The sequence below is a fragment of the Streptomyces sp. NPDC091377 genome (assembly GCF_044757045.1).
Taxonomy (GTDB): Bacteria; Actinomycetota; Actinomycetes; order Streptomycetales; family Streptomycetaceae; genus Streptomyces.
This window is the reverse complement of record NZ_JBIVUE010000009.1, coordinates 173,015-288,357: the sequence shown is the minus strand read 5'-3', so window position 1 is coordinate 288,357 and position 115,343 is coordinate 173,015. Positions and strand designations below refer to the sequence as shown.

Genomic DNA, 115,343 nt, shown 5'->3' with positions numbered 1-115,343 from the left:
GGGCCGCGCAGACCGAGGGTGTAGGAGACCCGGTTGGCGAGCAGGCCGCGGTTGAGGCCGGTGAGGGTGTGACGGGTGAGGGGGGCGGCGTCCGGACGGTGGCGCAAGGTGGCGTAGTCGTACGCCATCGCGCCGACGTACACACCGACGGAGGTGTCCGCGAGGGCGGCGGGGACGATCCCGGCCTCCTCCAGGGTCTCCCAGGCGAGTTCGAGGACCAGCCGCTGCTGGGGGTCCATCTCGGCGGCCTCGCGCGGCGAGACACGGAAGAAGTCGGCGTCGAAGTGGTCGACGCCGGTGAGGAATCCGCCGGGCAGCCCGAGGCCGGGCGCCGGATCGGCACCTTCTCGGGTCGGATCGACGCTCTTCCGCGCCGTCGGATCGACGCCCTTTCGCGTCGGGACGGCACCCTCGCGCCGGTCCGGAGCCCTGCGCTCCTCGGGCACCGGCCCGACCGCATCGGTGCCGCTGCGCAGCAGCTCCCAGAATGCGTCCGGGTCGGCCGCGCCGGGCAGTCGGCACGCCATTCCGATCACAGCGACGGGAGTGGTCATTCTGCTCGCCGACCCCTTTCCAGGAATCCGTTGCGGGAAGGTTTATCGGGATGATTCATCCCCTTGAGGAAAGCGCGAGTGCCGTGATCCCCTTCGCTTCGGTGATGCTCGACATCGCCCCCCAAGTCTCGCCGCGCGAAATCGACGGGGCCCACCCCTACCCTCCCCCTAGAACCCCGGTGTCCGGGGTCCACCTGCGCGGATCCACACCTCAAGGAAGCTTTCCAGCCCACGGAAAGCCTTTTCCCGGCCCCCACCCCTAGCTCCCCGCGTTTAGGGGTTCCGTATTCAAAATGAGCGACTCTAGCGTCAGTGGCAAACAGTCCCCGGCCGTCCTGCGGTGCCGGGCACCGCCATGCATGGAGGAACAGGTCACTCATGGATTCACTGACGGAAGCGGTTCTTCGGGGAGCCCCCGCCGACGAACTCGAAAAAGCCCCGGTTCCGGAGGACTTCGTCGCCGCCCATATCCGGCAGGACGACGCCGGCCTCTTCGACGGCGCGGCCGATCCCGACGTACGGCGTTCGCTGCGGGTGGGCCGGGTGCCGATGCCCGTGCTCGCGCCGGACGAGGTGCTGGTGGCGGTGATGGCCAGCTCCATCAACTACAACACCGTCTGGTCGGCGACCTTCAGGCCCGTGTCGACGTTCGGGGCGCTCAAGCGCTTCGCGCGCGGCGGTGGCTATCCCGCCCGGCACGATCAGCCGTACCAGGTGGTGGGCTCCGACGCGGCCGGGGTGATCGTACGGGTCGGGGCCGGCGTACGGCGCTGGAAGGTGGGCGACCATGTGGCCGTCAACGCGGCCGTGGTGGACGACCAGGACCCGGTGACCCACCACGACGGGATGCTGGGCGCCGATCAGAAGGCATGGGGGTACGAGACCAACTTCGGCGGCCTGGCCCACTACACCGTCGTCCGGGCCAGCCAACTGCTGCGCAAGCCGGCCCATCTCACCTGGGAGGAGGCGGCGTGCGTACCGCTGTGCGGCGGGACCGCGTACCGGATGCTGGTCAGCGACCGCGGCGCCCGGATCAAGCAGGGTGACATCGTGCTGATCTGGGGCGCGACCGGCGGACTCGGCGCGTTCGCCGTCCAGTTGGTGAAGAACGGCGGGGGCATCCCGGTCGGGGTGGTCAACTCCGAGGAGAAGGCGAAGCTGCTCACCCGGCTCGGCTGCGATGTGGTGATCAACCGCACCGAGATCGGGATCGGCGGGCAGGTGTCGCCCGGCGCGGACACCGTGGAGCTGGCCAAGCGGCTGGGCCGGGCCGTCCGGGCGGAGCTGGGCGAGGACCCGCACGTCGTGTTCGACCATGTGGGCCGGGCCACCTTCGGGATCTCGGTGATCGTGGCCCGCCGCGGCGGCACCGTCGTCACCTGCGGATCGAGCACCGGCTACGAGCACTCCTTCGACAACCGCTACTTCTGGATGAACCTCAAGCGGATCGTGGGCAGTCACGGCATGAACCTCCACGAGGCCGCCGAGATGATGCGCCTGCTCGAACTGGGCGCGGTCGCCCCCGTGCTGTCGGAGGTGTACCCGCTCGCCGAGGTGGGCGAGGCGGCCCGGCTGGTCCAGCGGAACCGGCACACCGGCAAGGTCGGCGTCCTCGCCCTGGCCCCCACCCCCGGCCTGGGCGTGACGAACCCGCGGGCCCGGGCCGCACTCGGCGAGGAATGGCTCAACCCCCTGCGCACAGCCCCGTCACCCTCGGCCCCGTCACCCTCAACCCTGTCACCCCACGCGCCCTCGGCGTCGGCGCCCGCCGACGGGCGGCCGATCACCGTGGGCTGAGCGACCACGCCCCCGCCTTCGGCACCGGCCTGCCCCCTCCCGGGCCCCCGGCTCCCCGGCTCCCCGGGCCCCCGGCCCCCGACTCCCGGCCTCCGGCCCCCCGCACCCCAGGACAGTGACAGCACAGTGAGAAGAAGAGGATCCGCCACTCATGACCGCCCCCGCCCTCACGGCCACGGCGCTGCCCACTCTCCCCGAGGTGCTGCGGCTGCGCGCCCGCACCCGGCCCGACGACATCGCCTACGTCTTCCTGCGCAACGGTGAGACCCCCGACCGGTCCCTGACCTACCGACAACTCGACGAGAGCGCGCGGGCCCGGGCCGCCGCACTGGACGCGGCCGGGCTGCGCGGCGGCGCCGCCGTCCTGCTGCATCCGTCCGGCCCCGACTTCGTCGCCGCGCTCCTCGGCTGCATGTACGCGGGCGTCGCGGGCGCCCCCGTACAGGTGCCGACCCGGCTGCGGGGCCTGACCCGGCTGCGCCGGATCGCCGACGACGCCGGGACGGCTACCGTGCTCACCACGTCGGCCGTCAAACGCGACCTGGAGGAGCGCTTCGGCGACTCCGCGCAACTCGCCGGGCTCACCCTCGTGCCGACCGACACCCCGCTCGCCGCCCCGCCCGAGGAATGGAGCGCCCCGACGCTCTCCCCGGACGACCTCGCCCTGCTCCAGTACACCTCCGGCTCCACCGGCGACCCCAAGGGCGTGCGCGTCACCCACGCCAACTTCCGTGCCAACGTGGCGGAGACCGACCTGCTCTGGCCGTGCCGCCCGGACAGCGCCGTCGTCAACTGGCTGCCCCTCTTCCACGACATGGGCATGCTGTTCGGGGTGGTGCTGCCGCTCTGGGCGGGGATACCGGCGTACCTGATGAGCCCGGAGGCGTTCATCCGGCGGCCGGGCCGCTGGCTGGAGGCGCTCTCACGCTTCCGCGGCAGCCACACCGCCGCGCCGAGCTTCGCCTACGAGCTGTGCGTCCAGGACGCGGCGGACCACGGGGTGCCGGACGGGCTCGACCTGTCCGCCCTGCGGGTGGCGGCGAACGGGGCCGAGCCGGTGCGCTGGAGCGCCGTCCGCGCCTTCACCCGCACCTTCGCCCCCGCCGGGTTCCGCTCCCGCGCCATGTGCCCCGGATACGGACTCGCGGAGAACACCCTGAAGGTCACCGGCAGCCGCGAGGACCAGGACCCCACCCTCCTCGTACTGGACGCCGAGGCCCTCCGCGCAGGCCGCGCCGAACGACCGCGCACCGGCACCGACACCGGCACCGGCACCGGCACCGACACCGGCACGGGCATCGGCACCGGCACGGGCATCGGCATCGGCACCGGCATCGGCATCGGCATCGGCATCGGTACGGACGCGGCCCTCTCCCGTGCCCCGGGCGCCGACCCGCGGCCCGACCCCGGCGTGGTGCACGCCGTCGGCTGCGGTACGACGGTCGGGGCCACGTCGGTCCGGATCAGCGACCCGGACACCGGCACCGGACTGCCGGACGGCACCGTCGGCGAGATCTGGGTCAACGGCCCCTGCGTCGCCGACGGTTACCACGGCCGGCCCGAGGACACCCTGCGCACCTTCCTGGCCCGCCCCGGCGACGAGGCGGCCCCGGACACCTGGCTGCGCACCGGCGATCTGGGCTTCCTGCACGACGGCGAACTGTTCGTCACCGGACGGCTCAAGGACCTGGTCATCCACAAGGGGCGCAACTTCTACCCGCAGGACATCGAGGCGTCGGCCGAACGGGCGGATCCGGCACTGCGACCCAACTGCGCGGCGGCGTTCTCCGTGGACGACGGCACGGCCGAACTGCTGGTGCTGGTGGTCGAGGCGGACGGGCGGGCGCTGCGCGACGGGGGCCCGGAGGGCCTGCGCGAGCGGATCCGGACGGCGGTACGGGACGGCCAGCGGCTGGAGGCCGAGGAGATCGTGCTGGTACGACGGGGCGCGCTGCCCAAGACCTCCAGCGGCAAGGTGCAGCGGCGGGAGACCCGGCGGCGCTATCTGGACGGCGAGTTCGAGGCGACACCGACCCACGCACCGCCCACCCCGGCCGTGCCGCGCGTGGCGGAGGTGACCCGGTGACGGGCGGCCGGGAGGGGACGGACCGTCCGGCCCACCTCCTGAACGCCGCCCCGGCCCGCCCCGGTTCCCGGATCCTCGGCGTGGGCGCCTACCGCCCCGCCCGCCTCGTGCCCAACAGCGAGGTGGCCGACGCGATCCGGTCCAGCGACGACTGGATCCGCCGCAGGTCCGGTATCGCCACCCGGCGCCACGCCGCCCCCGACGAGACGGTGGTGGAGATGGCCGCGGCGGCCTCGCTGAAGGCACTCGCCCAGGCGGGCGTGGCCCCCGAGACCGTGGACGCCGTGCTGCTGGCCTCGATGTCCCACCTGGAACAGTCACCCCCGGCCGCGCCCCGGGTCGCCCACCGCGTCGGCGCCCTGGCGGCGGGCGCCGTCGACATCGGGGCGGCCTGCGCCGGCTTCGTGCACGCGCTGGCCACGGCGGACTCCCTGATCCGGTCGGGCAACGCCGGGCATGTGCTGGTCGTCGGCGCCGAACGCATGACGGACATCGTGGATCCCACGGACCGCGGCACGGCGTTCCTGTTCGGCGACGGGGCCGGCGCGGTCGTGGTCGGCCCGGCCGACGCACCCGGCATCGGACCGGTCGTCTGGGGCGCCGAGGGCGACCGCCACACCGCGATCGCCCACTGCGCACCCTGGCCCGGCCAGGCCACCCCCGGCCCCGCCCGCACGGTGCCGACCCTGCGCATGGACGGCCCGGCCGTCTTCCGCTGGGCGGTGGCCACGGTGCCGGGAGCGGCGCGGGCCGCGCTCGCCGCCGCCGGGGTGACCGCGCACGACCTGGCCGCCTTCGTCCCGCACCAGGCCAACCTGCGGATCATCGACGCGTCGGCGTCGGCGCTCGGCCTGCCCGACCATGTCGCCGTCGCCCGTGACGTGGTCCACACGGCGAACACCTCCGCGGCGTCTGTCCCGCTCGCCATGGAGGAACTCCTCGCCCGGGGCGCGGTGCCGAGCCGCGGCCTGGCCCTGCTGGTCGGCTTCGGTGCCGGACTGTCCTACGCCGCGCAGGTGGTGGTGCTGCCGTGAGGGCCGACCCGACGGGCGGTACGGCGGGCCGCGGCGGCTCAGCCGAGCCAGGCACCGGTGACCGCCTGTACGGCGGAGCCGTCGAGGTCGGCCAGTTTGATCGCGGCGAGATCGCGGGCCGCGGCGGAGGTCTGCACCCGGAACGGGGGCCGCTCGGCGTCGAGCACCTCCACCACCGTCGCCGCCGCCTCGTCCGCGCTCTGGGCCTGCGCGAAGAGCTGCGCGGTGGCACCCAGGTAGGACGTGAAGGCCGCCTCGTAGGGCCCCGCCCGCTCGACCAGACCGGGCACGGACGGCTCCAGACGGGTGACGAACTCGCTGGCCACCGGCCCCGGTTCGACCACGCTCACGCTCACGCCGGTGCGCGCGGCGACCGGCGCGAGCGACTCCAGGAACCCTTCGAGGGCGAACTTGGCCGCGCAGTACGCCTCGTTGAACGGCTGCCCGATCAGCCCGCCCAGGCTGGACACCGCGATCAGCCGCCCCCCGGCCGCCCGCAGATGGGGCAGCGCCACCCGGGTCAGCTCCACCGCGCCGAAGAAGTTCGTCTCCAGTACGGCCCGGAAGGCGTCCACACCTATCTGCTCGACGGTCCCGAGCTGTCCCACACCCGCGTTGCTGACGACCGCGTCCAGCCGGCCGTACCGCCCGATCACCTCGGCCACGGCGGCGGCGACGGACTCCGGCTCGGTCACGTCCAGCCGCACGATCCGCAGCCGGTCGCCCACCCCGGCGCCGTCGGCGGCGGCGCGCAGGGCGTCGGCGCGGTCCGGGTCGCGGAGGGTGGCGACGACCCGGCGACCGGAGACGGCGGCCCGGACCGCGGTGGCCAGGCCGATACCGGAGGAGGAGCCGGTGACAAGGACGGTACGGGGATCGGTCATGGGGTCCTCTTCCATGGGGCGGGGCGCGTTGACGGCACGGTGTCATCGCGTCCCGGGTGCGCCAACCCCTATGTTTCGGGACCCCTTCCCTACCTTTCCGCCTGTTCACGCCCACCGCTTGACACGGCGGCGCCGACCGGAGCGAGGCTGGGAGAACCAACGGTTGACCAAGCAGGAACAAGGAGTGTCAAGTGATCGTGATTACTTATCAGTCGGTGCTAGCTTGCGGCCATGAGACCGGTCTTTGACATCATCGCCCTGCGCAGCCTCGTGGCCGTCGCTGACGAGGGCGGATTCCGCCGGGCGGCCGAGTCCCTGACCCTGAGCCAGTCCGCGGTGAGCCAGCATGTGCGGCGGCTGGAGCGGACATTGGGCCGTCCCGTGGTGGAACGGACCGGTCGTACCACCCGGTTCACCGCGGCCGGGCACCTCCTGCTCGACGAGGCGCGCTGGATCCTGGACGTGCACGACGAGGCGGCCCGCCGACTCCTCGGCGCGGAGCCCACGACCGTGGTGATCGGGTCGGCGGAGCACGCGGCGGACCGGATCCTGCCCAGCATCGCCGCGGCGGTCCAGCGGTCGTTACCGAGTTGCCAGGTACGGTTCCGCGTCGACCGCTCGGCCCGGTTGGTCGAGGCCGTCGACCGCAGATCGGTGGATGTGGCGGTCTACGTCACCGAGGCGGTCGCGACGACGGGCACCCCGGTCGGCGGGCTGCCCCTGAAGTGGTACGCGGCGCCCGGCTGGACGCCCCCGCCCGCCCCGGCCCGGCTGCCCGTGGCGGCGATCGAGGAACCCTGCGCGGTACGCCGCCAGGCGCTGGACGTACTGTCGGCCCATGCCATCCCGGCGTCGGTGATCTGCGACGCCGGCTATCTGACCGGCGTGCTGGAGGCCACCCGCGCCGGTCTCGGTGTCTCCCTCCTCGCGGCCACCGCCCGCGGCTACGACGGCCTGGTCGAGTACCCCGCTCTCCCGCGCTCCCCGGCGATCCGGATGAGCGCCCACGCCCGCCCCGGTGCCGCCCCCGCCATGGTCGCGCATGTCATCGAGACGGTCCGCACCCTCCTCGGCGGCCTTGACACCCCGCCGCCCCCCACGCCCCGGGCCCAGGTCGTCGCCTGCACCGACCTCGGCACGGACGACCTCACCGACGCCCAGTGGAAGTCGGTCGAGCCGCTGCTCCCCGTCGGCGAGCGCGGCCCCTATCCCGACGGGCTGCGTGCCCAGTTCGACGGAGTGCTGTGGCGCTTTCGCACCGACAGCCCGTGGCGCACCATCCCCGCCCGGTACGGAGCCTGGCAGACCGTGCACCACCGCTTCCGGCAATGGGCGCGCACCGGCACGTTCGGCAGACTCCTGGAGATCCCGCTGCCCGGCTCCCAGGACGCCCACGCCCCCTGGACGGAGGCCCTGCGCAAGGCCGCCGAGGAGGAGCACCGGCTCCGCGGGACCCGCACGGGATCGCCGTCGCCCCACTGAGATCACCACTACGCTGGGTCCCCGCAGATCCGGCGTGGCATGGTTCGGGAGGCACCCCCCTTGAATGGCGTGGACGGCGTGGAGAGCGTGAACGGCGTGAACGGACCGGCGGACATCCCGGAATCACCCCAGGGGCACCAAAGGCGCCAAGAACCCCAGGAACACCAAGAACCCCAGGACTACTACGACCTCGGCACCCACACCCGCCCCGTCACCACCGCCTCCGCCGAGGCCCAGCGCTGGTTCGACCGCGGGCTGGTGTGGACGTACGGCTTCCACCACGAGGAAGCGGTCCGGTGCTTCGAGAAGGCGGCCGACGCCGACCCCGACTGCGCCATGGCCCACTGGGGCATCGCCTACGCGCTCGGCCCCAACTACAACAAGCCGTGGGACGCATTCGACGAGCAGGACCTCACCCGTACCGTCGAGCGCACCCACGCGGCCGTCGAACGCGCCCACGAGAAGGCGGCCGGAGCGACCCCGGTCGAGCGGGCGCTGATCGAGGCACTGCGCGCCCGCTACCCCCGGTCCGGCCCCGACGAGGACCTCTCGGTCTGGAACACCGCCTACGCGGACGGGATGCGCGCCGCCTACGCACTCGCCCCCGACGACCTCGACCTGGCCACGCTCCACGCCGACGCGCTGATGAGCCTGACCCCCTGGCAGCTGTGGGACCTGCGCACCGGCGAGCCCGCCGCGGGCGCCCGTACGACCGAGGCGAAGGCCGTGCTCGACCGGGCCCTCGCCACCCCCGCCGGGCGGGACCACCCGGGGGTGCTGCACCTCTACATCCATCTGATGGAGATGTCACCGGAACCCGAGTCCGCGCTGGCCGTCGCCGACCGGCTGCGCGGGCTGGTCCCCGACGCGGGGCACCTGGCCCACATGCCCTCCCACCTGGAGGTGCTGTGCGGCGACTACCGGCGGGTCGTGTCCGACAACAGCGTCGCGATCGCCGTGGACCGCAAGACCCTCGACCGGTCCGGGCCGATGAACTTCTACACCCTGTACCGCTGCCACAACCTCCACTTCAAGATCTACGGCGCGATGTTCCTCGGCAGCTCCGAGATCGCCCTGGACACGGCCGCCGAACTGGAGGCGGCCGTCCCGGAGGACCTGCTGCGGGTGGAGAGCCCGCCCATGGCCGACTGGCTGGAGGGGTTCCTGGCCATGCGGGTCCATGTGCTGATCCGCTTCGGCCGCTGGTCCGACATCCTGGAACTGTCGTTCCCCACCGACCAGGACCTCTACAGCACCACGACCGCGATGCTCCACTACGCCCGCGGCGTCGCCCTCTCCGCCACCGGCCGGATCGCCGAGGCCGAGGCGGAGCGCGAGCGGTTCCGCGCGGCCGTCGGACGGGTCCAGGAGACCCGCACGCTGTTCAACAACAGCTGTGTCGCCGTCCTCGCCATCGCCTCCGCCATGCTGGACGGTGAACTGGAGTACCGCAAAGGCGACTTCGACGCCGCGTTCGCCGCCCTGGAACGGTCGATCGAACTGGACGACACCCTGGAGTACGACGAGCCCTGGGGCTGGATGCAGCCCACCCGGCACGCGTACGGCGCCCTCCTCCTGGAGCAGGGCCGGGTCGCCGAGGCCGAGGCCGTCTACCGCGCCGACCTGGGCCTGGACGACACCCTGCCGCGCGCCCGCCAGCACCCCGGCAACGTCTGGGCCCTGCACGGCTTCCACGAATGCCTGGTCCGGCTGGGGCGTACGGCGCAGGCGCGGATCGTCGCCCAGCAGCTGAAGGTCGCCGTCGCGCTGGCGGACGTACCGGTGGAGTCGTCCTGCTTCTGCCGGCTGGAGACCGGGATCAAGAGCCACTGCTGCTGAGCGGACACCCCGCTCACCCCGGCGCGCCCACCGCCCTGGCCGCCGTCCCCCACGCCCCGCTCACGGCCCGGTGCGCCACCAGGGTCGCCCGCCCGGGGTCGGACGGCAGCCGTACCGGGGCACCCACGTGGACATGGAAGTGCGGGCGGCGCAGCGGGGCACTGACCGCCCCCGCGAGCTGCTTCGCCGTCGAACCGGAGGAGATCCGCCGGGCGCCCGCGTGACCGACCGGGACCACCAGCGCCCCGGAGCGGGCGGCCAGCCGGGCGAGTCCGGTGCGGAACGGCACCGGAGGGCCCGGCGCCGGGTCCGTGCGGTCCGGGAGCCCGCCCTCGCCGTAGATCAGCACATGCCGGCCGCTCGCCAGCGCCTCGGCGGCGAGATCCAGCGCCCGCGCGGCCCGCGCCGTGCGGCGGTGCACGGGGATGTGCCCCTCACGGGTCAGCGCCCGCCCCAGCACCGGTACCCGCCACAGTCCCGCCGTCGCCATCACGACAGGCTCCACGCCCAGCCGCCGCAGGGCCGCAAGCACCACCACCGGGTCCGCCATGGAGTCGTGGTTGGCCGCGAACACCGACCCGGCGGGCAGGGCCGTCACCGCCTCGCGGGTCACGGACAGCCGTCCGAGGACGGGGGCCAGGACAGCGGCGGCACGGCTCAGCACAGCGGACTCCTCGATCGCTCACGGACGTGCCGCCAGTGTCGGACGGCCCGGCCCCGGTGCCCTGAGCGCGGATACTCAGGACACCGGGGCCGCCGTACTCACCTCGGGCCGGTCAGCGGCTGCGTACCAGCAGATACAGGAAGTACGGCGTGCCGATGACGGCCGTCATCAGGCCCGCCCCAAGCTGGGCCGGGGCGATGACCGTACGGCCGAGCAGATCGGCGGCGCAGACCAGCAGGGCACCCAGCAGCACCGCCACCGGGACGACCCGGGTGTGCTGCCGGCCCACCAGGGCGCGGGCCGCGTGCGGGGCGACCAGACCGACGAAGCCGATCGTGCCGGCCGCCGCCACCGCCGTCGCGCTGAGCAGCACACTCAGCGCCAGCAGCCCGAGCCGGCCGCGCGACAGGTTCATCCCGAGCAGCCGGGGCGTGTCCTCGTCCAGGGACACGAGGTCCAGTTCCCGGCGCCGCACCACCGCGACCACCAGACCGACCAGCAGCACCCCGGCGATCGGCAGCACATCGGTCAGCGAGCGGCCGTACGTCGAACCCGACAGCCAGGTCAGCGCCTTCGCGGCGTTGAACGGGTCCGTCAGCACGATGACCAGGCTGATCAGGGCCGTCGTACCGGCCGACAGACCGATACCGACGAGGACCAGCCGGTTCTGCTGGAACCCGTCGCGCGCCGCGAGCCCGAAGACGACCACCGCGGCGAGGGCGGAGCCCGTGAAGGCCGCGCCCGCGATGCTCCACGAACCGGCCAGCGGAACGGTCGTCACCAGGACCACCGCGCCGAGCGCGGCACCGCCGGAGACCCCGAGGACACTGGGCTCGGCCAGCGGATTGCGGGTGACGGCCTGCACCAGCGTGCCCGACAGCGCGAGCGCCGCGCCCGCGAACAGGGCCGCCAGCACCCGGGGGACCCGGGTGTCCAGGACGAAGGACACGGTCTGACCCGCCCGGCCCTGCGCCCAGTTGACGACATCGCCGAGCAGCAGCTTGCTGTCCCCGAGCAGCACGGCGGTGACCGCCATGCCGATCAGCGCGACGGCGAGGACCGCCGTCACCACGAGGAAGGCCGTACGGCTGCGGATGCGCAGCCGGTCCTGGGCCGCGGCGCCGGAGGTGTCCCGCACCCGGGCCGCCAGCACGACCAGGAACAGGGCGCCGATGATGCTGGTGACGACACCGGTGGGCACGGACACCGCGGTGTCGCCCGACAGGAAGGCCCGCAGCAGCACATCGGAGCCCAGCACCAGGGCCGCGCCGACCAGGCCCGCGACGGGTACGCCCACCCGGGTGCGGAGCAGCCCCCGCGACCAGCGCGCGAGCCCGCGTACCAGGGCCGGGGCGCACAGGCCGACGAAGCCGATCGGCCCGGCGAGGGTGACCGCTGCGGTGGCGAGGAGCACCCCGAGCACGACCACGGTGATCCGGGTGGCGCGCACCGGGACGCCGAGCCCGCGGGCCGCGTCGTCGCCGAGCGCCAGCGCGTCCACTCGCCGGCCCGCCAGCAGCAGCCCGGCCAGCGCGACGAGGACGAGCGGCCCCATCTGGAGCACACCGTCGTAGCCGTTCTGCGCGATGCTGCCCTGGTTCCACTGGTAGAGGCCCTCGGTCTCCTGCGGGAACAGCAGCAGGAAGCCCTCGGTGATCGCGGTCAGTCCGAGCGCGAGCGCGGTGCCGGCCAGCACCAGCCGTACGGTTCCGGCGCCGAGCCCGGACAGGCCGAGCACGACGCCCGCCGCCGCGAGGCCGCCGAGGAAGGCGACGCCCGAGGACGCCAGCAGGGGCAGCGACACCCCGGTGACGGTGAACAGGGCCAGGGCGAAGTAGGCGCCCGCGTTGACCGCGAGCGTGTCGGGCGCGGCGAGCACATTGCGGCTGACGGCCTGGAGGGCGGCGCCCGCCATGCCGAGCGCGACACCGACGAGGAGGCCGGCGGTCATCCGCGGCAGCCGGGACTCGATGACCACGGACGCGTCGCCGGGGTCGGCCCGCCCGGTGAGCGCCTTGACCACCTCGGAGGCGCCGACCGCGGCCGTGCCCTGGGTGATGTCGACGACCGCCAGGACGGCGACCAGCAGGACGAGCCCGACCGTCACCGCGGCCGTGCCGGTCCGGGACACCAGGGTCGCCGGACCGGCGGCGGGGGTGGTGGCGGTGACCGCCATCGCGCTACTTCGACAGCGCGTCGACGACGGCGTCCACATACGCCGACATCGACGCCTGGCCGCCGAACATCCAGATGCCGTCGGGCAGCCGGTGCGCGGCACCGGACTTCACGAACGGCAGCGACTTCCACACCGCGTTGTCCTTCAGCTCATGGGCGAACGGGTCGCTGGCCGCGTCGTCCTTGTTGCCGATGTAGGCGAACTGGGCGTCCTTGCTCAGCTTGGTCAGGCCCTCCACGTCCGTGGAGGCGAGCCCGTAGTCCTTGTCGCCCTCGGCGGTCCAGGCGTTCTTCAGCCCGAGCCGCTCGTTGACCGTGCCGATCAGGGAGGTGCCGGTGTAGGGGCGCAGCGACACCTGGTTGGAGGTGACGTAGCCGTCGGCGAAGGCGATCTCGGTGCCGTCGAGCCCGGCGTCGGCGAGGGCCTTCCTGCCCTCCGCCAGCTTCGCGTCGAAGTCCTTCTTGACCTGCTCGGCCTGGTCGGTGGTGCCGGTGGCCTCGGCGATCAGGTCGAGGTTCTCGGTCATCTGGCCGATCTGGTCGGCCGAGTCGGCGGAGCGCACCTGGAGCACGGGGGCGACATCACGGAGCTGCTTGACCGCGGCGGCCGGCAGGTCCGTGGTGGTCACGATCACATCGGGCTTGAGCGAGGCGATGGTGTCCATGCTGGGCTCACCGCGCGTACCGATCTCCTTGGCACCGGTGAGAGGCGCCGACTGGTTCCAGATGCCGTAGCCCTTGACGTCGGAGACACCCACCGGCTGCACCCCCAGGGTGACGAGGTGCTCGACCACGTTCCACTCGGTGCCGACGACCCTCTTGGCGGGGCCGTCGAGCTTCACCTCCTTCCCGGAGGCGTCGGTGAGGGTGAGGGCGGCGGAGGACTTCTTGGCGCCGTCGGCGGCGGGCTCGGTGGTGCCGCAGGCGGTCAGGGCCAGTGCGCCGGTGGCGACGGCGCAGGCCGCGAGGAGGGTGTGGCGTCTCATGGGGTGGTGCTGAGCCTTTCGCTTCGGGTGTGGTGACGGCCGAGGGCGCGGGTGCGCAGCCGGCCGGTGAGGGGGTCGGTGTCGACCTCGATGCGGATGCCGTAGACCTCGCTCAGCCGCTCGGGGGTGAGGACGTCCTCGGGCAGTCCGTCGGCGACGATCCGACCGGCGGCGAGCAGCACGATGCGGTCGGCCACGGCCGCCGCCTGGTCGAGGTCGTGGAGGACGACACCGACCGCGATCCCGTGGTCGTCGGCCAGCTCGCGCATCAGGTCGAGCAGTTCGACCTGGTACCGCAGATCGAGATAGGTGGTGGGCTCGTCCAGGAGCAGTACCCCGGTCTCCTGGGCGAGACAGCCGGCCAGCCAGACCCGCTGGAGCTGGCCGCCGGAGAGATGCTCGGCACCGCGCTCGGCGAGTTCGGCGACCCCGGTCAGGGCGAGAGCCCGGTCCACGGCGGCCCGGCCACCGGGATCCGTTCCGCCCCACCGGCCCCGGTAGGGGTAGCGGCCGAACTCGACGACATCGCGCACGGTCAGTCCGCTGGGCGTGGGCCGCCCCTGGGTGAGCAGGGCGACATGGCGGGAGAAGGCACGGGGCGACAGCGCCAGCCCGTCGATCTCCCCGTCGATGACGACACCGGCGCGGCGGGCCCGCTGGAGCCGCGCGACCGTGCGCAACAGGGTCGACTTGCCGCTGCCGTTGGGGCCCACCAGGGCGGTCACCCGGCCGGGCCGCAGCGTGATCGCCGCGTCGTGCACGACATCGACACCGTCGTACGCCACCGTCACCGCGGTGGCCGACAGCTCATGGCCGCGCAGGCTCGGCCGCTCTTCACCAGTACTCACGGACTGAAGGTTAGCCTAGCCTAAGCTGCGGTCCCAGCCCTGGGGGAAGGCTGTGACCAGGGACTCTGTCCACGGGGCGGGCACACTCATCGCTCCCGAGTCCAACTGGTGTGCGATATCCGGGAGTTGGACGCCCGCGGAAGAGCCGGCCCCGAAGGGCGTGCTGCCGGTGATCTCGCGGTGATCTTCCGGTGATCTTCGTGCGATGACTGGATTCGGTGACGCGGGGATCCATAGGATGTACAGCCAGTAAGGTCACAGCGAGGCCAGGTGACTGGCGTGGCGCGGAGCTGGGGGATCGATGAGCACGGGTAAGAAACTGTCCACGGAGATCGACGCCAACGTTCCCACGGCCGCCCGTATGTACGACTACTACATCGGCGGGAAGGACAACTACGCCGCCGACCGCGCGGCCTGCGAGGAGCTGGACAAGGTCGTCCCCAGCACCCGCCGCCTCGCGGTCAACAACCGCCGCTTCCTCCAGCGGGTGGTGAAGACCCTCGCCGAGGAGTTCGAGGTCCGGCAGTTCCTGGACCACGGCTCAGGTCTGCCCACCCAGAACAACGTCCACCAGGTCGCCCAGCGCTTCGACCCCACCTCCCGTGTGGTGTACGTCGACAACGACCCGATGGTGCTGGTGCACGGCCGCGCGCTGCTGGAGCAGGACGAGCGCACCGCGGTCATCCACGCCGACATGCGCAGCACCGACGAGATATTCGGGCACGCCGACACCACCCGGCTCATCGACTTCTCGGAGCCGGTGGCCGTCCTGTTCAACTCGGTCTTCCACTGCATACCCGACGACGCGAACGACGGACCGGCGGCCGTGGTCGAGCGGGTCAAGCAGCGACTCGCCCCCGGCAGCTTCCTGGTGATGTGCCAGCTGGTCAGCGAGGACGCCGAGGTCCGTGCCTTCGTCACCGACTTCATGAACCAGGCGACCCAGGGGCACTGGGGCCGGGTGCGGGAGCCGAAGGACGTCGCCGCGCTGTTCGACGGGCTGGAGATCATCCCGCCGGGCCTGGTGGAGGTCTCCACCTGGCGGCCGGACTCCGAGGTGGCGCCGCGCCAGCTCACCCACGAGTGGATCGAGTTCGGCGGCCTCGGCCGGCTGTCCTGACGATCGAACACCGAGGCCGCCCCGTCTGTCTCCGGCGGGGCGGCCTCGTCGTGGGCGGTCAGGGGCGCGGATGACGGCTTCCCGTGGTCATGGCCCCGGGTAGCGCTGCTCCATCGTCGTGCGCAGCAGGTCCAGTGACGCGCGCGGGGTGAGCGCGTCGTCGGCCAGCCGGTCCAGGGTGAGCCGGTACTCCTCCGTCTCGTCCCGGTCCTCCAGGAAGTTCGCGCTCTTGATGTGCTCCAGATAGACGATGTCCGGCAGATCGAGTCCGCCGAAGCGCAGATAGGTGATCGGGATGACCGGCGCCGAGGCGTTGGTGACGTCCAGCGGAACCACCTGGACGGTGATGTGCGGACGCTGGGCCATGGTGATCAGATGGTCGAGCTGCTCGCGCATCACCGTGCGGTCGCCCAGGACCCGTAGCAGCACCGACTCGTCCAGCACCGCCCACAGCCGGGGCGGGTCGGCCCGCTCCAGCAACTGGGCTCTCCGGGTGCGCAGTTCGATCCGGCGCCGCACCTCGGTCTCCGGCGCCACCGGCAGTCCGCGGCGCACGACCGCCTCGGTGTAGCCCGGGGTCTGGAGCAGTCCGGGCACATACTGGATCTCGAAGGTGCGGATCGCGGCGGCGGCCTCCTGGAGCCCCACCAGCCGGTCGAACCATTCGGGCATCAGCCGCTTGTCGTAGCGCTGCCACCAGCCGGGCTGACCAGCCCGCCGCAGCAGTTCGAGCAGGACCGAGGTCTCGTACTCCTCCACCTCGTAGTGCTTGAGGAGGGCGTGGACATCGGCCTCGGCGGGCGGCTTGCGGCCCTTGCCCGCCTCGATCCTGGACAACTTCGCCGGGCTGAAGCCCAGCGCTCGCGCGGCCTGGTCCTGGGTGAGGCCGAAGTCCTCGCGCAGACCGGCGAGTTGAACCCCGACCAGCATCTTCAGCAGGGTCGGCGCGGGCTCCGCCCGGTCCAGATACGGTTGGAGGCGGGACACGCGCTGAGCATCGGCGGACATCCTGACTCCCGGAAGACAGCAGAAGGGACATCGACACTATCGCACCTCATGGGGCGCGCGCCGCCATGTTCGGCCAGATTCAGCTGAGTTGGCGACGTCGGCCCGCCCCGGCACGGCGAGACGGGCCGACGGCTGTTTCAGGCCAGATGATCGAACTCCCCGTCCTTCGCGCCGGCGAGGAACGCGGCCATCTCGGCCGGTGTGTAGACGAGCGCGGGCCCGTCCGGGAACCGTGAGTTGCGCATCGCCACCCCTCCGTCGGCGGTGGGGGCGACCTCGACGCAGTTGCCCTCGGCGTTGCTGTGGCGGCTCTTGATCCAGTGAACGTCCAGGGAGCTGGCCCGGACTCCGTTCTGCGGTGACGGCACGGCGATCTCCTTGCGTGTTCAAGTTCGGCGTCGTACCCGAAAATTATTGCGCAATTTCGCGTGCAATTGCACGCTTGGGCTGACAGTGTGGATAATAGCTGCGGCGTCAACCCCCGGGAAGACGCCGGATCATGACAGTGCATCAGTGCATCAGTGCATCAGTGCATCAGGGAGAAGCCGAGCCGTCCGCCAGGTCCGGGACGTACCGCCTCGGACAGGTCGGGCGAGGCACCTCCCCTTTCCCGCGACTCTCCACCGACCCACTCGACTCCATCGACTCGACCGCTGCGGAAGGGCCCCACGCCATGCGCACCGCTTCGACACCCCAGCCGAACACCGAGCGCGCAGAGCACGAACCGCTGACCGCGGGAGCGAACCGCCCCGACCCGCTCAGCTCGATGGGCGAGGTGCCCTGGGGCACGATCAAGGACTCCACCGGCAGCGCCGCCGGTGTCCCGACCCTGCTCACCAGGGTCGCCTGGGGCAACCCGGACACCGCCGGCGCCGCCCTCGACGAACTGCGTGACCGGGTCTGCCAGTACGGCTTCGTGGTCCACCAGGCGACCGCCGTGGTGGTCCCGTACCTGTGGGAGCTGGCCCAGCTGCCGCATGTGACCTGCCGGCCGCAGATCATCCGGCTGCTCGCCGCCGTCGCCGCCGCCCGGCAGTGGGAGACCACGGCGGCGGCCTACCCGAAGCTCCTCAACCACCGCGAGAACCATGTGGCCTGGGAGCGTTCCGCCCGCCAGGCGGTCCGCGCCCGGCGCGGCGCTGTCCGCGCCCTGCTGGGCGAGCGGGACCCCGAGATCACCCGCGCGGCGGTCGAACTCGCCCGCGCGCTGGGGGAGTAGGGCCCGGGGTCAGAGCCGCTTCGCGTCGCCCACCGCTTCCGCGAGGCGTTCGAGGACCGGCGCGAAACCGGCGTGGCTGAACCGCTCCTCCATCGACCAGGTGGTGAGCTGACCGGCCTTCACGGCGGGCAGTTCGCGCCAGGTCGCCTTCTCCTCCAGCTGCTTCAGCGACAGGGACGTGGAGCGATGGTCGACCATGACCAGATCGGCGTGGTACTTGTTCGCGTTCTCCCAGCTGAGGAACTCCCAGAAACCCCACTCGTCGCTCTTCTTGCCCTCGACGAACTCGACGCCGAGATCCTTGAAGAACGTGAGGTCGCTGTAGGAGTCGGGGACGGCGACATAGAAGTTCTCGGTGTCGCCCGTCACCGCCATCACCTTCAGCCCGCCGTTGTCCCGCGCCGCGGCGCGTACGGTCTCGGCCGCCTTCTCGAAACGGGCCTCGGCGTCGGTGACCTTCTTCGCGCTCAGGTCAGCGCCCAGCGACTCGGCCAGCGCGGCGGTGCGGCGCAGCGGCTCCAGCAGCGAGGTGCGGGCGATGTCGATGCCGACCGTGGGGGCGAGGGCCTCGATCTTCTCGCTGCTCTCGGCCGGGACGTACCAGAGGTCCGGCGCCGGGAACATATTGCTGACCAGCAGGTCGGGCCGTAGGGCCGCGTACTTCTCCAGGTTGAACTGGCCCCACGCCGTGCCCAGGCTGGTCAGCTCGCCGACGTCCAGATCGCCCGCCTGCGGGTTGGGCCTGCCGTCGATCGGGGCGCTCGGGCCGAACACCCCGGTGCACTCCACGCCGTAGTCGTACAGGGCGGCGGCCGTGCTGACGTAGGCCACGATCCGCTGCGGGCGGTCGTCCGCGCGCACGGTGCGGCCCCGGTCGTCCTTGAAGGACCAGGCCCCGCCGCCCTCCTCCGACGAGGAGCCGGCCCCGTCCTTCGTCCCGCCGTCGCCGCACGCCGCGAGCAGCGGGGCCAGCGCGAGCGCGCCGCCGGCCGCGAGGAGCCTGCGGCGGGACGGGCCCTCGACGGCCGTGAGGGAGGGGCGCGGCAGTGGCATGGCGGGGCTCTTTCAGGTGCGGGTGGGGCGCGGACGGTGGGGAACCGGCCATCTCTGACCCCATGGGGAGGTAAGGCTAACCTAAGTTCCATGGGGTCCTCGGGTCAACCGGACGGCGGACCCCGGGGTCCTCGGGGACGCGGCGACCGGCCGCCCGCCGGGCTCAGCGCACGCGCAGGGCGTCGGCCAGCGCCACCGCCTCGGGGGCGAGCCCGCGCTCCCCGTCGGAGATGTCCCACAGGGCGTTCTGGAGCAGCCGTCCCAGCGTCCAGCCCGTCGCCCGCTGCCGCTCCAGGCCCAGTGTCTCCGTGAGCAGATCGAAGCGGCGGCGCACGATCCGCCGGGTGTCGTGCGCGACCACGTCGTCCCAGCGGCTGTCCAGGGCGGGCCAGAGGTCGAACCCCGGGTCGCCCGCGAGCGGTTCGGGGTCGATGGCGAGCCACGGTTCGCGATCGGCGGCGAGGACGTTCTCGTAGTGCAGGTCCCAGTGCAGGAGCCGGTCACCGGGCTCGTCGACCAGTTCGGCCACGGCCGCCGCCCAGTCGGCCAGCCGGCGGCGGTCGGCGGGGTCGGTCAGCTCCCGCAGCGCGTCGGGGACCCGGTCCAGCATCTCCCGGGCGATCGTGCCGAGGTCGCGCAGCCCGGCGGGCGCGGGCCGGGAGACCAGCCGGGCCTGCACCTCGGCGAGGATCCGCACGGCCGTGTCGTCGTCCTCCACGGTCGCGAGGGTACGGCCGTCGTGGAGCCGCTCCAGGAGCATGGTGTCGGTCTCCGGGTCGTGATCGAGCAGCCGGACCGCCCCCGCGCCGTCCCAGGCGCGCAGCCCGACGAGCGCGGCCGTCACCTCCTCCCGGGGCAGTTGGAGCTTGAGCATCGCGCCCGTGCCGTCGGCCCGCAGCACGGGCAGCACGAGGGACGCCTCACCCGCCCCCGGCTCCCCGTCCCGCCGTAGCTCCCAGCGGTCCAGCGACCGGGCGACCAGCTCCGGGAGCCCGGCGATCCAGGCCGTGCCCGGCTCCCCGAAGGCTCTGGCGTACGACCGTGCCAGCGAGGCGGGGACATCGAGCGGCTGTGCGTGATCCATACGGCGGTGTTCCTCATACGTCGCGGGAGCTGTCGGTCGAACGCCATGTGAGCACGAGTGATCGCCGATGTCACCCGGGTTTCGCCCCGCCCCGCCCCGGCACGGTCCCGCCCCGGCACGGTCCCCGCCCCGTCGGTTGCGCTCCGGGCGCGGGGCGCGCGCGACCTGTGACCGCCGTCCCTATGACTTCAGATACCTGAGGACCGCCAGGATCCGCCGGCTGTAGCCGGTGGTGCGGGACAGCTCCAGCTTGTCGAAGATCGCGTTGAGGTACTTCTCCACCGAGCTGAGCGAGAGGTGCAGCTTCTGCGCGATCGCCGTGTTGGTGTGGCCCTGCGCCAGGGTTTCCAGCACGCTGCGCTCGCGGGGTGTGAGACGGGTCAGCGGATCGGTGTGCGTCGTGCGGACGACCAGTTGCCGCACCACCTCGGGGTCGATGGCGGCGCCGCCCGCCTGGACCCGTTCCAGCGCGTCCAGGAACTCCTCCACCTGGGCGACCCGGTCCTTGAGGAGGTACCCCACCCGTTCCGCGCCGGCGGCCAGCAGTTGCACCGCGTAGGTGCGCTCGATGTGCTGGGACAGCACCAGCACGCCGACCTCCGGCCACCGCTCGCGGATCTCCAGCGCCGCGCGCAGCCCTTCGTCGGTGTGGGTGGGAGGCATCCGGATGTCGAGGACGACGACGTCGGGCCGCCGCGAGGCCATCTCCTCCAGCAGGGGACCGGCGTCGCCGAACGCGCCCAGGACCTCGTGCCCCTCCTCCAGGAGGAGCCGGACCAGCCCTTCGCGCAGCAGAGTCGAGTCCTCGGCGATCATCAGGCGCACGGCAGCTCCGCGGTGATGGTGGTGGGTCCCCCGTCGGGGCTGTCGACGCGCAGGACGCCGTCGAGCGCGGCCGTCCTGCTGCGCAGTCCGCTCAGTCCGCCGCCCGCGGGGTTCGCGCCGCCCCTGCCGTTGTCCCGGACCCGCACGGTGAGCACGGTGCCGCGCAGCGCCACCCGTACGGAGACCGCCGTGGCGCGGGAGTGCTTGGCCGCGTTGGTCACGGACTCCGACACCACGAAGTACGCCGCGGTCTCCACCGGTTGCGGGAGCGGCCCACCCACGTCGAACTCCGTGCGGACGGGGATGCCGCACCGTTCGGACACCCCGCCCAGCGCTTCCTTCAGGCCCAGACTGTCCAGCGCCGAGGGATAGACGCGCCAGGTCACCTCCCGCAGTTCCGCGAGGAGGTCCCGGGCCTCCTCGTGCGCCTGGCGCAGCAGGGCGTCCCCCTGACCGGGGCCGCGTCCCCTGCGGGCCCGGCCGAGCAGCATGCCCAACGCCACCAGCCGCTGCTGGATTCCGTCGTGGAGGTCCCGCTCGATGCGCCGGCGTTCGGCGTCCACGGCCTGCACGACCGCCGCCCGGCTGGTGGCCAGTTCGTGGATCCGCCGCTGGAGAAGTTCCCGTTCGGAGGGGCCGAAGCAGGCGCGGGCGATGCGCGCGTCCAGGGCGGCCAGCGAGTGGAGCCCCTGGAGGTCGAGGAAGAGCAGTACACCGCCGAGGAGGATCTGGGTGAGCAGCTCGTCCCAGCGCATGCTGCCCTCGGCCAGTCTCCGCACGACCAGTGCCGCCAGGACGATCCCGGCCCCCAGGAACGCGAGCACGACGGCGCAGAGCAGTCCGCTGTAGCTGCGGACGGCCAGATAGCGAAGGATCTTCCGGTCGGACGCCTGGTAGCGCTCGGGGAAGCGGTCGCCGAAGAAGACGGCCCGGCGCATCCCCTCCAGGGTCGCCAGCCGGCGGGCTCCGGTCATGACGATGCCGAGGGCACCGGCCCGGGTGAGCGGCCACAGCAGGAAGGGGCCGAGGGCGATGCCGGCCACGAGGAAGTAGAGGAGTTCGAGCAGGGCCGTGACGCAGCCGAGGAACGTCCCGGCACTCCGACGCGGCCAGGGGGCCGACGGGACCGCGGCGGCATCGGCTCCGCCGGAGTCGCCCCGACCCGGCGGGCCCGGCAGGTGACGGGCGTCGATACCTGCGGAGTCCCCCTGCACGAGGGCCGATGGTAGTGGGGCCGCACAGCCGGAGCAAGATCGTTGAGGCGGGGGGCGGGACGGGTCGGCGTGGTGGCCGTGGGTCATGAGGCGCGGCGGTGCTGGGCCCGCTCGCGGCCCTTCAGCCGTAGCACGACGTAGGCCGCGACGGCGACGACCACCAGGACCAGTACCGCCTTGGAGACAATCCCGACGTACCCTTCCACGACCTCCCAGCGGTCGCCCAGCCAGTAACCGGCCATCACCAGGACCGCGTTCCAGATCAGACTGCCGAGCGTGGTCAGCAGGACGAACAGGGGCAGGGGCATCCGCTCCACCCCGGCGGGGACGGAGATGAGGCTGCGGAAGATCGGCACCATGCGGCCGAGGAAGACCGCCTTGGTGCCGTGCTGCGCGAACCACCGCTCCGTGCGCTCCAGGTCGGACGCCTTCACCAGCGGCAGCCTCGCCCAGATGGCGTGCATGCGCGCACGGCCGAAGAGCAGGCCGAGCCAGTAGAGGACCACGGCTCCCACGACCGAGCCGAGCGTCGTCCAGAACAGGGCCGAGGCCAGGGTGAGCGCGCCCTGCGCGGCGGCGAACCCGGTCAGCGGCAGGATCACCTCGCTCGGCAGCGGCGGGAAGAGGTTCTCCAGCGCGATGGCCAGGCCGGCCCCGGGACCGCCCAGGGTGTCGACGAGATCCGCGGCCCAGCCCGCGATGCCGTCGGCGGGTTCCTGCGGCAGGGCCAAGGACGTGAGGTGCATCTGAAGCTCCCGGTCGGCGGTACGGCCGGGGCAGGCGCCCCGGCTGCCCTCCACGCTAGGAATCGCAGCTCACCGCCGGTACGCGGATTGCCGTCGGGTCGGGTGGTGTACTCCGCACCTCTCACCCTGCGGGAAACCGCACCCCTCACCCTGCGGGAAACCGCACCCCCGCGGACCGGGCGCGGCGCGCGGGAGCGCCGGTGCGGCCGGGGCGTCCCGAAGGGCGGTCGGCGGACCGTAGCTCCACCAGGAACGCCTCCGCCCCGGCCACCCGTACCCGCTGCACATGGGTGGGTGTCAGCCCCAGCCCCACCCCTGCGGCCAGCTCCCCGGGCCCGGGCAGCAGGAGTACGGCGGTCCCGTCGGGGGCGAGGACCCGGCGCAGCTCCCGCCACCAGCGGTCCGGCGCGGCGGCGAGCGCGCCCCCGGCCCGGACCTGGCCGCCCCACGGCGGATTGCACAGCACCCGGTCCACACTCGCGTCCGGCAGCGGCACCCGGCCCGCGTCACCCCGCTCCACCTCCACCGGCAGGCCCCGGGTGTTGGCGCGGGCCGCCCGCACGGCGTCCCCGGACAGGTCGAGGCCGAGGAAGCGGGCGTCCGGCCGGATCAGCGCGCCCTCCGCGAGGAGTGTCCCGGCACCGCAGCACGGGTCGAGGACGACGGCGCCGGGCCGTAGCTCCGCCCGTGCGGCCATCGCCGCCGCCACCGGCGGATGCAGGGTGCCCGGCACGGTCCGCCCCTTGTACGCGCGGCGGTGCAGGGGCCGTTCGTGGGCGCGGGGCATGAGGGTGGCGTCGGTGCCGTCCAGGGTCAGCCGCCAGCTCCAGTGACCGGGCGGGGCCGGCTCGCCCGAGCGCCGGGAGTGGTAGGGCACACCGAGCCGCCGGGCCAGCGCCCCGCCGACCGTGTCCTCGGCGTCGTAGCGGTTGAAGGCGCGGCGGCCGAGGAACGACGCCGACACGTCGACGCCGGTGAGGTCCGCGGACGGGGCCGCCCGGCGGCGCAGCCGCAGCAGGGTGTCCGGGTCCGCCCGGGTGACGAGGTCGGTGAGGGCGCCGAGGGCCTCCCGCGCGGGGCCGATGTCGGGGCGGCGGGCCGCGAGCAGGAAGACGTCGTCGGCCGTGCGCAGGAACGGCATGGAGCCGGAGGTGACGAAGTGGATCTCGCGATGGCCGAGGCCGGTGACGGCGGCGGAGTCCGGGGCCGCGGGGTCCTGGGTGCTCAGGGCGAGGATCTCGGCGGCGACCGCGGACTCCAGTCCGCGGACACAGCGCGCCACGAGGGGCGTGTGCATGATGAAGGGTTCTCTTCCACGTCAGCGCCCGGGGCAGCACCTCGCTGCCCCGCGTCGTCGGCGACGGGGGCTCCTCGCTTCGCCGACGGGGGCTAGTGGAGGGGGAAGAAGAACGTCATGCGGGGGAGTGTAGGCGGGACGCGGGGCGGGCGCCGGTCGATTTCCGTGGGGTCCTGTGCGGACCGCCGGGCCCGCCCGCCGCATCCCGTCCGTCAGGCGAGTCCCTCGAAGTACGCCTGCTGCGCGGGGTGGTAGTCGGCGAAGTCGGGCAGCGGGGCGCCCGTGCGGGAGGCGGTGAGCAGGTCCAGGTAGTACTCCCAGCCGGGGCCCGTGGAGCCGAGCAGGTCGGTGGAGGTGAGGTGGTGGATCAGTTGAAGCTCGGTGACGCCGTCCGTCTCGGTCAGCCGCAGTTCCATCGGCCAGTCGCCCGCCTCGTCCTTCGCGGTGACGGCGAGCCGGTGCGGGGGTTCGCAGGCGTCGATGGTGAGCGGCGACCAGTTTGTCGACTCCTCGAACGACATCCGTACCTCGACGGTCCGGCCGGGCCCCGGCTCGCCCCGCCACGGCCCGAACCAGCGGGCGGTGCGCTCGGACTCGGTGACGCTCGCCCACACGTCCTCGACGGGGGCGCGGTAGGTGCGGGTGAGGATCAGATCGTGTCCGGCCGGGGTGGGCACCAGCCGTCCGGTGGGCTCGGGTGTGGTCATGCCGTGTCCTTCCTCTGGTGGGGCGCGGCGCCGGTCGTCCCGGGGGTGCCGGCGGCCGGGGAGTCCCGGCGTTCCCTGCGGGTGCGGTGGACCTCGGTGTCGAGCGCGTCCAGCCGCTGGAGCCAGTCGGCCCCGCCGCCCTCGAACCGGGCCAGCCAGGCCGCGAGCGCGACCAGGCCGGCGGCGACGAGGGAGTAGCGGCGGTGGCGGCCGAGCCGCTCGTCGCGGACCAGGCCGCTCTCGCGCAGCACCCGCAGATGCCGGCTGACCGCCGGGCGCGTGATGGTGAACCGCTCGGCGATCTCGCCCGCGGTGAGTGGGGCGTGACGGAGCATCACCAGGATCTCCCGGCGTACCGGGTCGGCGATGGCCTCGGCCACGTCGGACAGGTCGTCCATGGCAGAAGCGTAACCCATGGGTTACGCATGAGAGGGGCCGGTGAGGAGAACGGTGATCCATCTGTGATCCGGCGGCCGGGGTGAAGGGCTAGCCGACGGGTGCAGATGTAGTTAGCCTTACCTAAGTCCTGAGTTGATCCGGTCCGGGGGGATGCGTGAGAAGAGCGGACCCACGGGGCCGAAAGTTGCTGCGGCGCGCGGTCGCGGACCAGCGGCGCGATGTCGCCCTCGGCGCCCTGCTGGGCATGGGCCACCAGACCGGCGAGGCCCTCGTGCCCGTCATCATCGGCCTCGCCATCGAACGCGGGGTGGTGGACGGCGACGTACCCGGACTGCTGCTCTGGCTCGGCGTCCTGGCCCTCGTCTACGTCGGCCTCTCCTACAGCTTCCGGTTCAGCGCCCGCGCCGGGGAACGCGCCTCCGTGACCGCCGCCCACCGGCTGCGCACCGAGTTGATCGGCCGGGTCCTCGCCCCCGAGGGCGGCGCGGACGAGGGCAGGCTCCCCGGCGAACTCGCCACCACCGCCACCGAGGACGCCCGCCGCGTCGGGGCCGTCACCATGGCCCTGATCGTCGCCGTCGCCGCGACCGCCGGACTGGCCGTCGCCGCCGTCGCCCTGCTCCGGGTCTCCCTGACACTCGGTCTGCTCGTCCTGCTCGGCACCCCCCTGCTGCTCTGGCTCGGCCATCTGCTCAGCGCCCCCCTGGAGCGCCGCAGCGGAACCGAACAGGAGCGCGCCGCCCGCGCCTCCGGCGTCGCCGCCGACCTGGTCGCCGGGCTCCGCGTCCTCAAGGGGATCGGCGCCGAACCGGCCGCCGTCGCCCGCTACCGCCGGGTCAGCGGCGACTCCCTGGCCGCCACCCTGCGCGCCGCCCGCGCCGAGGCATGGCAGCACGGCGTCGTCACCCTCCTCACCGGCGCCTTCATCGCCCTCGTCGCACTGGTCGGCGGACGGCTCGCCGCCAGCGGCGACATCGGCCTCGGTGAACTCGTCGCCTCGGTCGCCCTCGCCCTGTTCCTCATCGGCCCGCTGTCCGTGTTCGCCTGGGTCAACGCCGAACTCGCCCAGGGCCGCGCCTCCGCCGCGCGGATCGCCGAGGTACTGGACGCGCGGGGGGCCGTGACGGACCCGCCCGCACCCCGCCCCGAGCCCGCGCGGGACGCCACCCCCGGCGGGCTGCGCCTGCGCGCCCTGTCCTACGGCGGTCTGCGCGCCGTCGACCTCGACATCCCGCCGGGTGAACTCCTCGGCGTCGTCGCCACCGACCCCGCCGACGCCACCGCCCTCCTGCGCTGTCTGGCCCGCGGCGCCGACCCCGACGCCGGCTCGGTGGAACTGGACGGCACGGACCTGACCGCCCTCACCCTCGCGGACGTACGCGCCGCGATCCTGGTCGCCGAGCACGACGCCGACCTGTTCGAGGGCACCGTGCTGGAGAACGTCACCGCCGCCGTACCCGACCCCCGCGCACCGGACACCGAACGGGCCATGGCCGCCTCCGGCACCGACGAGGTGGCCCGCGCGCTCCCCGAGGGCGTCCACACCCGGGTCACCGCCAGGGGCCGCTCCCTGTCCGGCGGCCAGCGGCAGCGGGTGGCACTGGCCCGCGCGCTCGCCGCGGCCCCGCCCGTCCTCGTCGTCCACGAACCCGCGACCGCCGTGGACGCCGTCACCGAGGCGCGGATCGCCGACGGGATCCGCGAGGTCCGCCGGGGCCGCACCACCCTCCTGGTGACCGGCAGCCCCGCCCTGCTCGCCGTGACCGACCAGGTGGTGCTGCTCGAAGCGGGCACCGTCACCGCACAGGGCACCCACGAAGCACTGGTCCGCGACTGCGGCGCCTACCGGACGGCGGTACTGACATGACCGGAACGCCCGGGACCCGCACGCCCTCCCAGGCCGAGCCGCCCGGCTCCGCCGATCTGCTGCCGGTGGCCACGGGCGCCCGCACCCGCGCCGCCGTCGCCGAACTCCTGCGGCCCCAGCGGGGACGGGCGGTGGCGGCGTTCACCGTCATGGTCGGTGCCACCGCCGTCGGACTGCTCGTACAGCCGCTGCTCGGGCGGATCGTGGACCTGGCCGCCGACCGCGGGTCCGCCGACGCCGTCACCACCACGGCCGCCCTCCTGGTGGCCGTGGCCCTCGCCCAGGGCCTCAGCACCGGATACGGCCTCTCACTGCTGTCCCGGCTGGGCGAGACCACCCTCGCCCGGCTGCGCGAGCGGTTCGTGGAACGCGCCCTCGGCCTGCCCCTGGAACGGGTCGAGAAAGCGGGCGCCGGCGATCTCACCGCCCGTGTCACCGCCGACGTCTCCCTCATCGCCGAAGCCGTCCGCAACGCACTGCCCGAACTGGCCCGCTCGATGCTCACCATCGTGCTCACCCTCGGCGCGATGGCCGTGCTCGACTGGCGGTTCCTGCTCGCCGCGCTGCTCGCGCTACCGGTCCAGGCCGCCACCGCCCGCTGGTACGTCGGACGGGCCGTCCCCCTCTACGCCGCCCAGCGCGTCGCCGCCGGAGCACAGCAGCAGCAACTCCTCGACACCGTCGCCGCAAGCTCCACCGTGCGCGCCTTCCGGCTGGAGGGCGAGCACACCGAGCGGGTCGCCGAACGCTCCCGGTCGGTGGTGGACCTGACCATGCGCGGAGTCCGCCTCGTCCTCGGCTTCTACAGCAGACTGCACATCGCCGAGTACATCGGCCTCGCCGCGGTCCTGGTCACCGGCTACTGGCTGGTCCGGCAGGACGCGGCCTCCCTCGGCACGGCCACCGCCGCCGCCCTGTACTTCCACAGCCTGTTCGGCCCGGTCAACGCCGCCCTCGCGCTCCTGGACGACGCCCAGTCCGCGCACGCCGGACTCGCCCGGCTCGTCGGCGTCACCGATCTGCCGTCCACCGCGGACACCGACCCCGACGCCACCGCCGTACGGCCCGGCCCCCTCGACGTCACCGTCCGCGCCCTCACCCACGCCTACCGGCCCGGCCATCCCGTCCTGCACGACATCGACCTGACGATCCGGCACGGGGAGCGGGTCGCCCTGGTCGGCGCGAGCGGCGCCGGCAAGACCACACTCGCCCGCCTCGTCGCCGGCATCCAGCCGCCCACCACCGGCACCGTCCTGGTCGGCGGCGTCCCCCCGACCGCACTCGGGACCTCCCGCACCGTCGCCCTGATCACCCAGGAGACCCATGTCTTCTCCGGCCCCCTGGCCGACGATCTGCGGCTGGCCAGACCCGACGCCACCGACACCGAACTGCGCGCCGCCCTCGACCGCGTCGACGCCCTCGCCTGGGCCGAGGCCCTCCCGGACGGGCTCGCCACGGTCGTCGGCGAGGGCGGTCACACCCTCAGCGGCGCCCAGACCCAGGCCCTCGCGCTCGCCCGGCTCCTCCTCGCCGACCCGCCCCTGGTGATCCTGGACGAGGCCACCGCCGAGGCGGGCAGCGCCGGGGCCCGCGCCCTGGAGAAGGCGGTCGCCCGCGCCGTCGACGGCCGCACCGCGCTGATCGTCGCGCACCGCCTCAGCCAGGCCGCCGCCGCGGACCGGATCGTCGTCATGGACGGCGGCCGGATCGTCGAGACCGGCACCCACGACCGGCTGCGCGCCTCCGGCGGACGCTACGCCGCCCTCTGGAACGCCTGGTCGGACACCCGCACCTGACCCGCGCCGCCCCCCACACCCGTCTGCTCCACCGGAACCCGAAACCGAAGGACCACCGATGCTCCGCTCCCGCAGAGCCGCCCGGCTCGCCACCGCGCTCGCCTCCACCGCCCTGCTCGTCACCACGGCCACGGCCTGCGGCGGGGACGACGCCTCAGGCTCCGACTCCGAGGGAGCGGGCGCGCAGGAGAACTCCTCCGGCGCCTTCCCGGTCACCGTCGCCCACAAGTACGGCAGCACCACCGTCATGTCCGAGCCGAAGCGGATCGTCACCGTCGGCCTCACCGACCAGGACTCCGTCCTCGCCCTCGGCAAGGTCCCGGTCGGCACCACCGAATGGCTCGGCGGCTACGACGGCGCTGTCGGCCCCTGGGCCGCGGACAAGGTCGGCTCCGCCGACACCCCCACCGTCCTCAAGGACACCGGCACCGGCCCCCAGGTCGAGAAGATCGCCGCCCTCAAGCCCGATCTGATCCTCGCGGTCTACGGCGGACTCACCAAGGAGCAGTACGAGTCCCTGTCCAAGTTCGCGCCCGTCGTCGCCCAGCCGAAGAAGTACAACGACTACGGCGTCCCGTGGCAGGAGCAGACCGAGATCATCGGCAAGGCGGTCGGCGCCCCCGACGACGCCGCCGAGGTCGTGCGGTCCACCGAGGACGCCATCAAGAAGGCGGCCGAGGAGAACCCCGGCTTCAAGGGCGCCTCCGCGGTGATGGCCACTCCCTACGAGGGCATGTTCGTCTTCGGCAGCCAGGACCCGCGCTCGCATCTGCTGGGCGACCTCGGCTTCACCCTGCCCAAGGATCTCGACCAGCTGATCGGCGACCAGTTCGGCGCCAACATCAGCAAGGAGCGCACCGATCTGCTCGACCAGGACGCCGTCGTCTGGCAGGTCACCGATGTCGCCAAGGACCCCGGCACCCTCCACAAGGACGCCTCCTACAAGGACCTGAACGTGGTCAAGGAGGGCCGCGAGGTCTTCGTGGACGAGAGCAGCGACTACGGCAACGCCCTGTCCATGGGCACCGTGCTGAGCCTGCCGTACGTCCTGGAGCGGCTGGTGCCGCAGCTCGCGGCGGCCGTCGACGGCAAGACCGACACCGAGGTGCAGCAGCCCGCCTCCTGACCCCGACCCCGAGGGGCCGGCCGCTGTCCGCGACCGGCCTCTCGGCCGTACTCGGGCCGTGGGAGGACGGGCTCATCCGTCCATGGCCTCCGCGAGGCTGCGCGGACGCATGTCGGTCCAGTGGCTCTCGACGTACTCCACGCAGGACTGCCGCGGCCCCGGCCCGTGGACGCTCCGCCAGCCCGCCGGGACCGCCACGAAGTCCGGCCACAGGCTGTGCTGGTTCTCGTCGTTGACCAGCACCAGATACGTGCCCTCGGGGTCCTCGAACGGATTGCTCATACGATCCCTCTCCTCGTCGGAAACCTCAGAAACTCGGTGCGCCCGGCCGCCCTTGTGGCCGCCATGGCTCACATGGCTCACGTGGGCCGCATGGGCCACATGGGTCCCACGGCCCTCATGACCCGGCCCGTCCGGCCCGGGCGACCAGCCCCTCCAGCGCCCGGAACCAGGTCTCGGCCAGATCGCGCACCGCCGCCCCGGACAGCAGTCCTTCCGCGTACGACCAGTGCGCGGCCAGCACCGGCCCGGCCGCCCGGTCCTCGGTCACCACGTTGATCTCCAGCGCGTGACCCAGCCGCATCGAGGGCTCCGGCCCGATGTCCGCCGCCTCCTCCTCCGGCGCGTACGACCAGTCCGTCTCCTCCGGGAGCCCGAACCGGCCCAGGTAGTTGAACTCGATCCGGGCCGGCTCACGCCCCGCCAGCACCTCGCGCGTGCCCGCGCCGAGATACCGCAGCAGCCCGTACCCGACCCCGTTCCCGGGCAGCGCCGACCGCCCGTCCCGCACCCGGCGCACGGCCTCCTCGGCCGCCGGGCCGCCCGCGAAGGCGTCCGCCGGATCGACCGGACCCGGATCGAGGCGGACCGGGTACACGCTGGTGAACCAGCCGACCGTACGGGAGAGATCGACACCGTCCCCGCCCAGCTCCTCCTCCCGGCCGTGCCCTTCCAGGTCGACCAGCACCGACGTCCCGGAGCCGCCGCGGCGGCGCCGCCAGTCGGCGACCGCCAGCCCGAGGGCCGCCAGCAGCACATCGTTCACCTCGGCGCCGAAGGCCGCGGGCACGGAGGACAGCAGCGGACCCGTGTGCTCGGGCGGCAGCCGCAGGGCGACCTCCCGGACCGTGGCGGCGGTGTCACGCGCCGGGTCCGGCGCCCGCAGCAGCGGGAACGCCTCGCCGTCCGACATCGCCGTCCACACCGGCAACTCCGCCTCCCGCGCCGGATCCCGGGCCAGCTCGGTCAGCAGCCGCGACCAGCGGGCGAACGACGTCTCCACGGGCGCGAGCCGGGCCGGCCGCCCGGCGGACACCTCCCGCCAGGCCGCCGCCAGGTCCGGCAGCAGCACCCGCCACGACACCCCGTCCACCACCAGGTGGTGCGCCATCAGCAGCAGCCGCCCGGGGGCGTCCCCGGCGTCGAACCACACCGCCCTGACCATCACCCCGGCGTCCGGGTCCAGGAGCGCCCGCGCCGCGTGCGCGTGGTGCCGTACGGCCGCGCCCAGCTCCTCGGGGCCGAGCCCGGCGACCGCCACCCGCTCGATCCAGGACGCGGCGTCGACCGCCCCGGCCGCGGGCACCTGGAGCGACCAGTCCTCCGTGGCCTCGCGCGAGGGCCGCACCAGCGTGGCCCGCAGCAGATCGTGCCGGTCCGCGAGCGCCTGGAGCACGGCGGTCAGCGCGGGCAGGTCCAGCGCGGCCGGGGTACGGACCAGCGTCGACTGGTGGTACGAGGCGAACGGGCCGCCCAGCTCCCGCAGCCAGTGCATCACCGGGGTCAGCGGGACCGTGCCCGTGCCGTCGTCCACCGGGCGGGCCGCGGCGCCCCCGGCCGGCTCGGCGGCCGAGGCCAGCGCCGCCACCGTACGGTGCCGGAACACCAGCCGGGGCGTGATCCGCAGCCCGGCCGCCCGGGCCCGCCCCACGAGCTGCATGGCCACGATGCTGTCGCCGCCGAGGGCGAAGAAGTCGTCGTCCACGCCGATCCGTTCCAGCCCCAGCACCTCGGCGAAGACCGCGCACAGCGCCTCCTCGGCGGGTGTCGCGGGCGGGCGCCCGGAGGACAGGGCCGAGAAGTCCGGCGCGGGCAACGCGGCCCGGTCCAGCTTGCCGTTGGCCAGCTCAGGGAACCGGTCGAGGGCCACGACCGCCGCCGGGACCATGTGGTCCGGCAGCCGCCCGCCGACATGGGCGCGCAGCCCCGCCGGGTCCGGCACGGCGCCGGGCGCGGGGACGACGTAGGCCACGAGCCGCGCCCGGGTCCCGTCCCGGTCCACCGTCACCAGCGCCTGGGCGACCGACGGATGGCCGCTCAGCGCGGCCTCGATCTCGGCGGGCTCGATCCGGAAACCGCGGATCTTCACCTGGTCGTCGGCCCGGCCCAGGTAGTCGAGGCGTCCGTCGGCGCTCCAGCGGGCCAGGTCGCCGGTGCGGTAGAGACGGGAGCCCGGCGGGCCGAACGGATCGGCCACGAACCGCTCGGCGGTCTGCCCGGGGGCGCCCAGATAGCCGCGGGCGAGTCCGCCGCCCGCCAGATACAGCTCACCGGTGACCCCGGACGGCACCGGTTGCAGCAGCCCGTCCAGCACATACGCCCGGGTCCCGGCCACCGGCCGCCCCACCAGCGGCCGTTCGCTGTCCGAGACCCGCGCCACCAGGGCGTCCACCGTGGACTCGGTCGGCCCGTACAGATTGAACGCCGCCGTCCCGCGCAGCGCCCCGAGCCGCCGCCACAGGGCGATCGGCACCGCCTCGCCGCCGACCCCGACCACCGTCAGCGGGCAGTCGTCGCCGTCCAGCAGCCCTGCGTCCGCCATCTGCGCGAAGAACGACGGGGTGACCTCCAGGAAGTCGAACCGGTGCCGCCGCACCGCCGCCGCCGTCAGCTCCGGATCGCGCCGCACCTCCTCGGACACGATGTGCACACAGTGCCCGTCCAGGAGCCACAGCTGAGGCTGCCAGGACGCGTCGAAGAAGAACGACCAGGCGTGCCCGGCCCGCAGATGCCGCCGCCCGGCCGCCGCGACCGCCGGGGCGTACAGGGTCTCGCGGTGACTGTGGAAGAGGTGACCGAGCGTCTCATGGGTGATGACCACCCCCTTGGGGCGGCCGGTGGAGCCGGAGGTGTAGATGACATACGCCGGATGGCGCGGGCTGAGCGGGGCCGACCGGTCCGCGTCCGTCAGCGCCGAGGCGTCCCGCGCGGCGACCTCCGCCGCCGTGGCCGGATCGTCCAGCACCAGCGGGCGCACGTCCGGCGGCAGTACGGCGGTCAGCTCCCGGGCCGTCAGGGTCAGCACCGGCCGGGCGTCGGCCAGTACCTCCGCCGTCCGTCCGGTGGGCGCGTCCGGGTCGAGCGGCAGATAGGCGGCCCCCGCCTTGTGCACCGCGAGCACGGCCACCAGGAAGCGCGCGGTGCGCGGCAGGGCCAGCGCCACGAACCGCTCCGGTCCCGCGCCGCGCTCCACCAGCACCCGGGCCAGCCGGTTGGCCTCCGCCTCCAGTTCGGCGAAGCTCAGTTCCACCCCCTGCGACGCGACGGCCGGGAGCGCGGGGTGGAGCCGTACCCGCTCCTCGAACAGCGCGGGCACGGTCGTCGGCGCGGCCAGCGGCGGCCGGCTGTGCAGGCCGGCGACCAGTTCCCGCCGCTCGTCGGGGGCGAGCAGGTCGATCCGGCCGAGCGTGCGGTCCGGGTCGGCGGTCACCGCCCGCAGGATCCGCCGCAGCCGGTCCGCGAAGGAGCGGGCCGTGGCGGGGTCGAACAGGTCGGCGCTGTACTCCAGCACCCCGTCGATGCCGTCCCCGTCGGCGCGGGTCACGAAGTCGAAGGACAGGTCGAACTTGGCGGTGGAGGCGTCGACCTCGGCCCGGACGGACTCCACCCCGGGCAGTGGATCGCTCGCGCCGCCGTCGGCCGCGAGATGGACCACCATCACCTGGAACAGCGGATGCCGGGCCAGCGAGCGCACCGGGTTGAGCACCTCCACCAGCCGCTCGAACGGCACGTCCTGGTGGTCGAAGGCCGCCAGGTCCGTCTCCCGGACCCGGGCGAGCAGCTCCCGGAAGGTCGGATCGCCGGAGGTGTCGGTGCGCAGCACCAGCGTGTTCAGGAAGAACCCGACCAGGTCGTCCAGGCCGGTGTCCGTACGGCCGGAGATCGGGCTGCCGATCGGCAGGTCGCACCCGGCGCCCAGCCGGGTCAGCAGGGCCGCCACCGCGCTCTGGAGCACCATGAAGACCGTGACGCGGTTCTCGCGCGCCAACCGCTCCACCCGGGCGGCCAGTTCGGCGTCCAGCGACAGATCGGCCGCGCCGCCGCGATAGGTCGCCTCCAGCGGACGCGGCCGGTCCACCGGCAGGCTCAGTTCCTCGGGCAGCCCGGCCAGGGCCTGCCGCCAGTGGGTGAGCTGCCGGGCCGCGAGGCTCTCCGGGTCCGCTTCGTCACCGAGCACCGCACGCTGCCAGAGCGTGTAGTCGGCGTACTGCACCGGCAGCGGCTCCCACCCGGGCGCCCGCCCCGCCGCACGGGCCGCGTACGCCACCGCGAGATCCCGCTGGAGCGGCTCCTGCGACCACTCGTCCCCGGCGATGTGATGCAGCAGAAGCAGCAGCGTGCACCGCTCCTCGCCGGTACGGAACACCTGGACGCGCAGCGGGGCTTCCCGGTCCAGCGCGAACCCGTACGCCGCCGCCTCCGCGAGCCGCTCCGCCAGCGCGTCCTCGTCCACCTCCGTCACCTCGAACGGCACCACGGCCGAGTCCAGCACCCGCTGATACGCGGTCCCGCCCTCGTCCGGGAACACCGTCCGAAGCGTCTCGTGCCGCGCCACCACATCCTGGACGGCGGCCCGCAGCGCCCCGACATCCAGCGCGCCCGTCAGCCGCCAGACCGAGGGGATGTTGTACGTCGGACTCGGCCCCTCCACCTGGTACAGCACCCACAGCCTGCGCTGGGCAAAGGACAGCGGCAGCCGCTCGGGGCGGTCCCGGACCGTCAGCGGCGGACGGGTCCCCGCCCCGCCGTCGCCGAGGCGCTCCACCAGCCGGCCCACGGTCGGCGCGTCGAACACCGTCCGCAGGGACAGTTCGGTGCCGAACGCCTCCCGCACCCCCGCCACCAGCCGTACGGCCAGCAGCGAATGGCCGCCCAGCGCGAAGAAGTCGTCGTCCGCGCCGACCCCTTCGACGCCCAGGACCTCCTCGAACAGGGCGCGCAGGACACCCTCGCGCGCCGAGCGCGGCCCGGCCGCCGCCGAACCGGTGAACGCGGGCGCGGGCAGCGCGCGGCGGTCCAGCTTGCCGTTGGGGGTCAGCGGCAGCGCGTCCAGGACGACGACGGCCGCCGGGACCATGTGCTCGGGCAGCGCGGCGAGAGCATGGCGGCGCAGCGCCACCGGGTCCACGGCCCGCCCCGCTGCCGGGACGGCATAGCCGACCAGCCGCCCCTCGCGCGCGACGACCACACAGGCACCGACGGTGTCGTGCCGGCCGAGCACGGCCGCGATCTCGCCGGGCTCGATCCGCACCCCCCGGAGCTTGACCTGGTCGTCGGTGCGGCCGAGGAAGTCGAGGGTGCCGTCCGCCGTCCAGCGGGCCAGGTCGCCCGTGCGGTACAGCCGGCTGCCGGGCGGACCGTACGGGTCGGCGACGAACCGCTCGGCGGTCAGCCCCGGCCGGCCGAGATAGCCCCGCGCGAGCTGGACCCCCGCCAGATACAGCTCTCCGGCCACCCCCGGCGGCACCGGCCGCAGCGCGGCGTCCAGCACCAGCACCCGGGTGTTCCACACCGGACGGCCGATCACCACCCGCCCGGCGCCCGGCGGCACCTCGACGGCCGTGACGTCCACGGACGCCTCCGTCGGCCCGTACAGATTGTGCAGCGCGCACGACAGCACCGCGTGGAACCGCCGGGCCACCGGCACCGGCAGCGCCTCCCCGCTGCACATCACCTGCCGCAGCGCCGCGCATCCGGCGGCCGACGGCTCCTCCAGGAACGCCTGGAGCATCGACGGCACGAAGTGCGCGGTCGTGACCCCCTGGTCCCGGATCAGCGCCGCCAGGTAGGCCGGGTCACGGTGCCCGTCCGGCCGTGCCACCACCAGCGCAGCCCCGGTGATCAGCGGCCAGAAGAACTCCCACACCGACACGTCGAACCCGGCCGGGGTCTTCTGGAGCACCCGGTCGTCCGCCGTCAGCCGGTAGGCGTCCTGCATCCACAGCAGCCGGTTGGCGATGCCCGCGTGCGGCACGGCCACACCCTTGGGACGGCCCGTGGAACCCGAGGTGTACAGGACGTACGCGGTCGTCCGGGGGTCGTACGCCGCGGGCGGTTCGCCCTCCGGACCCTCCGGCAGCGCGTCGGCGATCACCAGCACCGGGGCGGCGTCCTCGACCATCAGCGCCCGCCGCTCGGCGGGCTGGTCGGGGTCGAGCGGCAGATAGGCGCCGCCCGCGCGGTGCACGGCCAGCAGCGCGACGACCAGCTCCACCGAGCGCGGCAGCGCCACCGCCACCGTCCGCTCGGCCCGCACCCCCAGCCCGGCCAGCACCCGCGCCGTCCGCTCCACCCGCGCGTCCAGCTCGGCGTACGTGAGCCGTTCGTCCTCGAAGACCAGGGCGGTCGCGTCGGGGGTGCGGGCGGCCTGCGCGGCGAACAACTCGGGCAGGGTCACGGCCGGGACGTCGTGCCCGGTGTCGTTCCAGCCGGTCAGCACCGCCGCCCGCTCGTCCGCGGCCAGCACGTCCAGCTCCCGCACCGGACGGTCCGGATCGGCCGCCACCTGGTCCAGCAGCCGGGCCAGCCGCCCGGCCAGGTGCGTGGCGGTCGACTCGTCGTAGAGGTCGGCCGCGTACTCCAGGAGCAGCCCGAGCCGGCCCCGGCCCACCTCGTCCACGAAGGTGAAGTGCAGGTCGAACTTGGCCGCCCCGGTGTCCATCTCCCACCACTCGGTCGGCAGCCCCAGCACCCGCGGATCGCCGTCGGGCCGCCAGTGGTAGCCGAGCATGACCTGGAAGAGCGGGTTGCGGCCCGCCGCACGCGGCGGGTTCACCGCCTCCACCACCCGGTCGAACGGCAGGTCCTGCCGCCCGAACGCCTCCAGCGCCGTCTCCCGCACCCGGCCCAGCAGCCCCCGGAAGGTCGGCGCCCCCGACAGATCGGTGCGCAGGACCAGCGTGTTGACGAAGAAGCCGACCAGATCGTCCAGGGCCGCGTCCGTGCGGCCCGCGATGGGGGAGCCCAGCGGGATGTCGTCCCCCGCGCCCAGCCGGTGCAGCAGCGCCGCCGTCGCCGCCTGGAACAGCATGAACATGCTGGTGCCGGTCGCCGAGGACAGCGCCCGCAACGCCGCCACGGTGTCCGCGTCCAGATCGAGGCGGACCGTGCCGCCGCGCCCGGTCGGCTCCTGCGGCCGGGGCCGGTCGGCGGGCAGCGTCAGTTCCTCCGGCAGCCCCCGCAGGGCCTCGGTCCAGCCCGCGAGCTGCTCCGCGCCGGTCCGCTCCAGCAGGGTCTCCTGCCAGAGGGTGTAGTCGGCGTACTGCACCGGCAACGGCTCCCAGCCGGGCGCCCGGCCCGCGCACCGGGCCGTGTACGCCGTGCCCAGGTCGGTCAGGAACGGCCGGTCCGACCACTCGTCGGTGGCGATGTGATGCAGCACCAGCGCCACCACCCGGTCCTCCGGGCCGATCCGCAGCACCTCCGCCCGCAGCGGGATCTCGGCCGCCAGGTCGAACGGGCGGCGCTGGATCTCCTCGATCCGCGCGGCCAGCTCCTGCGGCGCGCAGTCCCCGACCGTGAACGCCGGGGCGACCTCACCCGGCGCCGCGATCCACTGGTACGGCTCGCCGTCCGCCTCCAGGAAACGGGTCCGCAGCACCTCGTGCCGGTCCGTCACATCGCCGAGGGCCGCCCGCAGCGCGTCCAGGTCGAGGTGCCCGCGCAACCGGACGACCAGCGGGAAGTTGTAGGCCACGCCGCCGCTGATCCGCTCCACCAGCCACAGCCGCCGCTGGGCCGCCGACAGCGGGATCCGGGCCGGCCGCCCGGCCACCGGCGCCAGCACCGGACGCGGCGAAGGACCGGAATCCGCGCGCGACGCCAGCGCCTCGGGCGTCGGCGCCTCGAACAGGTCCCGGATCGCCAGCTCCGCCCCCAGCTCGGTGCGCGCCCGGCTGATCAGCCGGGTCGCCAGCAGTGAATGCCCGCCCAGCTCGAAGAAGTTGTCCTCCGCGCCCGTGCGCGGCAACCCCAGCACCTCGGCGAAGAGCCGGCACAGCACCTCCTCCACCGGGGTGCGCGGACCGCGCCCGCTCGACAGCGCCACCGCCGGCTCGGCGTCCGGCAGCGCCCGCGCGTCCAGTTTGCCGTTGTCGTTCATCGGCAGCCCGGGCAGCACCACGAACGCCGCCGGGACCATGTAACCGGGCAGCCGCCGCCCCAGGTCGTCGCGCAGCCGCCGCACCAGCGCGTGGTGCCCGCGCGTGGCGGTCGGGGTGTTGGCGTACGGGGCGCCGCCCCGCTCCGCGCGCGGACGGTACAGGCCCGAGGTGCGGCCCGGCCGGTCCGCCGGCACGAACACCGCGTCGTAGGCGCCCGGCTCCTCGGACCAGGTGGTCAGCACCCGGTAGCCGTGCGCCGCCCCCAGCCGCCGTACCTCCTCCGGCTCCACGCCCGGCTCCGGCGGCGGGCCCGCCTCCAGCGCGCGCAGCGCCGCCAGATCGGCCTCCGTACGAGGGTCCGGGATCCGCCGCACCCGCAGCGGGCCGCCGCCGTCCAGACGGGCGGCGAGTCCGTCGCCCCAGGGCAGTTCGGGGGCGTCGTCCAGCGGCACGCCGTCCCGGTCGTCGGCGTACAGGACGACGTCGTAGCGGTAGCGCGTCAGCTCGTTGTGATGCCGCCCCGCCTTGGTGCGCAGCTCCACGCCCACGCCGAGCGTGCTGAACCAGTCCGGGTCGACCAGGAGTTCCTTCTCCAGGGCCAGACCGCGCTCCACGGCCCGGCGCAGCGCCTCCGGACCCATGTCCTCGGCCGCGCGGGCGCGTTGGACGCCGGTCTGGAAGAGGCGGGCCTGGCGCAGGTCGCGCACATCGCCGAGGAAGAGCGCCCCGCCGGGCGCGAGCAGCCCCAGGGCGCCGCGGATCACCGTGTGGAGATGGTCCAGGCTCGGGAAGTACTGGACGACCGAGTTGATGACGACGGTGTCGAAGAAGCCGGTCGGGAGCCCCTCGGTCACCTCGGCGGGCCGGCAGCGCAGTTCGACCTTGCCCGCCAGGTCGGGGTCCGCCTGGATCTCCTGGCCGAGCTTGCGGATCACGGGGGCCGCGAAGTCCGTCGCCCAGTACACCTCGGCGTCCGGCGCGAGCCGGGACAGCAGCAGGCCCGAGCCGACTCCGATCTCCAGGACGCGCCGGGGGCGCAGTTCACGGATCCGTTCGACGGTGGCCTCGCGCCACTCGCGCATGTGCTCCAGCGGGATGGGCGTGCCGTCGTAGGAGCTGTCCCAGCCCGCGAAGTCCTCCGTGAACAGGGCCGTGCCGATCTCCGTGTACTCGGCGGAGTAGATCTCCCGCCACTCGCCGATCTGCTCGCGCTCCGCCTCCCGCTCGGCCTCGGCGTCCCGCTCGGCCGGCACGACATAGCCGACGAGCCGCCGGGTGCCGGGCGCGCCGGTGTCGTCCCGGGCGAGGACGGCGGCCTGGGACACCTCCGGATGCTGGGCGAGCACGCTCTCGATCTCACCCAGCTCCACCCGGTGGCCCCGGATCTTGACCTGGTCGTCGGTACGGCCGAGGAAGTCCAGATTGCCGTCCGGGCGGCGGCGCACCAGGTCCCCGGTGCGGTACATGCGCTCACCCGGCAGACCGAACGGGTCGGCCACGAACCGCTCACCCGTCAGCGCGGGCCGCTCCAGATAGCCCCGGGCCAGACCGACGCCCGCGATGTACAGCTCACCCGCCACCCCGTCCGGCACCGGCCGCAGCCAGGTGTCCAGGATCCGGGCACGGGTGGCCCGGATCGGCCGGCCGACGGTCGGTGTGGCACTGTCGTCGGTGCCGCCGCCCAGCGTGTTGATGGTGTACTCGGTCGGGCCGTACAGGTTGTAGCCGTACGTCCCCTCCGTGTCCCGCAGGGTGTTCCACACACTCTCGGTGACCGCCTCGCCGCCCAGCAGCACCAGCGGCGGCCGATGCCCCTCCAACAGACCCTCCTCGATGAGGAGATGGGCGTAGGTCGGGGTCACGTTCACCACGTCGACCCCGTGCTCCTCGCAGTACGCCACCAGCGCGGTCGCGTCCCGCCGCAACTCCTCGTCGCAGATGTGCACCTCATGGCCCTCGACCAGCCAGAGCAGCTCCTCCCACGACATGTCGAACGCGAACGACACGGTGTGCGCGATCCGCAGCCGTCGCCCGCCCGCCGCCGCGATCGCCGGGGCGAAGATCTCCTTCTGATGGTTGAGCTGCATGTTCGTCAGCCCCACATAGGGCGTGACCACCCCCTTGGGACGGCCCGTCGACCCGGACGTGTAGATGACGTACGCCGGGTGGTCCAGGCTGAACGACACCTCCACCGCGTCCGCCGCCAGCCCCGCCAGCTCCGCCTCCACCGCCGGGTCGTCCAGCAGCACCCTCGGTGTGTCCCCGGTCAGCGTCGCGGACACCGGGCCCGTGGACAGCAGGAGCAGCGGCCGGGCGTCCGCCAGGGTCGCCGACAGCCGCCCCGCCGGATGGTCCAGCTCCAGCGGCAGATACGCGGCCCCGGTGCGCAGCACCGCGAACAGCGCCACCACCATGTCGATCGAGCGCGGCAGCCCCAGCGCCACCACCCGCTCGGGCCCCGCGCCCCGCGCGATCAGCAGCCGGGCCATCCGGTTGCAGCGCGCGTCGAGTTCGGCGTACGTCACCGTCCGCGCCCCGAAGACGAGCGCGGTCGCGTCGGGCGTCCGGGCCGCCTGCGCCGCCAGCAGGTCGGCCACCGTCTCCGGGGGCACCGGCTGCCGCTGCCCGGCGTCCTCCCGGGCCAGCGCCGCGGCCTCGGCGGGCAGCAGCGCGTCCAGCGAGCCCACGGCCGCCGACGGATCGGCGACCATCCGGCCCACCAGCAGCACGAACCGGTCCAACAGGCGCTGCGCGTACGGCCCTTCCAGCAGATCGGGCCGGTAGGCGAGGGTGACCCGGACCCGCTCGCCGGGCGTCACCACCAGGTTGGCCGGGTAGTGCGTGGCGTCCACATTGGCCACGGCTCTCGCCCCGTGCCGCGCCCGCAGTCCGGCGAGGCGCTCGTCGGTGTCGGCGTTGCGCAGCACGAACAGCGTGTCGAACAGCCGCCGGTGCCCGGTCTCCGCCTGGAGCACCCCGAGCCCCAGATACTCGTACGGCATCACCGCCAGCCGCTCGCCCTGGATCCGGCGCAGCAGCGCGAGCACCGGCTCACGCGGGTCGAACGCGATCCGCGCGGGCACCGTGTTCAGGAACATGCCGATGACGTCCTCGACGTCCGGGACCTCGCTGGGCCGTCCGGCGACCGTCGTGCCGAACGCGATGTCCGTGCGGCCGGTCGCCCCGGCCAGCACCAAACCCCAGGCCGCGTTGAGCACGGTGTTGGGCGTCAGCCCGTGCCGCCGGGCGGTCTCCCGCAGCCGCGCGGCGGTCCCGTCGTCCAGGACCGCGTCCAGGTGCCGCGGGATCACCGGTTCGAGGCCCCGGTCGGACACCGCGGGCGCCAGCAGCGTCGGCTCCTCGAACCCGGCGAGCGCCGCCCGCCACGCGCCGGTCGCCGCACCGTCGTCCTGGCGTTCCAGCCAGCTCAAGTAGGACCGGTAGGAGCCGGGCCGGGCCAGTCCCGCCGGGTCGCCGCCGCTCTCGTACAGCGCGAACAACTCGTCGAGGAAGAGCCAGGCCGACCAGCCGTCCCACAGGATCAGATGCCGGCCGATCACCAGCCGGTCCCCGCGCCCGGCCCCCAGCCGCACCAGCAGCATCCGGAACAGCAGCGGACGGGAGAGGTCGAAGCGGCGGGAGCGCTCCTCGTCCATCAGCTCCCGCAGCCGCAGGTCCTGGGCGTCCGGCGCGAGCCGCGACAGATCCACCTCGGTCAGCGGGATCCCGGACCCGCCCACGATGAACTGCACCGGCTGGCGCAGCCCGTCACTGGTGAACCCGGCGCGCAGGCTCGGATGCCGGTCCAGGAGGGCACGGGCCGCCGCCCGCAGCCGCCCGGTGTCGACGGGCTCGGCGAAGTCGAACGACTCGTGGACGGTGTAGACGTCGAGGCCGCTGTCGTCGTACGTGGAGTGGAAGAACAGCCCTTCCTGGAGCGGGGCGAGCGGCCACACGTCCTCGATCCGGCCCGGCGCCAGCCGCTCGACGCGTTCCCGTTCCTCGTCGGTGAGGGTGAATTCGGTGGCGGGGACGGTAGGGGCGGCCGACGCGGGGGTGACGGTCGCGGCGGTGGCGGCGAGCGCGGCGGGGGTGCGGTGCTCGAAGACATCGCGCGGATCGATCGCGAGACCCGCCCGCCGGACCCGGCTCGACACGGCGATCGAGCTGATGCTGTCCCCGCCGAGCAGGAAGAAGTCGTCGTCGGCGCCGACGTCGGGGACCCCCAGCACAGCGGTGAACACATCGGCGAGCAGCCGTTCGCGCGGGGTGCGCGGGGCCCGCCCGGTGGTACGGACGGCTTGCGGCGCGGGCAGCGCGGCCCGGTCGAGCTTGCCGCTGGGGGTGAGCGGCAGGGCGTCCAGCACCACCCAGGCGCCCGGCACCATCGGCGCGGGCAGCCGGTCGGCGAGCGCGTCGCGCACCTCGGCCGGTGCGACGGGCGCCGCCGGCACGAGATACGCCACCAGCGTGTCGTCCCGTACCGTGACCGCCGCCTGCGCCACCTGCGGCAGAGCGGTCAGCGCGGCCTCGATCTCACCGGGCTCGATCCGGTTGCCGCGCAGCTTGACCTGCCGGTCGGTGCGGCCGAGGTACTCGACCACCCCGTCGGCGCGGCGCCGCACCAGGTCCCCCGTGCGGTACATCCGGGTGCCGGGCGGTCCGTACGGGTCGGCCGGGAACCGCTCGGCCGTCAGCGCCGGCCGCGCGTGATAGCCACGGGCCAACTGGACACCGGTCAGATACAACTCGCCCGGCACCCCGTCCGGCACCGCCCGCAGACATCCGTCCAGCACCCGCAGCCCGGTGTTCCACACCGGCCGGCCGATCGGCACGGTGGTGCCCTCGTCCTCGCGGTACGGGTGGAAGGTGACATCCACGGCCGCCTCGGTCGGGCCGTACAGATTGTGCAGCGGGACCCCGGTCAGCTCGTGCCAGCGGCGCGCGGCGGCCGTCGGCAGTGCCTCGCCGCTGCTGAACACCTGCCGCAGCGACGCCGTCCAGGCCGGATCCGCCGTCACCTCGTCCGACCGGAGGAACGCCTCCAGCATCGACGGCACGAAGTGCAGCGCGGTGATCCGGCGGTCCCGGACCAGTCCGGCGAGATACGCCGGGTCCCGGTGCCCGTCCGGGCGCGCGAGGACCACGGCGGCGCCCTCCAGCAGCGGCCAGAAGAACTCCCACACCGACACGTCGAAACTGGACGGCGTCTTCTGGAGCACCCGGTCGTCCGGGCCCAGCCCGTACGCGCCCTGCATCCACGCGAGCCGGTTCACGACGGCGCGATGGGTGACGACCACACCCTTGGGACGGCCGGTGGAGCCGGAGGTGTAGATGAGGTAGGCGGGATCGTCGGGGTGCGCGGACCCGGCGACCGCCGGCCCCGGCTGCTCCTCGTCCGCGTCGAGGAGCAGCACCTCCGTCCCCGGGGTCTTCGGCAGCCGTCCCGCGCTCGCGCCGAGGGCGACGACGATCCGCGCACCCGAGTCGGCGAGCATGTGGGCCACCCGGTCCGCCGGATAGTCCGGGTCCACCGGCAGATAGGCCGCGCCCGCCTTGAGCACCCCGAGCAGCGCGACCATCAGCTCCGCCGACCGCGGCACGGCGACGGCGACGACGTCACCGGGCCCGGCGCCCCGGGCGGTGAGCCGGGCGGCCAGCCCCGAGGCCCGCGCGTCGAGTGCGGCGTAGGTGAGCCGGTCGTCCCCGAAGACCACCGCTTCGGCGTCCGGGGTCCTGGCGACCTGCGCGGTGAACGCCCGGGCCAGGGTGGTCACCGGCACCGGCCGCTCCTCACCGGCCGGATGGGCGCCGAGCGCCTCGTCCGGCGAGAGGAGTTCGACGGAGGCCGCGACCTGGGACGGGTCGGCGGCGACGGCCGACAGGATCCGGACCAGCCGCTCGCCCAGCGTGCGCACGAAGGCGCCGTCGAGCCGGTCCGTGTGGTGCTTGAGCCGCAGATCGAGGGTCCGCCCGGGCTTGACCACCAGGGCGAGCGGATAGTGCACGGTGTCGTGGAAGGCGTCCCCGGTGATGCGCACCCGGCCCGTGGCGTCCCCGAGGCCGGTCGCGGCGGGGTAGTTCTCGAACACCACCAGCGTGTCGAAGAGTTCGCCCTGCCCCGCGTGGCCCGCGAGCCGCTGGATCTCCGCGAGCCCGAGATGCTGGTGGTCCAGCAGCCGGGCCTGTTCCTCCTGGAGCCGGGTGAGCAGCTCCGCGAGGCGCGCCCCCGGCGTCCAGCGGAACCGGGTCGGCACGGTGTTGATGAACAGGCCCACCATGCCGGCGATGCCGTCCACCTCGCTGTCCCGGCCGGAGACGGTCGTGCCGAACACCACGTCCTCGCCGCCGGTGAGCCGGCCGAGCAGCAGCCCCCAGGCCGCCTGGACGACCGTGCCCAGCGTGACTCCGTGCTCCCGGGCCCGCTCACCGAGCCGTGCGGTGATCTCCTCGGGCAGCTCCACCCTGACGTGCGCCGGCCGTACGACGGTGTCCTCGGCCGGTGCCCCGACCAGCCGGGTCGGTGCGTCGAGCCCGGCGAGCGCGGCCCGCCACCGCGCCCGCGCGGCCTCCCGGTCCTGTGCGGCGAGGCGGCGCAGGAAGTCGCGGTAGGGCGTGACGGCGGGAAGCGGGGGTGCGTCGGTGCCGTAGCAGGCCAGCAGCTCGCGGTGCAGCACCGGCAGCGACCAGCCGTCCGCGACGATGTGATGGAACGTCAGCACCAGTCGGCTGCGCCGCTCGTCCAGCCGGATCAGGGCGCAGCGGATCAACGGGGGCGCGCCCAGGTCGAAGCCCGCCGCCCGCTCCTCGGCCGCGATCTCCTCGCCGAGCGACTCCCGTACGGCGCTCTCCCGCGCGGTGAGGTCGACCTCGCGCCAGGGCAGCTCGACGGAGCGCGCGACGATCTGGACCGGGGTGCCGTCCGGACGGCCGCGGAAGGCGGCCCGCAGGGGCGCGTGCCGGTCCAGGAGGTGCTGGGCGGCCCGGCGCAGGGCGGGGCCGTCGACCGGACCCGTGAGGTCCAGCACCTGCTGCACGGTGTACGCGTCCGCCGACGTCAGCGCGTGGAAGTAGAAGCCCTGCTGGAGCGGGGAGAGCGGAAGCACCTCCTCGACGGGGAGGGGACGGGCGCCCTGGATCTCGGCCAGTTCGGCGGCGTCGAGCGTCACGAGGGGCTCCGGCTCACCGAGGTCCCCCTCCGCGGCCCGGTCCACGGCCGCGCGGGCCAGGGCCTCGACCGTCCGGTGCCGGAACACGTCCCGGGCGGTCAGCCGCAGTCCCGACTCCCGGGCCCGGATGAGGAGCTGGATGGCGCTGATGCTGTCGCCGCCCAGGGCGAGGAAGTCGTCCTCGGCGGTCACCGACGTCAGGCCGAGCACCTCGGCGTACAGCCCGCACAGCAGCCGCTCGCGGGCGGTGCGCGGCGGGCGGCCGCAGCTGAGCGCCGCGTAGTCGGGGACGGACAGCGCCCGCGCGTCGATCTTTCCGCTCGGGGTGACGGGCAGCGCGTGCAGCGGCACGAACGCCGACGGGACCATGTGGTCGGGCAGCCGCTCGGCGGCGTGCGCGCGCAGCGTCCGCATCAGCGCCGCCACGTCACGGAAGGGCGCCGGACGGTTGGCGTGCGGGAAGCCGCCGGAGGGGCGGTAGGCGCCGGTGACCGGGCCGTCCAGGGCGAGCACGGCGTCGAAGGCGCCGTCGTCGGCGCCGCCGGTCCAGGTCAGGGCGGTGGCGTAGCCGTACTCCCCGGCGAGGGCGGCGACCTCTTCCGGGTCGGCGCCGGGCGCCGCCTGATGGCCGCTGCCCTCCAGCCGCCACAGGTCGGCGAGGTCGTCGGTGAGGCGGGCGTTGGGGACCCCGGTGACCCGTACGCGCGGCGGCCGGGAGGCGAGGAGGTCGGCGAGGCCGGGGAGGCCGCCGAGCGACGACCAGGGGGTCTCCCGCCCGTCCGGGAGGGCGGTGGGCGGGGCCGGACTCAGCACGACGTCGTACCGGTACCGGCTCAGTTCGTTGTGCCGAAGCGCCCGCTTGAGCCGGACGTCCGCCGTGAAACCGTCCAGGCCGCCGAAGAAGTCGGGGTCCAGGAGCAGCTCGCCCTCCCAGCGCACCGAGCGCTCCACGGCCGCGCGCAGCGCGTTCTTGTCGTCGCTCCCGCCCGCCCGCCGGGTCTCTACGGCGGCCCGCAGAGTCCGCAGCAGCCGGAGATTGCGCAGGTCGCCGAGGAAGATCCGGCCACCGGGGGCGAGCAGCCGGGCCGCGTCGCCGATCACCCGGCGCAGATAGTCGGCGCTCGGGAAGTACTGGGCGACCGAGTTGACGACGATCGTGTCGAAGAACCCGACCGGCAGTCCGTCCCTCACATGCGCGGGCTGGGCGCGCAGTTCGACCCTGCCGGTGAGCCGGGGGTCGGCGGCGACCTGGGCGCGCAGCGCGGCGACCGCCCGTGTCGAGAGGTCGGTGCCCCAGTACGACTCGCAGTCCGGGGCGACGCGGGACAGGATCAGTCCGCTGCCGACCCCGATCTCCAGCACCCGGCGGGCCGGACCGGCCTCCCGGACCCGCTCCACGGTGGCCGCCCGCCACTCACGCATCTCCTCGACGGGGATCGGCGTACCGTCGTACATGCTGTTCCAGCCCGCGAAGTTCTCCCGGAAGCTCTCGGTCCCGGCCGCGCTGTAGAGCAGTTCGTGGAGTTCCCGCCACTCCTCGACCTGGGTCTCCGCGTCGGGCGCGCCGGGGGTGTCGAGGGCGGGGACGACGTAGGCGGCGAGGCGGCGGTCGCCGGGGCGGTCCTCGCGGGCGACGACGGTGACCTGGTCGACGGCGGGGTGCCCGCGCAGCACCGACTCGATCTCGCCGGGTTCGATCCGGAAGCCCCTGATCTTGATCTGCGCGTCCGCCCGGCCGAGGAACTCCAGGCGTCCGTCGGCGCGTCGGCGCACCAGGTCGCCGGTGCGGTAGAGGCGTTCCCCGGGGGCGCCGAACGGGTCGGCCACGAACCGCTCGGCGGTCAGGTCGGGGCGTCCGAGGTAGCCGCGCGCGAGTCCGGCCCCGCCCAGATACAGCTCTCCCGTGACCCCGGCGGGCACCGGCCGCAGATGGGCGTCGAGGACGTACGCCCGGGTGCCCGGGTCGGCCACCCCGATCGGCACGATCGCACCGGCCGGGGTGTCCGGGTCGCACCGGCCGAGGGTGGAGTTGGTGGTCGCCTCGGTGGGGCCGTACGCGTTGAACATCATCCGTCCGCGCGCGTACCGGCCCACCAGTTCGGGCGAGACCCGTTCGGTGCCGGCGAGCAGGGTGGCGGTGGGCGGCAGCCGCACGTCCTCCGGCAGCGCGGCGAGCAGCGCGGGCGGCAGGATCATGAAGGTGATGCCGTGCGCGTGGGCGTAGTCGGCGAGCGGGGCCGCCGGTACGCGCAGTTCGGCCGGGACGACGACCAGCCGGCCGCCGGAGAGCAGACCGAGGCACAGATCCCAGAACGCCACGTCGAAACCGGGCGAGGCGAACTGGAGCACCCGGCTGTGCGGCCCGATCCCGAACCGCTCGCTCTGGGTCGCCAGCAGCTTGGCCACCCCGCTGTGCGCCAGGACGACGCCCTTGGGGCGGCCCGTGGAGCCGGAGGTGTAGATGACGTAGGCGGCGTGCAGGACGGTGAGGGGGCCGCCCCGGTCGGTGTCGGTGGGGTCGTGCGCCGGGCGGGTGGCCAACTCGGCCGAGGCGGCGGGGGAGTCCAGCTCCAGCACCGCCATGCCGTCCTCGCCGGGCAGGTCCCGTGCCGTCTGCGCGGTGGTGACCATGCACACCGGGCGGGCGTCCCCGAGCATGTACGCGATCCGGTCCGCCGGATAGTCGTGGTCGATCGGGAGGTAGGCCGCGCCCGACTTGAGGACGGCGACCTCGGCGACGATCAGGTCGGTGGAGCGGGGCAGCGCGAGCGCGACGATCCGCTCCGGACCCGCCCCGCGCGCGAGCAGGGCGTGCGCGAGCCGGTTGGCGCGCTCGTCCAGCTCGGCGTAGGTCAGCCGCTCGTCGGCGAGGACGAGGGCGACGGCGTCCGGACGGGTGCGGACCTGCTCGGCGAAGAAGGCGGGCCAGGTCTTCGCCGGGACGGTGTGCGCGGTGTCGTTCCAGCCGTGGACGACCTGGTGGTACTCGTCGTCGGGCATCAGCGGCAGCCGGGCCACCGGGGTGTCGGGGCGGGCGACGGCCTCGGTGAGCAGGGTGCGGTAGTGGGCGAGGATCCGGTCCGCGGTGGCGGCGTCGAACAGGGCCGGGGCGTAGGTGAGCCGGGCGGTTCCGGCGTCCACGTCGAGCCGCAGGTCGAGCGCGCCGGCCGGGTCGGGCGCGGGCCGGTCCGCGGTGGCGAGGGCCGTGTTGCAGAAGAGGGCGCCGCCACGGGTGGGGGCCGGCCGCAGCTCCTCGGTCAGCAGCTCCAGGGGGACCCGGTGGGTCCGGGCGTCCTCCCACACCGTGTGCGCCCGCAGGGTCAGTTCCCGGAAGGTCGGCTCGTGGTCGACCGAGACCCGCAGGGGGAGTCCGTCATGGCCGACGGTGAGATCCGTGGCCCCGCTGTAGCGGTGCAGCAGGGCGAGGAAGGCCGCGAGGAGCTGGGAGTCGGGGGCGTCGGGGAGGCCGGCGAGGGTGCGGGTCTCCCGGTCCGGGGCGGCCTCCGGTGGATGGGGCCGGTCGGTCGGGAGTGAGAGCTCCAGTGGGAGCGGGATGAGCGTCCGCCGCCAGTAGGACAGAACTTCCTCGGAACCGCACACGTTCGCGTGCCTCCCCAGCAGGTCGTTCCCGGCCCTGGGCCGGGGGTCGGCGACATACTAAGGTAAGGGTTACCTAAATCCCAGGGTGCCTCGGGGAACGCCTGGGGTGGGGGTGCGGAACGGGGGTGCGCGGTCCGGTGTTCTCGTCCGCTGCTTTCCCCCCTACAGTTAAGGTAAGCCTCATCAAAGGAAGTTCCACGTGGGGACCTCGACGGTCCGGGCGGCGAAAGGCCCCCGCGCAGTACTTTTGATCACCGGCTCGGGCATGGCACTGGCCGTGCTGTGCGCGCTGTCCATGGTGTTCGGCGCGCTGAGCGTGCCGCTCGACCAGGTCTGGCACACCCTCCTGGGCGACCCGCCCAGCGCCCGGGTGGACGCCGCGATCTGGAACGTGCGGATGCCGCGCACCCTCCTCGGCCTCGCGACCGGCGCCGCACTCGGTCTGTCGGGCGCGCTCATGCAGGCCCTGACCCGCAACCCGCTCGCCGACCCCGGCATCCTCGGGGTCAGCGCGGGCGCCGCGTTCGCCGTCGTGCTCTCCGTCGGCGTCATCGGCATCAGCTCCGTGTACGGGTACATCTGGTTCGCGTTCGCCGGGGCGCTGGCCGCGAGCGTGCTCGTCTATCTCCTCGGCGGGCTCGGCCGCTCCGGCACCACCCCGGTCAAACTGGCCCTCGCGGGCGTCGCGATGACCTCCCTGCTCTTCTCCCTCACCAGCGCCATCGCGCTCACCGACCCCGACGCGCTCAACCGCTACCGCTTCTGGTCGGCCGGCTCGCTGGCCAACCAGAGCGACGAAGTCCTGGTACGGGTCCTGCCGTTCCTGTGCGTGGGCGCGCTGTTCGCCCTCGCCTGCGCGCCCGCCCTCAACAGCCTCGCCCTCGGCGACGACGTGGCGAAGTCCCTCGGGCTCCGGATCGGACTCATCCGCGTCCAGGGCGTGATCGCCGTGACCCTGCTCACCGGGGGAGCGGTCGCCGTGATCGGGCCGGTCGTCTTCGTCGGCCTGGTGGTGCCGCACATCGCGCGCGTGCTCGCCCAGTACGCCGGGATCGGACCCGACCAGCGCTGGCTGCTGCCGCTGTCGGCGGTCCTCGCCCCCTGTCTGCTGCTGGCCGCCGACATCGTCGGCCGGATGCTGGCCCGCCCCGTCGAGATCCAAGCCGGGATCCTCGTGGCCTTCATCGGGGGCCCGTTCTTCATCGCGATGGTGCGGCGGCGGAGGTTGGCGGAACTGTGAGGCGACCCAGACACCGGCCGGGACCGGACCGGGCGACCGGCGACACACGAACACGAAGGGAGCGGTGAGGGCATGAAGACCGATCTCGCGCCCGTCCCCGACCACGAGGAGCCCCTACGGCGGGCGCGACCCCGCCGGTCCGTCGCCCGGATCACCTTCCGGCTCCCCGTGCCCCCGGTCTCCGGCGTACTGCGTCCCCGGCTGCTCGGGGTGGCCCTGGCGCTGTCGGGCCTCACCTTCCTGGCGTTCTGCGTGGTGGTCTCCGTGGGGGACATCGCGCTGCCCCTGAGCGAGGTGGTACGGGCGCTGTTCGGCGGCGGCGACCCCGGCACCGAACTGATCGTCCACGAACTGCGGCTGCCGCGCGCCATGGCCGGACTCCTCGTCGGGATCGCCTTCGGTGTCTCCGGCGCCCTGTTGCAGACCATGACGCTCAACCCGCTCGCCAGCCCGGACATGATGGGCATCACCCAGGGCGCCGGGGCCGCCGTGGTCGCCGGCATCGTCCTCGGCTGGGACGGCGGACTCGGCACCCAGACCCTCGGCCTGCTCGGCGCGCTCGGCGCCGCGGCGGTGGTCTACGTCCTCGCGTGGAAACGCGGCACCACCGGCTACCGCATCGTGCTCGTCGGCGTCGGCGTCGCCTGGATCTGCACCAGTTGCACGGACTATCTGATGGCCCGGGGCCAGCGCTTCCAGGCGCAGTCCGCGCTCGGCTGGCTCGTCGGCAACCTCAACGGCCGCACCTGGGACCAGATCACCCCGCTCGCCTACGCCACGGCCGTGCTCCTTCCGGCGGCCGTGCTGCTCGGCCGGCAGATGCGCACCCTGCAACTCGGCGACGACGTGGCCCTCGGCCTCGGCACCCGCGTGCAGATCGTACGGGTCTCCGTGCTGCTGATCTCCGTGGGCCTGGTGGCCTTCGGCACCGCCACCGCCGGGCCGATCGCGTTCGTCGCGCTCGCCGCCCCGCAGGTCGCCCAACGGCTGGCCGGCACCGCCGTGCCCCCGCCGATCGCCGCCGGTCTGACCGGCGCGCTGATGGTCCTGGTGTCCGACCTCATCGCGCGCAAACTCGTCCCGGACACGGAACTGCCGGTCGGGGTCGTCTCGGGCGTGCTCGGCGCCCCCGTTCTGCTGTGGCTGCTCGTCCGCGCCAACCGCGCGGGTTCAGGAGGCTGAAGACGTGTCATCGACGTACCGGGACTCGGCCGAGGGGCCGGATCTGCGCAAAAAGGCGGACAGGGCGCACGGGGTGGACAGCGCGCACGGGGCGGACGGGGCGGACGGGGCGCACGGGGTGGACAGCGCGCACGGGCTCGACCTGGGCAAGGGCCCCGCCGACGCCCCCGAACTGCGGGCCGAGGCGCTGCGGCTCGCCTACGACGACCGGGTCGTCGTGGACGGGCTCGATCTGGCGATCCCGGCGGGCCGGGTCACCGCCATCGTCGGCGCCAACGCCTGCGGCAAATCGACCCTGTTGCGCGCGCTGGCCCGGCTGCTGACCCCCCAGGCCGGGGCCGTGTACCTGGACGGGCTGTCGGTGCGCTCGATCCCCACCCGCACCCTCGCGCAGCGGCTCGGCATCCTGCCGCAGACGCCGGTGGCGCCGGAGGGGCTGACCGTGATCGACCTGGTGGGGCGCGGCCGTTCCCCGCACCAGACCTGGTGGCGGCAGTGGTCGGCGGCCGACGAGGAGGCCGTGCACGGGGCGCTGCGGGCCACCGGGCTGACCGACCTCGCGCACCGGCCCGTGGACGAACTCTCCGGCGGCCAGCGGCAACGCGCCTGGATCGCCATGGCGGTGGCCCAGGGCACCCCCGTGATGCTGCTGGACGAGCCGACGACGTATCTCGACCTCGCCCACCAGATCGACGTCCTCGACCTGATCACCGATCTGAACCGGCACCAGGGCCGCACGGTCGTCATGGTGCTCCACGACCTCAACCAGGCCAGCCGGTACGCCGATCACATCGTGGCGCTCAAGCAGGGCCGCGTCGCGGGCGAGGGCACCCCCGGCGAGGTCGTCACCGAGGCCATGGTGGAGGACGTGTTCGGGCTGCGCTGCGTGGTCGGCGAGGACCCGGTGAGCCGTACACCGATGGTGATCCCGATGGGCCGTCACCACGAGGCATTGCTAGGTAAGCCTAACCTTATCTAGCATGGGCCTGTTTGGGAGCCTGGCCCTCATGCCGAGGGCCTCGGCGACCCCCTATACGGGAGGCGATGACGCTGTGGCGGTGCTGCGGAGTGGTCCGGATTCCATCTACGACGTCCTGGGTATCGGCTTCGGCCCATCGAACCTCGCCCTCGCGATAGCACTCCAGGAAGGGGGCCAGGGCCCCGGCGCCGACCCCCTGCGCGTCGGATTCCTGGAGAAGCAGCCCACGTTCGGCTGGCACCGGGGCATGCTGATCGACGACGCCACCATGCAGGTCTCCTTCCTGAAGGACCTGGTCACCATGCGCAACCCGACCAGCGACTTCAGCTTCCTGTGCTATCTGCGCGACCGCGGCCGACTGGTCGACTTCCTCAACCTCAAGACCCTCTTCCCGCTGCGCATCGAGTTCCACGACTACTTCGAGTGGGCCGCCGCACGCGTCGCCGACCTCGTGGAGTACTCCGCCGAGGTGGTCTCCGTACGGCCCGTCACGGAGGAGGGCGAGGTCCGCTGGTTCGACGTCACCAGCCGTGACCCGCGCGACCCCGAACGCCACACCGTCCGCCGGGCGCGCGGCATCTGCGTCGCCACCGGCCTCGAACCCCACCTCCCGCCCGGCGCGGCCCTCTCCCCCCGCGTCTGGCACAACAGCGAGTTGCTGCCGCGCGTCGACGCGGCCCTGCGCTCCGGCACCCCCGTACGCCGCGCCATCGTCCTCGGCGCCGGGCAGAGCGCGGCCGAGGCTGTCGACTATCTGCACCGCAGCTTCCCGGACGCCGAGATCTGCTCCGTCTTCGCCAAGTACGGCTACACCCCCGCCGACGACAGCCCGTTCGCCAACCGGATCTTCGACCCCGAGGCCGTCGACGTCTTCTACGGCGCCCCGCGCGAGGTGAAGCAGTCCCTGCACGACTACCACCGGAGCACCAACTACTCCGTGGTGGACATGGAGTTGATCGAGGCGATGTCCCGCACCATGTACCAGGAGCAGGTCCAGGGGCGCCGCCGGCTGCGGATGATGAACATCTCCCGGCTGCGCGAGGTGACCGCCGGGCCGGACGACGTCGAGGTCACCGTGGAGTATCTGCCCACCGGACAGCGCGAGGTGCTCGCCGCCGACCTCCTCGTCTACGCCACCGGCTACCAGCCGCAGGGCATCGCCGACAGTCTCGGCGAGATCGGCAAGCTCTGCCTGCGCGACGACGAGGACGCCCTGAAGGTCGGCCGCGACCACCGGGTGGAGACCCTGCCCAACGTCGCCGCCGACATCTACCTCCAGGGCGGTACCGAACACACCCACGGCCTCACCTCCACCCTGCTGTCCACCACCGCCGTCCGCGCGGGCGAGATCCGTGACTCCCTCCTCGCCCGGGCCCGGCAGGGCGACGGGCACAGAACGGGGCGGCTCGCCGCGGTACCCACGGAGGGCGCTCGGTAGGATCATCCCCTCAGGAGGACGGCCCACCGGGCCCGGCGAGGAGAGGATCGGCCCGTGCGTGCCGAGCAGTGGAGTGCGGTGGTCACCCACCACGGGGAGGGACCCGGCTGGGACCCGCACGCGCGGCGGCTCAGGATCGTCGACCAACTCGCCGGGGACCTGGTGACCCTCGCCCCCGACGGGACGGTCGAGGAACGCCGGCACCTCGGTGCGGTGCTCGCCGCCTGGCGGCCCCGCCGCGCGGGCGGGCTCGTGCTGGCGGTGGAGCGCGGCTTCGCGCTCCTCGGCACCGACGGCACCCTCACCACCGGGCCCGAGCAGTGGACCGACCCCACGATCCGCATGAACGACGGCGCCTGCGACCCCTCGGGCGCCTTCTACTGCGGGAGCATGGCCTACGACGCCCGGCCCGGCGCCGCCCGCGTCCACCGGCTCGCTCCCGACGGCACCACCTCCGTCGCCCACACCGGGGTGACCGTCTCCAACGGCCTGGTCTGGGCGGCCGACGGCACCTTCGCCTACTACACGGACACCGCCACCGGCACCGTCTCCCGGGTCACCGCGGACCCGGAGAGCGGCCGGTTCACCGACGTGGCGCCCTGGGTGAGCGTCGACCCGGCGACGGGCGCCCCCGACGGCATCGCCCTGGATGCCGAAGGGGGCGTGTGGGTCGCGCTCTGGGGCGGCTCGGCGGTGCACCGCTACACACCCGACGGGACCTTGGACGCCGTCGTCGCGGTGGGCGCCCGCCAGGTCTCCGCCTGCGCCTTCGGCGGCGACGACGGCGGCACCCTCTACCTCACCACCTCGCGCCAGCACCTCACCGCCGACGAGGACCCGGCGGCGGGCGCGGTGTTCGCCGTCCGACCGGGCGTCACCGGCCATCCCCTGTCGGCCTACGCGGGCTGAACCCGCGTCAGGCGTCCACCAGCCGGTTCCGGTGCCGCCCCAGCCCGTCGATCTCCAGCTCCATCACATCGCCCGCCCGCAGATACGGGAACCGGCCCGACAGCGCCACACCCTGCGGAGTGCCGGTGTTCACCAGGTCCCCGGGGTCCAGCGCCAGATGCCGGGAGAGATGGCGCACGATCTCGGCCACCGAGAAGATCATGTCCGCGCTGGTGGAGTCCTGGCGGGGCTCCCCGTTGACCCAGGACCGCAGCCGCAGCCCCTGCGGATCTCCCGCCTCGTCCGCCGTGACCAGCCAGGGTCCCAGCGGATTGAACGTCGGGGCGCTCTTGCCCTTGGACCACTGCCCGCCCGCCGCGCCGAGCTGCACCGCCCGCTCCGAGACGTCATTGCTGAGCACATAACCGGCGACGTACGACAACGGGTCGTCGTCCGGGGTCAGCAGATGGGCCCGCCGGCCGATCACCACCCCCAGCTCCACCTCCCAGTCCGTGCGCTCCGCGCCCGGGGGGATCACCACCTCGTCCTCCGGCCCGGCCAGCGCGTTCGGGCCCTTGTAGAACAGGATCGGCTCCGACGGCGGCTCGGCGCCCGACTCCGCCGCGTGCGCCGCGTAGTTCTGGCCGATGCACAGCACCGCCCCGGGGCGGGCGATCGGCGGGGCGACCCGCAGACCGGCCACCTCCACCGGCGGCAGGGCGCCGGCCGTGTGCGCCGCCGCGACCCGGGCGACCCCGTCCCCGGCGAAGAACTCCGGGGTCAGGTCGTCGGCCACGCCGGAGAGGTCGTAGTGCCGTCCGTCCGCGCCGTACAGGACGGGCCGCTCGCTGCCGGGAGCGCCGACACGCATCAGTCGCATGGATGTTCCGTTCGTTCCAGAGGGTGTGCGGGGGCGGGTCACTCGACCCGGGCCAGGGCCTCGCGGCCCACGGCGTGCAGCAGCGGGAGCCCGCCGAGGAAACGCTCCACCTCGGCGACCGTGCTGTCACCGAGCGCGTACCGGCCCTGCACCGTGGCCGCCGCCTGGTGCGGGGTCAGCAGCACATTGGGCAGGGCCCGCAAGGGGTGGTCGGTCGGCAGCGGTTCACTGTCGTAGACGTCGAGCGCCGCGTCGAGCCGACCGGAGCGCACCTCGGCGAGCAGCGCCGACTCGTCCACCAGCCAGGAGCGGGCCGTGTTGACCAGGCCCGCGCCGTCGGGCATCAGCGCCAGCTCCCGGGCGCCGAGCAGATGCCGGGTCTCGGGCAGTGCGGGGGCGTGCACCGCGACGATCCGGCTGCCGCGCAGCACCTCGTCCAGCGGGGCCACGCCCACCCCGAGCCGCTCGGCCTCCGGCGCGGTGAGGAACGGGTCGTACACCGACACCCGGGCACCCAGGGCCCGTACGAGCGTCAGATACGCCCGGCCGGTCCGGGACGCGCCGACGACCCCGACCGGGCAGCCGCGGATCTCATGACGCGGCGGCGCGGCACTCGCCGTCGCCCAGTCGGCGCCGGAGCGCAGGGCGTGGTCGAAGCGGTGCACCCGGTGCAGCAGGCTCAGGGTGAAGGTGAGGGCCACCTCGGCGACGGGCGCCGCCATCGCCGCCCCCGCCTGGGTGACCCGGACGCGGCGGTCGTAGACCTCGGGCGTGACGTACGGGCTGACCGCGCCGCCGGTGTGGGCGACCAGACCGAGGTCCGGGGCCGCCGCCAGCAGCCCGGCGTCCAGCCGGGGCGCGCCCCACGCGGTGACCAGGACCCGGGCCGTGTCCCCCGGGCCGCTCAACGCGGCGGCCACGGCCTCCCGGTCGTCGTGCGCGTCGACCACGGTGAGCGGGGCGAGCGCGGCCAGCCGGTTCCAGGCGGCCCGGGTGAAGAACACCGCCCGCAGCCGTTCGGGGACGGCGACCACGACCCGGCCCGGCGCCGGACACCGCCCGGGGCGGTCAGCGGAGCCAGTCATCGAGGTGCTCCCGGACGAAGTCGTCGTCGGTGAGCCAGGGGTAGGCCGCCGCGACCCGCGCGATCTCCTCGGCCTGGCCGGGGGAGAGCCGCTCGTCGGCGTCGAGGCACCAGGTGCCCGCGAGCAGCCCCTGGGCGCGCAGCACCTCGTGGACGCCCGGGATGCAGCCGCGGAAGCCGTACCGCACGTCGAACACGGCCGCGTTGGCCTCGCTGAGCTGCGGAGCGCGCCGCAGCAGATCGACGGTGAGGGCGTGGTCGCCGGCCCGCGCGGCCCGTATCTCCTCCCACAGCCGGACCGCGGCGTGGGTCCACACCGCCCACTGGCCGAGCAGTCCGCCGGCGAACCAGCGCTGCCCGCGCGCGGTGCGGTAGGGGGTGAGCAGGTCCTGGATGATGGCGTCGTCGTTGCCGGTGTAGAGCGCGACCTCGTCGGCCCGGTCCGAGGCGGCGACGGCCGCGATCACCTCGGCGGTCCGATAGCGGTCGAAGGGGGCCGTCTTGACGGCGACGACGGACGGGATGTCGGCGAGCGCCCGCCAGTAGGCGGGGGACAGATGCCGTCCGCCGACCGCGTCCTGGAGGTAGAAACCGATCACCGGCAGCACCTCGCCCACCGCGCGGGTGCGGTCCAGGAGCCCGGCCTCGTCGGCGCCGGGCACGGCGGGGCTCAGCAGCACGGCGTCATAGCCGAGGGAGGCGGCCAGTTCGGCCTCGGCGACGGCCTGGTTGGTGTAGCCGCAGGCACCGGCGACCTTGACGACCGGCGGGGCGCCCGCCGGCCGGTCGGCGTCGTGCTCGCGGACGATGTCGGCGGCCGACTCCAGCACCGGGCGCAGCAGTCCGACGGAGGGCTCCCGGATCTCGAACTGGGTGGTGTGCACGCCGACCGCGACACCTCCCGCGCCCGAGGCGAGGTAGTAGCGGGTCAGGGCGCGCTGGCGGCGTTCGTCGAGGCGGCGGTCGGCGTCCAGGGCGAGCGGATGGGCGGGGACGACCGCGCCCGCGGCCAGCACGTCGAGGGCGCTGCGGGCGCCGGACGCGGCCGGGGCGGCGGCGGGGGTCGGGGTGGGCACGATGGGTCAGAACCTTCCGTCGCGGACCTGGAACTTGGTGGGCTTGCCGGACAGCGGGTGGCCGCGCCGGATCCACTCGGCCTGCCAGGACACCAGGGTCCGCAGCGGCACGTCGGGATACCCGAACAGGGCGTGGCACAGCGAGGCGTCGGACAGCAGCGCGGTGCCGGACTCCGCGCCGACCGTCTCGGCCGGGGTGTCGAACGCGTCGGCGAAGAGCTGGGTGAGCCGGCGCACGGACGCGGTCTCGGGACCGGTGAGGTTGAGGACGAAGGGCTCGGGGGCGGTCGCGTGGCGCAGCGCGCGCAGGGCCACCTCGTTGGCGTACCCCTGCCACACGGCGTTGAGGTGACCGGTCGTCACATCGACCGGGTGGCCGCTGTGCACGGCGGACGCGATGTCGGCGAGGACGCCGTAGCGCAGGTCGACGGCGTAGTTGAGGCGGATCACCGCGAGCCGCAGCCCGTGTGCGGCGCTGTGGTGGCCGAAGACGCGCTCCCGGCCGAGGCACGACATGGCGTACTCACCGACCGGCCCGACCGGGTCCCCCTCGGCGCTGCCCGCCGAGGCGGTCGTCACCAGCGGGTAGACGTTGCCGGTGGAGAAGGCGGAGACGCGGGCGCCGCGGTAGCGGCGCGCGACCCGGTCCGGCAGGGCGGAGTTGACCGCCCAGGCGTGGGCCGGATCGCCCGCGGAACCGAACTTGGCGCCCACCATGAAGACCACGTTGCCCGCGTCCGGCAGCGCGGCCGGATCGCCGTCGAGCAGGTCGAACGGGACGGGCGTCACCCCGTCGGCGGCCAGCCGGTCGGCGGCGGCCCGGTCCGTCCACCGCGAGACGGCGTGCACGGCGAGGTCGGCACGGCCGGCGGCGTCCAGCGCGCGCCGGGCCAGCCGGGCGAGGCTCGGGCCCATCTTGCCGCCCGCGCCGAGGATCACCAGATCCCCGTCGAGGTCGGCGAGATCGGCGACGAGCCCCGGGGACGGGGTGGCGAGCAGCGCTTCGAGGGCGTCCTCGCCATCGGGGAACGCGGGCGAGGCCGGGAGGTGCCGGTCCGGCGGGGCCGGCGGGGTCGGCGGGTGGGGGTGTGCGACGGACATGGAAGTCATCCCTTGACTGCGGAGCCGGTGATGCCCTCGGTGAAGTACCGCTGGCCGACGAGATAGGCGCTGAAGATCGGTACGAACGCGATGACGGAACCGGCGAGGACCTGGTTGAGCGGTACCTGCTGCTGCTGGAGCGAGGCGATACCGACGGTGAGGGTGCGCATCTCCGTGCTCTGGCCGATGACCAGGGGCCACAGGAAGTCGTTCCAGTGCCACAGGAAGACGAAGGTGCCCAGGGTGGCGAGGATCGGTTTGAGCAGCGGCAGCACGATCCGGGCGAAGATCTGGAGTTCGTTGCAGCCGTCCAGCCGCGCGGCCTCGAACAGTTCGTCGGGCAGCCCCATGATGAACTGCCGCATCAGGAACACGGCCTGCGCGTTGGCGAGCGTCGGGACGATCAGCCCCCAGTAGCTGTCCACCCCGCCGAGCTTCGCGATGAGGATGAAGGTCGGGATCATCGTGACGTGGTACGGCACCATCACCATCGACAGGAACGACCAGAACATGGCCTCCCGCCCCGGGAACCGCTTCTTCGCGAAGGCGTAACCGGCGAGCGCGGCCAGCACCAGCGTGCCCACCACCGACACCAGCGAGTAGACGAGGGTGTTGAACAGCCAGCGCGGCACGTCCTGCGAGCCGAGGACCTCGCCGTACGCCCCGCCCTCCATCGGCCAGGGCAGCAGACTGCCCGGCAGGTCGACCGCGCCCTCCGGCTTCAGCGACAGCACCACCATCGCGTAGAACGGGAAGAGGGTGACGATCGACGCCAGCACCAGGAAGACCCCGCGGACCAGCTTGCCCCGGGCGCGCAGCCGCAGGGCGCTCGGCAGGGTGTCACGCTCCTTGGGCGGCCCCGGCGCGCGGCGGCGCCCCGGGGCGGGCACGGCCGTCGCCCCGGGGGCCGGGGACAGGGGTGCGGCGGCGGTCTTCACCGGATCCGCGGTCTCGGTGCTCCCGGCGGTGTTGCCCATGGTCACTGCTCCTTTCCGATGACCAGCCGCTGGATCCCGGCCACCACCAGCGTGAGGACGAACAGGACGCAGCCGATGGCGCTGGCGTAACCGAGGTCGAAGTACTTGAAGCCGGCGTCGTACAACTGGAAGACCAGGCTGTAGCTGGCGTTCGCCGGTCCGCCGCCGGTCATGAGGTAGACGGCGTCGAAGACCTGGAAACTGGCGGTGGTCTCGATCACGGCCAGGAAGAAGAACGAGCCCTTCAGCTGCGGGGCCACGATGTACCGGAAGCGCTGCCAGGGGCCCGCGCCGTCCATCAGCGCGGCCTCCTCCAGTTCGCGCGGCACCTCCTGGAGCCGGGCGAGCAGGATCAGCATGCCGTAGCCGCAGCGCGACCAGACGCCGACCAGCGCGATCGCGGGCAGCACCAGCGTGGAGTCACTGAGCCAGGACTGGTCGGGCAGGCCCAGCCACCCCATGACCGTGGACCACGGACCGTCGGTGGAGAAGATCCAGATGAACACGGTGGACGCCAGGATCAGACTGGTGACCACCGGCAGGAAGAACACCGAGCGGAAGAGCTTGGAGCCGAGGAACGCGCGGCGGGTCAGCAGCGCGAGCCCGAGCGACAGCCCGATGGTGACGGGCACCGCCATCACGGTGTAGAGGACGGTGACCTTGAGGGCCGACCAGAACACCGGGTCGTCCATGAGGCGCTGGAAGTTCTCCAGCCCGGTGAAGCTGGTCCCGGCGCCGAGGGTGTAGTCGGTGAAGCCGAGAAGGAGGCCCGCCGCCGCGGGCCCGAAACGGAAGGCGAGGAAGACCAGGAGCGCGGGCAGCACGAACAGCAGCCCGATCCTCGCCTCCCGTCGGGCGTGCGGCCCGCGGCGGACCTCGGTCGTGCGGGGGCGTTCCGCGACAGCGGCCACGGGACCTCCTTCGTACGGCGGTTGGGGTGCGGGTGGTCGGGACAGAGCGGGGGAGGCGAGGCGGGGTCGGGCCTCAGCGCTTGCGGGCGATGAGCTGGTCCGCCGCCTCGGCCGCCGCGTCGAGCGCGTCCTTCGGGCTCTTCTGGCCGAGCAGCGCTCCCTGCAACTCCGGCGCGAGCACCCCCATCACGTCACGCGCCGCCTTGTTCAGCGGCCCGACCTCGGTGGTGTCCAGCACCTTCGCGGTCTCCTGTTGCCGGGCGTCGTCCGGGTAGAGGTCGGCTGCCGCGGCGCGCGGCGGGAAGTAGCCCATGGGCTTCTGGAGTCCGGCGCTGTTCTTCTCCTGCGCCACGAACGACACCCATGTGCCCGCCGCGTCGGAGTCGCCGCCCTCGAAGACCGCGAGGGTGCCGACCGTGCCGTAGGCGACCTGGGCGTCCGCCTTCAGCGCCGGGCGCACCACGATGTTGTCCTCGCCCCAGAACGGCTCCACCTCGGAGGCCGAGTTCTGCCAGGTGCAGGCCACCTTGTTCTTCGCCAGGTCGGTCTGCTCCGTCTTCGGCGTGGTGGTGACCAGGTCCTTGGGCGCCCAGCCCTTGTCGATGAAGGTCTTCAGCCAGGTCAGCGCCTTCACCCCGGCCTCGCTGTTGAACGCGGCCTTCGAGCCGTCCTCGGAGAACACCTCCCCGCCCGCCTGCCACAGCAGCGGGTAGAAGGTCATGTTGAGCGTGGCGGTGGTGTCCCCGCTGTAGCTGGTGGCGTAGAACCCCTTCTCCTTGAGCCGGGGTGCGAGGGCGCTCAGCTCCTCCCAGGTGGTCGGGTACCGGTCGGTGAGACCCGCGTCCTGGAACACCTTCTTGTTGCACAGCAGCGGGTACGCCGACATCAGGACCGGCGTCGCGAGCGGGGTGTCGTCCACGGTGACCGCCTTCAGCGCGGCCGGGCGCAGCGCGTCGCGGTCCGCCTGGGACAGGTAGTCGCCGGCCGGGACCAGATGGCGCTGGTAGGCGGCGAGCTGGTCCGGGATCAGATAGGCCACGTCCGGGCCCTTGTTCGCGGCGAGCGCGGTGGCGAGCGCGGTGTCGCGGTTGGCCCAGGGGTAGGTGGAGACCTTTACCTCGATGTCGGGGTTCTCCTTCTCGAACGCCGCCACCAGGCCGTCCCAGTACGCCTTGTTGGCCTTCTCGTCGGCGATGACCGGGTAGACCCAGGTGTCGACGGTGCCGCCGCCCGAGGCGGAGGAGCCCGAGCCGCCGCAGGCGGTGAGTCCGGCGGCGGTGACGAGGGCGAGGGAGGTGCACGCCAGGGTTCTGCTCAGTTTCATGGTGGTTCGCTCTCCTGGTGAGGGTGGTCGGGAAGAAGTTCGGGGTGCGGGGCGCTCAGTGCTCGGGGACGTGCTCGACCGTGCCGAGCAGCCGGGAGCGTTCGGCGGCGAAGGCCGCGAGATGGCTGCTCAGCGACTCGGCGGGACCGGACCGGATGAACGAGCGGTCCCCGGTGGCCAGCGCGGCGACGAAGGACGCGATCAGCGCGGTGTCGCCGCCGCCGTGACCGTCCGCCGCGTTGGAGCCGGTGGCGGCCGTCTCGTGCACGGTCACGCTGTCGTCCCGGAAGTCATGGACGGTGACCCGTTCGCCGTCGCCGCGCAGCCAGCCGTGGCTGCCGAAGAGGCGGGTCTGCCGGTGGGTCTGCTCGGTGAAGGCGGACATGGTGAAGGTGCCGGTGAGCCCGCCCGTCAGCCGCATCGCCACCACCTGGTTGTCGACCACGTCGTTGTCGGCGCGGTAGACACAGCGTCCGTACGGTCCCGTGCGCAGTGCCTCGGTCAGCACGGCCTCGTCCTGCGGACCGTGGGCCCGGTCGGTGACATGGCTGACCGGCCACTGGCCGCCGGTGCGCCGCAGCGAGGGGTAGTAGAGCTTGCGGGCCGAGTAGGGGCAGTCGGTCTCGATGGAGACGGGGCAGGTCAGGCAGGTGTCGGTGGAGCCCTCCGGCGCGTTCTCGGGCCGGAAGTGGGCCAGCGAGCCGAAGCTGGCCACCGACTCGATCCGACGCCCCGTCACATAGGTGATCCAGTCCAGGTCGTGGCTGGACTTGGCGAGGATCATCGGGGACGACTCGTCCTGGCGCCGCCAAAGGCCGCGTACATAGCTGTGGGCGTAGTGCCACCAGCCGACCGGCTCCAGATGCTCGATCCCGGTGAGGGTGCCCAGCACTCCGCTGTCGACGACACTCTTCACCAGGTCGGTGTAGGGGGTGTAGCGCAGCACATGGCAGACCGCGAAGGGCACGCCGGTCGACTCCACACCGGTGACCAGGGCGCGGCACTCGTCCTCGGTGGGCGCGAGCGGCTTCTCCGTCATGACCGCGTATCCGGCCCGGGCCAGGGCGAGGACCGGCTCGACGTGCTCCCGGTCCTGGGTGCACACCAGCACGGCGTCGGCGATCCGCTCCCCGGTGGGGGAGGGCGCCACCAGTGCCCGCCAGTCGTCGTACGCGGCCACCGGTCCGGCGGCGCGTCCGGCGGCCCGCGCCCGGGCGCCCGGGTCGGGGTCGGCCACGGCGGTGAGCCGGGCGCGAGCGGGGTGGTCGTGGATCCAGTCGGTGTAGGTCAGGCCCCGGTTGCCCGCGCCGACGAGGGCGATCCGGACGGGCCGGTCCTCGCCCGACCGGTCGGCGGGGTGCTGGAGGGAGTCATCAGGCATGTCGGTCCACGGGTGCGCGAGAGGGCGGGTGGGGTAGGTGGGGGAGGGGGGGAGGGGGGTGCGGGTACGAGAACGGCGGATGCGGAACGGGCGGATCCGCCGACTCGTGGCGAGGGAACGGGCGGGTGCCCGGACGGGGCGGACGCGCTCGTCGGGCGCGGGTGGCGGGCCTCAGCCGAGCAGCAGGTTCCCCGCCTCGTGCCGGATCCGGTCGCCCTCGGGCGGCATCGCGGTACGGGTCGTACCGCTCTCGACGCATCCGCTGTGCAGCAGATGGCCGGTCCCTTCGAAGGCACCGGCGGCCAGTTCCAGCCGTCCTCCGGTGAAGGAGCAGTGCGCCGCCTGGTAGCGGTTGGTGCCTTCGGTGATCTTCAGATGGGCGGTGCCGGAGGCGGTGGTCTCGCCATGGAAGCCGTCCAGCCGCCAGGTGACGGTACGGTCGCCGCCGGTACGGCCGAGCAGCGCGCCCGCGCTGTTCGTCCCGGCGAACCGGGCCCCGTCACCGATCTGGATCTCCTGGTCCTTCGCCCCGTTCAGGACGAAGCCGGTGTCCCGGTAGCGGCCTCCGCCGATCGTGACGGAGGGGTGGGCGACGGTGCTGGGCCCGGCCTGGTCGGACGCCCCGGTGAGGACACAGCGGTCCAGCACCAGGTCCCCGGCACCCTTGAAGGCGGCGCCGTCGAGCCCGGTGAGGGTGACCCGCTCCAGGTGGACGGCCGTCCGCACGTCCTCCTGGGTGATCACCGAGCCCTTGCCCTGGTGGAAGGTGGAGTCGGCCACCACGGTGGCCCGCCGGGAGAGCGCGGACGCCTGGGTGATCACCAGGGGGCCGGAGGCGGTGCAGCCGCGGAGCTGAGCGCCGTCGGCGTTCACCCAGATCATCCCGGACCCGGGCTGCGCGTTGCCGATGACCCGGACGTCCTCCAGCGTGAGATCGGTGACCTCGACCCGGGCCACGAACCATGAGCACACATGCTGGCGTACGGTGATCCGCTTCGCGGCGGAGCCCCAGGCGGCGCCCGAGTTGGCGAAGGTCATCAGCCCCGAGTTGCCGGTGTAGACGAGGTCGTGCTCGAACTGGCCGTGGGTGACGAACGGGCCCTGGTCGTCGCCGTCGCCGTGGCAGTTGGTGACATAGCCGTAGGCGGAGGCGGTCCAGTCGTTGAGGTGGCGGGCGTTGGAGGCGTGGCAGTCCTCGACGTGGCCGTACAGGCAGTAGATCTGCTGGGTGAGATAGCCCGCGCCGCCCCAGGTGACGGAGGCGGGGTTGCGCAACTGGCACTGGTAGGTGTGGAAGGAGGTGCACCAGCGGCGCATCACGACCGGCCAGAAGGTGTCGGTGGCGTCGATGCCGGAGACGTCGCAGGACACGGCGTACTCGTAGGCCACGGGGTGGGAGCCGGTGTACTGGTCGCCGCCCGGCACGCCCTCGAACACCATGTTGCGCACATGGCTGCGCTCCACGGGCTCGACCCGGGTCCAGCGGAAGGTGCGGCCGGCCGCCAGTTCCCAGCCGGTCTTGTAGTTGACCCGGATGTGGGTGCCGTCGACCCGCTGGGTGATCTGGACGAGCCGTTGCACCTCGCGCTCGTACTTCCCCCCGCCCTTGACGGCGTCGACCTCCACGGCCCACCACTGACCGACCTCGAAGGCCCCCGCGTCGGGGACCTCGAAGACATCGGCGAGGTCGGGCATGGGGGCCGAGAGGGTGGCGTCGACCTGGGTGTCGGTGACCTTCCCCCGGAAGAGGAGGACCGCGCCGAAGGGGTTGTCGGCGGTGTTGCGCTCGATGCCGGTGGTGCGGACCCGGTGACCGCCGAAGTCCAGCTCGATCCCGGAGCGGGAGTAGGTGTGGCGCTTGGTGAACAGCAGATCGGTGTGGGCCTCGATCCGGTGCACCGACGGGTCGCCGACCAGCGCGTCCAGCGCGTCGTCGGCGGGGGTGTCGGCGTCGAAGTGGCCGAAGGCACGGAAGTCCACGACACCGTCGTGCAGTTGGAGCCAGCGGCCCCGCGCGCCGGCCCGGGCGGGGGCGAGGACGGTGCCGCCGTTGTGGCGGGCGGTGGAGGAGGCGTCCCAGCGCAGGGTCGCGCCACCTCCGTCACCCGGGGTGCGGTACCCGGCGACGACGGCGGTCTCGCCGTCCGCGAGCTGTCCGGGTGTCAGCTCGCGCAGGGCCTTGACCTGGGCGACGGCACGGATCCGCGCCGAACCCTTGACGGGCTTGTCCTCGCCGGGCCGGGCGGCGGCGGGGGCGGTACCGGCCGCCGTGGCGGCGATCAGCAGCCCGCCGATGCCACCGGCGCGCAGCAGATTGCGGCGCGTGTCGGCACGGTCGGCGGGGCGCGGGTCTGGGGCGTCCGGAAGGGGACGCGCGAGGGGGCGGGGCACAGAGCTCACGGGGTCCTCAGCCTTCGAGAGGGCGGGCAGAGTGAGGTGAGGGGGGACCCGCGGCGAGCGCCGGAGCACCGGACAGGGCCGGTACGTCACACAGGCGGATGGCTGAAAAAAAGGGGGGAGGTTCAAGAGGCCATGGAGCCGGGGGAGCAGCCCCGGGCGGTGAGACACCGACGTCCATGGGCCGAACGGAATACACCGCTCGACACGCCAGGAACCTAAACCGCCCCCGACGACCCGGTCAACCCCCCGGAGTTGGCCAATTCCCACCCACCCCAGGTGCGCGAGGAACTACGCAACGGCCGCCCCCTTGAAACAGGCCCCAGCCCCACCCACCCCAGGGGCGCGGGGAACTGCGCGACCAGCCCCCACCAACGGCCAGCCGCCACCCCACCGCAACCACCCCCCCCACCGGGCCATCCCCGCCCCCTGAAAACCGCCCCCAGCCCCACCCACCAGGGGCGCGGGGAACTGCGCAACCACCCCCCACCGACGGCCAGCCGCCCCCCACCGCAACCACCCCCACAGACGCCCACCGCCACCCCCCCCGCACCCACACCGACGCCCCCGCGTCACCCCCCGGCCGGGCCCCGCGTCACCCCCCGGCCGGCCCCCACGTCACCCCCCGGCCGAGCCCACGTCACCCCCCGTCCGGACCCCCGCGATACCCCAACGCCAAACTGATCCGCTGGGCGGCCGAACTCACCTGCCGCCCGATCTCCTGAAACCGCCAGCTCGGCTGATCCAGCTTGAGCCCCGTGACACTGATCGCCCCCGCGGTCCCACCCCGGTGGTCCCGCACGACACTGCCCACGCAGAAGATCCCGTCCGCGTCCTCCTCGTCGTCCAGCGCGTACTCGGACTGCCGGATGTCCCGCAGATGCGCGAGGAGGGTCTCCTCGTCGGTGATGGTGCGCGAGGTACGGCGGCGCAGCCCGGTGCGGGCGATCAGCGCCCGTGCCTCGTCCGTCGGCATCTCGGCGAGCAGCGCCTTGCCCAGCCCCGAGCAGTGCGGCAGCTCCCGCGTGCCCATCCGCAGGTCGAGCCGGGGGCCCTGCTCCAGGTCGACCTGGTCGATGACGACGGCGTGACCGTCCTCCAGCACGGCCACCCGGGAGGCCATCGCCGTGGCGCGGGTCAGCTCCAGCAGCACGGGCCGGGCGACGTCCCGCAGGGAGACCTGGGAGCGGGCCCGGTCCCCGAGCCGGGCGAGGGTCATACCGAGCCGGTAGCGGCGGTGCATGCCCTCGCCCTCGTCGGCGACCAGACCGTAGTGGCGCAGCGTCTGGAGGATGCCGAAGGCGGCGCTCTTGGAGATCCCGCACGCCTGGCCGACCTCGGTGACGCTCATGCCGTCCCCGGCGCCCCGGGTGGCGAGCGCCTCCAGGATCTCCGCGCCGCGCCCGACGGTCTTCACCCAGTACTTGGCGCGCTCGGCACCTTCGGGGCCGGCGCCCGCGGGACCGACCTCTTCGCTCTGACTGTTCTGCATATCCGAACAGGATAGCCCTGAGAGGCAGCCCTGTCCGCGAAACGACTCTTGACGACGCGAAAACGGCGATCTACAGTGACCCCACTGTTCGGCTATTTAGAACAGTGTTCTGAAAACAGCTTCAGGGGTCGACAAGAAACAGGACACCTGAGGCCGGAAACACCCGTACGCGACGACTGCCCGGGCGGATGGCACCCGCGGTCGGAGGCTGTGCAGAGCCCCCGGCCCGACCGACAGCAATCGACGCAAGGAGCACCGCATGACGCTCGCCGACCGCGCCCGCCGGGTCATCCCCGGAGGCGTCAACAGCGGCCAGCGCAGCATCCCCGGCTTCACCGATCTCGTGATCACCCGTACCAGGGGCGCCCGCTTCTGGGACCAGCACGGCCGGGAGTTCACCGACTACCACGCCGCCTTCGGACCGGCGCTGCTCGGCCACAACGACCCCGACGTGGCCGCCGCGACCGCCGCCGCCGGCACCGTGATCGCCCTGCCGGGCGTGGCCGTCACCGACGCCGAGGTCATCCTCGCCGAACGCCTCACCGAACTGGTCCCCTCCCTGGAGAAGGTGCTGCTCACCAGCACCGGCAGCGAGGCCACCTTCCACGCCCTGCGCGTGGCCCGCGCCGCCACCGGGCGCCGGCTGGTCGTCAAGTTCCAGGGCTGCTACCACGGCTGGCACGACTCCGTCAGCCTCAATGTCATCTCCGCCCCGGACCGGGTCGGCGCCCCTGACCCCACCTCCACCGGCATCCTCCCGGAGGTGCTCGACGCCACCCTCGTCCTGCGCTTCAACGACATCGCGGCCGTCCGCCAGGTCTTCGCCGACCACGGCGGCGACATCGCCGCCGTCATCCTCGAACCCGTCCCGCACAACGTCGGCGCGATCCTGCCCACCGACGCGTTCCTGCGCACCCTGCGCGAGGAGTGCACCAGGGCCGGCAGCGTGCTGGTCTTCGACGAGGTCATCACCGGCTTCCGGCACGCCCTCGGCGGATACCAGTCGATCTGCGGCATCACCCCCGACCTCACCACCCTCGGCAAGGCCATCGCCAACGGCGCCCCCATCGGCGCCCTCGGTGGACGCGCCGACCTGATGGACCTCTTCAGCACCCGTCCCGGCGGCCCCGCCTTCTTCGCCGGCACCTACAACGGCCACCCGCAGGTCGTCTCCGCCGCCCTCGCCACCCTGCGCAAGCTCAGCGAGGAACCCGTCCACGAACACACCTACCGGCTCGGCGAACGCGCCCGCACCGAACTCGCCGCGCTCTACCGCCGGCTGGACGTGCCCGCCGTCGTCACCGGCTTCGGCTCCGTCTTCGTCACCTACTTCATGACCGGCGCACCCCCGCGCAACTACGACGACCTCCTCGCCAACGACGCCGCCCGCTTCATCGGCGTCCGCCGCAACCTCACCGAGCACGGCGTCTTCGAACTCCCCCTCAACCTCAAGCGCAGCCACATCTCCTACGCGCACACCGACGCCGACATCGACCACCTCGTCGAGGCCACCGAGTCCGCCGTCCGCAAGACCCTCGCCGAGGGCGGGCCCGACGACCTCGCCCACACCTCCACCATGGGCGGAGCACAGCGCTGATGCTCACCGTCAACACCACCAGACCGGCCGGCCCCGCCGGACGCATCACCCGGATCGAGACCCTGGTCCTCGGCACCGCCTGGCGCGACTTCGGCTACGTCCGCCTCCACACCGACGAGGGTCTGACCGGCGTCGGCGAGATCACCCACCCCTACCGCGTCGCCGAGACCTGCCGGCTCACCGAGGCCATGGGCCGCCGCCATCTCCTCGGAGCCGACCCCTTCGACGTGGAGGAGATCTGGCTGCGCATGTACCAGGGCGACTTCCTGCGCGGCGGCGACGTCGGCGGAGTGGTCGTCTCCGGAGTCGACCAGGCCCTCCACGACCTCATGGGCAAAGCCCTCGGCCTGCCCGCCTACCGGCTGACCGGCGGCGCCGTCCGTGACCGGGTACGGGTCTACGCCAACGGCTGGTACACCGGCGAACGGGACCCGGACGTCTTCGCCGCCAAGGCCCGCGAGACCGTCGCCAAGGGCTACAGCGCGCTCAAGTTCGACCCCTTCGGCGCCGGCCTGACCCATCTGGAGAAGAGCGAACTGCGCCGCTCCCTCGACCTGGTCGCCGCCGTCCGGGACGCCGTCGGCCCCGACATCGACCTCTTCATCGAGGGCCACGCCCGCTTCGGCACCGGCACCGCCCGCCAACTGGTCCACGGGCTGGCACCGTACGACATCGGCTGGTTCGAGGAGCCGATGCCCTGGACCCACATCGAGCGCTACGCGGAACTGCGGGCCGTGGCGCCCTTCCCCCTCTCCGGCGGCGAGCACTTCCACAACCGTTACGAGTACAAGCAGCTCTTCGCCACCGGCGCCGTCGACATCGTCCAGCCCGACCTGTCGATGGCCGGCGGCTTCACCGAGGTCCGTAAGATCGCCGCCCAGGCCGACGCCCACGGCATGACCGTCGCGCCCCACAACTCCAACTCCCCGCTGTGCACCACCGCCTCGGTGCATGCCGCCCTCGGGATCACCAACTTCCAGATCCTGGAGACCTTCGACGGACTCCTCGAACCGTACGTCTTCGACGCGGTCAAGGGCGCCCTCCCCGTCGTGGACGGCCACATCGACCTGCCCACCGCACCCGGCCTGGGCATCGAACTCGTGGACGAGGTCTTCGCCGAGCACCCCCCGAGCCACCGGTTCTGGAACATGTTCGCCGAGGGCTGGGAGAAGAGGAACCGCACATGATCGTGGACGTGCACTCGCACCTCTTCCGGCACAGCCACGACTTCGATGACACCTTCCGCACCGAGTCCGCCCGCGCCCACGCCGGAGAGGTCGACCTCACGGTCCGCTTCGAGGAGTACGCCGCCACCGCCCCCGACGACACCCGGACCGTCGTCGTCGGCGGCAAGGCCCGCCGCAGCGGCCTGTGGGTCGAGGACGTCGCCGTCGCCGCCTACGTCAGCGCCCACCCCGACCGCCTCATCGGCTATCTCTCCGTCGACCCCACCCAGCCCGGCTGGCAGGACGAACTCCGCCACGGCCACCAGGAACTCGGCCTGCGCGGCATCAAGATCATGCCGATGTACGCCGGCTTCGACCCCGGCGACCCGCGGTACGACGACCTCTTCGCCTACGCCGAACGCCACCGCCTGCCGATGCTGGTGCACACCGGCACCACCTTCGTCTCCCAGGCACCCCTCGCCCACGCGCTGCCACGCCACCTCGACCCGGTCGCCATGCGCCACCCCGAACTGCGCATGGTCCTCGCCCACCTCGGCCACCCCTTCGAGGGCGAGTGCATCGCGGTCATCCGCAAACACCGCCATGTCTACGCCGACATCAGCGCCCTGCACTACCGCCCCTTCCAGCTCTGGCACAGCCTGCGGCTGGTCCAGGACTACGGCGTCTGGGACAAGCTCCTCTTCGGCAGCGACTACCCGTTCACCACCGTCGACGACTCCGTGGAAGGGCTGCGGAGGATCGCCCGCGTGCCGGGCATCCCCGGCCTCGACCCGCTCGACCAGGACGCGGTCGAAGCCCTCATCCACCGCCCGGCACTGGAGCTACTGGGCCTGGACTGACCCCGGACCGACACAGGGGCGGGCCGACGGACCCGCCCCTCACTCCACTCCACTCCAAGAATCCACCGACACAACGACCCCACCCCCCCCCGGGAGCGCCCCCTTGCACCGCTTCGACCTCACCGGCCGCACCGCCCTGGTGACCGGCGCCGCCCGGGGCCTCGGCCGGGCCCTGGCCCTCGCGCTGGCCGAGGCCGGCGCCGACCTCGTCCTCGTGGACCTGCCCGACGCACCCGGGCTCACCGAGACCGCCGACCTCGTCCGCGGCACCGGCCGCACCGCCCACCTCCACCCACAGGACCTCGCCCGCACCGACGAACTCACCGCGTTCGCCGACCGCGTCCGCGCCGCCGTCGGCCCGCTGCACATCCTGGTCAACAACGCGGGCGTCGCCGCCCTGGAGCGCTACAACGAGATCACCCCCGAGAGCTGGTCCCGGACCATGCGGGTCAACCTCGACGCCGTCTTCTTCCTCAGCCAGCGCGTCGCCGAACACATGGTCAAGGACGGGGTGGCGGGCCGCATCATCACCGTCACCTCCAAGAACGCACTGGTCGCCGAGGCCGGGCTCGCCCACTACAACGCCTCCAAGGCCGCCGCCGACTCACTCACCCAGACCCTCGCCATCGAACTGGCCCCGCACGGCATCACCGTGAACGCGCTGGCACCCGGCATGGTCGAGACCCCCATCGACGGGGAGTTCCCCTTCGACCGCGAGGCGTTCGAAGCCGCCTACCGCGAGCGGATCCCGCTCGGGCGCTACGCCCGCCCCGACGAATGCGCCGGGGCGCTGCTCCTCCTCGCCTCCGACGCGGGCAGTTATGTCACCGGCACCCGCATCGTGGTGGACGGCGGCGTCCTCGCCGACCAGATGCCCCGGACCCGCTTCATGCCGCCGTACCGCAACACCCTGGACCCCGACCGGCCACCGTCGCCCTGAGCCCGCCAAGTCCCCGCGGCGTAGACCGAGATGAGTCCAGGTCGGCCCTGATCACCACCGGGCCGGCGCGTGACCTGCCGTCAGGACCGTCAGGACCGTCAGGACCGTCAGGGCCGCCCGCGCCCGCCGTGGCCGCCCACCGCCCCGGTCCGGCCACGCCGACCAGGCAGCGGGCGCTCGTCCCGCAGCTTGTCCAGCGGGCGATCCGTGGTGGCCGGGGCTAAGGTCGGGCGCATGACTGATTACGGACGTCCCGTGGAGTTCGGGATCTTTCCCTCGCCGGACGCGGAACGGGCACAGGACGTCGTTGCGCTCGCAGAGCTGGCCGACCGCTCGGGGCTGGACCTCGTCGGTATCCAGGACCACCCCTACCAACAGCGCTTCCTCGACACCTTCGCGCTGATGGGGGTGATCCTGGGCCGCACCGAGCGCGTCCGGGTCTTCCCGGACGTGGCCAATCTGCCGCTGCGCCCGCCCACCGTGCTCGCCAAGGCCGCCGCGAGCCTCGATGTGCTCTCCGGCGGACGCTTCGAACTCGGCCTGGGCGCGGGCGCGTTCTGGGAGGCCATCGTCGCGATGGGCGGCCCCGGCAGGACCAAGGGCGAGGCCGCGGGCGCGCTGGGTGAGGCGGTCGACATCATCCGCTTGATGTGGTCGGGCGAGCGTGCGATCCGCTACGACGGCCGCCACTACCAGGTGTCCGGCGCCCACCCCGGGCCCGTTCCCGCCCACGACATGGGCATCTGGCTGGGTGTCCTCGGACCCCGGCTGCAACATCTGCTGGGTCGCAAGGCCGACGGCTGGTGCCCCTCCGCCGCTTACGCCCCGCCGGAGCAGCTGCCCGCCATGCACCGGCGCATCGACGAGGGCGCGGCCGAGGCGGGCCGCGACCCCCGGGAGATCCGCCGCCTCTACAACGTCTTCGGCGCCATCACCGACGGCGCCAGGGACGGCTATCTGGTCGGGCCGCCCGAGATGTGGGTGGCCGAGCTGACCTCCCTCGTCGTGGAGCACGGGATGGACACCTTCGTCTTCGGCGTCCAGGGCGACGACCCGGACCAGTACCGCCGGTGGGCGCTGGAGATCGCCCCCGCCGTGCGCGAGGCGGTCGCCGAGCACCGGGGCACGTCCGGCTGAACCCGGCCCGGACGGTGAGATCGACGCACCCGGCCCGGCCCGCGGGAAGGACGCGGGCCGGACCGTTCTCCGTGGGGACGGGGGGACGGGGCGGGATCAGTCGAGCTGATGGACCCGGTAGGTGTCCAGTTCGTAGCGGGCGCTCACGATGGCCAACTTCCCCGCGTCCACCTCGGCGGCGAGGTCGGGCTCGGCGGCCAGCCGTGAGGTGATGAGGCGTACGTTGGCGTCGACCGTCGCGTCGACCCGGGCGTCGCCCTCCTTGGTGTGGTCGATCGCCGGCGTTATCTGGTCGGCCAGATACTGGATGTGGTCGGGCAGCCGCTCCCCGGACTCCTCGGCCTCGACGGCGGCCCGCACGGCGCCGCACGACTGATGGCCCAGCACCATGACCAGCGGGATGCCCAGTTCGAGCACCCCGAAGGCGACGCTGCCGAGCACGGCCTCGTCCAGTACCTCACCGGCGGTGCGCACGGTCATCAGATCGCCGAGCCCCTGGTCGAAGACATGCTCCGGAGGCACCCGCGAGTCGATGCAGCCCAGCACGATCGCGAAGGGGTGCTGACCCGACACCAGCGCCTTGCGTACGGCGGGTGATTCGTCCGGGTGCTTCTCGCGGAAGGTGCGCCAGCGCCGGTTGCCCCGGGCGAGTTCCTTGAGAACGTCCTCGGGGGTGGTGGGGCGCGGACGGGTACCGCCGGCGGGGGTGGCCGCGCGGGCGGGGGCGGCGCCGATCGTGAGTCCGGCGCCGAGGACCGCGGCGCCGGTGAGCGCCGTGCGGAGGAGGGTACGCCGAGCCGGGGGCGCCGGAGCCGGGGTGCCGGCGGGCGGGTGGTGGGCGTCGGCTGCGCGAGGAGTGCCATCGATGTTCACATCTGAAGAACGTATGCCCGATGACTCGATCCAATGTTCACGTTACTGAATCATGGTCGAGCGGGATGATGATGTGACTGTGGCTTGAACCATCCTTGGCGCAGACAAGATCAACTCTTGGGCGGGGCGGCGCAACCAGCGGGCGCCGCACCCCGGACCGCACCCCGGACCGCACCCCGGGCATCGCCCCGGACCTCCCCCGGACAGGGCGGGTTGGGTACCGTCGCGCCATGCACTTCTACCTCCATGCGCAGGACAGGCCAGGCGTCGGAGCGGAACTGGTCGCCCGGTCCGAGGAGCACTGGTCGTACATGGACCGCTTCGCCGACCGCCTCGTCCTGCGCGGACCGACCCTCTCCGACGACGGCGAGGAGCACACCGGAAGCGTCCACGTCGTGGACCTGTCCGGCCGCGCGGACGCCGAGCGCTTCGGCCACGAGGAGCCGTTCTGGCGGGCCGGTCTCTACGCGGACATCGTCATCTCCCGAACGGTCGTCCTGCGTTCCGGGGCCACGGGGACCTCGACCGCCCTCGTGACCGGCCGATGGTCCCCCGCCCCGCATCGCACGGACGGCCTCACCCTCCCCGACGGCAGCCGCGTCGACTTCCTCGCCACCCTCGTGGACGACGAGTCGGCCCGCACGACCGGGATCGTCGCCGCCGTGAGCGCCCCGCCCGACGAGGCCGTGTCCGTCGTCCAGCCGCTCGCCGACCGGCTCGCCGGCCGACCGGTCACCCTCACCGCGCACCGCTGGCAGCGCGGGGGCCGCTCGTAGGCCACGGACGAGTACGGCGGCGGGGGGCTCTGCGCGGCGCGGCGCCGCGTGGTCACCTTCAGGTTCCTGGGTCACCGAAAAGTGCGTTCTTCCACGTCAGCCTGGACTCTCCTACGGTTCCCGAGTAACCCCAGGAGAGCGAGGAGCGCTCTCCGTGCCCCGGCCGCAGTGCCGTGGGTACCCCTGACGAGGAGGAGTGCGACATGGCCGTCACCCTGGTGGATCCGAGCGGGCTGCCGAAGATCGACGTGTACCGGCAGGTGGCGATCGCGACCGGCTCGCGGCTGGTCTTCGTGGCCGGTCAGGTCGCCTGGGACGCCGAGGGGACGACTGTCGGCGCGGGTGATCTCGCCGCCCAGGTCGAGCAGTGCTACCTCAATGTGGCCACGGCCCTCGCCGAGGCGGGCGGCACCTTCGACGACGTGGTGAAGCTGACGGTCTACGTCGTCGACTGGACGCCCGACAAGATGCCCCGGTTCCTGGCCGGGGTCGAGCGCGCGTCGGCCAGGCTGGGAGCCACCCCGGTCCCGCCCGGCACCCTGGTGGGGGTCGCCGCGCTGGACGTGCCCGAGCACCTGGTCGAGGTCGAGGCGACGGCCGTGCTCGACTGAGCCCGTGAGCCCGTGAGCCCGTGAGCCCGTGAGCCCGTGAGCCCGTGAGCCCGTGAGCCCGTGAGCCCGTGAGCCCGTGAGCCCGTGAGCCCCGGCGTCCCAGGTGTTCAGGCGTTCAGGTCGTCCGCGAAATGCCGGAATCCGTGCCGCTCGGTGTGCAACCGCCACAGCGTGTCCGCGAGCACGGCCGGGTCCTTGCGCGGGTGTCCCGGGACGATCGCGCCGGGGATGACGAGCTGGGCGACATGGATGCCGTCGGCGGCGAGTGTGTCGTGCAGGAGATGGCCGTAGGCGCTCTGGGCGGCGAAGGCGAGGGACGTGCCCGTCCGCTCGGGGTGGGGGACCACGGCCGTGCCGCCGTTGACGAACAGGACCGTGCCCCGGCCCAGCTCCCGCATCCCCGGCAGCACCGCGCGCACGGCGGTGACCGGCCCGTAGACCGAGAACTCGATGGGGCCGGTCAGTTCGTCGGGGCCGGTCTCCAGCACCGGCAGCATGAAGTCCCGTTGCGGCACCGGGCTGTACTGGAGTACCTCGATCGGGCCGAGCGCCGCCGAGGCGGCGTCCAGCGCGGCGGACAGCGCACCCGGGGCGCGGACGTCGGCGGTGAAGGCACGGGCCGTGACGCCCTCGCGGCCCAACTCGGCGGCGAGGGCCTCGGTGCGTTCCCGGTCGCGGGCGATGAGGGCCACGGTGAATCCCTCGCGTCCGAAGCGCCGGGCGACGGCCGTGCCGAGACCGGGTCCGGCCCCGATGATGGCGATGGTGGTCATGAACCACACCTCCTAGCACGACCGGCACCCGATACCCCTCACCGACGCGCGCTCGACCCGGACCGGACAAGCGGATGCGGTGCCGTCCGGGCCCGCGTCGGCACGGAAGCCGGGGTCGGTCAGCCCGCTGGACTCGCCGTACCGCACGTCCCGGTGCGGCGCCTTGCCACCCACCGGCACGAGCACGTACGGCCGCCCTTTCTCGCCGGTCAGGGTCACCGGCCCGTCCCGCGCGGTCACCCGGGTCACCCTCGCCCGTCCCTGGTCGGTGAGTTCGTGGAGAGTGAAGCGCTGGTTCCGCGCGAGCTGGACACCATCGCACCCGCTGGGCCGCGCGATCGTCGCGTACGCGGTGCGGAACCGGACCGGTCGCCCGCTGCCGGAGGTGGCCGACCGCACCGCTACGACGGGCCAGGGCGTGCGGCCGTGCCGAAGGGCAATTGGTCGAGGTTGTCGCACCGGACGGCGAACTGCCCGAGGCCCCGGCGGATGCTCTCTCCACAGCGGAGACTGCGGCGCACCCACCCGTCCTGGTCTGCGTGGACGGGCGGACGCAGGCGCTGATCGCGGCCGGTGACGTCATACGGCCAGGGAGCTACGGCACCGTGGACCGGCTGTGCCAGCCAGGGGCCTGTCGTTTGGATCAGCCCGGCTGTCAGGAAGTGGTGCTGTCCGGCCCGGCCGAGCGGGGTCTTGAGGGCCTGGGAATGCCCCCAGGGCGGCACGGGTGGGCGCAGCGGCACCCCGCAAGCGCCGGGCTGCGCACCCACCCCGCCCCAGCCCGGCAGCTCCGGAAAGTGGACATCCCGGGAACTCACCCCCATCCTCCCCCGACGTCTGAGACGGAGGCTGCTGCTCGGCAGCCCACCTGTGGGGAGGATTCGTATGTCCGGCAGCTCCCGGAACGAGGACCGCTGGTCCCTGGTGGCCGTAGCGGGCGTGCTCTCGTTCGTGGCGATGCTGGACATGAACATCGTCAACGTCGCACTCTCGGACATCGCCGACGGCCTGAACGTCTCCCCCGCGACCGCGCAGTGGGCGGTGCTGGGCTACCAACTGCCCGTCGTCGCGCTGCTGCTGCCGGTCGGCCGGTGGCTGGACGGGGTGGGCCTGCGGGCCGCGCTGCTGTCCGCCGCCGCCGGTTTCGCCCTGTGCAGCACCGCGGCCGCCCTGGCGCCGTGGGCGGCCTGGCTGATTGCGGCCCGGGTCGGGCAGGGCGCGTGTGCGGCGGTGCTGTTCGTGCTGATGCCGGTGCTGGCGATGAGGTCGGTACGGCCCGAGGCGCGCGGGCGGGCGATGAGCGTACCCGCGACCCTCGGCCCGCTCGGCGCGGTGACCGGGTCGGCGGTGGGCGGGCTGCTCCTCGACCAACTGGGCTGGCGCTGGGTGTTCCTGGTCAAGATTCCGTTCTGCCTGCTGGCGCTGCTCGTGGTGCGACGGACGATGCCCCGGGACGGCCGGCTGCACGCCCCCGACCGGCGATCGCTGGCCGACTCCTCCCTCGTGGCCGCCGGCGTCACGGTCCTGCTCCTCGCCCTGACCCTCGCCTCCGACGGCCCCGCCTGGCTGGCGCTCGCCGTCGCCGCCGTACCGCCCCTGTGGTGGTGGCTGCGCGGACCCGGCGGCCGCCCGGTGACCGGGGCCCTGCGGGCCTCGGGGCTGCTGTCGGTGCACGGCGCGGTGCTGTCGATGGCCGCCGGGTTCGCCGCCATGCACTACGTCGTCGCCCAGCACCTTCAGCGGGAGGACGGGGTCAGCGCCACCGCCACCGGGCTGACCGTGCTGGCTTCCCCCTCGGCATGGGCCTGGCGGGCCCCCTGGGCGGACGGCTCGCCGACCGGTACGGCCCCCGGCGCGTCGCCGTCCTCGGCGCCTGCCTCACCGCCCTCGGCCTGCTCCTGCTCGTTCCGCTGGGCGACGGCTGGTCACCGTCCGACGTGGCCTGGCGGCTGGCGCTGGCCGGCGTCGGCATGGGCCTGAACGGCGGCCCCATCCAGGCCCTCGTCATGGGCGCCGCCCCGCCCGCCCGGGCCGCCACGATCGGGTCGGCCATGCAACTCGCCCGCAGCCTCGGTTTCACACTCGGTCCGGCCCTGGCGACAGCCGCCTGGGGCCTGGCGGGTTCGTCGGGCGGGGCGCGGGCCGGGCTGGCGCTGGCCGCGGGCGCCGCCTGTCTCGCCGTACCCCTGCTCGCCCTGTCCGCCCGTCCGGGTGCCCGAGAAGTCCGTCGCCGTACCCCTCACCCAGGAGTAGCCCCATGTGTGGAATCACCGGCTGGGCGTCCTTCCACCACGACGTCCGCCCGCAGACGCGGGTCATCGAAGCCATGACCGCCACCCTCACCCCGCGCGGCCCCGACGCGGGCGGCGTCTGGCTCGGCGAGCACGCCGCGATCGGCCACCGGCGGCTGGCCGTCATCGATGTCGAGGGCGGCGCCCAGCCGATGCCCGACCGGCCCGGCGTGCCGACCGCCGTGCTCAGTTACAGCGGCGAGGTGTACAACCATCACGAACTGCGGGCCGAGCTCCGTGGGCGCGGCCATAGCTTCCGCACGCGCAGCGACACCGAGGTGGTGCTGCGCGCGTACGCCGAATGGGGCGAGGGCCTCGGCGAGCACCTGGACGGCATGTTCGCCTTCGCCGTCTGGGACGAACGGGCGCAGCGGCTGCTGCTGGTGCGCGACCGGCTCGGCGTCAAGCCGCTGTTCTGGGCCGCGGTCGACGGCGGGCTGGCCTTCGCCTCCGAGCCCAAGGCCCTGTTCGCCCATCCGGAGTTACGGCCCCGGGTGGACGCGGACGGACTCCGGGAGGCGTACAGCCTGCTGTTCAACACCGGCCCCACGGTGTGGTCGGGCGTCCGCGAGGTGGAGCCGGGCGGCCTGCTCCTGCTGGACCGGGACGGCATCCGTGAACGCCGCTACTGGCAGCTGGAGATCGGTCGGCACACCGACGACCGGGAGGCCACCGTCGAACGCGTCGGGCAGCTGGTGGGCGCCGCCGCACGCAGTCAGCTGGAGGCCGACGTCCCGCTGTGCAGCCTGATGTCCGGCGGGATCGACTCCACCGTGCTGACCGCCCTGCTCGCCGACGAACTCCGGCTGCGCGAGGGGCCGGACGCCCGCATCCGTTCGTACGCCGTCGACTACAGCGACCAGGCCGAGCAGTTCACCGGCGACGTGCTGCGCACCGGTCACGACACCCCGTACGCCACGGAAGCGGGCGCCTTCATCGGCACCGATCACTCCACGGTCGTCCTCGACCCGCGCTCCCTGCTCGACCTCAAGCACCGGCGGGCGGTCGTCGTGGCCCGGGACTCGCCGATCGGCGTCGGCGACATGGACACCTCGCTGTACCTGCTCTTCGGCGAGATCCGCCGGCACTCCACCGTCGCCCTGTCCGGCGAGGCCGCCGACGAGGTGTTCGGCGGCTACCCGTGGTTTCACCACCCCAAGGCGCTGAACGCCGGCACCTTCCCCTGGCTTCTGGTCACCGGGGACGAGGCCGCCATGCCGCTCAACCCGGAACTCGCGCTGCGGATCGGCGAGTTCCGCGCCGACACCTACCGTAGCGCCCTGGCCGAGGTTCCCCACCTGGACGACGAGACGCCTGCTGAGCACCGGCAGCGCGAGATGCAGTACCTGTCCCTGACCCGCTGGCTGCGCCAACTGCTGCACCGCAAGGACCGGCTGAGCATGGCACAGGGACTGGAGGTGCGCGTCCCTTACTGCGACCACCGCCTGGTCGAGTACGCCTTCGCCACCCCGTGGGACCTGAAGAGCTTCGACGGCCGGGAGAAGAGCCTGTTGCGCGCGATGGGCGCCGGCCTCGCGCCGGACTCGGTGCTGTACCGGCCCAAGAACCACTATCCGGCCACGCACCACCCCGACTACAACCGCGGACTGCAGATGATGGCCCGCGACGCGCTCGCCGATGACCAGGTCCGCGCCATCGCCGACGAGACCCGGATCAAGCCCTGCCTGGACACCCCGGCGGACCGACTGGAATGGGGCCACCGCCTGCGTCTTGAGCGGGTCGTCGACCTGGCGCTGTGGCTGAACCACCACAAGCCGGAACTCGCCGTGTGAGGAGCCCGGTTCATGACGCGGGCCAAGGAAGGCGGTGATGCCGTCGACAGGACGAGAGAGGGAAGGGGACAGGTGGTCCCGCAGCTGGTGAGGTGTGCCGTCTCCTCGCCCGTCACCAAGGCCCGCACCTGTGGAGCGGCTCGGCCGTGACGGACGGTGTCAGAGGAGGCGGAGGCGGACCGGCGGGCCTCTGCGGGAGGCGACGTGATGGAGGAGGATCCGGACCGGTGCCGGGACCTCGTCGTGCGCCGGCGGCCCGGCGTCCGGGCGCCGCTTCGAGGCGGCGGCCGCGGTGAGCCGCCCGGCCAGCTCCAGCGGAGCGCAGAGGAGGAGCAGCAGCACACGCCCGAGGCGGACCACGGCGGCGTCCCCCCGCCACATCCACAGCCCGCACAGCAGCCCGGCCGCGACGTGCGCCAGCGACACCGCGGTGGAGGCGTCGTGCATGGCTGCCGTGGCCAACCGGTCGCCCAGCGGGGAAGCGGCCTCCACAGCGTGGTGGCGCCGGTCCATCGCCTCGTCGGAGTGCGCCGAGTGGGCCGGAGAGCGCGGTGTGCCGTGCGCGCGCCGGTGGCCGGCGGGCAGTTGGGACGCGGTGAAGGCCGCGTGCAGTGCGAACTGGGTGACCACTGTCGCGCCGATCACCACGGCGGATCCGCGTGCGCGGTCCGACAGCCACCAGGCGAGGGCGAGCACCGCGGCGAAGGCTCCCGCCACGACCCGGACCGGAAGCGCGTGTCCGGTCGTCAGGGCGTGCCCGGCCGCCGTCGTCGTCGCACAGACCGCCGCGAAGACCGCGGAGCGAGTGAGAGGGACGGCGGATGCCGTTGCCAGGGAGGCCATGGTGGCAATGGTGCCATTCATGCGCGGACACCGCGGCGATGGCGTGCGCTCCGGCATCTTGAGGGTGCCGTTTGACCGCCGGTACGGAACCTGTTCCCGGGCCTCGCACGCGGGACGGAGTAGCACCTGATCAACATGAGCTTCCCAGCTGCGCACGGTTCCGCCGCCCTCGCCCCGGGGCTGGCCGGAAGGTGAACCGAATCGCTGAACGACGCTGCCCATGATCGGTATGTCGATTAGATTTCAACCTGCGTTACGGGGAATTGCAGACAAGGGGGCCATGTGCTGTCTGACGCAAGATGGACGCGATTGTGCTTGGGGTGCGCTGAGTCGCCTGACCACCGAGCCTGTGATGGACGATGACGGTCAAGTCATCGCAAAGTGGTGACCAGCGGGGCGTAAAGGGACCTTCCCGCCCGCACTCCGCCTGCCCGTCAGGTACGGGGTGTCTCAGGGCGCTGAATCGGTGTGCGACGCAGGGCCGCGGGTCTTCGCCTTCCGACATCTTTCTGCTTCGTCGTCGGCAGAGCCGTACTCCGGCTCCCTGCCCTACCCGTCGGAATTGTCTCTTCCGGCATCGTGTGCGATGACCGGTATCTGAGACTCCGTATTCGGCTTCCCATCGTATCGGTGGCGCGCGGCAGTTGTGAGCGTTGCTCTGCCACGCCTGAACCCGGTTCCCGGATCGGCGCACTTCCGTGTGCGCACCCCGGTACCTGATTCAAACCAACCGCCGCACCACCTGACGACCCAGCACTGATCAGTGCCTTGAGGGCTGAACGTTGATGCATACACAAACAGTTGAGCGTTTCCGGCCAAGTCTGTCCGAAGTACTTCCTGAGCTGACCGCCGACGGTGCGCGGCTGGGGCTCGCCGCCCTGGAACGCCGATCGGTTGCGATAGATTCCCTGATGCCCGCGGACTCGCCGCGGACGAAAGGGATCGACCAGGACCATGTCGACATCCTCAACGAGGTCGAGGCGCGGCTTCCGCCCATAGTCGTCCACCGGCCCACGTGGCGCGTCGTGGACGGGATGCACCGGCTGGACGCCGCCCGGCGCCGCGGTGACGCCACCATCGACGCCTACCTGCTCGACGTACCGGAGCGGGAGCTGTTCGCGATCTCGGTGCGCCTGAACACGGCGCACGGCATGCCGCTGTCGTATGCCGAGCGCGTGGGCGCAGCGGGGCGATTACTGCGCGAAAACCCCGAGATGTCGGACCGTCATGCGGCGTTGGTGACTGGTCTGTCCGCCCGGACCGTCGCCCGGATCCGGCGTTCAGCCGCAGAGGATCCGCACCTGAACACCCGGATCGGCAAGGACGGCAAGGTCTATCCCCAGCGTGTGGCGCAGGGGCGGGAAGAGGCCGGTCGGCTGCTCACCGAACGGCCGGACACGAGCCTGCGCGAGGTCGCGAGGGCCGCGGGCATCTCGCTGGGCACGGCCCACGACGTCAAGATGCGGCTGCGGCGCGGGGAGGATCCCGTCCCCAGTGGCAGCCGGTCGGTGGCCGCGGAGCAGCGGTCCCGGCAGAACGCCCCACGGGTCGCGCGCGAGGCCCCTCCGCAGCCCACCGCGGAACTCCTCAAGCGGCTGCGCAGGGATCCGGCACTGCGCTCCACGGATTCCGGGCGGGTGGTGCTGCGCCTGCTCGCGATGCACGACCTCGACACCTCGGCATGGACGAGCATCGTGATGAACCTGCCCACGCACTGCACGGACGTCGTCGCGATGCTGGCCCGGCACAGCGCGCTCAAATGGACAGAGCTCGCCGAGCAACTGGAACAGGAGGCGGTGTCCCGGACCGGAACCGGCGGATGATGTTGTCCCGCTTGAACATTCCGGTGTCCATTCCGACGAAGGTAGATTCTCACTCGTCTTCCGGTCGTGTGTTTCGTTTGGACGGCGGCGTTCGGCGAGAGATGAACACAGAATGTGGGGGAACATGGGAACGAGTAGCACGACGTGTGCCATTGCCGGGGCGGGGCCCGCCGGACTCATGCTCGGTATGTTGTTGGCCAGGGCTGGAGTCAATACCGTGGTCCTGGAGAAACACGACGACTTCTTACGCGACTTCCGCGGCGACACCGTACACGCCTCGACGCTCCGCCTCATGGGAGAACTGGGCCTGCAGGAGAAATTCCTCAAACTGGCCCATCAGCACATTCACCAACTGCACGTGGTCACCGATGAAGGAACCTTCACGCTCGCCGATTTCCGGCGGCTGCCGGGGAAGTTCAAGCACATCACGTTCCTGCCGCAGTGGGATTTCCTCAACTTCCTGGTGGAAGAAGCGAACCGCTTCCCCAACTTCCAGCTCCGGCGTCACTGCGAGGTCACCGAGGCCCTCGCCGAGAACGGCCGGATCACCGGGCTGCGCTACCGCGACGCGAGCGGTGAGCACGAGCTGCGGGCCGACCTCACCGTGGCCGCCGACGGCCGCCGCTCGGCGCTGCGCCGGTCCGCGGGGCTGCGGCCGCAGGTCCTCGGCTCGGGCATGGACATCCTCTGGTTCCAGCTCTCCAAGAAGGAGGGCGACCCGGGCGGGATGGTGGGCCGGCTCTCCGACGGCAAGCTGCTCGTCCGGATCGAGCGGCAGACCCACTGGCAGACCGCCTACACCGTCCGCAAGGGTGGATACGAGGAGGTCAAGGAGCGTGGCCTGGACTGGTTCCGGCAGACCCTGAGCGAACTCACCCCCTTCCTCGCCGACCGGGTCCACGAGGTGCGCAGCTGGGACGACGTCAAGGTGCTGGACATCCAGATCGACCGGCTCCCGCGCTGGTGGCGTCCCGGGCTGCTGTGCATCGGCGATGCGGCCCACACCATGTCGCCGATCATGGGGGTGGGGATCAATCTCGCGGTCCAGGACGCCGTGGCCGCCGCCAACATCCTGGCCGGGCCGCTTGGATCCGGCACGGTCACCGAGGAGCACCTGGCCCGCGTCCAGAAGCGGCGCACGCCGCCGACGGTGGCGACGCAGCGGCTCCAGCGGTTTCTGCAGACTCGGTTCCTGGAGCCGTGGGTGCGGGGCGAGAGCAAGTCCGCGACGCCGGTGGTGCTGCGGGTCCTCAAGCGACTTCCCCTGCTCCAGGCCGGCCCGGCCCGCACGATCGGCATCGGACTGCGACCGGAGAGCCCCATTCCGGAACTTCGCTGAACCGTGCGCCCCGCCTAGGCCCACGGCTGTCGACCCACGCGCGTCGACCCACTGGCGTCGACCCGGCGTCCTTGTGCCAACGCCTGTCGACCCGCCCCCACACCTCCCCCGCGTTCCCGAATGGAGATGATGCGCCTTGCGCGTGCTCATGATGATCAGTCCCGGTGCCGGTCACGCCTACCCCATGGTGCCGCTCGGCTGGGCCCTGCAGATGGCCGGCCACGAAGTGCTCGTCGCCTCGTGCGGCCCCGGCCTGATGATGGGCGAGGCGGGCGTGCGCTGCGTGGACGTGGCCCCCGGCCTCTCCCTGACCCAGATGCAAGGCAGGCTCGCCCAGCACCGCCCCGATCTGATCGACAGGCTGAACAACGACGCCCTGGACCCCGACTACCACGAGACCATCGGCCTGGCCGTCGCCGGAGCCCTGCGTCTCCAGCCCGACATGGTCGAGGCGATGATCCGCACCGCCGAGGAGTGGCGCCCGGACGTCGTCGTCTACTCCCCGCTCCTCACCCCCGCCCTCGTCGCCGCCGCCAAGCTCGGTGTGCCCGCGGTGCGCAACGAGTTCGGCCTGGTCCGCACCGACGGCTCCCCGCAGCTCATGCGGGAGATGCACAGCGACCTCTTCGAGGCGCACGGCGTGGAGCTGCCTGAGGTGCTGGCCACCATCGACATCACGCCGCCCAGCATGGGCGCCATCGAGCCGGACTCCTGGCTGATGGGCACCATCCCCTTCAACGGCGGCGGCGTCCTGCCGCGCGAGACCTACGACTACCTGATCGGCGCCAGGCGGGACACACCGCGGATCGCCGTGACGTTCGGCAGCGGCCCGCCCCCGGTGGAGACCGCCCGCGTCGTGCGGAACGTCGTGGCCGCGGCCCCCGACATGGACGCCGAGTTCGTCCTGGCGGCCCCCAATGTGGACCTGGAGTCCCTCGGCACGCTGCCGGACAACGTGACGTCGCTCGGCTGGGCACCGCTGGTCTCGCTGATGTCGTGCAGCTCGCTGGTGATCCACCACGGTGGCCCCGGATCGGCGTTCGGCGCGGTCATGAGCGGACTACCGCAGATCATGCCCGAGTTCGGCGGCCTCGGACGACCGCTCATCATGGACGCCGTCGTGAACCGCGGGGTCGGCACGACCGCGCCCCCCGAGGAGGTCGGGCGCGAGCTGCTCGAATCGGTGCTGGCAGATGACAAGATGCGGACGGCGGCGCAGGAGGTGCGCGAGGAGATCCGTGGCCTGGCGACCCCGCTCGACATCGTCGGCCGGCTCACCGACCTGGTGGAGCGCTCCGCAGGCAGAGCCGGATGACCACCGCCACCCCGACCGAGTGGGGTCGTGCGCTGGCCGCGGCACGCACCGTCTACGACGTCGCACCGCTCTACGAGGCGATCTACCTCGGCCGCGGCAAGGACTACGCGACCGAGGCGGCGAAGGTGGCCGCGCTGATCAGGGAACGGAACCCGTACGCCCGCGAGCTGCTGGACGTCGGCTGCGGGCCCGGCACACATCTGCACCATCTCGCCACGGTCTTCGACCGGGTGGAGGGCGCCGACCTCGCCGAGCCGATGCTCCGTTACGCGCGGGAGCGGCTGCCCGGCGTTCCGTTCCACCGCGCGGACATGCGCGACTTCGATCTGGGCCGCCGGTTCGACGCGGTGACCAGCCTGTTCAGCGCGATCGGCAATATCCGTGACGGCGCCGAACTGCGGGCCGCGGTGCGCTGTCTGCGCGGCCATCTGCGGCCCGGCGGAGTGCTGCTGGTGGAGCCCTGGTGGTTCTCCGAGAACTTTGTGAGCGGCTATGTCGGCGGCGATGTGGTCGAGTTCGAGGGAATGACGCTCGCCCGGGTCTCGCACACGGTCAGAAAGGGCGCCAGCAGCCATATGACGGTGCACTACGTCGTGGCCGGACCGGGGGAGGGAATCTGGCACTTCACCGACGAACACGTGATGGCTCTGTTCCCCCGGGATGAATATCTCGCGGCGTTCCGTGAAGCCGGTCTGGACGCCGAACTCGTCGATCTTGGCAATGGCGGCCCGGGAGTTTTCGTAGGCACCCTCGCTGATACGTCCGCGGCCCGTCCGTAAAATTCTGAACATGTCGGCGTAAGTCGGTCCCGGGATAGGGTGGGGCCGTTGGCGAAAACGAGGTTGGAGATTCGGATGACGACCTTGGTGTGGTCCTATCAGGATGAGTACGCCGCCGAGCGTGATGACATTCTGGACGCGGTCGACTCGGTGTTCTCCTCGGGGCAGCTCATTCTCGGTCCGAGCGTTTCCGCATTTGAAAATGAATTCGCCGCGTACCACGGTGTCGAGCACTGTGTCGGGGTCGACAACGGTACCAACGCGGTCAAGCTGGCGTTGGAGGCGCTGGGCATAGGCCCGGGGGACGAGGTCATCACCGTCTCCAACACCGCGGCGCCGACCGTGGTGGCGATCATGGGCACCGGGGCGACCCCGAAGTTCGTGGACATCGACCCGGTGACGTACCTGATGGACACCGCGCAGCTGGCCGACGCCGTCACCGAGCGGACCCGGTGTGTCCTGCCGGTGCATCTGTACGGCCAGTGCGTGCCGATGGACCCGGTCGTCGAACTGGCCGACCGGCGCGGCCTGCACATCGTGGAGGACTGCGCCCAGGCGCACGGCGCCCGGCAGCACGGCCGGCTGGCCGGCACGACGGGCGCCGCCTCCGCGTTCTCCTTCTACCCGACGAAGGTACTGGGCGCGTACGGCGACGGCGGCGCGACGATCACCCATCGCCCCGAGGTCGACAAGAACCTGCGCCGCCTGCGCTACTACGGGATGGAGGAGCGCTACTACGTCGAGGCCCTCCCGGGCCACAACAGCCGCCTCGACGAGGTGCAGGCGGAGATCCTGCGGCGCAAGCTGCGCCGTCTGGACGGCTACATCGCGGCCCGCCGCGCGGTCGCCGAGCGCTATCGCGAGGCCCTCAGCGACACCAGCCTCGTGCTGCCGCAGACCGCACCCGGCAACGACCACGTCCACTACGTCTACGTCGTCCGGCACCCGTCCCGCGACACCATCATCGAGCGCCTGCGCGACCACGGCATCCGCCTCAACGTGAGCTACCCGTGGCCCGTGCACACCATGGCAGGATTCGCGCACCTGGAGGCGGCCAAGACCGCACTGCCGGTCACCGAACGACTGGCCGGGGAGATCTTCTCGCTCCCCATGTACCCCTCCCTGACCCCGGAACGGCAGGACCGCGTGATCGAGTGCCTGCGCACCGTCCTGGCCGCCGTCGACGGAGCCTGAGAACCCGGCGGATCTCGGCAGAGACTCGGGTCGATTCCACATGTCTTCAGAAGGGAGTACCCGCATGTCCGCGCCCAGGGCGGTGGTGGTCGGAGCGGGACCGGTCGGCTGTCTGGCCGCCCAGGTCCTGACCAGGCGTGGCTACACGGTCCAGGTCTACGAGAAGCGCCCGCACTACGTCGAGCAGGGCCTGCGGTACGACGGCCGCACGATCAATCTCTCGCTGTCGCCCAGGGGTGTCGAGGCGCTGGACGGTCACTGCGACCGTGCCGCGCTGGACGACCTGGTGGTGCCGATCGGCGGCCGGGTGCGCCACGAGCCGGACGGTCGCATCGTCGCCGCCGGGTACGGGCGCGCCGACTGGCAGAACCTGTCCATCGACCGCAACGACCTGAACCTGCTGCTGCTGCGAAGCGCCGGCCCGGACGTGCGGTTCACCTTCGACACCGAGTGCACCGGCGTGGACTTCGCCGCCCGGCGGGTGACGTTCACCGACGGACAGGGGCAGGAGTCCGAGGTCGCCTACGACCTGCTCGTCGGCGCCGACGGAACCCACTCGGTGGTCCGCGGTCGGCTCACCGAGCAGGGTCTGACGCAGGCCCGGCAGCGGCAGACCGGCGTCGAGTACCGCGAGGTCACGCTCCGCCCCATGCCCGGAAACGAGCGCATGACCCCGACGGCGATCCATGTCTGGCCCCGGGACGGCTTCTTCATGGTCGGCCTGCCCCACCGCGACGGCTCCCTGCGCTGCACGCTCGTACTGCCGCGGGAGGGCGCCCCGACCTTCGCCGACCTCGCCACGGAGGAGGAGCTGAGGGCGTTCCTACGGCGCAACTTCCCCGACGCGGCGGACAGTTACCGGCCGGTCGACCGTGGGCCCTCCAGGGCGCCGGTCAGCGCGATCTCCGTCCTGACCTGCGCACCGGTGGTGCACGGCGACTCGGTCGTGCTGCTCGGCGACGCGGCACACACCGTGGCGCCGTTCCTGGGACAGGGCGTCAACCTCGGCCTGGAGGACTGCGCCGGTCTGGCGCGGCTGCTTCAGAAGTCGCCGGACGAACAGGGCACCGCCCTCGCCGAGTTCCAGCGTGAACGCGTACCGGAACACGAGGCCGCCGCGGCCCTGTCCCTCGCGAACCACGACGAGCTGAACGCAACCGGGCCGCGCCCCGCCGCTTCCGGCACCACCCCGCTTCCCACCCTGGTCAACTTCGTCAGCTCCAGCTACCGGGAAGCACTCGACATGTACTCCTCACGCGACCGCCGCACCCCTGCGGCGGCTGACGGCGCGGCGGCCGATCGGAGGGTGACCACCACGTGAGCACGACGCAACTCGCCAAGGTGTTCCACTGGCGGGACGACCGGACCGAGGCCGAGGGCTGGCTGGTCATCCACAGCCTGACCGGCGGCGTCTCGGGCGGCGGCCTCTTCATGCACCCGCGGGTCACCCTGTCCGAGGTGGCCGATCTCGCCGCCACGATGTCGCTGAAGAACACCCTGCAGCGCCCGCAGTTCGGCGGCGGCAAGGGAGGCATCCGGTTCGACCCCACCTCCCCGCAGGCCGAGGACGTCCTGCGCCGGTTCATGATCGCGCACCGGGAGGTCATCGCACGGGAGTGGAGCACCGGCGCCGACCTCTACACCAGCAGGGAGGTCATTGAGCGCATCGCGCGGGAGGATCTCGCCCTGCCCACCGCTTTCGTCGCGATGGCCGCCACCCTGGCCCGGCACGCCGGCATCCCCTCCCAGGCCCCCGCTATGCCGCAGCGGCTGTCGCAGCCCTGGAACGACCACGCCACCGTCGACGACGCCGCCACCGGCCACTCGGTCGCCGAGGCGATCCGTCTGTCCGCCGGCGGCACGCCTCGCGTCGGGATCCAGGGCTTCGGCAGCGTCGGCTCCAACGCGGCCGACTCGCTCACCTCCCGCGGCATCGGCGTCGTCACCGGCATCTGCGAGAAGGACGGCTACCTGGTCGACCCCGACGGCATCGACATCGCGGAGCTGCTGCGCCGCCGGGCCGCCCGCGAGGACAGGCCGGCCTTCGGCGAACTCGTCCGGGACAACCCGCACCGGGGCTGGACATGGGTGCCGCGCAGCGCCGACCAGTCGGACGAGGAACTCCTCACCGAGTTCGTCGCCGTGTCCGGACCGGACGTGCTCACGCCGTGCGCGACCCGCTACGCGGTGACGGACGGGGTCATGCGCGAGTTCGTGCGTGGCTCCGGCCGAGTGATGGTCTGCGGTGCCAACAACGCCTTTTCCAGCCCCGAGGTGAAGGCGCACTGGACCGAGCAGGGCGTGACCATCATTCCCGAATGGGTCTCCAATTCGGGCGCGGCCCTTCTGTTCGCCGAACTGCTGAAGACGGAACGGTCCGATCGGGAGACCATTCAGTCGATCTTCGCGGCGATCACCGAACGAATCGAAGAATTCCTGCTCACCCACGGACTGCACGTGGACAACCGGAAGTAGACACAGGTTCATGCTACGCAGCAACAAGACGCTTGAACTGATCCGTCAGGAGAGCCCGGCGGTCGGCACCTGGCTCCAGTTGCACAGCGTTCCGGCGACCAGGCTCCTGGTCGCTCAGGGCGCGTTCCGCTGGATGCTGGTGGACTTCGAGCACACACCCGTCGACCACACCACGGCCAGCCACATCTTCGGCACCATCTCCGACCTCAGCGGCGGTGAGACCACCCCGGTCGCCCGGGTCGCCGCGGGCACCATCGACCACATCAAGCACGCCCTGGACGCGGGCGCCCAGGGCGTCATCGTGCCCATGGTGAACACGGCCGACGAAGCCGCGGACGCGGTCCGCTTCGCCCGGTTCCCCCCGCGCGGGGAGCGCGGCGGCGGCGGCATGACGCCGCAGGTGGGCTTCGGTGTGAACACTCCGACCTACCTTGCCGAGGCCAACGACGAGATGGTCGTCGGCGTTCAGATCGAGACCGCCCAGGGCGTGGCGAACATCAAGGAGATCCTCGCCGTCGAGGGCATCGACCTGGTCTTCATCGGCCCCAATGACCTGCACCTCTCGCTGGGTCTGCCGGCCAGGTTCTGGAGCCAGGAGCCGGCGTTCCAGGACGCCGTGCGCACGGTCACCGAGGCTTGCCGCGAGAACGGCATTGCCTTCGGGACCCTGTGCCGGGACGCCGCCTCCGTCCGGGACCGCATCGACGACGGTTTCACCTTCCTCGGACTGGCCAGCGATCTGCATTTCATGCTGACCAAAGCCGGCGAGGAGTACGGCGCCCTGAACGGCATGGAAGAGCCTGCCAGCACCTGGTGCAACATGGTGAATCTCGACCGTCTGCCCGATTCACTGCGCGGCCTGCCCCGTCCTTGAAACCTGTCAGGAAAACCCAACCGGAAGGTGATGGAGAGAAAATGGTCGACAAGGTAGTGATCGTGGGCGGCGGCACGTCCGGCTGGATGAGCGCCAGTTATCTCAAGGCCGCCTTCGGGGACCGGATATCGGTGACCGTCGTGGAATCCGATCGGGTCCCGACGATCGGCGTGGGCGAGGCCACGTTCAGCACTGTGCGGCACTTCTTCGAGTACCTGGGTCTCAAGGAGACCGACTGGATGCCGGCCTGCAACGCCACGTACAAGCTGGGCATCCGGTTCGAGAACTGGTCGGAGATCGGGAAGCACTTCTACCACCCCTTCGAGCGGCTGCGGGTCGTCGACGGCTTCCCGCTGACGGACTGGTGGCTCAAGCAGCAGCCGTCGGACCGGTTCGACGTGGACAACTTCGTGATGGCGCAGCTGGGCGACACCCTGCGCTCCCCGCGCCGCATGGACGGCACGCTCTTCGAACGCGGCAGCAGCGAACTCGGCCCCGGGGGCGCCGCCTTCCGTTCCACCCTCACCGAACAGGACACGCAGTTCCCGTACGCCTACCACTTCGACGCGGCCCTGCTCGCGAAGTTCCTCACGGAGTACGGCGTCAGCCGCGGGGTCCGGCATGTGACCGACGACGTGGTGGACGTCAAGCTCGACGACCGCGGCTGGATCTCCGCGGTGGCCACCCGCGGCCACGGTGACCTGGAGGGTGACCTCTTCATCGACTGCACCGGGTTCAAGGGCATGCTGCTGAACGGCGCCCTGGAGGAGCCGTTCGTCTCCTACCAGGACACGCTGCCCAACGACCGTGCCGTGGCGCTGCGCGTCCCGGTGGACACAGCCGAGAAGGGCATCGCCCCGTACACCAGGGCCTCCGCCATGGAGGCCGGCTGGATCTGGACGATTCCGCTCTTCGACCGGATCGGCACCGGTTACGTGTACGCCAGTGACTACACCACGCCCGAGGAGGCCGAGCGCACGCTGCGCGAGTTCGTGGGTCCGGACGCGGAAGGCATGGAGGCCAACCACATCCGGATGCGGATCGGCCGCAGCCGCAACTCCTGGGCGAAGAACTGCATCGCCATCGGCCTGTCCAGCGGATTCGTCGAGCCGCTGGAGTCGACCGGCATCTTCTTCATCCAGCACGGCATCGAGCAGCTGGTCAAGCATTTCCCGCAGGCCGACTGGTCGGAGCAACTGCGCGACTCCTACAACCGCGCGGTGAACCACTGCATGGACGGCGTACGGGAGTTCCTGGTGCTCCACTACCGGGGCGCGGCGCGCAGCGACAGCGCGTACTGGAAGGACGCCAAGACCCGCAAGGTGCCCGACGCCCTGGCGGGGCGGCTGGAGCAGTGGCAGAGCAAGCTGCCGGACGCGGAGAGCATTTTCCCCCACTATCACGGCTTCGAGGCGTACTCCTACGTAGCGATGCTGATGGGCCTGAAGGGCATCCCGCTGCGCGCGCCCGGCGCGCTGGACCTGATGGACGGCAGCGCTGCCGCCGAGGAGTTCGCGCGGGTCCGGTCCACCAGCAGTGAGCTGGTCCGCAGCCTGCCCAGTCAGTACGAGTACCTCGCCCAGATGCACTGACGCGGGACACGGCCATGCCTGCTACGGAAGGAAACCTGGTGATGCGGGGATGATCGCACCCAACACCCCTTCGGCGGCCACTCTCGCACCCGGTGAGTTTCGCGAGCTGATGGCCAAATTTCCCACCGGCGTCACGGTGGTCACGGCCTTCGACGGGGCGCGGCGGCCCTGGGGGATGACGTGTTCGTCCCTGTGCAGTGTCACGCTGCGGCCGCCGACCCTCCTGGTGTGCATCAGGAAGGGCAGCCCGACTCTTGCCGCCGTGCTCGACTCGGGCCGCTTCTCGGTCAACCTGCTGAGCGAGGTCGGGCGCCCGGTCGCCGAGCTGTTCGCGTCCGGTGCGTCCGACCGGTTCGACCAGGTGAAGTGGGAGGACGCGCCTGGCTGCGGCGGCCCGCATCTGCCGGACGTGGCGCACGCGGTGGCCGACTGCCGGGTGCTGAGGACCGAGCTGGTCGGTGACCACACGGTCGTCTTCGGCGAGGTCGAGCGGTCGCTGATCTGGACGCCGGCCCCGCAACCGCTGATCCACGGGTTGCGCAGTTACGCCGTGTGGCCGACGACATGAGGGCCAAGCGGTCTCGGAGCGACCTGGCGTACTACGGGGGTACGCCGGGTTTCACCGAGGACATCAGGGTGGGGACGCCGAACGTCCCCGCCAAGGAGCGCTATCTGGAACTGGTGAACGAGGCCATCGACCGCCGGTGGCTGAGCAACCTCGGCCCGTTGGTCCGGCAGTTCGAGGGGCTCGCGGCACGGCGGACGCTGCGTACGCACAACACCGCGACGAACAACGCCACCACCGCGTTGCAGGTCGCCGTGAAGGCGTGCGGTGTCACCGGCGAGGTGATCATGCCGTCGTTCACCTTCGTGGCGACCGCCCACGCGATGAACTGGATCGGCCTCACACCGGTGTTCGCCGACGTCGACCCCGAAACGGGCACACTGGATCCCCGTTCGGTCGCCAAGGCGGTGTCGCCGCGCACCGGCGGCATCCTGGGCGTCCACATCTGGGGCAACCTCTGCGATACGGCCGGACTCGACGACGTCGCCCGGGCGGCGGGCGTGCCCCTCGTCTTCGACTCGGCCCAGTCGTTCGGGTGCCGGCCCCTGCTGCCGGTTCCGAGCGGGACGGCGGAGGTGTTCAGCTTCCACGCCACGAAGATCCTGAACTGCTTCGAGGGCGGGCTCGTCGCCACGGACTCCGCGGACGTCCACGCCCGGGTGCGGTCGATGCACAACTTCGGCTTCGACGAGGCGATGAACGTCGTCGGCCCGGGCACCAACGCGAAGATGAACGAGTCGTCGGCGGCGATGGGCATCGCGTCCATCGAGCACCTGGACGACATGCTGAAGATCTACCGGGCGCACCACCTGCGCTACCGGGAGGGCCTGGCGGCGGTGCCCGGCGTCACGCTGATGGCGGCGCCGGACGGCCAGACCCACAACCACCAGTACATCGTCGTGCAGGTGGACCCCGAGGCGGCCGGCCTGGACCGCGACCGGCTGGCGGACATGCTCGGCGCGGAGAACATCCGCACCAAGAAGTACTTCTCGCCGGGCTGCCACCGGGTGCGGCCCTACCGGCAGAACGCCGTGCACACGCCCGTCGACCTCTCGGTCACCCAGGCGCTGACGGAGCGTGTGCTGGCCCTTCCCACCGGACTGTCGGTGACGCCGGACGACGTGGACCGCATCAGCGACGTGATCGCCGCCGCGGTCCGCTACGCGTGACGGCCGGGCCGCTCCCGCACCGGGGCAGCCGCATCCGGGCCGTCGCCGCCCGCCAGCTCCTCGATGAGCTGGGCGGCGCGGCGCGGCCCGTCGTGGGCGCGGTACTCCTCGCCGAGCGCCTGCGCCCGCGCGCGGAACGAGGGCTCACGCAGTACCCGTTGCACCGCCGCACGCAGCCGCCGCTCCAGGTCGTCCCCGCTCTTGAGGTGCAGTCCGGCCCCGGACCAGCCGACATGCGCGCCGACCTCGTTCTTGTCCTCGGTGGCCGAGGCCACGACGAGCGGCACGCCGTTGGTCAGCGCCGCGGTCACACCGCCGTAGCCGCCGTTGGTGACGAGGAGGTCGGCATGCGGCAGCAGCTGGTGGTACGGCACGAACCGCTCCACCCGCACGTTGTCCGGTAGCGGACCCAGGTCGAGCTGTTCGGGCGGGACGCCGGTGGTGACGACGATCAGGGCGTCCAGACCGGACAGCGCGCGGATCGCGGGCCGCAGCAGACGCTCCGGCTCGTTGGCGACGGTGCCCTGTGTCAGATGCACCACCCGGCTGTACGCCGTGAGGTCGCCCCACCAGGCCGGCGGCTCGAACGCGTCGGTCGCCGCGCCCGTGAGGGGGCCGACGAAGCGGGTCTGCGGGAGCAGATCGCTGCGCGGGTACTCGAAGGACGGCACCGTCCCCAGCAGATACAGCGACGGCATCCGGACGATGTTCTCGAACGCTCCGGCGCCGATCGGCGGCAGACCCACCTGGCCCCGCGTTCGGTCGGCGGCACGGCGCAGTTCGCGCATGATGACGTGGTCCGCGGTCCACTTCAACGTCCGGTTGCGCAGCCGCCCGAGGACCGAGGACGAGGGTCTCAGGCCCATGCCGAATGGTGCGGTGTTGCGGCTGCTGAGGGTGTAGACCGAGGTGGCCATCCAGACCAGCGGAATCCCCTTCAGTTCGCTTAGGAACCCGCCCGCATAGGTGGTTTCGTCGGTGACGACCACATCCGGCTTTAATTCTTCGGCCAGCGTCGAGAGGTCCCGGAGCTGGTCGGGCGCGGTGCTGAGAAAGACGTCCCGGAAGACCGCGATCATTCCTTTTACGCCGGTGAGGCCGGTGTGTTCCGGAAACGCTTCGTCATGTGTCATGCCGCCGTAGTCGAATCCGGAGACGATGGGCGAGAACCGGGCACCGGTCCTTTCGACGCGTTCCTGGAAAACCTTGCCTGTGTACCAGGTCACCGTGTTTCCGCGGCGTACCAGCTCTTTCACCGGATGCATGATGACATTGACATGGCCTTCGGCCGGCGCCGTCGCCACGAGCACATTCGCCAAGGCTCTTCCTCTCTTCTCGTCCTATTATTTGCTGTGGGCGGAACGCTAACCCAGAAGTCGGCCGTTCAGGCGGGGTTGATCTGTCCGAACGGCACCCGGGAGGAAAGCATGGCTTCTGGAGGTGTGTTCCATGCAGATACCCGTGACCGCAGGAGCCGGGTTCATCGGCTCTTCCTGCATACGCATGCTCGTGTCCGATGGAGAAGGGCAGGGACGCCGGCCTCGTGCCACCGTGCTGGACACGCTCACTTACGCCGGGAATCCGGCAGATCCCGAATCGGTCGCCGGACGTATCGCATCCGTTCAGGGCGATATCCGCGAACGCGGGCCTGCCGGCGCCGGCATCCAGGTGGTCGCCGGGCGCGGCGCGGCGGGCGAGGTCCGCCACACCGGCAGCACCGCCGAACTGACCAACCGTGAGCTGACCACCCACCTGCTCGAAGGGCTCGGCCCGGCGGCACCGTCCGCAGCGCCGCAGCAGGCCGGAAACAGGTAGGCAGCCTACTCAAGTGGGCTGATCTGTGGTACCAATTAGTTGGTAGCCAACATATTGGCAGGCAATTCAGGAGGGACCCCCGGTGACCAAACTGCTGCTCTCGGTGCATGTGCTGGCGTCGATCGTGGCGATCGGCCCGATCACGGTTGCGGCGTCGATGTTCCCCCGCTTCGTCAAGCCGCAGGCCGGGGACGACGATCCGAGCGGGGAGGAGCGCACCCCCGCCACCGCGGCGCTGTTGCACCGGATCTGCCGGGGGTACACCGTCGTCGGCGTCGCCGTACCGGTCTTCGGTCTTGCCACCGGCGCTCAGATGGGCGTGCTGGGCGATGCCTGGCTCATCGTCTCGATCGTCCTCACCGCGATCGCCGCGGCCCTGCTGCTGATGGCGATCCTGCCCGGTCAGGAGCGGCTGCTCGCGCAGCCCGCCGGTGCGGCGGCGGACGGTGGCGCGGGTGCGGACGTGGACACCGCGACCGCGGAGGCGACCCGGTCCGCGGCGGCGCGGCTGGCCATGGTCACCGGGATCTTCAACCTGCTCTGGGCCGTCGTGGTCGTCCTGATGATCGTCCGCCCCGGCTCCACGACCGGTGCCTGATCTCCGTATGCCCGCGGGCCACCACCCGGCGCTGTCCAGAACGCCGAAGAGGCCCAGTGCGCACCATAAGTTCCATAAGTCCCATACGAGGATGGATATGACCCTCTCCAACGCGGCATCCGGTCTTGCCGGAGCCCTGGCCGATTCCGTCGCGGGCCCGGTACTGCTGCCTGACGACAGTGGTTTCACCGAGGAACTGGCCGGTTTCCAGCTCGGATTGCGCCACCAGCCGGACCTCGTCGTCGGTGCACACCGGGTCGCGGACGTCCGGACCGTGCTGCGGCTGGCCGGCGAGCACGGGGTTCCGGTCACCGTGCACAACACCGGACACGGGATGCGCTTCTCCGCCGACGAGGGAGTCGTCCTGACGCTGCGTCGGCTGAACGGCGTCCTGATCGATCCCGTCACCCGCACCGCCCGTGTCGGCGGCGGGGCGACCTGGAACGACGTCATGGCGGCGGCCGCACCGCACGGTTTGGTGCCGCCCAGCGGCAGCCTGGGCTGTGTGGGTGCCGTCGGCTACACCCTCGGCGGCGGTATCAGCCTGCTGGCCCGCTCCGACGGTTGGGCCAGCGATCTGGTCCGCTCGTTCACGGTGGTCACCGAGGACGGCGAGGAGCGGGAGGTCGGGCCGGACGACGCCGAGTGGTTCGCCCAACTGCGCGGCAGCGGACCGGTGCGGGGCGAGGTCGTCACCGAGATGACCATCGGCCTGCTGCCCGAGCGGCGTCTGCAGGGCGGCGGGCTGACCTTCGACATCGGGGCGACGGGCGCGGAGGGCGACCCGGCGGTGCTGCACGCCTTCCGGGAGTGGACGGCCGAGGTGCCCGACGCGCTCACCTCCACCCTGCGGGTGATGTCCTTCCCCGACCTCGACTACCTGCCTCCCCTGTTGCGCGGCCGGCGCATCGCGCGCGTCGCGGTCGCGCTGCGCGGCGCCGAGGAGGACGCCGAGCGGCTGGTCGCGCCACTGCGGAAGGAGGCGCAGCCGATCGAGGACACCCTGGCCCCGATGCCGTTCGCCGAGTACCCCCGGGTCCACGCCGAGCCGGACCACCCCGGGCCGTTCATCGGGGAGAACCTCCTGGTCGACGCCCTCGACGTGACGGCCCTGGAGAACCTGGCACGGCTGACCGGACCCACCATGGTGATCGTGAACATCCGTCACCTCGGGGGAGCGCTGGCCCGTCCCGCGGCCGTCCCCGACACCGTGCAAGGCCGCGATGCGCAGTACCTCGTCGCCGCGGTGGCACCGGTCGACCCGCTCGTGTCGGTCACCCACCCCGGGGCCGCCTACGACCAGGCCAACCCCGGCTGGGCACTGGAGCCGTTCGGCACGGCCAAGGTCGGCGTCAGCCCCGGTTTCAGCGTCGGGCCGCGCGGCCGTAGCTGACCCCCGATCTGCACCGCCCGGACCGGCCGGCATTCCCCCGAGTCGTGCTGTCCGGGCGGTGCGCGCAAACGATCCGGGCGCCCTGTTCAATCTTGTCACCGATGATTCCCGAGCCATATTCTCCTCTGCGTCGGACGCCGCTAGGGGAAGGGCCTTCAATGGATTTGAAGCCGCAGGTGAACGAGCTCTGGAAATACATCGGCGAAAACGAGGTCAACGAAGAACTGATCGGCGACCTCGCCGATTTCAAGCGAAGCCAGGTGAACTACCGGCTGACCTACTTCGATGTCCGCACGAACGGCGTCCGCTATCTGAAGACGCTCATCTACAATCTGGCCGGCCAGCTGAGCCCGGAGAACTGGGAGCGGCTGCACCGGATCGAGGGGCGTGAACTCGGGCGGCCGTACTCGGTCACCTACGACGGAGAATCCGTCTGCCTGGACTACCTGCGCGCCGTGCGCGATCTGGAGTTCATCGAGAAGAACCTCGACCTCGACGGCGGCCGCGTTCTGGAAATCGGTGCGGGATACGGCCGTACATGCCACACGCTGATGTCGAACAAGGACATCAGCGCCTACGCGATCATCGACCTGCCCACCACGATGGCACTCTCCAGGAAGTACCTGCGGGCGGTGCTGTCGGAGGAGCAGTTCAGCAAGATCACATTCATTCCCATCGACGAGATCAGGACGTCTCTCGGCGACGCGGAATTCGACCTCTGCATCAACATCGACTCGCTCGCGGAAATGGACGTCGAGACCGTCCGTTACTACTTCGCGCTGATCGCGGAACGCTGCCGGCACTTCTACACGAACAACCCGGTCGGCAAGTACATGGACAAGAGCCTCGACGACCACGCCCGCGGCGAGGACGCCATCGCCCGGGCCCTGGACGCGGGGCTGCTGACCGATGTCATCGACGTCCACGACAACCGTGCGGTGCGAGAGCAGGCCCGCACGTTCGTCGCGGCCTACCGCCCGCACGACGGCTGGCGGTGCGTGGCCGACGAATGGGCCGCGCCGTTCACCTGGTACTGGCAGGCTCTGTTCCAGGCGCCGGCCGTCGGTCGCTGATGCCGTGCGGGGGACTTGCGTCGGTCCTCGCCGACGGACCGGTCGCGCCCCTCGGCCGGCACTCACTGCTGCTGTTTCTGCTCCAGGTCGGTGTGCTGCTCGCACTGGCGTTGCTGTTCGGCCGGCTCGCCGTGCGGTGGGCCATGCCCGCAGTGGTGGGCGAGCTGATGGTCGGCGTCCTGCTGGGGCCGTCGCTGCTCGAACGGTTCGCGCCCGCGCCGACCGACTGGCTGTTCCCCAAGGACCCCGGCCAGTTTCATCTCCTGGACGCGTTCAGCCAGATCGGCCTGCTGCTCCTGGTCGGCGTCACCGGCACCCAGCTGAACCTCGGGCTGCTGCGCCGACAGGGCACGACCGCCCTGTGGGTCAGCGCCGGCGGACTCGTCGTGCCGCTGGCCTTCGGTGTCGGGGTCGCCTTTCTGCTGCCGGACAGGCTGGTGCCGGGGGACGTCGACCGTGTCGTGTTCGCGTCCTTCCTCGGGGTGGCGATGTGCGTCAGTGCCCTTCCGGTCATCGCCAAGACGCTGTCCGACATGGGGTTCCTCCACCGCCCTGTGGGTCAGCTCATCCTGACGGCGGGGATGGTCGACGACACGGTGGCATGGTTCCTGCTGTCGCTCGTGACGGCGCTGGCCACGGCCGGTCTGACCGCGGGTCACGTCGGGCTGGCGCTCGCCTCGCTCTTGGTCTTCCTGGTGCTGGCGTGCACCGTCGGCCGCATGGCCGTCCGGGCCGTGCTGCGCCGGACGGCACGGTCCGCGGAACCCGGGGCCACGGTCGCCGCCGTGGTGGTGATGGTGCTGCTGTCCGCGGCCGGGGCCCACGCGCTGCACCAGGAACCCCTTTTCGGCGCGTTCGTGTGCGGCCTGGTCATCAGCTCCACCGGGGAGCTGGCGCCGAACCGGCTGGCCGCTCTGCGCACGGTTGTCATGGCGGTCTTCGCGCCGGTGTTCTTCGCCGCCGCCGGCCTGCGGATGGACCTGACCGGGCTTGCCGATCCGGTGGTGCTGGGCGCCGCGTTCCTGCTGCTGTTCGTGGCGGTGCTGGGCAAGTTCCTCGGTGCCTACGCCGGGGCCAGGCTCAGCCGGCGGAGCCGGTGGGAGGCGCTGGCCCTCGGGGCGGGCTTGAACGCCCGTGGCGTCGTGGAGGTGGTCATCGCGATGGCGGGGCTGCGGCTGGGCGTGCTCACCACGGAGATGTACACCGTCATCGTGCTGATCGCGGTGGTCACCTCGCTGATGGCGCCGCCGATCCTGACGCTGGCGATGAAGCGCGTCGAGGACACCGCGGAACCGAAGTCCTCGGAAGTGAAGGCCGCGGACGAGGAGATCCGCGAGACAGCGTACGGATAAGCGAAACAGCAGGAGGTTCCGCTGTCGCGTCGGGCGTACGGCCGACACGACAGCGGAACCTCCTGCTTGTGGTCAGCGTTCCCCGGCGCCCGGTGCCTCGACGACCGGCAGCCGGGCGCAGCGTCGGCAGGACCGGGCCGATCCCGCCACCAGGGCGTGCGAGGTGGCGGCGAGGACCCCGGCGAACGCGAGCAGCAGCCAGTCGGTGCCCAGGGCGGCCGCGATGGCGAGGGCCAGGGTGGCGACGGCCATGGAGACGCTGGCGACGGTGCCGCCCCATGCGACGGTGAGCGGCAGCCGGTCCGGCGTGGGCAGCCAGCGGGCGAGTGTGCCGGTGGCGGCCAGGGCCAAGGCGGCGAGCAGTGCGGCAAGGGCCGAGACGCCGGCCAGATGGACGGCCAGCAGCTGGGCGGTGCGCGGCAGTTGCCAGGTCTGGTCATGTCCGGCCTGCCGGACCAGATACCAGCAGGCGATCACGAAGGGGACGGTGAGCGCGACGGCCCGCGCGGTGTGCCGGGCCTGGGCGATCGTCAGCTCGCGCTGCCAGCTCACCACGAGTTCGTCGGCGGTCCCGAACTCCCGCACCGCCTCGTCGGCGGCACGCTGGTACGTCAGCCCGGCGCGGGTGCGTTCCGACACCGCTTCCGTCAGGTCCTCACGCACCTCCGCCACCATGCGTGCCTTGGCGCGCTCCGGGCCGTGTAAGGCGGCGGCCAGGGTGGAGACGTAGTCCTCGATGGGGTCGGTCTGCGGGGTGACGGCGCTCATGTGGCGACTCCGGGCGGCGTGACGGGGTTGAGGACCGAGCCGATGGCGGTGGTGAACTCCTGCCACGCCGTCCGCTCGCTGGCCAGAGTCCGGCGTCCGGCCTCGGTCAGCTCGTAGCACCGCCTGCGGCGTTCGCCTGAGGACTGCCAGCTGCTGCGCAGCAGCCCGATGCGTTCGAGCCGGTTGAGCGCCGGATAGATCGTGCCCGTACGCAGTTCGAGTGCGCCCCCGCTGCGCTGCTGGACGGCGGTGATGATCGCGTAGCCGTGCAGGGGTCCGGGTTCGAGCACGGCCAGCAGCAGTCCGTCCAGGTGGCCGCGCACCGCATCCTGTCTCATGAGTCGGCAGCCTACACAACCTGGGTATTGGTGTGCTATCTATTGGCAGCCAATGTATGTCGACGACGAAAGGTCCACCAGTGACCAAGGTGCTGTTATCCGACTCCACCGCCGGAGCGTGATCCGGTGCGTACGTTGCGCATCGCGGCCGGCGTCGAAGCGGCCTCCCTCGCCCTGCTCTTCCTGAACCTGTCCACTGTCCATCTGCAGGGGATCAGCTCGCTCGTCGGGCCGGTGCACGGCTCGGCGTATCTCGTCACCATCGGCGCCGCGTGCATGGCCCCGGCCGCGGCCGGGTCGGGTGCCCGCTGGCGCGCCGCCATCCCGGGCATCGGCGGCCTGCTCGCCGTGGCGCGGATCCGCGGCCGGACCGCGCAGGCCCCGCCGACCACCCACGCGGCCCCGGGCGGCTCGCATGGCTGAGCCCGCACCGACCGGCACGGACAGCATCCACGGTCGCCCGGACCGTACGAAAGAGACCGCATCCATGACCCGACGGGGGAGGACCCGATGACCGCCGGCAGTTCGGCAGCCGCCATCGAGACCGAGGGGCTGGTGAAGACCTACGGGGACAAGCGGGCCGTCGACGGCATCGACCTCGTCATCCCTCAGGGCATGGTCTACGGCGTGCTCGGCCCCAACGGGGCGGGCAAGACGACCTTCGTGAAGATGCTCGCGACCCTGCTGCGGCCGGACGGCGGCCGGGCCCGCGTCTTCGGCCGGGACGTCGTCCGGGAGGCGGACGAGGTGCGCGCCCGCGTCTCCCTCACCGGCCAGTACGCCTCGCTGGACGAGGACCTGACCGGCGCCGAGAACCTGGTCCTGCTCGGCCGGCTCCTCGGCCACGGCAAGTCCGCCGCCCGCGGCCGCGCCGCGCAGATGCTGGAGGCCTTCGTCCTGACCGAGGCGGCCGGCCGGCAGGTGAAGACGTACTCCGGCGGCATGCGGCGCCGGCTCGACATCGCGGCGTCCCTCCTCAACACCCCCGATCTGCTCTTCCTGGACGAGCCGACGACCGGCCTGGACCCGCGCAGCCGCAACCAGGTGTGGGAGATCGTGCGGGCGATCGTCGGCCAGGGCACCACGGTGCTGCTCACCACCCAGTACCTGGACGAGGCCGACCAGCTGGCCTCGCGGATCGCGGTGATCGACAGCGGCAAGGTGATCGCCGAGGGCACCAAGGGGGAGCTCAAGGCCTCCGTGGGCGCCGGGTCGGTGCGTCTGCGGCTGCGTGACGCCGCCAGGCGGCCCGATGCCGAGCGTGTGTTGTCGTTGTGCCTGGACGGCATACCCGTACAGCTCGACCCCGACCCGTTCGCCCTCACGGCTCGCGTGGGCGCCGGGGCCGACGACTCCGGAGCGGCCGAACTGGCCGCCCGCGCGCTGGCCGAGCTGGCCCTGGCCGGAATCGCCGTCGACACCTTCTCGCTGGGGCAGCCCAGCCTCGACGAAGTCTTTCTCGCCCTGACCGGCGACGGCGCCGCCAGCGGCCGTACCGAGCAGGAGGCGGCATGAGCACCGCGACCAAGATCGAGGACCGCGCCGACGGTCCCGCCCGGGTCTCCACGGAGTCCCTGGCCGCACTGCTGGTCGCCCCGGCCGGTAAGCGGCTGCGGGCCGGTGCCCCGGCGGCATCGATGGCCTTCGGCTGGCGGGCCATGCTGAAGATCAAGCATGTGCCGGAGCAGCTCTTCGACGTCACCGCGATGCCGATCATGTTCGTGCTGATGTTCACGTATCTGTTCGGTGGGGCGCTGGCAGGCTCGACCGAGGAGTACATCCAGTTCCTGCTGCCCGGGATCCTGGTGATGTCGATCATCATGACGACGATGTACACGGGTATCTCGATCAACGTCGACATCTCCAAGGGCGTCTTCGACCGCTTCAAGACCCTGCCGATCTGGCGGCCCGCGCCCATGGTCGGCTATCTGCTGGGCGACATGCTCCGCTACACCCTCGCCTCGGCCGTCATCCTGACAGTGGGTCTGATCCTCGGCTTCCGGCCGGGCGGCGGTCCTGTCTGGGTGTTGGCGGGCGTGGCCCTGCTGCTGGTCTTCAGCTTCGCCTTCTCCTGGGTGTGGACCATGTTCGGTCTGCTGCTGCGCACGGAGAAGTCGGTGATGGGCGTCTCGATGATGGTCATCTTCCCGCTGTCCTTCCTGAGCAATGTGTTCGTCGACCCGGAGACCATGCCGGGCTGGCTGCAGGTGTTCGTCAACAACAGCCCGGTCACCCATCTGTGCGAGGCGGTACGGGGTCTGATGGCCGGCGACTGGCCGTCCGCGGACATCGCCTGGGTGCTGGGGTGGGCGGGACTGTTCCTGCTGGTCTTCGGACCGGTCACGATGCGGCTCTACGCCCGCAGGTGACTTGAACGCCGGTATCGCCGGCAACAAGGCGGCGGACAGCGCTTGAACGCGCTGTCCGCCGCCTTCTTGTGGAATGCGAGACTCGAATTCGAACGCCTTCCACCCGATGGTTTCTGTGAGACGATCCCCGAGCGACAGGCTGAGTGCGACGCGGTCGCAATGCCGTTGACCGACGACCGGCCAGTCCTGCTCGAAGAGCTTTCATCAGATCTCTTGGTCCTCGCCGCCAGAATTCCGCGGACCCGTGCCCGGGTCATGCGTCGATGCCGCCACCATTCGAGTGCAACGGCTCCGCAGTCTCCGCATGCGGCGAACCATTCACAGAAGGGGGAATGCCGTGACCGTCACGGATACGGCCAAAGATGCTCACAGACCTCCGCAATACCCTTTCGGCCCCGTAGTCCGGCTCGATCTGAATCCCCGTTACATGGAGCTGTGCCGGACCGAGCCGGTGTCCCGGGTCACCATGCCGTACGGCGGTGCGGCCTGGCTGATCACCGGATACCACGAGATCAAGGAGTTTCTCGCCGACCCCCGGTTCAGCTCCCGCTGGGCCACGGAGCCCGACACCGCGCGGGTCACGCCCCTGCCGCTGCGCCCCGGGAACCTGCTCAGCATGGACCCGCCGGACCACGGAAAGGTGCGCAAGATCGTCGCGCACGCGTTCCGGCCGCGCATCGTCTCACACCTCACCGACCGGATGCGGGAGCTGGTCACCACGGAACTCGACGCGATGGAGGAGGCCGGCCCGCCCGGCGATCTCGTACAGCGGCTGGCGGTTCCGCTCCCGGTCCGCATGATCGTGGAGCTGTTCGGCGTCCCCTACGAGGAGCGGGCGGAATTCCGTAGGTACTCCGATGTCTTCGTGGCCACCTCCGCACACACCCGGGAGGAGGTGAACGAGGCCCGGGACGGCCTTGAGCAATTCCTGCGCAAGCTGATCTCCCTACGCCGGGCCAGTCCCTCCGACGACCTGATCTCCGTCCTCATCGAGGCGCTGGACGCCGGGCAGATGACGGAGGTGGAGGCCGTCCGGACCGGAATCGGCATCCTCATGGCCGGTCACGAGACCTCGCTCAGCATGATCTCCAACGTGTCGTTCCTGCTGCTGGCCCAGCGTGATCTCTACGAACAAATCCTGGCGGACCGCAACCTGTTGGATCCCGCCATCGAGGAGATGCTGCGCATCATTCCGCTGCGCTCGACGGGTAGTTTCCCGCGCCGGGCCACCGAGGAAGTCGAGATCGGTGGGATTCTCATCTGCAAGGGAGAGACGGTCATCTTCCAGCGGGCCGCGGGCGACCGGGACGAGCGGGTTTTCGAGGAGCCGGAGACCATCCGCTTCGACCGTGAGCGCAATCCGCATCTCGGTTTCGGCCACGGCATTCACTACTGCCTCGGAGCGGCCCTCGCCCGCGCCGAACTCAAGGCGGCGATCGGCGGACTGCTCGACCGGTTTCCCGGCCTGCGCCTCGCGGGCTCGGTGGACGAGGTCCTGTGGAAGCCCGGCCTGATCGCACGGGCCCCGGAATCCCTGCCCGTCACATGGTGATGCCGGTGCCGTCCGGCCCTGGTGAGCGAGGCGGGTCCCGCACCGGAGAGCGGGCCCAGTGGCTAGTCGAAGTAGACCGGCACGCCTGCGCCGGCTCCGGTCTGTGCCTCGCCACCGCACACGGTCGGCTGCGCCTGGACGCCGGCCGGGCCCGGGCGGTGGCCGAGCTGACCGACCCGGACGCCCGCGTGACCGACGCCGCAGAGATCTGCCCCATGGAGGCGATCACGGTACGCGACGCGCGGACCGGCGAGATCATCGCGCCCCAACCGTGACGCGGCGGGCGAGAAGAACCCGGGAACTCCCGTGATTCCCGTGCCCACTTTTCCTCAAGGAAGGAAGCGCCCTGCCATGCCGCATTCCGAACCGCTGCCTCTCTATGGCAAGGAGTACAAGACCGACCCGTACTCGCTGTATCGAAAGCTCCGCGAGGAGGGCCCGGTGCACCGGGTCACCTTCCCCAGTGGCGTCGACGCATGGCTGGTCACCGGCTACGAGGCAGCGCACAGCGCGCTCAACGACGACCGTCTCGGCAAGAACCACGACCTCGGCAACAGCGCTTGGCGCGAGCGCGCCGCCATCATGCCGGAACCGCAGCACTCCCAGCTCCAGGTCCATCTGCTGCACCAGGACCCGCCGAAGCACACGGTGATGCGGAAGATGGTCACCGAGGCGTTCGCCCCCCGCCATGTCGAGCGCATGCGGCCCCGGTTCGAGGAGATCGCCACCGAACTGCTCGACGCGGCCCTCGACACCCCCGAGACCGGGGAGATCGATGTCGTTGGCGCCTTCGCCGCGCACTTCCCCTTCCGCGCCCTCGCCGAAGTGATCGGCCTGCCCGAGGCCCTGGCGGCGCGGTTCGACCGCGACTGGGGCAAGGTCGTCCAGCCCGTCGGCCCCACCGACCCGCAGCGGCCGGTGTACGAGGGGCGCCTGCGCGGGCTGCAGGGCTATATCGCCGAGGTCACCGAGGACAAGCGCCAGAACCCCGGCGACGACCTGCTCACCAAGCTTGTCGTGGCGTGCGAGGAGGGCGCGATCAGCAAGGAGGAGCGCGACTCCGTCGTCTTCCAGCTGCTGGTCGCCGGACAGGAGCCGGTGACCAACCAGATCACCACCGCCCTCGTGGCCCTGCTCCGTCATCCCGCCGAGCTGCGACGGTTGCAGGACGCCGTACGGGACGGCGAAGCGGGCGAGCAAGGGACGTTGCCCCGGGCCGTGGAGGAACTTCTGCGCTACGACAGCGCCTTCGAGCTCACCACCTGGCGGTTCTTCGCCGAGGACGCCGACCTCTTCGGCACCCGCATCCCGGCCGGCGACTCGGTGATCGTGTCGCTGAGCGCCGCCAACCGCGACCCGGAACGGTTCCCCGACGCCGACACCCTCGACCTGGACCGCACGCCCAACCCGCACCTGGCCTTCGGCCACGGCATCCACTTCTGCCCGGGTGCCGCCCTCGCCCGTATCGAACTCCAGATCGCCCTGCGCGCGCTGCTCACTCGGCTGCCCGGACTGCGACTCGCTGTCGCGGACCAGAACCTCGAATGGATCGGCGCCGTCCTCGCACGCGGCGTCAACCAACTGCCCATCTCCTACGGCACCCCGGAGGAAGCCCCGGCCACCGGCTGCCCCGTACGGCACCGAGCGAACTGAGCGTCCGGCCCCCGTTCCCCGGCCCGTACCGCAGAACTGCCCTCCGACGGCACCTCTGCGTCCAGCCTTCAGCGGAAGTGAGTCGAGCACCCATGTCCCAGATGTCCACCACCTTCCTCCATGCCTTCGCCGCCGAACGCGTCAGCCGCGCCATCTTGGAACTGCTGCTCCCGCACCGCAGGGCAGCTGAGCGCGATCCGCACCTCGACACCGCCGACGACTTCCCGGAGCAGCTGCGCCAGATAGCCGACTTCGTCCGGCGGGACGAACCGGTGATCTTCAGCCTGCCCGGCTTCCCCTGCAAGTCGCCCAACCTGGACAAGGTCCTCAGCCACTTTCCGGACCACGGGGAGCGGCTGGCGCTGCGCTTCCTGGGCTCCCTGTGCGCGGAGATCGGCAAGGTGTACGCCCCCGGCGCGAAGATCCTGATCTGCTCCGACGGCCATATCTTCGGTGACGTCATCGGCGTCTCTGACGAGCACATCGACGCCTACTGCACCGAGCTGCGCGCGATGATCCGCGCCGAGGGCCTCTCCGCGCATCTCGTCACCTTCGACCTGAAGGACGTCTACGGCCCTGACCTGTCGTACGACGAGAAGCGCAAGATCGCCGCCGAGACCCTCGGTCCGTCGGTCGAGGAACTCCGCGAAGAGGTGCGCAGGGGCGAATCCACCCTGCGCATGTACCGCGGCATCACCAAGTTCCTGATGGAGGACGTGGCCGAGTGGGACGGCTCCCGCTCGGCGCTCCAGCGGGAATGCCGCCGCCGCGCCTACGAGGTCATCGCCCGCAGCCGGGCCTGGGGCCGACTGATCGCCGAGCACCACCCGCACAACGTCCGGCTGTCCATCCACCCGCAGAGCCGCGGTGAGGCCAAGTTCGGTATCCGGCTGGTCGGCGCGGCCGACGTGTGGACCACGCCGTGGCACTCTGTGGTGCTCCGGCACGCCGACTGCACCTGGCAGCTGATGCACCGCCGGGACGCCGAGCGCCTCGGCCGCGAGGTGTACGAGGACGGTCGGCCGAGCTATTTCGAGGCGAGGGCCGCCGACGGGGCGGCCGAGGGGACCGGCGCATGAAGGGAATCATCCTGGCCGGCGGCCACGGGACCCGACTGTATCCGATCACGCTGGGCGTCTCGAAACAGATGCTCCCGGTCTACGACAAGCCCATGGTCTACTACCCGCTGTCCGTGCTGATGCTGGCCGGCATCACCGAGATCCAGATCATCGCCGCCCCGCAGGACGTCCCGGGCTTCCAGCGGCTGCTCGGCGACGGCTCCCGGCTCGGACTGCACCTCACCTACGCCGAACAGGACAAACCCCGGGGCATCGCCGATGCCTTCGTCGTCGGCGCCGAGCACATCGGCGACGACTCCGTCGCGCTGGTCCTCGGCGACAACATCTTCCACGGGCCGGGCTTCGGCGAGATCCTGCGCACCAGCGCGCGGGACATCGACGGCTGCGTCCTGTTCGGCTACCCGGTCGGCGACCCCCAGCGGTACGGGATCGGCGAGGTGGACGCCTCCGGCCGTCTCCTGCGCCTGGAGGAGAAGCCCGAGGCACCGCGCTCCAACCTGGCCGTCACCGGGCTGTACTTCTATGACAACGACGTCGCCGACATCGCCCGCGGGCTGCGCCCCTCCGACCGCGGCGAACTGGAGATCACCGACGTCAACCGGGCCTATCTGGAGCGTGGGAAGGCCGAGTTCGTCCAGCTGGGCAGAGGCTTCGTCTGGCTCGACACCGGCACCCACGACGCGCTCACCGAGGCCGGCCAGTACGTGCAGATCCTCTCCCGCAGACAGGGCGTGCGCATCGGCTGCGTCGAGGAGATCGCCTGGCGCATGGGCTACATCGACACCGACACCTGCCACCGGCTCGGACTGGCCCTGTCCCACTCGCCGTACGGCCAGTACCTGCTGGAGATCACCACTGCCGAGGAGAAGAGCGAGTGAGCGTCACGCAGATGCGCACGTCGGCCATCGAGGGCGTCCGCGAGTTCACCCCCCAGGTCTTCGGGGACGAGCGGGGATGCTTCGCGTCGCCGTACCAGGAGGCATCGTTCTCCGCGGCCTTGGGTCGGCCGCTGTTCCCGGTCAAGGACATCAGCCACAACATGTCCGCCCGCGGGGTGCTCCGCGGCATCCACTACACCGCCACCCCGCCGGGCCGGGCCAAGTACGTCTACTGCCCGTACGGACGGGTGCTGGACTTCCTCGTCGACCTCAGGGTGGGATCGCCCACCTTCGGCCGGTGGGAGACCACCGAGCTCAGCGGCGCGGACTGCCGTGCGCTGTACATCCCGGTCGGTGTCGGCCACGCCTTCCTGTCCCAGCAGGACGACTCGATCGTCGTGTACCTGATGTCAAAGGGGTACGTCCCCGAGCACGAACTGGCGGTGTCCCCGCTGGACGCGGCGCTCGGCCTGCCGCTGCCCGACGCACCCGAGCTGCGGCTGTCCGCCCGCGACAGCAGTGCCCCCACGCTCGCCGAGGCACAGGAGAGGGGCTTGCTGCCCGCCTACGACACCTGCCGTGACGTGGAGGCCGCGCTGTGGCCGTGACCCCCACCATCGCCCTGCTCGGCGCCACCGGGTTCGTCGGCTCGGCCGTCCTGCAGGAACTCGCCGCCCGCCCGGTCCGGATCCGGGCGGTCTCCCGGCGCCCCGCGGTCGTCCCGCCCGGGGCCCGCGCCGACGTCGAGGTACGGGCGGCCGACCTCACCGAGCCGGGCGAGACGGCCGCCGCCGTGGCGGACGCCGACGCGGTCGTCCTCGCCGCGCTGTACAGCTCCGCCACCGCCACCTGGCGGATCCGGGACGGCGACACTGCCGCCGAGCGGGTCAACGTGGGCCTCGTCCGCGACCTCGTCGACGCCCTCGCCGGCCGCCCGGCCGGGCCGCGCACGAAGGTGGTGTTCACCGGCGCTGCGTCCCAGGTCGGCCCGACCGGCCAGGCGGTGCTCGACGGCACCGAACCGGACCGCCCGGAGGGCACGTACGACCGTCAGAAGCTGGCCGCCGAGCGGCTGCTGCTCGACGCCGACGCCCTCGGTGTGCTGCGCGGGACGTCGCTGAGGCTGCCCACCGTGTTCGGGCCCGGTGCCGGGCCCACGGCCCGCGACCGCGGCGTCGTCTCGGCGATGGCCCGTCGCGCGCTGGCGGGGGAGCCCCTGACGATGTGGCACGACGGGACGCCCCGCCGCGACCTGCTGTACATCGACGACCTGGCTCGCGCCGTGGTCGCCGGCCTGGACCACGCCGAGGCGCTGGCCGGGCGCCACTGGCTGCTCGGCACCGGGGAGGGCCGGCCCCTCGGGCCCGTCTTCGAGCAGGTCGCCGACCTCGTCGCGGAACGCACCGGGCGACCGCGCGTACCGGTGCTGTCGGTGCCGCCGCCCGAGCACGCCGAGGCCGGGGACTTCAGCAGCATCACCATCGACGCCACCGCGTTCCGGTCCGTCACCGGCTGGGAGCCGCGCACCGAGCTGGGCGAGGCACTGCGGCGGACGGTGCGCCATCTCGCGGACCGGACGGATCCGGCCGCAGAGGCGGTTGAGGGAGGCCGGGCATGAGCACCGCCGCCTTTCTGCGTCCCCGGGCCGCTCAGGACCTGCCGGCGCGGCTGGCCCGGTCCGCCGCCGTTACAGGCACGGGCCGGCACCTGCGCACGGAGGACGTCACCGGCTGGCTCGACGAGCGGGCCCGCGCCCACCGCTTCACCGTCCGCCGGGTGCCACTGGACCGGATCGAGCAGTGGTCCTTCGCCCCCGGCACCGGTGACCTCGTGCACCGCAGCGGCCGGTTCTTCGCCGTGCGCGGCTTGGCCGCACGGGTCGACGAGGGGCCGTACGGCAGCTGGCAGCAGCCCGTCATCCACCAGCCGGAAGTGGGCATCCTCGGCATCCTCGCCAAGGAGTTCGACGGTGTTCTGCACTTCCTGATGCAGGCGAAGATGGAGCCAGGGAACCCCAACCTGCTCCAGATCTCGCCGACCGTGCAGGCCACCCGCAGCAACTACCAGCGGGTGCACTCCGGTTCGGAGGTGAAGTACCTGGAGCACTTCACGGGCGCCCCGCCCCACCTGGTGCTCGCGGACTCGCTGCAGTCGGAGCACGGTGCCTGGTTCTACCGCAAGGCCAACCGCAACATGGTGGTCGAAGCCGCTGACACGGAGGTGCCGACCACCCCCGACCACTGCTGGCTCACGCTCGGCCAGCTCGGCGAACTGCTCCGGCTGGACCATGTCGTCAACATGGACACCCGCACCGTCCTGGGATGCCTGCCGCTGCAGGGGAGCGAGCCGGGGGCCCTGCACTCCGACGCCGGACTGCTGTCCTGGTTCACCGCCGAGCGGGCCCGGCACGACGTCGACGTCCGGCTCATGCCGCTCGCCGACGTCAAGGGCTGGACGCGCAACGCGGACGGCATCGGGCGCCCCGACGGACGTTTTTTCCGGGTCACCGGAGTCAGCGTCGAGGCCGGGAACCGTGAAGTCACCGGCTGGTCCCAGCCTCTGATCGAGCCGTGCGGCGCCGGGATGGCGGCTTTTGTGTTCCGGCGCCTGGGCGGCGTACCGCATCTGCTCGTGCACGCGCGCGTGGAGGCGGGGTTCCTCAACCGGCTGGAACTGGCGCCGACCGTGCAGTGCGGGTTGCGGGACTGGGAGGAGGCACAGGCCGCGGACCGGCCGCTCTTTCTGGAAGCTGTCCTGCGGGCTGTGCGGGAGGGGGGCGCGCGCTACTCGGCCGTGCACTCCGAGGAAGGCGGGCGGTTCCTGAATGCCTGCGTCCGGTATCTGTTCGTCGAGGCCGACGAAGACATGGCACTGGTCGAAGCGCCGCGCGGCTACGCGTGGGCGACTGTCGGACAGCTCAACACCCTGGTCGCCCACGGTCATTACCTCAACGTCCAGGCACGCACCCTGCTGGCCTGCCTCAACTCCGGTGCCGTACGCCTGTGAAGGGGCGAGTACGGCCGACGCCCGCCACACAGCGTGGCCGTGACGGACCGGGCGGGTCCCGGCACGGCCAGGCCGGCGGACGAACGCCGCGCGGCGTTCACTCTCACCCAGGTGGTCGGCCTGCCCCATACGGAGACGGCCGAACTCACGGACTGCCCTACCGGGACGGTCCGCTCCCGCGTGGCCCGGGCCCGGGTCACGCTTCTGGATCTGCTCAGCGAGCCGGAAAACCCCTGTTCGGACAGGAGAACCTCGTGGACCGCCGGGACATCCGGCATGTCGCTGATCGTCCGCGCCAGCACCGTGCCCCGAGCGACGGCCCGTACCGCGTCCCGCCCCGGCGCCCGCCCCACCGCCCCCGGGACCCCAACTGACGTACCCTCAGATGCTCGGTAGTGCTCGGAACTGCATTGTTTCGAACACGTATTGACATGTAACTGGCGAGGGGGTCAGAGTCGTGCCTCGACAGCGATGCAGGCCACCCCGATGCAGGCCCCCACCCACCGAGGAGCGTGCCGTCATGTCCGAACTCCCCTCTGTCTCCCGCAGACTGCTCCTTGGCGGGGCCGTCGCCTCCGGCGCGCTCGCGGTCGGGGTGGGCGGCGGCCCGGCTCACGCCGCGACGGCCGCCGAGCAGGCGCCCCGCCGCAGGCCCGGTCAGAAGTCGATGATCGGCGTGCCCTTCGACCCCCACAGCACCGTCCGGGTCGGCATCATCGGCCTCGGCAACCGGGGCAGCGGCATGTCCCTGGGCTGGGCCGCCGTACCCGGCTGTACCGTCACCGCCGTCTGCGACATCCGCGCCGACCGCGCCAAGCGCACCGCCGACCGGCTCGTCAGCAGGGGTGAACCGCGCCCCGCCGAGTACGGCGGCACCGCCGACGCCTACACCAGGATGCTGCGCCGCGACGACATCGACCTCGTCTACATCGCCACCCCGTGGGAGTTCCACCACGAACACGGCAAGGCGGCCCTCCTCAGCGGCAAGCACGCCGTCGTGGAACTGCCCGTCGCGACCGAACTGCGCCACCTGTGGGACCTCGTGGACACCTCCGAGCGCACCCGCAGGCATCTGCTGCTCGCCGAGAACTGCAGCTACGGCCGCAACGAACTGGCGATGCTCAAGATGGCCCACGACGGCCTCTTCGGCGAGATCACCAACGGTCACGGCGGCTACCAGCACGACCTGCGCGAACTGCTCTTCTCCGACACCTACTACACCGACTCCTGGCGCCGGCTGTGGCACACCCGCAGCACCGCCTCCCTCTACCCGATGCACGGCCTCGCCCCGATCGCGGCGGCCATGGACATCAACCGCGGCGACCGGATGACGACCCTGGCCGCCACCGCGACCGCCCCGAAGGGCCTGGCCGACTACCGCGCCCGGTTCGTCCCGCGCGACCACCCGTCGTGGAAGGAGACGTACGTCAACGGCGACCTGGTCACCTGTCTGATCGAGACCGACCAGGGCCGTGTCATCCGCGCCGAGCACGACGTCAGCTCCCCGCGCCCCTACAGCAGGATCAACTCCCTCGCCGGCAGCCGCGGCATCCTGGAGGACTACACCGGCCCCGCCCCCACCGGCGCCCGCATCTACCTCGAACCCGACCACAGCGGCCACTCCTGGCGGGACTTCGGCGCCTACCGCAAGGACTTCGACCACTGGCTGTGGCTCAAGGTCGGCGACGACGCCGCCAACAACGGCGGCCACGGCGGTATGGACTACGTGATGCAGTGGCGGACCGTCCAGTCGATGCGGGCCGGACTCGTCCCCGACATCGACGTCTACGACTCGGCCGCCTGGTGCTCCGCCGTCCCGCTGAGCGCCGCCTCCCTGGCCCGGGGCGGCCGTCCGGTGGAGGTCCCCGACTTCACCCGCGGCGCCTGGCGCAAGCCCCGCGCCGGCCTCGACTCGGAGCCCGTCGACATGCCGCCCGTGGGCTGACGGCCGTTCGGCGGGGGTCAGTTGACGGGTCCGCGGGAAGCCGGGCCCGCCCCTGGCTGGCGAACCGGCGGACCCGCCTGCGATGATCGGGGTCGGCCTTTTCATGATCGCTCGCCCGACGGAGTCCGCCATGACCGCAGACAGCTCCAGCCCCCGGCAGATCGACACCAGCAAGCCACACCCCGCCCGGGTGTACGACTGGCTGCTGGGCGGCAAGGACAACTACCCCGTCGACGAGGCGGTGGGCGAGAAACTGCCCGCCGAGGCACGGGACGCCGCCCGGCAGAACCGCGCGTTCATGCACCGGGCGGCGGCCTGGCTGGCCGCCGAGGGCCTCGACCAGTTCCTCGACATCGGCACCGGCATCCCCACCGAACCCAACCTGCACCAGATAGTGCAGCGCGTCCGCCCCGGCGCGAAGGTCGTCTACACCGACAACGACCCCATCGTGCTGCGTCACGCGGAGGCGCTGCTCATCAGCCACCCCGACGGCGCGACCGACTACATCGAGGCCGACGTACGGCGGCCCGGCGAGATCCTCGACCACGCCCGGACCGTGCTCGACTTCGACCGGCCGATCGCCCTCTCCCTCATCGCGCTGATGCACTTCATCTCCGACGAGCAGGACCCGTACGGCATCGTCGGTGATCTGCTCGGCGCGATGCCGTCGGGCAGCTGGCTGGTGATGTCGCACGCCTCGTCCGACATCTTCCCCGAGCTGTCCGCCCAGGTCACCGCCGAGTACGCCAAGGGCGGCATCCGGCTCGGCTTCCGCAACCGCGCCGAGGTCGCCCGCTTCGTGGAGGGCCTGGACCTCGCGGAGCCGGGTCTGGTGACCGCCCCCGAGTGGTTCAGGGGCACCCCCGCCCCGGAACAGGAGCCCAGCGGCATCTACGCCGTCGTCGCCCGGATCCCCTGAACCGCGGAACGCGGAACGCGGACCGCGGAGGGCGGAGCGCGGGGCCCGGGGGACCGTCGCGGGGGCCGGGTGACAATGGGCGGGTGAACACCTACAGCCTCGTGCACCGTGACCCCGCCCCCGACCTCTACGGCCGCCTCCGGGTCCAGCGCCACGATCTGGACCCGGCCCGCCGGTTCTTCCAGCGCGTCGGCGGCCGGGGCGACTTCGGCACGGTGACGGGCGTCGCCGCCCCCGGCTTCCCCGCCTACGCGCGGATCCTGCACCCCGCCTCGCTGGCCGGGACACCGGTGCGCTGGGCGGACGTCGCCGCCGCGTACGGCCGTACGGTGACCTCGGCCACCCGGTGGCACGCACTGATCGGCATGGACCGCGACTACACCAACGCCACCGCGTACGGACGGGCGGGCGTCTGGGACGAGCACCCCTGCGAAGGCCCCACCCCGGCGGACCTGGCCCGCGCCCTCCTCCCGTACCTCGCCCGGCACACCACCACCCCCGACCACTGCT

At 72.4% G+C, this 115,343-nt stretch carries 89 protein-coding genes and 2 pseudogenes (2 of these 91 running past the window's edge); 56 read left to right on the top strand and 35 right to left on the bottom strand.

All coding sequences use genetic code 11. The features are described 5' to 3' along the window. A pseudogene (locus tag ACIQNG_RS21895) lies at positions 1 to 554 on the bottom strand (type I polyketide synthase) (its annotated part extends 7,510 nt beyond the left edge of the window); the annotation flags it as partial. 378 nt (positions 555 to 932) lie between these two features. Between ACIQNG_RS21895 and ccrA the strand changes: the two are divergent. The 3 genes from ccrA (at position 933) to ACIQNG_RS21880 (ending at position 5,471) form a co-directional block, all read left to right on the top strand. Beyond that, the gene (gene ccrA, locus ACIQNG_RS21890; protein WP_401487073.1) at positions 933 to 2,351 is read left to right on the top strand and encodes a crotonyl-CoA carboxylase/reductase; all 1,419 of its coding nucleotides are present in this window, start codon (positions 933 to 935) and stop codon (positions 2,349 to 2,351) included. A gap of 151 nt (positions 2,352 to 2,502) precedes the next feature. Beyond that, positions 2,503 to 4,437 (top strand): fatty acyl-AMP ligase, encoded by a 1,935-nt coding sequence (locus tag ACIQNG_RS21885; RefSeq protein ID WP_401487071.1) that lies wholly within the window; start codon positions 2,503 to 2,505, stop codon positions 4,435 to 4,437. Further along, entirely contained in the window at positions 4,434 to 5,471 is a 1,038-nt protein-coding gene (locus tag ACIQNG_RS21880; protein WP_401487069.1) for a beta-ketoacyl-ACP synthase 3, read from the top strand. Before ACIQNG_RS21885 ends, ACIQNG_RS21880 begins: the two co-directional genes overlap by 4 nt. Positions 5,472 to 5,509: 38 nt before the next feature. Here the strand turns inward: ACIQNG_RS21880 and ACIQNG_RS21875 are convergent, their stop codons facing one another. Then, positions 5,510 to 6,355: an SDR family oxidoreductase gene (locus tag ACIQNG_RS21875; protein WP_401487067.1), complete on the bottom strand. Its 846-nt coding sequence runs from the start codon at positions 6,353 to 6,355 to the stop codon at positions 5,510 to 5,512. A 231-nt stretch (positions 6,356 to 6,586) separates the two neighbouring features. Here ACIQNG_RS21875 and ACIQNG_RS21870 point away from each other — a divergent pair, with 231 nt between their 5' ends. Together ACIQNG_RS21870 and ACIQNG_RS21865 are read left to right on the top strand one after the other, a co-directional pair. Next, complete coding sequence (locus tag ACIQNG_RS21870) at positions 6,587 to 7,837, top strand: transposase (RefSeq protein WP_401434688.1); 1,251 nt, start codon at positions 6,587 to 6,589, stop codon at positions 7,835 to 7,837. A gap of 114 nt (positions 7,838 to 7,951) precedes the next feature. Then, positions 7,952 to 9,676 (top strand): hypothetical protein, encoded by a 1,725-nt coding sequence (locus ACIQNG_RS21865; RefSeq protein ID WP_401487171.1) that lies wholly within the window; start codon positions 7,952 to 7,954, stop codon positions 9,674 to 9,676. Positions 9,677 to 9,689: 13 nt separating this feature from the next. Here the strand turns inward: ACIQNG_RS21865 and ACIQNG_RS21860 are convergent, their stop codons facing one another. From ACIQNG_RS21860 to ACIQNG_RS21845, 4 genes are all read right to left on the bottom strand, one after another. Further along, positions 9,690 to 10,340, bottom strand: a complete 651-nt coding sequence (locus tag ACIQNG_RS21860) for a lysophospholipid acyltransferase family protein (RefSeq protein ID WP_401487065.1) — start codon at positions 10,338 to 10,340, stop codon at positions 9,690 to 9,692. 112 nt (positions 10,341 to 10,452) lie between these two features. Then, complete coding sequence (locus ACIQNG_RS21855; protein ID WP_401487063.1) at positions 10,453 to 12,516, bottom strand: iron ABC transporter permease; 2,064 nt, start codon at positions 12,514 to 12,516, stop codon at positions 10,453 to 10,455. 4 nt (positions 12,517 to 12,520) lie between these two features. Continuing rightward, on the bottom strand, positions 12,521 to 13,501 hold the full coding sequence (locus ACIQNG_RS21850; RefSeq protein WP_401487061.1) for an ABC transporter substrate-binding protein: 981 nt from the start codon (positions 13,499 to 13,501) through the stop codon (positions 12,521 to 12,523). Next, positions 13,498 to 14,349, bottom strand: coding sequence for an ABC transporter ATP-binding protein (locus ACIQNG_RS21845; RefSeq protein ID WP_401487059.1), 852 nt, complete (start codon positions 14,347 to 14,349; stop codon positions 13,498 to 13,500). Before ACIQNG_RS21845 ends, ACIQNG_RS21850 begins: the two co-directional genes overlap by 4 nt. A gap of 301 nt (positions 14,350 to 14,650) precedes the next feature. On the opposite strand from ACIQNG_RS21845, the gene ACIQNG_RS21840 reads away from it, so the two are divergent. Then, on the top strand, positions 14,651 to 15,469 hold the full coding sequence (locus ACIQNG_RS21840; protein ID WP_401434701.1) for an SAM-dependent methyltransferase: 819 nt from the start codon (positions 14,651 to 14,653) through the stop codon (positions 15,467 to 15,469). Between the two features lie 87 nt (positions 15,470 to 15,556). Here ACIQNG_RS21840 and ACIQNG_RS21835 read toward each other — a convergent pair whose 3' ends face one another. Continuing rightward, the gene (locus ACIQNG_RS21835; RefSeq protein WP_401434704.1) at positions 15,557 to 16,477 is read right to left on the bottom strand and encodes a helix-turn-helix domain-containing protein; all 921 of its coding nucleotides are present in this window, start codon (positions 16,475 to 16,477) and stop codon (positions 15,557 to 15,559) included. A 137-nt stretch (positions 16,478 to 16,614) separates the two neighbouring features. Next, positions 16,615 to 16,845 carry a DUF397 domain-containing protein gene (locus tag ACIQNG_RS21830; RefSeq protein WP_401434706.1) on the bottom strand — a complete coding sequence of 77 codons (231 nt, stop codon included), beginning with the start codon at positions 16,843 to 16,845 and terminating at the stop codon, positions 16,615 to 16,617. Between the two features lie 305 nt (positions 16,846 to 17,150). On the opposite strand from ACIQNG_RS21830, the gene ACIQNG_RS21825 reads away from it, so the two are divergent. Then, on the top strand, positions 17,151 to 17,696 hold the full coding sequence (locus ACIQNG_RS21825; RefSeq protein ID WP_401487056.1) for a hypothetical protein: 546 nt from the start codon (positions 17,151 to 17,153) through the stop codon (positions 17,694 to 17,696). Positions 17,697 to 17,705: 9 nt separating this feature from the next. On the opposite strand, the gene ACIQNG_RS21820 is transcribed toward ACIQNG_RS21825, so the two are convergent. The 8 genes from ACIQNG_RS21820 to ACIQNG_RS21785 form a co-directional block, all read right to left on the bottom strand. Then, positions 17,706 to 18,749: an ABC transporter substrate-binding protein gene (locus ACIQNG_RS21820; protein WP_401487054.1), complete on the bottom strand. Its 1,044-nt coding sequence runs from the start codon at positions 18,747 to 18,749 to the stop codon at positions 17,706 to 17,708. Between the two features lie 163 nt (positions 18,750 to 18,912). Then, positions 18,913 to 19,833, bottom strand: a complete 921-nt coding sequence (locus ACIQNG_RS21815; RefSeq protein ID WP_401487052.1) for an aminoglycoside phosphotransferase family protein — start codon at positions 19,831 to 19,833, stop codon at positions 18,913 to 18,915. 180 nt (positions 19,834 to 20,013) lie between these two features. Then, positions 20,014 to 20,649, bottom strand: a complete 636-nt coding sequence (locus ACIQNG_RS21810; protein ID WP_401487169.1) for a response regulator — start codon at positions 20,647 to 20,649, stop codon at positions 20,014 to 20,016. After that, complete coding sequence (locus ACIQNG_RS21805) at positions 20,649 to 21,872, bottom strand: sensor histidine kinase (RefSeq protein ID WP_401487050.1); 1,224 nt, start codon at positions 21,870 to 21,872, stop codon at positions 20,649 to 20,651. The genes ACIQNG_RS21810 and ACIQNG_RS21805 overlap by 1 nt, the downstream gene beginning before the upstream one ends. An 83-nt stretch (positions 21,873 to 21,955) precedes the next feature. Further along, positions 21,956 to 22,618 (bottom strand): DedA family protein, encoded by a 663-nt coding sequence (locus tag ACIQNG_RS21800; RefSeq protein WP_401487048.1) that lies wholly within the window; start codon positions 22,616 to 22,618, stop codon positions 21,956 to 21,958. 145 nt (positions 22,619 to 22,763) lie between these two features. After that, positions 22,764 to 23,915: a methyltransferase domain-containing protein gene (locus tag ACIQNG_RS21795; RefSeq protein WP_401487046.1), complete on the bottom strand. Its 1,152-nt coding sequence runs from the start codon at positions 23,913 to 23,915 to the stop codon at positions 22,764 to 22,766. A gap of 212 nt (positions 23,916 to 24,127) precedes the next feature. Then, positions 24,128 to 24,622: an SRPBCC family protein gene (locus ACIQNG_RS21790; protein ID WP_401434722.1), complete on the bottom strand. Its 495-nt coding sequence runs from the start codon at positions 24,620 to 24,622 to the stop codon at positions 24,128 to 24,130. Continuing rightward, positions 24,619 to 25,020: a metalloregulator ArsR/SmtB family transcription factor gene (locus ACIQNG_RS21785; protein ID WP_401487043.1), complete on the bottom strand. Its 402-nt coding sequence runs from the start codon at positions 25,018 to 25,020 to the stop codon at positions 24,619 to 24,621. The genes ACIQNG_RS21790 and ACIQNG_RS21785 overlap by 4 nt, the downstream gene beginning before the upstream one ends. Before the next feature lie 155 nt (positions 25,021 to 25,175). Here ACIQNG_RS21785 and ACIQNG_RS21780 point away from each other — a divergent pair, with 155 nt between their 5' ends. Genes ACIQNG_RS21780 through ACIQNG_RS21770 form a run of 3 tightly spaced genes read left to right on the top strand, consistent with a single transcriptional unit; the run spans position 25,176 to position 29,810 of the window. Further along, positions 25,176 to 26,888: an ABC transporter transmembrane domain-containing protein gene (locus ACIQNG_RS21780; RefSeq protein ID WP_401434727.1), complete on the top strand. Its 1,713-nt coding sequence runs from the start codon at positions 25,176 to 25,178 to the stop codon at positions 26,886 to 26,888. Next, complete coding sequence (locus ACIQNG_RS21775) at positions 26,885 to 28,684, top strand: ABC transporter ATP-binding protein (protein WP_401487041.1); 1,800 nt, start codon at positions 26,885 to 26,887, stop codon at positions 28,682 to 28,684. Before ACIQNG_RS21780 ends, ACIQNG_RS21775 begins: the two co-directional genes overlap by 4 nt. 58 nt (positions 28,685 to 28,742) lie before the next feature. Then, the gene (locus ACIQNG_RS21770; protein WP_401487039.1) at positions 28,743 to 29,810 is read left to right on the top strand and encodes an iron-siderophore ABC transporter substrate-binding protein; all 1,068 of its coding nucleotides are present in this window, start codon (positions 28,743 to 28,745) and stop codon (positions 29,808 to 29,810) included. A 72-nt stretch (positions 29,811 to 29,882) separates the two neighbouring features. Here the strand turns inward: ACIQNG_RS21770 and ACIQNG_RS21765 are convergent, their stop codons facing one another. Beyond that, a complete protein-coding gene (locus tag ACIQNG_RS21765) occupies positions 29,883 to 30,092 on the bottom strand; it encodes an MbtH family protein (protein WP_401487037.1) in 210 nt (69 codons plus the stop codon). Between the two features lie 115 nt (positions 30,093 to 30,207). After that, positions 30,208 to 48,960 (bottom strand): amino acid adenylation domain-containing protein, encoded by an 18,753-nt coding sequence (locus ACIQNG_RS21760; protein ID WP_401487035.1) that lies wholly within the window; start codon positions 48,958 to 48,960, stop codon positions 30,208 to 30,210. 199 nt (positions 48,961 to 49,159) lie between these two features. Here ACIQNG_RS21760 and ACIQNG_RS21755 point away from each other — a divergent pair, with 199 nt between their 5' ends. The 5 genes from ACIQNG_RS21755 to ACIQNG_RS21735 all read left to right on the top strand — a co-directional run bounded on the left by ACIQNG_RS21755 (position 49,160) and on the right by ACIQNG_RS21735 (position 54,708). Next, positions 49,160 to 50,200: a FecCD family ABC transporter permease gene (locus ACIQNG_RS21755; RefSeq protein WP_401434741.1), complete on the top strand. Its 1,041-nt coding sequence runs from the start codon at positions 49,160 to 49,162 to the stop codon at positions 50,198 to 50,200. Between the two features lie 72 nt (positions 50,201 to 50,272). Then, positions 50,273 to 51,382, top strand: a complete 1,110-nt coding sequence (locus ACIQNG_RS21750) for a FecCD family ABC transporter permease (RefSeq protein ID WP_401487033.1) — start codon at positions 50,273 to 50,275, stop codon at positions 51,380 to 51,382. Positions 51,383 to 51,500: 118 nt separating this feature from the next. Further along, entirely contained in the window at positions 51,501 to 52,361 is an 861-nt protein-coding gene (locus ACIQNG_RS21745; RefSeq protein WP_401487167.1) for an ABC transporter ATP-binding protein, read from the top strand. A gap of 28 nt (positions 52,362 to 52,389) precedes the next feature. Beyond that, positions 52,390 to 53,799 (top strand): lysine N(6)-hydroxylase/L-ornithine N(5)-oxygenase family protein, encoded by a 1,410-nt coding sequence (locus ACIQNG_RS21740; protein ID WP_401487165.1) that lies wholly within the window; start codon positions 52,390 to 52,392, stop codon positions 53,797 to 53,799. A 54-nt stretch (positions 53,800 to 53,853) separates the two neighbouring features. Continuing rightward, the gene (locus ACIQNG_RS21735; protein ID WP_401487031.1) at positions 53,854 to 54,708 is read left to right on the top strand and encodes an SMP-30/gluconolactonase/LRE family protein; all 855 of its coding nucleotides are present in this window, start codon (positions 53,854 to 53,856) and stop codon (positions 54,706 to 54,708) included. Between the two features lie 7 nt (positions 54,709 to 54,715). On the opposite strand, the gene ACIQNG_RS21730 is transcribed toward ACIQNG_RS21735, so the two are convergent. The 10 genes from ACIQNG_RS21730 to ACIQNG_RS21685 all read right to left on the bottom strand — a co-directional run bounded on the left by ACIQNG_RS21730 (position 54,716) and on the right by ACIQNG_RS21685 (position 67,310). Then, entirely contained in the window at positions 54,716 to 55,567 is an 852-nt protein-coding gene (locus ACIQNG_RS21730; RefSeq protein ID WP_401487029.1) for a fumarylacetoacetate hydrolase family protein, read from the bottom strand. A 38-nt stretch (positions 55,568 to 55,605) separates the two neighbouring features. After that, a complete protein-coding gene (locus ACIQNG_RS21725) occupies positions 55,606 to 56,652 on the bottom strand; it encodes a hydroxyacid dehydrogenase (RefSeq protein WP_401487028.1) in 1,047 nt (348 codons plus the stop codon). Next, on the bottom strand, positions 56,636 to 57,727 hold the full coding sequence (locus ACIQNG_RS21720; protein WP_401487027.1) for a dihydrodipicolinate synthase family protein: 1,092 nt from the start codon (positions 57,725 to 57,727) through the stop codon (positions 56,636 to 56,638). The genes ACIQNG_RS21725 and ACIQNG_RS21720 overlap by 17 nt, the downstream gene beginning before the upstream one ends. A 6-nt stretch (positions 57,728 to 57,733) precedes the next feature. Further along, positions 57,734 to 58,828, bottom strand: a complete 1,095-nt coding sequence (locus ACIQNG_RS21715; RefSeq protein ID WP_401487025.1) for an NAD-dependent epimerase/dehydratase family protein — start codon at positions 58,826 to 58,828, stop codon at positions 57,734 to 57,736. Positions 58,829 to 58,833: 5 nt separating this feature from the next. Then, a complete protein-coding gene (locus tag ACIQNG_RS21710; RefSeq protein WP_401487023.1) occupies positions 58,834 to 59,805 on the bottom strand; it encodes a carbohydrate ABC transporter permease in 972 nt (323 codons plus the stop codon). 2 nt (positions 59,806 to 59,807) lie between these two features. Continuing rightward, positions 59,808 to 60,716, bottom strand: coding sequence for a carbohydrate ABC transporter permease (locus ACIQNG_RS21705; protein WP_401434760.1), 909 nt, complete (start codon positions 60,714 to 60,716; stop codon positions 59,808 to 59,810). 73 nt (positions 60,717 to 60,789) lie between these two features. Continuing rightward, positions 60,790 to 62,040, bottom strand: coding sequence for an extracellular solute-binding protein (locus ACIQNG_RS21700; protein ID WP_401487021.1), 1,251 nt, complete (start codon positions 62,038 to 62,040; stop codon positions 60,790 to 60,792). A gap of 55 nt (positions 62,041 to 62,095) precedes the next feature. Further along, positions 62,096 to 63,421, bottom strand: a complete 1,326-nt coding sequence (locus ACIQNG_RS21695; RefSeq protein WP_401487019.1) for a Gfo/Idh/MocA family protein — start codon at positions 63,419 to 63,421, stop codon at positions 62,096 to 62,098. A 171-nt stretch (positions 63,422 to 63,592) separates the two neighbouring features. Beyond that, the gene (locus ACIQNG_RS21690) at positions 63,593 to 65,401 is read right to left on the bottom strand and encodes a peptidase C14 (protein WP_401487163.1); all 1,809 of its coding nucleotides are present in this window, start codon (positions 65,399 to 65,401) and stop codon (positions 63,593 to 63,595) included. Positions 65,402 to 66,458: 1,057 nt separating this feature from the next. Then, positions 66,459 to 67,310, bottom strand: a complete 852-nt coding sequence (locus ACIQNG_RS21685; protein WP_401487017.1) for an IclR family transcriptional regulator — start codon at positions 67,308 to 67,310, stop codon at positions 66,459 to 66,461. A 259-nt stretch (positions 67,311 to 67,569) separates the two neighbouring features. Here ACIQNG_RS21685 and ACIQNG_RS21680 point away from each other — a divergent pair, with 259 nt between their 5' ends. The 5 genes from ACIQNG_RS21680 (at position 67,570) to ACIQNG_RS21660 (ending at position 73,010) form a co-directional block, all read left to right on the top strand. Further along, positions 67,570 to 68,907 carry an aspartate aminotransferase family protein gene (locus ACIQNG_RS21680; protein WP_401487015.1) on the top strand — a complete coding sequence of 446 codons (1,338 nt, stop codon included), beginning with the start codon at positions 67,570 to 67,572 and terminating at the stop codon, positions 68,905 to 68,907. Further along, a complete protein-coding gene (locus tag ACIQNG_RS21675; RefSeq protein WP_401487013.1) occupies positions 68,907 to 70,094 on the top strand; it encodes a mandelate racemase/muconate lactonizing enzyme family protein in 1,188 nt (395 codons plus the stop codon). Before ACIQNG_RS21680 ends, ACIQNG_RS21675 begins: the two co-directional genes overlap by 1 nt. Further along, complete coding sequence (locus ACIQNG_RS21670; RefSeq protein ID WP_401434778.1) at positions 70,091 to 70,933, top strand: amidohydrolase family protein; 843 nt, start codon at positions 70,091 to 70,093, stop codon at positions 70,931 to 70,933. Before ACIQNG_RS21675 ends, ACIQNG_RS21670 begins: the two co-directional genes overlap by 4 nt. 103 nt (positions 70,934 to 71,036) lie before the next feature. Further along, positions 71,037 to 71,873: an SDR family NAD(P)-dependent oxidoreductase gene (locus ACIQNG_RS21665; RefSeq protein WP_401487011.1), complete on the top strand. Its 837-nt coding sequence runs from the start codon at positions 71,037 to 71,039 to the stop codon at positions 71,871 to 71,873. A gap of 234 nt (positions 71,874 to 72,107) precedes the next feature. Beyond that, positions 72,108 to 73,010, top strand: a complete 903-nt coding sequence (locus tag ACIQNG_RS21660) for an LLM class flavin-dependent oxidoreductase (protein WP_401487009.1) — start codon at positions 72,108 to 72,110, stop codon at positions 73,008 to 73,010. A gap of 96 nt (positions 73,011 to 73,106) precedes the next feature. Here the strand turns inward: ACIQNG_RS21660 and ACIQNG_RS21655 are convergent, their stop codons facing one another. Then, positions 73,107 to 73,883 (bottom strand): carbonic anhydrase, encoded by a 777-nt coding sequence (locus ACIQNG_RS21655; protein ID WP_401434785.1) that lies wholly within the window; start codon positions 73,881 to 73,883, stop codon positions 73,107 to 73,109. A 230-nt stretch (positions 73,884 to 74,113) separates the two neighbouring features. Here ACIQNG_RS21655 and ACIQNG_RS21650 point away from each other — a divergent pair, with 230 nt between their 5' ends. Both ACIQNG_RS21650 and ACIQNG_RS21645 read left to right on the top strand, forming a co-directional pair. After that, complete coding sequence (locus tag ACIQNG_RS21650; protein WP_401487007.1) at positions 74,114 to 74,659, top strand: YciI family protein; 546 nt, start codon at positions 74,114 to 74,116, stop codon at positions 74,657 to 74,659. A gap of 203 nt (positions 74,660 to 74,862) precedes the next feature. Beyond that, the gene (locus tag ACIQNG_RS21645) at positions 74,863 to 75,270 is read left to right on the top strand and encodes a RidA family protein (protein ID WP_401434789.1); all 408 of its coding nucleotides are present in this window, start codon (positions 74,863 to 74,865) and stop codon (positions 75,268 to 75,270) included. Positions 75,271 to 75,377: 107 nt separating this feature from the next. Here ACIQNG_RS21645 and ACIQNG_RS21640 read toward each other — a convergent pair whose 3' ends face one another. Continuing rightward, positions 75,378 to 76,043, bottom strand: a complete 666-nt coding sequence (locus ACIQNG_RS21640) for an SDR family NAD(P)-dependent oxidoreductase (RefSeq protein ID WP_401487005.1) — start codon at positions 76,041 to 76,043, stop codon at positions 75,378 to 75,380. A gap of 12 nt (positions 76,044 to 76,055) precedes the next feature. After that, entirely contained in the window at positions 76,056 to 76,442 is a 387-nt protein-coding gene (locus ACIQNG_RS21635; protein ID WP_401487003.1) for a hypothetical protein, read from the bottom strand. A gap of 486 nt (positions 76,443 to 76,928) precedes the next feature. Between ACIQNG_RS21635 and ACIQNG_RS21630 the strand changes: the two are divergent. The 3 genes and pseudogenes from ACIQNG_RS21630 to asnB form a co-directional block, all read left to right on the top strand. Continuing rightward, positions 76,929 to 77,642: pseudogene (locus ACIQNG_RS21630) on the top strand (MFS transporter); the annotation flags it as partial. A 200-nt stretch (positions 77,643 to 77,842) separates the two neighbouring features. After that, the gene (locus tag ACIQNG_RS21625; RefSeq protein ID WP_401487001.1) at positions 77,843 to 78,373 is read left to right on the top strand and encodes an MFS transporter; all 531 of its coding nucleotides are present in this window, start codon (positions 77,843 to 77,845) and stop codon (positions 78,371 to 78,373) included. Next, entirely contained in the window at positions 78,301 to 80,127 is a 1,827-nt protein-coding gene (gene asnB, locus ACIQNG_RS21620; protein ID WP_401486999.1) for an asparagine synthase (glutamine-hydrolyzing), read from the top strand. The genes ACIQNG_RS21625 and asnB overlap by 73 nt, the downstream gene beginning before the upstream one ends. 159 nt (positions 80,128 to 80,286) lie before the next feature. Here asnB and ACIQNG_RS21615 read toward each other — a convergent pair whose 3' ends face one another. After that, a complete protein-coding gene (locus ACIQNG_RS21615) occupies positions 80,287 to 80,970 on the bottom strand; it encodes a hypothetical protein (protein ID WP_401486997.1) in 684 nt (227 codons plus the stop codon). 911 nt (positions 80,971 to 81,881) lie between these two features. Here ACIQNG_RS21615 and ACIQNG_RS21610 point away from each other — a divergent pair. The 11 genes from ACIQNG_RS21610 to ACIQNG_RS21560 all read left to right on the top strand — a co-directional run bounded on the left by ACIQNG_RS21610 (position 81,882) and on the right by ACIQNG_RS21560 (position 94,095). Next, positions 81,882 to 82,793, top strand: coding sequence for a ParB/RepB/Spo0J family partition protein (locus ACIQNG_RS21610; protein WP_401486995.1), 912 nt, complete (start codon positions 81,882 to 81,884; stop codon positions 82,791 to 82,793). A 112-nt stretch (positions 82,794 to 82,905) separates the two neighbouring features. After that, the gene (locus tag ACIQNG_RS21605; protein WP_401486993.1) at positions 82,906 to 84,132 is read left to right on the top strand and encodes an FAD-dependent oxidoreductase; all 1,227 of its coding nucleotides are present in this window, start codon (positions 82,906 to 82,908) and stop codon (positions 84,130 to 84,132) included. Between the two features lie 142 nt (positions 84,133 to 84,274). Next, positions 84,275 to 85,447 carry a glycosyltransferase gene (locus ACIQNG_RS21600; protein ID WP_401487161.1) on the top strand — a complete coding sequence of 391 codons (1,173 nt, stop codon included), beginning with the start codon at positions 84,275 to 84,277 and terminating at the stop codon, positions 85,445 to 85,447. Then, on the top strand, positions 85,444 to 86,226 hold the full coding sequence (locus ACIQNG_RS21595) for a class I SAM-dependent methyltransferase (RefSeq protein WP_401486991.1): 783 nt from the start codon (positions 85,444 to 85,446) through the stop codon (positions 86,224 to 86,226). The genes ACIQNG_RS21600 and ACIQNG_RS21595 overlap by 4 nt, the downstream gene beginning before the upstream one ends. Positions 86,227 to 86,301: 75 nt before the next feature. Then, a complete protein-coding gene (locus tag ACIQNG_RS21590) occupies positions 86,302 to 87,420 on the top strand; it encodes a DegT/DnrJ/EryC1/StrS family aminotransferase (RefSeq protein ID WP_401486989.1) in 1,119 nt (372 codons plus the stop codon). A gap of 64 nt (positions 87,421 to 87,484) precedes the next feature. Further along, positions 87,485 to 88,741 carry an FAD-dependent oxidoreductase gene (locus ACIQNG_RS21585; RefSeq protein WP_401486987.1) on the top strand — a complete coding sequence of 419 codons (1,257 nt, stop codon included), beginning with the start codon at positions 87,485 to 87,487 and terminating at the stop codon, positions 88,739 to 88,741. Continuing rightward, entirely contained in the window at positions 88,738 to 89,895 is a 1,158-nt protein-coding gene (locus ACIQNG_RS21580) for a Glu/Leu/Phe/Val dehydrogenase dimerization domain-containing protein (RefSeq protein ID WP_401486985.1), read from the top strand. Before ACIQNG_RS21585 ends, ACIQNG_RS21580 begins: the two co-directional genes overlap by 4 nt. Positions 89,896 to 89,905: 10 nt before the next feature. Then, positions 89,906 to 90,769: an HpcH/HpaI aldolase/citrate lyase family protein gene (locus ACIQNG_RS21575; RefSeq protein WP_401486983.1), complete on the top strand. Its 864-nt coding sequence runs from the start codon at positions 89,906 to 89,908 to the stop codon at positions 90,767 to 90,769. A gap of 41 nt (positions 90,770 to 90,810) precedes the next feature. Beyond that, positions 90,811 to 92,361 carry a tryptophan halogenase family protein gene (locus tag ACIQNG_RS21570; protein ID WP_401486981.1) on the top strand — a complete coding sequence of 517 codons (1,551 nt, stop codon included), beginning with the start codon at positions 90,811 to 90,813 and terminating at the stop codon, positions 92,359 to 92,361. A gap of 49 nt (positions 92,362 to 92,410) precedes the next feature. Beyond that, the gene (locus ACIQNG_RS21565) at positions 92,411 to 92,929 is read left to right on the top strand and encodes a flavin reductase family protein (protein ID WP_401486979.1); all 519 of its coding nucleotides are present in this window, start codon (positions 92,411 to 92,413) and stop codon (positions 92,927 to 92,929) included. After that, positions 92,926 to 94,095 (top strand): DegT/DnrJ/EryC1/StrS family aminotransferase, encoded by a 1,170-nt coding sequence (locus ACIQNG_RS21560; RefSeq protein WP_401486977.1) that lies wholly within the window; start codon positions 92,926 to 92,928, stop codon positions 94,093 to 94,095. The genes ACIQNG_RS21565 and ACIQNG_RS21560 overlap by 4 nt, the downstream gene beginning before the upstream one ends. On the opposite strand, the gene ACIQNG_RS21555 is transcribed toward ACIQNG_RS21560, so the two are convergent. Beyond that, positions 94,086 to 95,405: a glycosyltransferase gene (locus tag ACIQNG_RS21555; RefSeq protein WP_401487160.1), complete on the bottom strand. Its 1,320-nt coding sequence runs from the start codon at positions 95,403 to 95,405 to the stop codon at positions 94,086 to 94,088. The genes ACIQNG_RS21560 and ACIQNG_RS21555 overlap by 10 nt on opposite strands. Positions 95,406 to 95,544: 139 nt before the next feature. On the opposite strand from ACIQNG_RS21555, the gene ACIQNG_RS21550 reads away from it, so the two are divergent. The 5 genes from ACIQNG_RS21550 to ACIQNG_RS21530 all read left to right on the top strand — a co-directional run bounded on the left by ACIQNG_RS21550 (position 95,545) and on the right by ACIQNG_RS21530 (position 100,326). Then, positions 95,545 to 95,910, top strand: coding sequence for a hypothetical protein (locus ACIQNG_RS21550; protein WP_401486975.1), 366 nt, complete (start codon positions 95,545 to 95,547; stop codon positions 95,908 to 95,910). Positions 95,911 to 95,992: 82 nt separating this feature from the next. Then, positions 95,993 to 96,508 (top strand): hypothetical protein, encoded by a 516-nt coding sequence (locus tag ACIQNG_RS21545; protein ID WP_401486974.1) that lies wholly within the window; start codon positions 95,993 to 95,995, stop codon positions 96,506 to 96,508. Positions 96,509 to 96,605: 97 nt separating this feature from the next. After that, complete coding sequence (locus tag ACIQNG_RS21540) at positions 96,606 to 97,901, top strand: FAD-binding oxidoreductase (RefSeq protein WP_401486973.1); 1,296 nt, start codon at positions 96,606 to 96,608, stop codon at positions 97,899 to 97,901. 176 nt (positions 97,902 to 98,077) lie between these two features. After that, positions 98,078 to 98,974 (top strand): putative sugar O-methyltransferase, encoded by an 897-nt coding sequence (locus tag ACIQNG_RS21535; RefSeq protein ID WP_401486971.1) that lies wholly within the window; start codon positions 98,078 to 98,080, stop codon positions 98,972 to 98,974. Continuing rightward, complete coding sequence (locus ACIQNG_RS21530; RefSeq protein ID WP_401486969.1) at positions 98,974 to 100,326, top strand: cation:proton antiporter; 1,353 nt, start codon at positions 98,974 to 98,976, stop codon at positions 100,324 to 100,326. The genes ACIQNG_RS21535 and ACIQNG_RS21530 overlap by 1 nt, the downstream gene beginning before the upstream one ends. 72 nt (positions 100,327 to 100,398) lie before the next feature. Here ACIQNG_RS21530 and ACIQNG_RS21525 read toward each other — a convergent pair whose 3' ends face one another. Both ACIQNG_RS21525 and ACIQNG_RS21520 read right to left on the bottom strand, forming a co-directional pair. Then, positions 100,399 to 101,094, bottom strand: coding sequence for a permease prefix domain 1-containing protein (locus tag ACIQNG_RS21525; protein WP_401486968.1), 696 nt, complete (start codon positions 101,092 to 101,094; stop codon positions 100,399 to 100,401). Further along, positions 101,091 to 101,432 (bottom strand): PadR family transcriptional regulator, encoded by a 342-nt coding sequence (locus ACIQNG_RS21520; protein WP_401434808.1) that lies wholly within the window; start codon positions 101,430 to 101,432, stop codon positions 101,091 to 101,093. The genes ACIQNG_RS21525 and ACIQNG_RS21520 overlap by 4 nt, the downstream gene beginning before the upstream one ends. A gap of 126 nt (positions 101,433 to 101,558) precedes the next feature. On the opposite strand from ACIQNG_RS21520, the gene ACIQNG_RS21515 reads away from it, so the two are divergent. The 15 genes from ACIQNG_RS21515 to ACIQNG_RS21445 form a co-directional block, all read left to right on the top strand. Further along, complete coding sequence (locus ACIQNG_RS21515) at positions 101,559 to 101,855, top strand: hypothetical protein (RefSeq protein ID WP_401486966.1); 297 nt, start codon at positions 101,559 to 101,561, stop codon at positions 101,853 to 101,855. Between the two features lie 87 nt (positions 101,856 to 101,942). Next, positions 101,943 to 102,947 (top strand): ATP-binding cassette domain-containing protein, encoded by a 1,005-nt coding sequence (locus ACIQNG_RS21510; protein ID WP_401486964.1) that lies wholly within the window; start codon positions 101,943 to 101,945, stop codon positions 102,945 to 102,947. Then, positions 102,944 to 103,801 carry an ABC transporter permease gene (locus ACIQNG_RS21505; RefSeq protein WP_401486962.1) on the top strand — a complete coding sequence of 286 codons (858 nt, stop codon included), beginning with the start codon at positions 102,944 to 102,946 and terminating at the stop codon, positions 103,799 to 103,801. Before ACIQNG_RS21510 ends, ACIQNG_RS21505 begins: the two co-directional genes overlap by 4 nt. A 427-nt stretch (positions 103,802 to 104,228) precedes the next feature. Next, positions 104,229 to 105,353: a cytochrome P450 gene (locus tag ACIQNG_RS21500; RefSeq protein ID WP_401486961.1), complete on the top strand. Its 1,125-nt coding sequence runs from the start codon at positions 104,229 to 104,231 to the stop codon at positions 105,351 to 105,353. Further along, complete coding sequence (locus ACIQNG_RS21495) at positions 105,353 to 105,628, top strand: ferredoxin (protein ID WP_401487158.1); 276 nt, start codon at positions 105,353 to 105,355, stop codon at positions 105,626 to 105,628. Before ACIQNG_RS21500 ends, ACIQNG_RS21495 begins: the two co-directional genes overlap by 1 nt. A 76-nt stretch (positions 105,629 to 105,704) precedes the next feature. Continuing rightward, positions 105,705 to 107,006: a cytochrome P450 gene (locus tag ACIQNG_RS21490; protein WP_401486959.1), complete on the top strand. Its 1,302-nt coding sequence runs from the start codon at positions 105,705 to 105,707 to the stop codon at positions 107,004 to 107,006. A gap of 92 nt (positions 107,007 to 107,098) precedes the next feature. Next, complete coding sequence (locus tag ACIQNG_RS21485; protein WP_401486957.1) at positions 107,099 to 108,085, top strand: L-tyrosine/L-tryptophan isonitrile synthase family protein; 987 nt, start codon at positions 107,099 to 107,101, stop codon at positions 108,083 to 108,085. Next, positions 108,082 to 108,963, top strand: coding sequence for a glucose-1-phosphate thymidylyltransferase RfbA (gene rfbA / locus ACIQNG_RS21480; protein WP_401486955.1), 882 nt, complete (start codon positions 108,082 to 108,084; stop codon positions 108,961 to 108,963). Before ACIQNG_RS21485 ends, rfbA begins: the two co-directional genes overlap by 4 nt. After that, positions 108,960 to 109,571, top strand: a complete 612-nt coding sequence (locus ACIQNG_RS21475) for a dTDP-4-dehydrorhamnose 3,5-epimerase family protein (protein WP_401486953.1) — start codon at positions 108,960 to 108,962, stop codon at positions 109,569 to 109,571. The genes rfbA and ACIQNG_RS21475 overlap by 4 nt, the downstream gene beginning before the upstream one ends. Next, positions 109,562 to 110,581 (top strand): NAD-dependent epimerase/dehydratase family protein, encoded by a 1,020-nt coding sequence (locus ACIQNG_RS21470; protein WP_401486952.1) that lies wholly within the window; start codon positions 109,562 to 109,564, stop codon positions 110,579 to 110,581. The genes ACIQNG_RS21475 and ACIQNG_RS21470 overlap by 10 nt, the downstream gene beginning before the upstream one ends. Next, the gene (locus ACIQNG_RS21465) at positions 110,578 to 111,969 is read left to right on the top strand and encodes an NDP-hexose 2,3-dehydratase family protein (protein ID WP_401486950.1); all 1,392 of its coding nucleotides are present in this window, start codon (positions 110,578 to 110,580) and stop codon (positions 111,967 to 111,969) included. Before ACIQNG_RS21470 ends, ACIQNG_RS21465 begins: the two co-directional genes overlap by 4 nt. Before the next feature lie 33 nt (positions 111,970 to 112,002). After that, a complete protein-coding gene (locus ACIQNG_RS21460) occupies positions 112,003 to 112,365 on the top strand; it encodes a sigma factor-like helix-turn-helix DNA-binding protein (RefSeq protein WP_401486949.1) in 363 nt (120 codons plus the stop codon). 124 nt (positions 112,366 to 112,489) lie between these two features. Continuing rightward, a complete protein-coding gene (locus ACIQNG_RS21455) occupies positions 112,490 to 113,914 on the top strand; it encodes a Gfo/Idh/MocA family protein (protein ID WP_401486948.1) in 1,425 nt (474 codons plus the stop codon). Between the two features lie 130 nt (positions 113,915 to 114,044). Beyond that, positions 114,045 to 114,833 carry an SAM-dependent methyltransferase gene (locus ACIQNG_RS21450; RefSeq protein ID WP_401486946.1) on the top strand — a complete coding sequence of 263 codons (789 nt, stop codon included), beginning with the start codon at positions 114,045 to 114,047 and terminating at the stop codon, positions 114,831 to 114,833. An 83-nt stretch (positions 114,834 to 114,916) separates the two neighbouring features. Further along, a protein-coding gene (locus ACIQNG_RS21445) for a hypothetical protein (RefSeq protein WP_401486944.1) crosses the window boundary here: on the top strand, positions 114,917 to 115,343 show its 5' portion. 302 nt of this gene lie beyond the right edge of the window; only the first 427 of its 729 coding nucleotides appear in the window; its start codon is at positions 114,917 to 114,919; the stop codon falls past the right edge of the window.

Coding starts and splice junctions, on each gene's coding strand:
- ccrA (WP_401487073.1), top strand. CDS start 933: ATGGATTCACTGACGGAAGCGGTTCTTCGGGGAGCCCCCGCCGACGAA.
- ACIQNG_RS21885 (WP_401487071.1), top strand. CDS start 2,503: ATGACCGCCCCCGCCCTCACGGCCACGGCGCTGCCCACTCTCCCCGAG.
- ACIQNG_RS21875 (WP_401487067.1), bottom strand. CDS start 6,355: ATGACCGATCCCCGTACCGTCCTTGTCACCGGCTCCTCCTCCGGTATC.
- ACIQNG_RS21870 (WP_401434688.1), top strand. CDS start 6,587: ATGAGACCGGTCTTTGACATCATCGCCCTGCGCAGCCTCGTGGCCGTC.
- ACIQNG_RS21855 (WP_401487063.1), bottom strand. CDS start 12,516: ATGGCGGTCACCGCCACCACCCCCGCCGCCGGTCCGGCGACCCTGGTG.
- ACIQNG_RS21850 (WP_401487061.1), bottom strand. CDS start 13,501: ATGAGACGCCACACCCTCCTCGCGGCCTGCGCCGTCGCCACCGGCGCA.
- ACIQNG_RS21840 (WP_401434701.1), top strand. CDS start 14,651: ATGAGCACGGGTAAGAAACTGTCCACGGAGATCGACGCCAACGTTCCC.
- ACIQNG_RS21835 (WP_401434704.1), bottom strand. CDS start 16,477: ATGTCCGCCGATGCTCAGCGCGTGTCCCGCCTCCAACCGTATCTGGAC.
- ACIQNG_RS21825 (WP_401487056.1), top strand. CDS start 17,151: ATGCGCACCGCTTCGACACCCCAGCCGAACACCGAGCGCGCAGAGCAC.
- ACIQNG_RS21820 (WP_401487054.1), bottom strand. CDS start 18,749: ATGCCACTGCCGCGCCCCTCCCTCACGGCCGTCGAGGGCCCGTCCCGC.
- ACIQNG_RS21815 (WP_401487052.1), bottom strand. CDS start 19,833: ATGGATCACGCACAGCCGCTCGATGTCCCCGCCTCGCTGGCACGGTCG.
- ACIQNG_RS21810 (WP_401487169.1), bottom strand. CDS start 20,649: ATGATCGCCGAGGACTCGACTCTGCTGCGCGAAGGGCTGGTCCGGCTC.
- ACIQNG_RS21800 (WP_401487048.1), bottom strand. CDS start 22,618: ATGCACCTCACGTCCTTGGCCCTGCCGCAGGAACCCGCCGACGGCATC.
- ACIQNG_RS21795 (WP_401487046.1), bottom strand. CDS start 23,915: ATGCACACGCCCCTCGTGGCGCGCTGTGTCCGCGGACTGGAGTCCGCG.
- ACIQNG_RS21790 (WP_401434722.1), bottom strand. CDS start 24,622: ATGACCACACCCGAGCCCACCGGACGGCTGGTGCCCACCCCGGCCGGA.
- ACIQNG_RS21785 (WP_401487043.1), bottom strand. CDS start 25,020: ATGGACGACCTGTCCGACGTGGCCGAGGCCATCGCCGACCCGGTACGC.
- ACIQNG_RS21775 (WP_401487041.1), top strand. CDS start 26,885: ATGACCGGAACGCCCGGGACCCGCACGCCCTCCCAGGCCGAGCCGCCC.
- ACIQNG_RS21770 (WP_401487039.1), top strand. CDS start 28,743: ATGCTCCGCTCCCGCAGAGCCGCCCGGCTCGCCACCGCGCTCGCCTCC.
- ACIQNG_RS21765 (WP_401487037.1), bottom strand. CDS start 30,092: ATGAGCAATCCGTTCGAGGACCCCGAGGGCACGTATCTGGTGCTGGTC.
- ACIQNG_RS21750 (WP_401487033.1), top strand. CDS start 50,273: ATGAAGACCGATCTCGCGCCCGTCCCCGACCACGAGGAGCCCCTACGG.
- ACIQNG_RS21740 (WP_401487165.1), top strand. CDS start 52,390: ATGCCGAGGGCCTCGGCGACCCCCTATACGGGAGGCGATGACGCTGTG.
- ACIQNG_RS21730 (WP_401487029.1), bottom strand. CDS start 55,567: ATGCGACTGATGCGTGTCGGCGCTCCCGGCAGCGAGCGGCCCGTCCTG.
- ACIQNG_RS21725 (WP_401487028.1), bottom strand. CDS start 56,652: ATGACTGGCTCCGCTGACCGCCCCGGGCGGTGTCCGGCGCCGGGCCGG.
- ACIQNG_RS21715 (WP_401487025.1), bottom strand. CDS start 58,828: ATGTCCGTCGCACACCCCCACCCGCCGACCCCGCCGGCCCCGCCGGAC.
- ACIQNG_RS21710 (WP_401487023.1), bottom strand. CDS start 59,805: ATGGGCAACACCGCCGGGAGCACCGAGACCGCGGATCCGGTGAAGACC.
- ACIQNG_RS21700 (WP_401487021.1), bottom strand. CDS start 62,040: ATGAAACTGAGCAGAACCCTGGCGTGCACCTCCCTCGCCCTCGTCACC.
- ACIQNG_RS21695 (WP_401487019.1), bottom strand. CDS start 63,421: ATGCCTGATGACTCCCTCCAGCACCCCGCCGACCGGTCGGGCGAGGAC.
- ACIQNG_RS21685 (WP_401487017.1), bottom strand. CDS start 67,310: ATGCAGAACAGTCAGAGCGAAGAGGTCGGTCCCGCGGGCGCCGGCCCC.
- ACIQNG_RS21680 (WP_401487015.1), top strand. CDS start 67,570: ATGACGCTCGCCGACCGCGCCCGCCGGGTCATCCCCGGAGGCGTCAAC.
- ACIQNG_RS21675 (WP_401487013.1), top strand. CDS start 68,907: ATGCTCACCGTCAACACCACCAGACCGGCCGGCCCCGCCGGACGCATC.
- ACIQNG_RS21670 (WP_401434778.1), top strand. CDS start 70,091: ATGATCGTGGACGTGCACTCGCACCTCTTCCGGCACAGCCACGACTTC.
- ACIQNG_RS21660 (WP_401487009.1), top strand. CDS start 72,108: ATGACTGATTACGGACGTCCCGTGGAGTTCGGGATCTTTCCCTCGCCG.
- ACIQNG_RS21650 (WP_401487007.1), top strand. CDS start 74,114: ATGCACTTCTACCTCCATGCGCAGGACAGGCCAGGCGTCGGAGCGGAA.
- ACIQNG_RS21645 (WP_401434789.1), top strand. CDS start 74,863: ATGGCCGTCACCCTGGTGGATCCGAGCGGGCTGCCGAAGATCGACGTG.
- ACIQNG_RS21640 (WP_401487005.1), bottom strand. CDS start 76,043: ATGACCACCATCGCCATCATCGGGGCCGGACCCGGTCTCGGCACGGCC.
- ACIQNG_RS21625 (WP_401487001.1), top strand. CDS start 77,843: ATGGGCCTGGCGGGCCCCCTGGGCGGACGGCTCGCCGACCGGTACGGC.
- asnB (WP_401486999.1), top strand. CDS start 78,301: ATGTGTGGAATCACCGGCTGGGCGTCCTTCCACCACGACGTCCGCCCG.
- ACIQNG_RS21615 (WP_401486997.1), bottom strand. CDS start 80,970: ATGGCCTCCCTGGCAACGGCATCCGCCGTCCCTCTCACTCGCTCCGCG.
- ACIQNG_RS21610 (WP_401486995.1), top strand. CDS start 81,882: ATGCCCGCGGACTCGCCGCGGACGAAAGGGATCGACCAGGACCATGTC.
- ACIQNG_RS21605 (WP_401486993.1), top strand. CDS start 82,906: ATGTGGGGGAACATGGGAACGAGTAGCACGACGTGTGCCATTGCCGGG.
- ACIQNG_RS21595 (WP_401486991.1), top strand. CDS start 85,444: ATGACCACCGCCACCCCGACCGAGTGGGGTCGTGCGCTGGCCGCGGCA.
- ACIQNG_RS21590 (WP_401486989.1), top strand. CDS start 86,302: ATGACGACCTTGGTGTGGTCCTATCAGGATGAGTACGCCGCCGAGCGT.
- ACIQNG_RS21585 (WP_401486987.1), top strand. CDS start 87,485: ATGTCCGCGCCCAGGGCGGTGGTGGTCGGAGCGGGACCGGTCGGCTGT.
- ACIQNG_RS21575 (WP_401486983.1), top strand. CDS start 89,906: ATGCTACGCAGCAACAAGACGCTTGAACTGATCCGTCAGGAGAGCCCG.
- ACIQNG_RS21570 (WP_401486981.1), top strand. CDS start 90,811: ATGGTCGACAAGGTAGTGATCGTGGGCGGCGGCACGTCCGGCTGGATG.
- ACIQNG_RS21565 (WP_401486979.1), top strand. CDS start 92,411: ATGATCGCACCCAACACCCCTTCGGCGGCCACTCTCGCACCCGGTGAG.
- ACIQNG_RS21560 (WP_401486977.1), top strand. CDS start 92,926: ATGAGGGCCAAGCGGTCTCGGAGCGACCTGGCGTACTACGGGGGTACG.
- ACIQNG_RS21550 (WP_401486975.1), top strand. CDS start 95,545: ATGCAGATACCCGTGACCGCAGGAGCCGGGTTCATCGGCTCTTCCTGC.
- ACIQNG_RS21540 (WP_401486973.1), top strand. CDS start 96,606: ATGACCCTCTCCAACGCGGCATCCGGTCTTGCCGGAGCCCTGGCCGAT.
- ACIQNG_RS21530 (WP_401486969.1), top strand. CDS start 98,974: ATGCCGTGCGGGGGACTTGCGTCGGTCCTCGCCGACGGACCGGTCGCG.
- ACIQNG_RS21525 (WP_401486968.1), bottom strand. CDS start 101,094: ATGAGCGCCGTCACCCCGCAGACCGACCCCATCGAGGACTACGTCTCC.
- ACIQNG_RS21520 (WP_401434808.1), bottom strand. CDS start 101,432: ATGAGACAGGATGCGGTGCGCGGCCACCTGGACGGACTGCTGCTGGCC.
- ACIQNG_RS21510 (WP_401486964.1), top strand. CDS start 101,943: ATGACCGCCGGCAGTTCGGCAGCCGCCATCGAGACCGAGGGGCTGGTG.
- ACIQNG_RS21505 (WP_401486962.1), top strand. CDS start 102,944: ATGAGCACCGCGACCAAGATCGAGGACCGCGCCGACGGTCCCGCCCGG.
- ACIQNG_RS21500 (WP_401486961.1), top strand. CDS start 104,229: ATGGAGCTGTGCCGGACCGAGCCGGTGTCCCGGGTCACCATGCCGTAC.
- ACIQNG_RS21495 (WP_401487158.1), top strand. CDS start 105,353: ATGCCGGTGCCGTCCGGCCCTGGTGAGCGAGGCGGGTCCCGCACCGGA.
- ACIQNG_RS21490 (WP_401486959.1), top strand. CDS start 105,705: ATGCCGCATTCCGAACCGCTGCCTCTCTATGGCAAGGAGTACAAGACC.
- ACIQNG_RS21485 (WP_401486957.1), top strand. CDS start 107,099: ATGTCCCAGATGTCCACCACCTTCCTCCATGCCTTCGCCGCCGAACGC.
- rfbA (WP_401486955.1), top strand. CDS start 108,082: ATGAAGGGAATCATCCTGGCCGGCGGCCACGGGACCCGACTGTATCCG.
- ACIQNG_RS21465 (WP_401486950.1), top strand. CDS start 110,578: ATGAGCACCGCCGCCTTTCTGCGTCCCCGGGCCGCTCAGGACCTGCCG.
- ACIQNG_RS21455 (WP_401486948.1), top strand. CDS start 112,490: ATGTCCGAACTCCCCTCTGTCTCCCGCAGACTGCTCCTTGGCGGGGCC.
- ACIQNG_RS21450 (WP_401486946.1), top strand. CDS start 114,045: ATGACCGCAGACAGCTCCAGCCCCCGGCAGATCGACACCAGCAAGCCA.